72 protein-coding genes (1 of these 72 running past the window's edge) are annotated in these 115,343 nt (G+C 71.2%); 44 read left to right on the top strand and 28 right to left on the bottom strand.

All coding sequences use genetic code 11. From position 1 onward, the window contains the following. The 7 genes from ACZ7CF_RS39905 to ACZ7CF_RS39935 form a co-directional block, all read left to right on the top strand. Positions 1–1,864, top strand: a 1,864-nt coding sequence (locus ACZ7CF_RS39905) for an SDR family NAD(P)-dependent oxidoreductase (RefSeq protein WP_470372282.1), incomplete at its 5' end; no start/stop codon positions are given. Continuing rightward, positions 1,852–5,517 carry a beta-ketoacyl synthase N-terminal-like domain-containing protein gene (locus ACZ7CF_RS39910; RefSeq protein ID WP_470372283.1) on the top strand — a complete coding sequence of 1,222 codons (3,666 nt, stop codon included), beginning with the start codon at positions 1,852–1,854 and terminating at the stop codon, positions 5,515–5,517. The genes ACZ7CF_RS39905 and ACZ7CF_RS39910, both read left to right, overlap by 13 nt. Next, entirely contained in the window at positions 5,517–5,777 is a 261-nt protein-coding gene (locus tag ACZ7CF_RS39915; RefSeq protein WP_065918274.1) for an acyl carrier protein, read from the top strand. Before ACZ7CF_RS39910 ends, ACZ7CF_RS39915 begins: the two co-directional genes overlap by 1 nt. After that, complete coding sequence (locus tag ACZ7CF_RS39920; protein WP_360384903.1) at positions 5,770–6,540, top strand: alpha/beta fold hydrolase; 771 nt, start codon at positions 5,770–5,772, stop codon at positions 6,538–6,540. The genes ACZ7CF_RS39915 and ACZ7CF_RS39920 overlap by 8 nt, the downstream gene beginning before the upstream one ends. Then, a complete protein-coding gene (locus tag ACZ7CF_RS39925) occupies positions 6,537–7,661 on the top strand; it encodes a glycosyltransferase (protein ID WP_360384901.1) in 1,125 nt (374 codons plus the stop codon). The genes ACZ7CF_RS39920 and ACZ7CF_RS39925 overlap by 4 nt, the downstream gene beginning before the upstream one ends. Continuing rightward, complete coding sequence (locus ACZ7CF_RS39930) at positions 7,658–9,394, top strand: class I SAM-dependent methyltransferase (RefSeq protein WP_470372284.1); 1,737 nt, start codon at positions 7,658–7,660, stop codon at positions 9,392–9,394. Before ACZ7CF_RS39925 ends, ACZ7CF_RS39930 begins: the two co-directional genes overlap by 4 nt. Further along, a complete protein-coding gene (locus ACZ7CF_RS39935; protein WP_470372285.1) occupies positions 9,391–10,155 on the top strand; it encodes a hypothetical protein in 765 nt (254 codons plus the stop codon). The genes ACZ7CF_RS39930 and ACZ7CF_RS39935 overlap by 4 nt, the downstream gene beginning before the upstream one ends. Here the strand turns inward: ACZ7CF_RS39935 and ACZ7CF_RS39940 are convergent. From ACZ7CF_RS39940 to ACZ7CF_RS39950, 3 genes are all read right to left on the bottom strand, one after another. Next, positions 10,139–12,370, bottom strand: a complete 2,232-nt coding sequence (locus ACZ7CF_RS39940; protein ID WP_360384895.1) for an exo-beta-d-1,3/1,6-glucosidase — start codon at positions 12,368–12,370, stop codon at positions 10,139–10,141. The two genes, ACZ7CF_RS39935 and ACZ7CF_RS39940, sit on opposite strands and share 17 nt — an antisense overlap. A gap of 249 nt (positions 12,371–12,619) precedes the next feature. Further along, entirely contained in the window at positions 12,620–14,044 is a 1,425-nt protein-coding gene (locus ACZ7CF_RS39945; protein ID WP_360384893.1) for a hypothetical protein, read from the bottom strand. A 213-nt stretch (positions 14,045–14,257) separates the two neighbouring features. Beyond that, the gene (locus ACZ7CF_RS39950; RefSeq protein ID WP_360384891.1) at positions 14,258–14,809 is read right to left on the bottom strand and encodes a D-alanyl-D-alanine carboxypeptidase family protein; all 552 of its coding nucleotides are present in this window, start codon (positions 14,807–14,809) and stop codon (positions 14,258–14,260) included. 270 nt (positions 14,810–15,079) lie between these two features. Here ACZ7CF_RS39950 and ACZ7CF_RS39955 point away from each other — a divergent pair, with 270 nt between their 5' ends. Beyond that, the gene (locus tag ACZ7CF_RS39955; RefSeq protein ID WP_470372286.1) at positions 15,080–15,469 is read left to right on the top strand and encodes an SSI family serine proteinase inhibitor; all 390 of its coding nucleotides are present in this window, start codon (positions 15,080–15,082) and stop codon (positions 15,467–15,469) included. A 118-nt stretch (positions 15,470–15,587) separates the two neighbouring features. Further along, positions 15,588–16,688 (top strand): calcium:cation antiporter, encoded by a 1,101-nt coding sequence (locus ACZ7CF_RS39960; RefSeq protein WP_360384887.1) that lies wholly within the window; start codon positions 15,588–15,590, stop codon positions 16,686–16,688. Here ACZ7CF_RS39960 and ACZ7CF_RS39965 read toward each other — a convergent pair whose 3' ends face one another. The 11 genes from ACZ7CF_RS39965 to ACZ7CF_RS40015 all read right to left on the bottom strand — a co-directional run bounded on the left by ACZ7CF_RS39965 (position 16,689) and on the right by ACZ7CF_RS40015 (position 28,064). Next, entirely contained in the window at positions 16,689–17,819 is a 1,131-nt protein-coding gene (locus tag ACZ7CF_RS39965; protein WP_360384885.1) for a glycosyltransferase, read from the bottom strand. A gap of 228 nt (positions 17,820–18,047) precedes the next feature. Continuing rightward, positions 18,048–19,847, bottom strand: coding sequence for a beta-ketoacyl [acyl carrier protein] synthase domain-containing protein (locus ACZ7CF_RS39970; RefSeq protein ID WP_470372287.1), 1,800 nt, complete (start codon positions 19,845–19,847; stop codon positions 18,048–18,050). Continuing rightward, positions 19,844–20,722, bottom strand: coding sequence for an ACP S-malonyltransferase (locus ACZ7CF_RS39975; protein ID WP_360384881.1), 879 nt, complete (start codon positions 20,720–20,722; stop codon positions 19,844–19,846). Before ACZ7CF_RS39975 ends, ACZ7CF_RS39970 begins: the two co-directional genes overlap by 4 nt. Then, the gene (locus ACZ7CF_RS39980; protein WP_360384879.1) at positions 20,719–21,948 is read right to left on the bottom strand and encodes a beta-ketoacyl synthase N-terminal-like domain-containing protein; all 1,230 of its coding nucleotides are present in this window, start codon (positions 21,946–21,948) and stop codon (positions 20,719–20,721) included. Before ACZ7CF_RS39980 ends, ACZ7CF_RS39975 begins: the two co-directional genes overlap by 4 nt. Before the next feature lie 10 nt (positions 21,949–21,958). Beyond that, positions 21,959–22,750, bottom strand: a complete 792-nt coding sequence (locus ACZ7CF_RS39985; protein WP_360384877.1) for a polyketide synthase — start codon at positions 22,748–22,750, stop codon at positions 21,959–21,961. Further along, positions 22,747–23,490, bottom strand: coding sequence for an enoyl-CoA hydratase/isomerase family protein (locus tag ACZ7CF_RS39990; RefSeq protein ID WP_360384875.1), 744 nt, complete (start codon positions 23,488–23,490; stop codon positions 22,747–22,749). The genes ACZ7CF_RS39985 and ACZ7CF_RS39990 overlap by 4 nt, the downstream gene beginning before the upstream one ends. Beyond that, positions 23,487–24,728: a hydroxymethylglutaryl-CoA synthase family protein gene (locus ACZ7CF_RS39995; protein WP_470372288.1), complete on the bottom strand. Its 1,242-nt coding sequence runs from the start codon at positions 24,726–24,728 to the stop codon at positions 23,487–23,489. The genes ACZ7CF_RS39990 and ACZ7CF_RS39995 overlap by 4 nt, the downstream gene beginning before the upstream one ends. Beyond that, complete coding sequence (locus ACZ7CF_RS40000) at positions 24,725–24,982, bottom strand: phosphopantetheine-binding protein (RefSeq protein WP_360384871.1); 258 nt, start codon at positions 24,980–24,982, stop codon at positions 24,725–24,727. The genes ACZ7CF_RS39995 and ACZ7CF_RS40000 overlap by 4 nt, the downstream gene beginning before the upstream one ends. Before the next feature lie 4 nt (positions 24,983–24,986). Beyond that, positions 24,987–25,247 (bottom strand): acyl carrier protein, encoded by a 261-nt coding sequence (locus tag ACZ7CF_RS40005; protein ID WP_360384869.1) that lies wholly within the window; start codon positions 25,245–25,247, stop codon positions 24,987–24,989. 31 nt (positions 25,248–25,278) lie between these two features. Continuing rightward, positions 25,279–26,415: a cytochrome P450 gene (locus ACZ7CF_RS40010; RefSeq protein WP_470372289.1), complete on the bottom strand. Its 1,137-nt coding sequence runs from the start codon at positions 26,413–26,415 to the stop codon at positions 25,279–25,281. Between the two features lie 194 nt (positions 26,416–26,609). Next, positions 26,610–28,064: an acyl-CoA carboxylase subunit beta gene (locus ACZ7CF_RS40015; protein ID WP_470372290.1), complete on the bottom strand. Its 1,455-nt coding sequence runs from the start codon at positions 28,062–28,064 to the stop codon at positions 26,610–26,612. 428 nt (positions 28,065–28,492) lie between these two features. On the opposite strand from ACZ7CF_RS40015, the gene ACZ7CF_RS40020 reads away from it, so the two are divergent. The 3 genes from ACZ7CF_RS40020 to ACZ7CF_RS40030 are packed head-to-tail and all read left to right on the top strand — an operon-like array spanning position 28,493 to position 31,039. Then, positions 28,493–29,506, top strand: a complete 1,014-nt coding sequence (locus tag ACZ7CF_RS40020; RefSeq protein ID WP_470372291.1) for a beta-ketoacyl-ACP synthase III — start codon at positions 28,493–28,495, stop codon at positions 29,504–29,506. Between the two features lie 52 nt (positions 29,507–29,558). Then, positions 29,559–29,804: an acyl carrier protein gene (locus tag ACZ7CF_RS40025; RefSeq protein ID WP_360384861.1), complete on the top strand. Its 246-nt coding sequence runs from the start codon at positions 29,559–29,561 to the stop codon at positions 29,802–29,804. Between the two features lie 32 nt (positions 29,805–29,836). After that, a complete protein-coding gene (locus ACZ7CF_RS40030; RefSeq protein WP_360384859.1) occupies positions 29,837–31,039 on the top strand; it encodes a beta-ketoacyl-[acyl-carrier-protein] synthase family protein in 1,203 nt (400 codons plus the stop codon). An 80-nt stretch (positions 31,040–31,119) separates the two neighbouring features. Here the strand turns inward: ACZ7CF_RS40030 and ACZ7CF_RS40035 are convergent, their stop codons facing one another. Continuing rightward, the gene (locus ACZ7CF_RS40035) at positions 31,120–31,902 is read right to left on the bottom strand and encodes a DUF6518 family protein (RefSeq protein WP_470372292.1); all 783 of its coding nucleotides are present in this window, start codon (positions 31,900–31,902) and stop codon (positions 31,120–31,122) included. Positions 31,903–32,242: 340 nt separating this feature from the next. Between ACZ7CF_RS40035 and ACZ7CF_RS40040 the strand changes: the two genes are divergently transcribed. The 4 genes from ACZ7CF_RS40040 (at position 32,243) to ACZ7CF_RS40055 (ending at position 48,812) form a co-directional block, all read left to right on the top strand. Beyond that, on the top strand, positions 32,243–33,469 hold the full coding sequence (locus ACZ7CF_RS40040) for a 2-isopropylmalate synthase (protein ID WP_470372293.1): 1,227 nt from the start codon (positions 32,243–32,245) through the stop codon (positions 33,467–33,469). Beyond that, a complete protein-coding gene (locus tag ACZ7CF_RS40045; RefSeq protein WP_470372294.1) occupies positions 33,466–34,110 on the top strand; it encodes a hypothetical protein in 645 nt (214 codons plus the stop codon). Before ACZ7CF_RS40040 ends, ACZ7CF_RS40045 begins: the two co-directional genes overlap by 4 nt. A 97-nt stretch (positions 34,111–34,207) precedes the next feature. Further along, positions 34,208–47,971, top strand: a complete 13,764-nt coding sequence (locus ACZ7CF_RS40050; protein WP_470372295.1) for an SDR family NAD(P)-dependent oxidoreductase — start codon at positions 34,208–34,210, stop codon at positions 47,969–47,971. A 55-nt stretch (positions 47,972–48,026) separates the two neighbouring features. Next, complete coding sequence (locus ACZ7CF_RS40055; RefSeq protein WP_470372296.1) at positions 48,027–48,812, top strand: thioesterase II family protein; 786 nt, start codon at positions 48,027–48,029, stop codon at positions 48,810–48,812. A gap of 61 nt (positions 48,813–48,873) precedes the next feature. Here the strand turns inward: ACZ7CF_RS40055 and ACZ7CF_RS40060 are convergent, their stop codons facing one another. Next, positions 48,874–51,765, bottom strand: coding sequence for a helix-turn-helix transcriptional regulator (locus ACZ7CF_RS40060; RefSeq protein ID WP_470372297.1), 2,892 nt, complete (start codon positions 51,763–51,765; stop codon positions 48,874–48,876). Positions 51,766–52,972: 1,207 nt separating this feature from the next. Between ACZ7CF_RS40060 and ACZ7CF_RS40065 the strand changes: the two genes are divergently transcribed. The 4 genes from ACZ7CF_RS40065 (at position 52,973) to ACZ7CF_RS40080 (ending at position 66,458) form a co-directional block, all read left to right on the top strand. Next, entirely contained in the window at positions 52,973–54,490 is a 1,518-nt protein-coding gene (locus tag ACZ7CF_RS40065) for an acyltransferase domain-containing protein (protein ID WP_360384845.1), read from the top strand. After that, on the top strand, positions 54,487–60,111 hold the full coding sequence (locus ACZ7CF_RS40070; protein ID WP_470372298.1) for an SDR family oxidoreductase: 5,625 nt from the start codon (positions 54,487–54,489) through the stop codon (positions 60,109–60,111). Before ACZ7CF_RS40065 ends, ACZ7CF_RS40070 begins: the two co-directional genes overlap by 4 nt. Positions 60,112–60,326: 215 nt before the next feature. Next, positions 60,327–65,528, top strand: coding sequence for a type I polyketide synthase (locus tag ACZ7CF_RS40075; RefSeq protein ID WP_470372299.1), 5,202 nt, complete (start codon positions 60,327–60,329; stop codon positions 65,526–65,528). A 201-nt stretch (positions 65,529–65,729) separates the two neighbouring features. Further along, the gene (locus ACZ7CF_RS40080) at positions 65,730–66,458 is read left to right on the top strand and encodes a helix-turn-helix domain-containing protein (protein WP_360384839.1); all 729 of its coding nucleotides are present in this window, start codon (positions 65,730–65,732) and stop codon (positions 66,456–66,458) included. 8 nt (positions 66,459–66,466) lie between these two features. On the opposite strand, the gene ACZ7CF_RS40085 is transcribed toward ACZ7CF_RS40080, so the two are convergent. Continuing rightward, positions 66,467–67,078, bottom strand: coding sequence for a TetR/AcrR family transcriptional regulator (locus ACZ7CF_RS40085; protein WP_470372300.1), 612 nt, complete (start codon positions 67,076–67,078; stop codon positions 66,467–66,469). A 431-nt stretch (positions 67,079–67,509) separates the two neighbouring features. Here ACZ7CF_RS40085 and ACZ7CF_RS40090 point away from each other — a divergent pair, with 431 nt between their 5' ends. From ACZ7CF_RS40090 to ACZ7CF_RS40135, 10 genes are all read left to right on the top strand, one after another. Next, on the top strand, positions 67,510–68,403 hold the full coding sequence (locus ACZ7CF_RS40090; RefSeq protein ID WP_360384835.1) for a LysR family transcriptional regulator: 894 nt from the start codon (positions 67,510–67,512) through the stop codon (positions 68,401–68,403). Positions 68,404–68,958: 555 nt separating this feature from the next. Further along, the gene (locus ACZ7CF_RS40095) at positions 68,959–69,885 is read left to right on the top strand and encodes a LysR substrate-binding domain-containing protein (RefSeq protein WP_360384833.1); all 927 of its coding nucleotides are present in this window, start codon (positions 68,959–68,961) and stop codon (positions 69,883–69,885) included. A gap of 479 nt (positions 69,886–70,364) precedes the next feature. Next, positions 70,365–71,876 (top strand): HAL/PAL/TAL family ammonia-lyase, encoded by a 1,512-nt coding sequence (locus ACZ7CF_RS40100; RefSeq protein ID WP_360384831.1) that lies wholly within the window; start codon positions 70,365–70,367, stop codon positions 71,874–71,876. Next, entirely contained in the window at positions 71,873–72,640 is a 768-nt protein-coding gene (locus tag ACZ7CF_RS40105; RefSeq protein WP_470372301.1) for an L-tyrosine 3-hydroxylase, read from the top strand. The genes ACZ7CF_RS40100 and ACZ7CF_RS40105 overlap by 4 nt, the downstream gene beginning before the upstream one ends. Continuing rightward, positions 72,637–73,323: an O-methyltransferase gene (locus ACZ7CF_RS40110; protein WP_470372302.1), complete on the top strand. Its 687-nt coding sequence runs from the start codon at positions 72,637–72,639 to the stop codon at positions 73,321–73,323. The genes ACZ7CF_RS40105 and ACZ7CF_RS40110 overlap by 4 nt, the downstream gene beginning before the upstream one ends. 37 nt (positions 73,324–73,360) lie before the next feature. Then, positions 73,361–75,592 carry an SDR family NAD(P)-dependent oxidoreductase gene (locus tag ACZ7CF_RS40115; RefSeq protein WP_470372303.1) on the top strand — a complete coding sequence of 744 codons (2,232 nt, stop codon included), beginning with the start codon at positions 73,361–73,363 and terminating at the stop codon, positions 75,590–75,592. After that, positions 75,589–76,623: an alcohol dehydrogenase catalytic domain-containing protein gene (locus ACZ7CF_RS40120; protein WP_470372304.1), complete on the top strand. Its 1,035-nt coding sequence runs from the start codon at positions 75,589–75,591 to the stop codon at positions 76,621–76,623. Before ACZ7CF_RS40115 ends, ACZ7CF_RS40120 begins: the two co-directional genes overlap by 4 nt. Before the next feature lie 86 nt (positions 76,624–76,709). Beyond that, positions 76,710–77,615, top strand: coding sequence for a nuclear transport factor 2 family protein (locus ACZ7CF_RS40125; protein WP_360384821.1), 906 nt, complete (start codon positions 76,710–76,712; stop codon positions 77,613–77,615). A gap of 31 nt (positions 77,616–77,646) precedes the next feature. Continuing rightward, positions 77,647–78,297 (top strand): hypothetical protein, encoded by a 651-nt coding sequence (locus ACZ7CF_RS40130; RefSeq protein ID WP_470372305.1) that lies wholly within the window; start codon positions 77,647–77,649, stop codon positions 78,295–78,297. Beyond that, positions 78,206–79,687, top strand: coding sequence for a multicopper oxidase family protein (locus tag ACZ7CF_RS40135; protein WP_360384817.1), 1,482 nt, complete (start codon positions 78,206–78,208; stop codon positions 79,685–79,687). Before ACZ7CF_RS40130 ends, ACZ7CF_RS40135 begins: the two co-directional genes overlap by 92 nt. A gap of 65 nt (positions 79,688–79,752) precedes the next feature. On the opposite strand, the gene ACZ7CF_RS40140 is transcribed toward ACZ7CF_RS40135, so the two are convergent. Together ACZ7CF_RS40140 and ACZ7CF_RS40145 are read right to left on the bottom strand one after the other, a co-directional pair. After that, the gene (locus tag ACZ7CF_RS40140; RefSeq protein WP_470372306.1) at positions 79,753–80,895 is read right to left on the bottom strand and encodes a hypothetical protein; all 1,143 of its coding nucleotides are present in this window, start codon (positions 80,893–80,895) and stop codon (positions 79,753–79,755) included. An 81-nt stretch (positions 80,896–80,976) separates the two neighbouring features. Then, positions 80,977–82,317 (bottom strand): glycosyltransferase, encoded by a 1,341-nt coding sequence (locus tag ACZ7CF_RS40145; protein ID WP_470372307.1) that lies wholly within the window; start codon positions 82,315–82,317, stop codon positions 80,977–80,979. A gap of 100 nt (positions 82,318–82,417) precedes the next feature. On the opposite strand from ACZ7CF_RS40145, the gene ACZ7CF_RS40150 reads away from it, so the two are divergent. Beyond that, positions 82,418–82,561, top strand: a complete 144-nt coding sequence (locus tag ACZ7CF_RS40150; protein WP_458432799.1) for a hypothetical protein — start codon at positions 82,418–82,420, stop codon at positions 82,559–82,561. A gap of 26 nt (positions 82,562–82,587) precedes the next feature. Here the strand turns inward: ACZ7CF_RS40150 and ACZ7CF_RS40155 are convergent, their stop codons facing one another. The 7 genes from ACZ7CF_RS40155 to ACZ7CF_RS40185 form a co-directional block, all read right to left on the bottom strand. Next, entirely contained in the window at positions 82,588–83,607 is a 1,020-nt protein-coding gene (locus ACZ7CF_RS40155) for an NAD(P)-dependent alcohol dehydrogenase (RefSeq protein ID WP_470372308.1), read from the bottom strand. A gap of 88 nt (positions 83,608–83,695) precedes the next feature. Next, the gene (locus ACZ7CF_RS40160) at positions 83,696–84,307 is read right to left on the bottom strand and encodes a TetR/AcrR family transcriptional regulator (protein ID WP_470372309.1); all 612 of its coding nucleotides are present in this window, start codon (positions 84,305–84,307) and stop codon (positions 83,696–83,698) included. A 46-nt stretch (positions 84,308–84,353) separates the two neighbouring features. Continuing rightward, a complete protein-coding gene (locus ACZ7CF_RS40165) occupies positions 84,354–84,818 on the bottom strand; it encodes a nuclear transport factor 2 family protein (RefSeq protein WP_458432797.1) in 465 nt (154 codons plus the stop codon). Between the two features lie 144 nt (positions 84,819–84,962). Beyond that, on the bottom strand, positions 84,963–85,952 hold the full coding sequence (locus tag ACZ7CF_RS40170; protein ID WP_360384805.1) for a beta-ketoacyl-[acyl-carrier-protein] synthase family protein: 990 nt from the start codon (positions 85,950–85,952) through the stop codon (positions 84,963–84,965). After that, positions 85,949–87,178, bottom strand: a complete 1,230-nt coding sequence (locus tag ACZ7CF_RS40175) for a cytochrome P450 (RefSeq protein WP_360384803.1) — start codon at positions 87,176–87,178, stop codon at positions 85,949–85,951. The genes ACZ7CF_RS40170 and ACZ7CF_RS40175 overlap by 4 nt, the downstream gene beginning before the upstream one ends. Further along, positions 87,175–87,459 carry an acyl carrier protein gene (locus ACZ7CF_RS40180; RefSeq protein ID WP_470372310.1) on the bottom strand — a complete coding sequence of 95 codons (285 nt, stop codon included), beginning with the start codon at positions 87,457–87,459 and terminating at the stop codon, positions 87,175–87,177. Before ACZ7CF_RS40180 ends, ACZ7CF_RS40175 begins: the two co-directional genes overlap by 4 nt. Continuing rightward, positions 87,456–89,090, bottom strand: coding sequence for an AMP-binding protein (locus ACZ7CF_RS40185; RefSeq protein WP_470372311.1), 1,635 nt, complete (start codon positions 89,088–89,090; stop codon positions 87,456–87,458). The genes ACZ7CF_RS40180 and ACZ7CF_RS40185 overlap by 4 nt, the downstream gene beginning before the upstream one ends. Positions 89,091–89,241: 151 nt before the next feature. On the opposite strand from ACZ7CF_RS40185, the gene ACZ7CF_RS40190 reads away from it, so the two are divergent. From ACZ7CF_RS40190 to ACZ7CF_RS40250, 13 genes are all read left to right on the top strand, one after another. Then, complete coding sequence (locus ACZ7CF_RS40190; RefSeq protein WP_470372312.1) at positions 89,242–89,529, top strand: hypothetical protein; 288 nt, start codon at positions 89,242–89,244, stop codon at positions 89,527–89,529. A 103-nt stretch (positions 89,530–89,632) separates the two neighbouring features. Beyond that, on the top strand, positions 89,633–90,478 hold the full coding sequence (locus tag ACZ7CF_RS40195; protein ID WP_458432792.1) for a polysaccharide deacetylase family protein: 846 nt from the start codon (positions 89,633–89,635) through the stop codon (positions 90,476–90,478). Positions 90,479–90,524: 46 nt separating this feature from the next. Further along, entirely contained in the window at positions 90,525–91,136 is a 612-nt protein-coding gene (locus tag ACZ7CF_RS40200) for a hypothetical protein (protein ID WP_360384795.1), read from the top strand. 47 nt (positions 91,137–91,183) lie between these two features. Beyond that, the gene (locus tag ACZ7CF_RS40205; RefSeq protein ID WP_360384793.1) at positions 91,184–92,134 is read left to right on the top strand and encodes an LLM class F420-dependent oxidoreductase; all 951 of its coding nucleotides are present in this window, start codon (positions 91,184–91,186) and stop codon (positions 92,132–92,134) included. 253 nt (positions 92,135–92,387) lie between these two features. Further along, positions 92,388–96,893, top strand: coding sequence for a type I polyketide synthase (locus ACZ7CF_RS40210; protein ID WP_470372313.1), 4,506 nt, complete (start codon positions 92,388–92,390; stop codon positions 96,891–96,893). 5 nt (positions 96,894–96,898) lie between these two features. Further along, positions 96,899–100,213 (top strand): non-ribosomal peptide synthetase, encoded by a 3,315-nt coding sequence (locus ACZ7CF_RS40215; RefSeq protein ID WP_470372314.1) that lies wholly within the window; start codon positions 96,899–96,901, stop codon positions 100,211–100,213. A gap of 40 nt (positions 100,214–100,253) precedes the next feature. Further along, positions 100,254–101,219, top strand: a complete 966-nt coding sequence (locus tag ACZ7CF_RS40220; RefSeq protein ID WP_470372315.1) for a thioesterase domain-containing protein — start codon at positions 100,254–100,256, stop codon at positions 101,217–101,219. Beyond that, positions 101,216–103,180 (top strand): oxidoreductase, encoded by a 1,965-nt coding sequence (locus ACZ7CF_RS40225; protein ID WP_458432787.1) that lies wholly within the window; start codon positions 101,216–101,218, stop codon positions 103,178–103,180. Before ACZ7CF_RS40220 ends, ACZ7CF_RS40225 begins: the two co-directional genes overlap by 4 nt. A gap of 62 nt (positions 103,181–103,242) precedes the next feature. Next, a complete protein-coding gene (locus ACZ7CF_RS40230) occupies positions 103,243–104,496 on the top strand; it encodes a cytochrome P450 (protein ID WP_458432786.1) in 1,254 nt (417 codons plus the stop codon). A gap of 113 nt (positions 104,497–104,609) precedes the next feature. Beyond that, on the top strand, positions 104,610–105,830 hold the full coding sequence (locus tag ACZ7CF_RS40235; RefSeq protein ID WP_360384781.1) for a salicylate synthase: 1,221 nt from the start codon (positions 104,610–104,612) through the stop codon (positions 105,828–105,830). Between the two features lie 123 nt (positions 105,831–105,953). Then, complete coding sequence (locus ACZ7CF_RS40240) at positions 105,954–106,094, top strand: hypothetical protein (RefSeq protein ID WP_360384779.1); 141 nt, start codon at positions 105,954–105,956, stop codon at positions 106,092–106,094. Between the two features lie 55 nt (positions 106,095–106,149). Further along, positions 106,150–106,605, top strand: coding sequence for an SRPBCC family protein (locus ACZ7CF_RS40245; protein ID WP_360384777.1), 456 nt, complete (start codon positions 106,150–106,152; stop codon positions 106,603–106,605). Between the two features lie 200 nt (positions 106,606–106,805). Beyond that, entirely contained in the window at positions 106,806–107,534 is a 729-nt protein-coding gene (locus ACZ7CF_RS40250; RefSeq protein ID WP_470372319.1) for a hypothetical protein, read from the top strand. An 83-nt stretch (positions 107,535–107,617) separates the two neighbouring features. Here the strand turns inward: ACZ7CF_RS40250 and ACZ7CF_RS40255 are convergent, their stop codons facing one another. Continuing rightward, entirely contained in the window at positions 107,618–108,466 is an 849-nt protein-coding gene (locus ACZ7CF_RS40255) for an XRE family transcriptional regulator (RefSeq protein WP_360384775.1), read from the bottom strand. 19 nt (positions 108,467–108,485) lie between these two features. After that, on the bottom strand, positions 108,486–115,343 hold the 3' end of the coding sequence (locus ACZ7CF_RS40260) for a hypothetical protein (RefSeq protein WP_470372316.1). 10,734 nt of this gene lie beyond the right edge of the window; the window shows 6,858 of its 17,592 coding nt (coding positions 10,735–17,592); the start codon falls outside the window, past its right edge; the stop codon is at positions 108,486–108,488.

The raw sequence follows: 115,343 nt of genomic DNA on the forward strand, positions 1-115,343 counted from the left end.
CGCCCCGGTGGCCGTGCCGGGCAAGGACGTGCGGGCCGTGGTGCTGCGGACGATCAGCACGCGGACCGGCTACCCCGTCGAGATGCTGCAACCGGGACTGGACCTGGAGGCGGACCTGTCGATCGACTCGATCAAGCGCACCGAGATCGTCGGTGAGCTGGTGCAGGCACTGGGCGCGTCCGGTTCGGTGGACGAGCTGGCGCAGCTCAAGACGGTCGACGGGATCGTCGGCTGGTTCGGTGCCGCCGCCCCGGTGGCCGTGCCGGGCAAGGACGTGCGGGCCGTGGTGCTGCGGACGATCAGCACGCGGACCGGCTACCCCGTCGAGATGCTGCAACCGGGCCTCGACCTGGAGGCGGACCTGTCGATCGACTCGATCAAACGGGCCGAGATCGTGGGCGAGCTGGTGCAGGAGCTGGGCGCAGCGGGTTCGGTGGACGAGCTGGCGCAGCTCAAGACGATCGACGGGATCGTCGGCTGGTTCGGCGAGGCCACCCCGCAGCCCGTGCCGGGCCGGCCCGCGCGCACGGTGACCGGCGGGAAGCTCGTCCGGCGCGTCCCGCAGGTCGTCCCCGCCGGACCGGCCGAACCGGTCGACCTCACCGGCAGGACCGTCCTGGTCGTCGACGACAACGGCATCGGCCTGGAGCTCGCCGACCTGCTGGAGAAGCACACCGCCCGCCCGCGCGTCGAGCCGTCGTTCCCCGCCGACCTGACCGGCGTCGACGTCGTCGTGCGGCTGGGCGCCCGGCTGCCGGAGGCGTTCAGCGAGGTCAAGGCCTGCGTCACCACCGGTGTGCACCTGGTCGTGGTCACCACCGGCGGCGGCACGTTCGGCTTCGACCACACCGCCGACGAGCTGCCCGCGGACATCGGCCTGCACGGGCTCGTCCGCACCGCCGCGCTGGAGCACCCGGAGCTGGTGGTGCGCGCGGTCGACGTGAACCCCAAGGAGAGCCACCGCGACATCGCCACCGCGCTGCTCGCCGAGCTCGGTCCCGGCCCGGCGGTCGTCGGCCACCAGGCCGGTCGCCGGCAGGTGCTCGACGCCGTGGCGACCGAGCTGCCCAGCGGGACCCTGTCGCTGGACGCCGACAGCGTGGTGCTGTTCACCGGTGGCGCCCGCGGCATCACCGCACTGGCCGCGGTCGCGCTCGCCGAACGCACCGGCTGCCACGTCGAGCTGATCGGCCGCACCCCGATCGCACCCGAGGACCACCGGCTCGCGCACGCCACGACCGAACCCGAGGTCGTCAAGGCGCTGTTCGAGCTCGGCGTCACCGACGACGTGCCCGCCAAGGCGCGCGGGGTGCTCGCCGAACGCGAGGTGCGCGCGACGCTGGAACGGTTGCGCGCCACGGCGTCGAGCGTGCGCTACCACGAATGCGACGTCACCGACGTCGAGGCGGTGGGCCGGGTGCTCGACGACGTCCGCGCCCGGTTCGGCCGGCTCGACGGCGTGGTCCACGGCGCCGGTGTGCTCGACGACAGGCTGATCGCGGACAAGACCCAGGAGTCGTTCAACCGGGTCTGGGCGACGAAGGTCAACGGTGCCAAGGCGTTCGACGAGGGCTTCCTCGTGCTGTTCGGCAGCGTCAGCGGCGTGTTCGGCAACCGCGGCCAGGCCGACTACAGCGCCGCGAACGACGCGCTCGACCGGATGGCCCGGTTCTGGGGCACCCAGCGCAGGGTGGTCGCCGTCGACTGGGGTCCCTGGGCCGGCGCGGGCATGGCGGTCGGGCTCACCGCGGAGTACGAGCGCCGCGGCATCCCGCTGATCCAGCCCGACGAAGGCGTTGCCGCGCTGTTGAACGAGATCGCCGCCGGGAACGACGTGCAGGTGGTCTACCGATGGGAGGCATAGCGATCGTCGGCATCGGCGCGGTCTTCCCGGGAGCGCCCGACGCCACGACGTTCTGGCGCAACATCGCGTCCGGGGTGGACGCCGTCGGCCAGGTCCCGCCCGGCCGGTGGGACCCGGCGACCTACTACGACCAGAACAGCACCAGCGGCGACCGGTTCTACTGCCGCAGGGGCGGGTTCGTCGACGACCTGGCCGAGTTCGACCCGACCAGGTTCGGCATCATGCCGTCCACAGTGGATGGTGCGGAGCCCGATCAGCTGCTGGCGCTCGCCACGGCCGCGGAGGCGATCGCGGACGCCGGCGGCGAGACCGCCCTGCCGGACCGGGAGCGGATCGGTGTCGTCGTCGGTCGCGGCGGCTACCTCACGCCCGGTTGCGCCCGGCTCGACCAGCGCGTGCGGCTCGCCGACGAGGTGCTGTCGGTGGTCCGCGACCTGTTCCCCGGACTGGGCGGCGCGGACCTCGGCACGGTGCGGCAGGCGGTCCGCGACCGGTTCGGCCCCGAGCAGCCGGAGGCGTCGATCGGCCTGGTGCCGAACCTCGCCGCCTCCCGCATCGCCAACCGGTTCGACCTGCGCGGCACCGCGTACACGGTGGACGCGGCCTGCGCGTCCGGTCTGGTCGCCGTCGAGCACGCCGTCCGCGAGCTCCAGGAGGGCCGCGCGGACGCCATGCTGGCCGGGGCGGTGCACGTCTGCCACCACCCGACGCTGTGGAGCGTGTTCACGCAGCTCCGCGCGTTGAGCCCGAGCGAGCGCATCCGGCCGTTCGACGCGGACGCCGACGGCACGCTGCTGTCCGAGGGTGTCGGCATGGTGCTGCTGAAGCGCCTGGAGGACGTCGGCGACGAACGCGTCTACGCCGTGATCCGCGGCATCGGCACCGCGAGCGACGGCCGCGCGACGAGCATGATGACGCCCAACCCCGAGGGCCAGCTCCTGGCCGTGCACCGGGCCTGGGCCAACGCCGGGCTCGACCCGCGCACCGACGCACCCGGCCTGGTGGAGGCGCACGGCACCGCGACGCCCGCCGGTGACGCCGCCGAGCTCGCCACGATGATCAACGCCTTCGGTGCCGAGGGCGACGAGATCGGCATCGGCACGGTGAAGTCGATGATCGGCCACGCCATGCCGGCCGCCGGGATGGCCGGGCTGATCAAGGCCGCTCTCGCGCTGCACCACCGCACGCTGCCGCCGACCCTGCACGTCGAGCGGCCGCACCCGGCGCTGACCGGCACCCGCTTCGCGCCGGTGACGGAGGCCCGCGACTGGGAGGGCCCGCACCGCGCGGTCGTGAACGCCTTCGGGTTCGGCGGGATCAACGCCCACGCCGTGCTCGACGGCCACACGGTCGCCCGGCCGCGCAAGCCCGTCATGACCTTCGCCGCCGACACCGCTGCGGAGCTGGCCGAGGCCGTGCGGGAACGCAGGCCCTCCACCGCAGACCGCGCGTTCCGGCTCGCCGTCGGCAACCCCGACGACCGCAGGCTCAAGCTCGCCGAACGCGTCATCGCCCAGGGCAAGGCCTGGCCGGGCAGGCACGACATCTGGTTCTCCCCGCAGCCGCTGCTGAGCAGCACCGACCAGGTCGCGTTCGTGTTCCCCGGCTTCGAACGCGAGTTCACCGGCGAGGTCGTCGACCACGCCGTGCAGCTGCTGCAGGACGGCCGCCGTGCGGCGCGCGAGCTGATGGCGCAGGGCATCACGCCCGGAGCGCTCGCCGGGCACAGCATGGGCGAGTGGACCGCGATGGTCGTCGGCGGCATCTACCCGACGATCGACCGGTTCGTCGACGCGCTCGGTCCCGGCGCCGTCGCGGTGGTCGACATCGCCTACGCCGCACTGGGCTGCTCCGCGGACACCGCGGAGCAGTACCTGGTCGAGGGTGTGACGATCAGCCACGACAACTGCCCGCACCAGTCGGTGGTCTGCGGTCCGATCGAGCTGCTCGAACCCGTGTTGGAGACGTTGAAGGCCAACGGCGTGATGGCGCAGCTGATGCCGTTCCGCACCGGCTTCCACACGCCCGCGCTCGCGCCCTACCTGGGCCGGGCCAAGGAGATGCTCGACCAGCTGCCGGTCCGCACCTCGGACGTCCCGGTGTGGTCGGCCAACTCACTGGAACCGATGCGCGCGGAGGACGTCCGCGACCTGGTGCTGCGGCACCTGGTCGAACCGGTCCGGTTCCGGCCGCTGCTGCACCGCCTGCACTCCGCCGGGTTCCGCGCGTTCGTCCAGGTCGGCCAGGGCAGCCTGCCGGGGTTCGTCGCCGACACCCTGTCCGACCGGCCGCACCTCGCCGTGAACGCCGACATCGCCCCGGAAGCGCTGTGGGCGTTCGGCCTCAAGCGCGGCACCTCCCACCGGGTGCGGTTGCGGCTGGGCACCCCGAAGATCACCGTCGACCCGCTCGGCACCGATCCGGTCGTGGTCGCCGACGACAGCCCGGTGTCGGCCGCGGTCACCAAGCTCCTGGCCCACACCAACGCCGTCGCCCGCGAGGTGGCCGGTGCGCTGCGGCCCAGCGAGGCCGGGTTCACCCGCGAGTTCTCGTTGCGCACCATGCCGGAGCTGGTGGACCACTCGGTGTTCCCGCAGGCACCGGGGTGGCCCGACCTCGCGGACGGGTTCCCGATCGTGCCGGCGACCGGCCTGCTGGAGGTCTTCGCCGACGCCGCCCGCAGGCTCACCGGCGGGACCGTGCACGGGTTCGCCGACGTGAAGGCCAAGCGCTGGCTCACAGCGCTGCCCGCGACGACCGTGAAGATCAGCGCACGCTCCGAAGGGCCCGACCGGGTCGCGGTGAAGGTTGGCGACTACGCCGAGGGCGTGGTGCTGATGGCACCCGTGGCACCGCAACCGGTGGAGATCGCGTTGCACGGCACCCGCGTGCCACCGGTCAGCGCCGAGGAGCTGTACCGGGACAACTGGATGTTCCACGGTCCGGCGTACGCGGGCGTCACGCGGATTGACTCGCTGGCGGACAACGGGATCGCGGGCGTGCTGACGCCGTTGCCCGCACCGGGGGCGTTGCTCGACAGCGCCGGCCAGTTGATCGGCCACTGGATGCAGGTGGTGCACACCGTCGACCAGACCGTGCTGCCCACCGGGATCGAGCGTGTGTCGTTCCACGGCCCGGCGCCGACCGGAGACGTCCGCTGCACGGCCCGCATCCGCGAGGTGACCGCGCAGACGATGGTCGCCGACGCCGAGCTGACCGCGGCCGGGGCGCTGTGGTGCCGCATCACCGGCTGGACCACCCGCCGGTTCACCACCGACGACCGGATCTGGCGGGTCAAGCTGCGCCCCGGCACCGAGATGCTGTCCACTCCGGACGGTGAGTGGCTGCGCGTCACCGAGAACTGGTCCGACAGCGCCACCCGCGACCTGATCATGCGCCGCTACCTGAACTCCGAGGAACGGGCGCACTACGCCGGGCTCGACGTGCCCGCGCAACGCGACTGGCTGCTGCGGGTGATCGCGGTGAAGGACGCCGTGCGCTCGTGGCTGTGGAGCCGCGGTGCCGGACCGGTCCACCCCGCGGAGCTGACCGTGTCCGCCGACGCGCGGGTGCGCGGGGCGTTCGCGGTGCCGCAGCTCGAAGTCGTTGCCGAACAGGGAAAAGCCGCCGCACGCGTGAAGACGGAGAAGTGATGGACGAGGTGCTGCAGCAGGTAGCGGAACTCATCACCGAGGTGGTCGGCCCGGACTTCCTGCTGGGCGTGGAGATCACCAGGGACACCACGTTCAGCGACGACCTCGGCCTGGAGTCGATCGAGTTCGTGGCGCTGGCCGACAAGCTCAACGCCCACTACGGCGTCGACCTCGTGGCGTTCCTCGCGGACATGGACATCGACGAGATCATGGCGATGTCCGTGGGCCGGCTCGTCGACCACATCACGGCCCGTGTCTGAGGTCCACGCCCGCGGGCTGCGGTTCCACGTGCAGCGGCTCGGGCCCACGGGGAACGTGCCGACCATCGTGTTCGTGCACGGCCTGGTCATGGACAACCTGTCCAGCTTCTACTACACGCTGGCGGCTCCGCTGGCGGCCAGGGGTTTCGGCACCGTGCTGTTCGACCTGCGCGGCCACGGCCTGTCCGAACGCCCGCCGTCGGGGTACACGCCCGAGGAGAGCGCGCTGGACCTCGTGGCCGTGCTGGACGAGATCGGCGTGACCGAGCCGGTGTTCCTGCTGGGCAACAGCTACGGCGGTGTGGTCGCCATGCACGCCGCGGTCCGGTCGCCGGACCGCGTGGCCGGTGTGGTGCTGGTCGAGTCGGCGGTCGGGGGAGTGGTCGGCGACGCGTGGTTCGAGGACATCACGAACACGCTGACCGTGGCCGCACTCGGCCTGGAGTTCGACCGCACCCAGGACCAGCTCATGGCCCTCGGGCAGCGCAAGATCGCCAAGCTCGCCGTCAACGCCAACGCGCTGCTCAACGGCACCACGCTGATCGACGACCTCGGTTCCGGTGCCAAGCTCGACCTCACCGAGGTGCGCTGCCCGGTGCTCGGCGTGTTCGGCGCGGAGTCCGAGCTGGTCGGCGCCGCGGCCGAGCTGGCGGAGCGGATCCCGTCCTGCCGGTTGCACGTCGTGACCGGCCTCGGCCACACCGTGCTGCGCGAGGCCACCGCCGAGCTGCTCGACGTCCTCTGCGACTGGTTGCCGTCATGAGCCGGTTCCTGTTCGTCGTGCCGCCGCTGACCGGTCACGTCAACCCGACCGCGTCCGTGGGCGGTGAGCTGCTCGCCCGCGGCCACGCCGTCGCGTGGGTCGGGCACCCCGGCACGCTGGCACCGCTGCTGCCCGACGGCGCGGTGGTGTACCCGGCGATCGACGACGTGCTGGAGACCGGCATCCGGGCCAAGCGGGAGCGGTGGCTCGCGTTGCGCGGCATGGCGGTGCTGAAGTTCTTCTGGGAGGAGTTCCTCATCCCGCTCGGCCACGCGATGGTGCCCGGCGTCGCCGCGGCGGTGCGGGACTTCGCGCCGGACGTGGTGGTCGCGGACCAGCAGGCGCTGGCCGGGCCGTGCGTGGCGAAGAACGCCGGGGTGCCGTGGGCGACGTCCGCGGCGACCTCGGCCGAGCTGGTCAACCCGCTGCGGACGATGCCGAAGGTCGACGCCTGGGTGCGGGGTCTGCTGCACGACTTCGCGGGCGGCGACGTCCGGTTCTCCGACCGGCTGGTGCTGGTCTACAGCTCGAAGGCGCTGGTGCGCGGTGACTTCGGTGACGAGGTGGCGTTCGTCGGGCCGGCGCTCGCCCACCGCGTGGAACGGGCGCGGTTCCCGTGGGACCGGCTCGGCGACCGCGCCGTGCTGATCTCGCTGGGCACGCTGAACGGCCCCGCGGGGGAGCGGTTCTTCACCCAAGCCGTGGAGGCGGTGGCCGACCTCGACGTCCAGGTCGTCATGGTGGCGCCCGAACGACCGGCGCCGGCCAACGTCCTGGTGCAGCCCTCGGTGCCGCAGCTCGCGCTGATGCCGCACCTGAGCGCGGTGGTCACGCACGGCGGCCACAACACGGTCTGCGAGGCGCTGGCACACGGGTTGCCGCTGGTCGTGGCGCCGATCCGGGACGACCAGCCGACCGTCGCCGCCCAGGTCGTCGCGGCCGGAGCGGGCGTCCGGCTGACCTACTCGCGGGCCCGCGCGACGGATATTCGCAGCGCACTGGAATCCGTGCTGGGCGAGCCGGAGTACGCGGCCGCCGCGGAGCTCGTGCGGAAGTCGTTCACAGCGGCTGGCGGCGCCGCAGCCGCCGCCGATCGACTGGAGAAGGTGGTGGCGGGGTGATCCTCACCGTGCTCGTGGTGCTGGTCGTCTTGGTCGACGTCGTGCGCCTGCGTTCCCGTGCGGCGAAACTGCGCGTGCTGGCGCCGGGCGTGAGCGGGCACGCCCTGGTCACCGCCACCGGTGTCCACCCGGAGGGCTCCTGGGACGCCGGTGACGCCGACCTGGTCGACCTGGTGCCACGCGACCTGCCGACCGCGGCGGCGCTGGACCTGCTCGGCGCGGTCGACCCCGCGCGGTACCGGGCCGACCGGTGGGTGCGCGGGGCGAGCGCGGCACAGGCCGTGCTGGTGCGCGAGAGGTACGCCGAGGAGGTCGACCCGGACGACCCGACCGAGCTCGTCGCGTTCGTGCGCCGCGTCAAGGACCACGTGCCCGCCGAGGTCGACCTCGCGGTCGCGCCGGGGCTGAAGGCCGGGCCTTACGACCTCGGGTACCGCGCGGCGACGTTGCGGCAGATCGGCAAGCGGCCGTCGCTGTGGATCGCGGGCTCGATGATCGGCTACGCGGTGGTGGCCGCCGCCGTGGTCGTCGACTGGCCGTGGGGCCTGGCCGCGCTGGCCGCCTACTGGGCGCACCCGCTCCTCGTGTTCGCGGGAACCCCGTTGCGACCCAGGGACCTCTGGGTGCCGCGGTTCCTGCGCACGCCCTACCTGTGGCTCAAGACGGCCGGTGGCAAGAAGTCCACCGCCGAGCTCCGGCAGGCCGAGACGCTGGAGCAGGCCGCGCCCTGGTACACCGAGCGACTCGGGCGCGACTTCCACGAGACCCGGCGCGACACCTGCCCGTCCTGCGGCAGCAGCGACCTGCGGCGGTGGGTGACCGCGCACGACCTGGTGCAGCGCAAGCCCGGCACGTTCACCATGGACCGCTGCGTCCGGTGCGCGCACGTCTGGCAGAACCCGCGGCTGACCGAGGAAGGCCTCGGCTTCTACTACCGCGACTTCTACGACGGCCTGGGCGAGTCGTCGGCCGACGCGGTGTTCTCCGGCAAGACCTCGCCGTACTACGGGCGGGCGCGCATGGTGGAGCCGTTCGTGAAACCCGAGCGGTGGCTGGACGTCGGCTCCGGGCACGCGCACTTCTGCCTGGGCGCCAAGGAGGTCCTGCCGGACACCGCGTTCGACGGGCTCGACCAGGGCGCCGCGATCGAGGACGCCGCCCGGCTCGGCCGGATCGAGCACGCCTACCGGGGCAGCTTCAAGGACTTCGCGGGCGAGCTCAAGGGCCGCTACGACGTGATCAGCATGCACCACTACCTGGAGCACGTGCGGGACCCGTGGGAGGAGCTGGACATCGCGGCGGACGTGCTGCCGCAGGGCGGTTACCTGCTGATCGAGCTGCCGGACCCGGAGTGGCGGCTCGGGCGGTTGTTCGGGCAGTACTGGATGCCGTGGTTCCAGCCGCAGCACCAGCACATGATGCCGATCGGCAACCTGGAGCACGCACTGGCCGACCGCGGTCTCGTGACCGTGGCGCGGGAACGGTCGAAAGCCCACCTGTGCAACGACTTCACGCTGGCGCTGCTGTTGTGGCTGGGTGCCAAGGCCCCGCGGACGCCCGCGCCGTGGCGGCCGGAACGGGTGCGGCTGCGCCGGTTGCGCAGCTTCGGCGTGTGGGCGCTGGGCATCCCGGCGTTCTTCGTGGCGATGGCGCTGGACCAGACCGTGAACCGGTTCCTGGCCGCGCGCAGCGACACCGGCAACGCCTACCGGCTGCTGGCGCTCAAGGCATGAACGCCCCGGTCGACCTCGCGGACCGGCCGGACGTCGCACCGGAGCTGAGGCTCGTGCCGCACGCGTTCCGGCGCACCTTCGGCCGGTCCGCGGCCGGTGTCTGGTACGCGCCCGGCGTGCTGCGGCTGCTGGGTGGCCTGGTGCGGGTGCCGGGCAGGTGGGGTGCGATCGTCGCGGGTGACCGGCGCGACGACGGACTGCTGGAGCTGGTGTCGGTGAACCGACCGGCCGAACGGGCGCTGCTGCCGTCGGACGAGGTGCCCGCGTGGGCTTCGCCGGTGCGGGGCGTCGGTGGTGGGGCGACGCTGATGTGCAGCGTGGACCTGCCGCAGGGGAGCGGGCTGTCGGCGGGGCCGGCGTTGCGGACGGCCGTGGGGCTGGCGTTGCGCGAGCTGGCCGGCGTGGCGTTCGAGGACGAGCCCGTCGTGCCGCTCGACCTGCCGGGGCAGCGGTTGCTGGTCGTCGACACGCGGGTGCGCCGGGCCGAACCGCAGCGGGAACGGCCCTTCGTGCGCGACACCGACGACCTCGGGGCCGCGTTGACCGCCTACCACCACGCCCAGGACCCCGATCCGGAGCAGGACGTGGTGGTGCGTGCGGCGGTGCGGGCGGGTGCCCGTGGAGCGAGCCTGCTGGTGGACCCGCCCGGCCGGCCCGCGGTCGCGCTGGTGGACGCGGACCTCGTGCCGGCCGTGAAGCGGGCCGTCACCGCTGCGGCGGCGCTCCCGCCCCGCTACCTGACGATCAGCACGGCGCCTTGACGGTGAACTCGGCCCTGCGCAGGGCCGAGTCCTTCGACGACGGCCCCACGAGCAGCACGAAGTCGCCGGGCTCGACGACCCGGTTGCCCAGCGCGTCGACGATCGAGCACGCCGAGACCGGGACCTCCAGCCGCACCGTCACGCTCTCGCCCGGCGCCACGTCGACCTGCCGGAACGCCTTGAGCTCCTTGTCGGCCCAACTGACCGACGTCACGGCGTCGCTCACGTAGACCTGCACGGTCTCGCGCGCGGGCCGCGACCCGGTGTTGCGCAGCGTGATCGAGGCCTGGACCGTCTCGTCCGGGCCCAGCACCGACGTGTCCACGTGCAGGTCGGTGTACTCGACGGTGGTGAAGGACAGGCCCTCGCCGAACGCGAACGCCGGCTCCTGGGTCAGGTCGGCGTAGCGGGTGCCGTGCTGGCCGCGGATCTGGTTGTAGTAGGTCGGCTGCTGGCCCGCGTGCGCCGCGAACGAGATCGGCAGCCGGCCGCTCGGCTCGATCAGGCCGTGCACCAGCTCGGCGATCGCCCGGCCGCCCTGCATGCCGGGGTTCGCCGCCCAGATCACCGCGGCGGCGTTGCGGGCGCTGTCGGGCAGCACCAGCGGCTTCGAGGCCAGCAGCACCACGATCAGCGGCTTGCCGGTCGCGGCGAGCGCGTCGAGCAGCGCGATCTGACCGCCGATCAGGTCGAGCGTGGCGGTGGACCGGCCCTCGCCGACCAGCTCGATGCGGTCACCGACGACGGCCACGACGTGGTCCGCGTCCTGGGCAGTGGCGACGGCTTCGGCGATGAGCTCCGGGTTCGGCGGGCACGGCGCGACGACCTGCGGGCGCGGCTGGCCGTCCGGGAACGTGTCGCCCTCGGGGTCGGCTTCGAGCGTGAGGATGTCCGCCCCGCGCGCGTAGGTGACCTCGGAGAACTCCCTGAGGCCGTCCAGCACCGTGGTGATCATGTCGCGCGGCTGGCCGTCGGGCAGCCAGTCGGCCTGACCGGACGAGCCGGCCCAGTCGCCGAGCTGGGTCTGGGCGTCGTCGGCGAGCGGGCCGACGAGCGCGATCCTGCCCTTGCGGACGGGCAGCACGCCGTCGTTGCGCAGCAGCACGAGCGACCGGCGGGCCACGTCGAGGTTCAGGGCGGCGTGGTCGGCGTGGTTGATCATCGTGCGCTGGCGCTCGGTGTCGGGCCGGCGCGGGTTCTCGAACAGGCCGAGCTCGAACTTGAGCGTGAGGATGCGGGTGACCGCGCTGTCGAGGTCGGACTCGGCCAGCAACCCGGACTCGACGGCCTGCAGCGCGCCCTCGAAGAACTGCGGGGTGGTCATGATCATGTCGTTGCCGGCCTTCACGGCGGCAGCGGCGGCGTGCGCGTGGTCGGGCTGGACCTTCTGCTCCCAGACCATCCGGCCGACGTTGTCCCAGTCGGTGATGAGCGTGCCCCGGTAGCCCCACTCGCCGCGCAGGACCTCGTCGAGCAGCCACGAGTTGACGGTGATCGGCACGCCGTCGGTGGTCTGGTAGCCGAGCATGAACGTCGCACAACCCTCGCGCGCGACCTTCTCGAACGGCGGCAGGAACCACGACCGCAGCTTGCGCCTGCTGAGGTCGGCCTCGCTCGCGTCCCGGCCGCCCTGGGTCTCCGAGTACCCGGCGAAGTGCTTGGCGGTCGCGAGGATCGCGGTCTCGTCGGTCAGCCCGTCGCCCTGGTAGCCGCGGACCATCGCCGCCGCGAGCTCGCCGATCAGCACCGGGTCCTCGCCGAACGTCTCGTCGACCCGGCCCCAGCGCAGGTCGCGGGCGATGCACAGCACCGGCGAGAACGTCCAGTGCACACCGGTCGCCGCGGCCTCGACCGCGGTGACCCGCGCGACCCGTTCGACCAGCTCGGGGTCCCAGCTCGCGGCCATGCCGAGCTGGGTCGGGAAGATCGTGGCGCCCTCGTGGAACGAGTGGCCGTGGATGCAGTCCTCGGCGATGAGCAGCGGGATGCGCAGCCTGGTCTGCGAGGTGAGGTCGTGCGCGCGCAGCACCCGTTCGGGAGAGGTGTGCAGGATCGAGCCCACGTGCTTGCGCAGCACGTGGTCGTCCAGGTCCTCCCTCGAGTCCAGCTGCATCATCTGCCCGACCTTCTCGGGCAGTGTCATGCGCTGGAGCAGATCGGCGACGCGCGCGGCGATCGGCAGGGTGGCGTCGAGGTAGGACTCGTCCTGATCCATGTGGTCTCCGGAAGGGCTCGTGCTGCAGCGGCGTGGGAGCGCTCTCATACAAGTATATGGAACCGGTTCCGCGTGGAAGCGGTTTTCGGGATTCCGGTACAAACGGATCGGTCCAGGAGCAGCCGAACTGGACAAACCGACCGCTCAGGCGCCCGTTTGGTCCTGACCAAAGTGGCGCCTTCGGCGTGTCGCGCTCCCGCGGGCCGGCGAGCGGCCCTCGTGCCGCCGGTCGGCGACCACGGAGGCAGCTCACCAGAGGAAGACCATGCGCAGGAAGCTCACTATCAGCACCAGTCCCGGCACCAGCAGCAGGACCTTGCCGTAGATCTTGAGCAGGTGCGCGTTGGTCCGCATGTGCAGTCCGTGCCGGTACGACCCGATCGCCTTCAGCGCCTCCTGCAACGCGCGGGCGACGAAGAACGCCGGCTGGTTGGTGCGCCGCTTCTCCCCGGCGAACGGCCCCACCCGCTGCACGTGCGGCTCCCAGTCCGGCCCGAACGCGACGACGGCCGAGGTCCACCGGTTCTCGTCCACCGGCACACCCAGCGGTGTCGGCAGGTGCGTCTCCAGCCGCTGCGCCAGGTCGGGCCGCCCACCGGGGACGAGCAGCACGAGCTTGCCCGGCGGCTGCGTGCGGCACGCCTGGTCGACCTCCCACCACACCCCGTCGCCATCACCCAGTCGCAGCACGATGAGCTGCGCCTGGTCCATCAGCCGCAGCACGCCGCTCTGCCAGTCGTCACCGGGCAGGTAGAACCGTGCCGCGCCCAGCCGTGGCACGTCCTCGCCGGGAATCCCGACGGCCACCACCGGCCCGTACGCCCCCAACGCCCCGATGAGCTGCTCCTCGCGCGAGAGGATGCTGACCATCCCCGTCCACGCCATCTCCTCCTGCCCGTCAACCACGGACGCGGCCTGGTCGTCCCCGAAGTCGCGCAGGTACAGCACCGGCCGCCGCCAGTCGGCCCGCAACGCCTGCGCCGCACCCCGCACCGCCCGCGGCCGTGAGTACCGCAGCACGAAGTAGGCGATCGGCAACCCGATGACACCGCCGGCGAGGAAGATCCCCCGCACCCCCCACGGCAGCTCGTTGGCCCTGGTCGCGGCCACCACGGCGATGAACCCGGCCGTCAGCAGGACGTACCCGGCACCGGTGACGACGAGGAACACCGGCCGCCGCCACACCGGCCGCTTCGGCATGAACCGGGTGACCACCTCGACGACATCGGCGTTGGCCTTGTGCCGCTGATACCGGAACGCCAACGCCCCCACGGCCGCTATCGCCGCCACGACCAGCCACGGCACGGCGCGCGCACTCGTCCGGTCGAACTCCGCGTCGAGCTTGGCCCGGTCCTCCGGGATCTCCTCGGGCAGGTCGTTGGCGTAGCTCCTGGCCCGCTCGAACCGGCCCTCCGCGGCGACGTCGGCCCCGAGTTCGGCTGAGATGTAGGAGTGGCCGCCGCTGGGGTGGTGGACGTCGAACCAGCTCGCGATCGACCGCGCCTCGACGACGTCCTTGCGGTCGATCGCGGCCCGGAACGCCGCCGCCTTGGCGGGCGCGTCCTCGAACGCGACGCTCTTGCGCAGGTCGATGCCCGCGCTGATCGCGAGCATCAGGGCGACGTAGCCGAGGACGACGGCCACGGCGGTGACGATCTTGTTCCAGGTGCGCACGGCCCGATCCGATCACGTGGGCGGGCCTGGTCGTTCGGGAATGAACGCGGATAGCCCGAACCGCCCAGCGCCGGGGTGGGGCGCTGTTCAGGAGCGACGCCGACGACGGCGTAGGTGCGAGCCGTGCGGTGCTCTGATCCGGTAACGGGCGTTGTCGGATTGCGGTGACGCAACCTCACGCGCGCACCAGGCGTCTAGACCTTTACCGGGGAGTCAGCTGCCCGTCGCGCTCGGAACCAGAGCGGGGCAGCCGCCGGTGGGGTAGGCGGCGTTGTACTCGAAATGCCACTGCTCGTTTTCGTAACGGCGGCACCAGCCGAAGGTGCTGCCGTTCTTCTCGATCCATTTTGCGGATTCGATCGGCTGGATGTCGATCGCGTATCCGAGCACGTGCATCGACTTGTCCGGCGGCAGCACGTACCGGCCGGCGAGCTCCGCGTTGCCGAACTTCCCGACCGCGTCGTCGAACTCCTTCTGCTGCTGGCTTCGGCTGCGCTTGCCGTCGTTCAGGCAGAGCGTCACGCCCTGCTCGGTTGCCTTGGTGCGCAACGACTTCCACGCCTGCAGCACGTCACCGCGCAGGCCATCGGGTGCTTCGTCGAGGTAGCGGGCGTCGATCGGGCACGGCGGCCCGGAAGGCGGGCCCGGCACCTCCTCGTAAATCGCCAGCGGCTTTCCGGCGTGCCGGTCGAAGACGAGCGTCAATCTGCCCAGGTGACCCAGCGCGCCGCCGGCGGAAACCACGAGTGTGACGATCAGCAACACGCCGAACACGACGCGTCTGGAGGTCTTGGACATGATTTCGATAATACGGTGTGCCCGTCATCGTCCGGTGACAACCGGTCGACAGGCGCGTCCCGGACGGCGTGGCGCAGAACACAGCCGTTCGGCCCAACCACGCTTTCGGCGCAACGTCGAAATGTGATCGGTGAACGCATCCTGGCCCCTTTCACCACGCTGATTCCGGGTGGCAACATCTGCGGCGGCCGAGAACCGGCCCGGTTTTTGCAGAAGGTCTCAGGAGGACCCGTTTCGATGTCCGCGCGCATTCTCGCGTTCGCCGCACTGCTCGTCTCGCTCTTCATCACCGCCGGTACCGCACAGGCGGCACCGCAGGTCGGTGGCACCGCTCTCGTGCTTGAGGTCCAGCACTCCGACGTGGCGGACAACGCCTACCGGGCGACCGTCCTGACCTGCGGGAGGACCGATGAGCACCCGCGCGGGGCGCAGGCCTGCGCAGCACTGGCCGCCGCTCGTGCCGACCTCGGTGCGATGGCGGCGGACGACCGGGCGTGCACGTTCGAGCACGCACCCGTCGAGGTGTCGATGTTCGGATTCTGGCGCGGTGCGCCCGTTCACCAGGTCCGCACGTTCCCGAACTCGTGCGTCATGCTGGCGCACACCGGTGCCTTGTTCGATTTCTAGGCACCACTGAGAATGTGGGGTGGGGCGCGGCAGGGGCGTCCCACCTCACATTTTCGGCCATCGGAATGGGGGTCGCTTCGGATGGCGTGGGGTCGCGCCCGTGTGCGAGGGTGTGATCATGGCCGCCACCACCTCGCGCTTCCCCCTGCTCTCCTGGACGACCATCGCCCCCGCTCTCGGCGTGCTGCTCCTCGCTGTGACGTGGGGGCGCGACCTCGGGCCCGTGTTCGTGGTCCTGATCGCCGTCGTGCTCGCCGTGACCGTCCTCGCGGCCGTGCACCACGCCGAGGTCGTGGCGCTGAGAGTGGGGGAGCCGTTCGGATCTCTGGTCCTCGCGGTCGCGGTGACGGTCATCGAGGTGGCCCTGATCGTCACGCTGATGGTGTCCGGCGGCCCGGAGGCGGCATCACTCGCCCGTGACACGGTGTTCGCGGCGGTCATGATCACCACGAACGGCATCGTCGGCATCGCGTTGCTGCTCGGTGCGCTCAAGCACGGCACCACCCTCTTCAACGCCGAGGGCAGCGGCGGCGCGCTCGCCACCGTGATCGCCCTCGCCGCGCTCACGCTCGTGCTGCCGACGTTCACCACCACCACGCCCGGCCCCGAGTTCTCCAGCCCGCAGCTCGCGTTCGCCGCACTCGCCTCGCTCGCGCTGTGGGGGATGTTCGTCTTCACCCAGACCGTCCGGCACCGCGACTTCTTCCTGCCCGTCGACGCCGACGGCGTGATCGAGGCCGACGAGCACGCCGAGGCGCCGTCCGGCAAAGCCGCCCTGATGTCGCTGTTCCTGCTGCTCGTCGCGCTGGTCGCCGTCGTCGGCCTCGCGAAGATCGAGTCACCCGCGATCGAGGCCGGCGTGCGCGCGGTCGGCTTCCCGCAGTCGTTCGTCGGTGTCGTCATCGCACTGCTGGTGCTGCTGCCCGAGACCATCGCCGCCGCACGCGCCGCACTGCGCGACCGCATCCAGACCAGCCTCAACCTCGGCTACGGCTCGGCCATCGCGAGCATCGGCCTCACCATCCCGACCATCGCGCTCGCGACCGTGTGGCTCGACGGCCCGCTGCTGCTCGGTCTCGGGTCGACGCAGATGATCCTGCTGCTGCTCACCGTCCTGGTCAGCGTCCTGACCGTGGTGCCAGGACGCGCGACCCGGTTGCAGGGCGGCGTGCACCTGGTGCTGCTGGCGGCGTTCCTGTTCCTCGCCGTGAACCCGTAGTCAGGACCGGGAGCGGTTCGAACGCCTGCTTTCGTCTTCCACCAACGACTGCAGGTCGGCGACGAACGTCTCGAGTGGCGGCAGGGCCAGCATGTCGCGCTGGATCCGCCTGGCGTTGCCCCGGTACCGCGGGTCCTCCAGAACTGCCCGGCAGGCGGCCAAGATGTCGTCGGCACTCATGGCGTCCGTGCGCAGTTGCTCGCCGACGCCGGCCTCCGCGCACCTGCCTGCGTTGTACGGCTGCTCCGAGAACATGGGCATGCAGACGAGCGGGACGCCACATCGCATCGCTTCACGGACGCTGTTGTGACCGGCGTGCGTGACGAAGAGATCGCAGCACTCCAGCAGGAGCGGCTGGGGAACTGACTCCACGAGGACCACAGTGGACGGCAGGGAGCCGAACGCCTCGGGCGCGACGCCGCGTCCTGTGCTGACCACCGCGACGCAGTCCAGCTGCGCCAGGGCCGTGACGACGGATTTGAGCAGCGAGAGGCCGTCGGACGCGAACGCGGACAGCGTGCCCAGGCTCGCGAACACCCACGGCTTGTCGGTGGGCAGACCCGTCAGAACAGGCGGCAACGCCTCGCCCCGCCTTCCGGGGTGCTCGTGCCGGTAGGACTTGGAGCGGGGCACGGCGGCCTCTGCCGGGTCGTAGGTCTCGGGCATCAGGCAGGCGTGCAGGTGCCGGAAGCCGGCCTCCCCGGTGGGATCGGGCGGCAGGCCGAACGAGGCCCGGAGCGGGGCCATCAGCGGCGCGAGCGTGGAGGGCGGCGAGATCACGTTGATCGCGCCACCGATCGCGACGGAGGCGTGCGGCACGCCCAGCACCTCCGCGGCGAGCACACCGCCGAACTCGAGCGTGCTGCGGACGATGACGTCGGGGTTCCACCCCGAGGCGATGACGTCCTTCGCCATCGCCTCGGCCGGAGGGCCGATGAAGAAGTCGACCGTCCTCTCCATCGCCGAGAGCTCCGCGAACGTTCCACCGGACTCCGCCAGCGTCCGCTCGACGAGGTCCAGGATGTCGACCCCCGCCGGCAGGTGGTCGAACCCGTAGGCGGTGATGTCCTGGGCGGAGGTCGCGGCGGTGGCGATCCCGACCGTGTGCCCTGAAGCCTGAGCGGCTCTCATGACCGGTACCAGCGCCCGGATGTGGGACGGTGAGTTCGCGACGGTGAAGAGGATCCGCAAGGTCGTGCTCCGATCGTGGTGACCGCCCGCAGTGGCGGAACCCGGTGGCTGATGAGGGGTCACTGGTTGCAGTGGTCACGTCAACACAAGGCTGTGGGTGGACTGCCGGTGGAGGCAGCGCCGTCGCTCGGTGGAAGCGTGCTCATACTACGTTCCAGAGCACTCTCCTCAAGAGCCGAGTGAGCCGAAGGACTCGTGCCAGCACGAGATCCGGTCGAACGGGTAGGCGGACAGCGGAACTCGGCGCGGGCGCTGCTCTTCCGGCCACAGGACGTCCCACTCGACGCGCTCGCCGGTGAGCCAGCGAGCGGCGACCCGCAGCTCCGGCTCCGGCACGTCGTGGTCAGCGGTCGTCAGCTCCGCGGGGTCGACTGTGTCGTGCAGCACCAACGGATGCGGCTCGCCGCTTACGAATGCACGAGCCGCGACCGCGAACTCACCCGCGTCCTCGGCGAGGATGACGACCCGCTGGGCCAACTGGGCACGTCCCGTTTGGAGGGTCCACACGGCGGCGGTGAAGTCCGGTGGCGCGAGCCCCGGTCCGCCCGACGGGTCCTGCCTGCCGTGGGGGAGCAGGTCGGCCAGCTCGGTGAGCAACCGGTGCAGGCTGCGCTCGGTGCGTGCGCTCACCGGCACGGGCAGGCGGCCGGACCGGTGCCGGCCGCGGCTGTCGAGCTCCGGCGCTTCTTCCAGCACGATGTGGGCGTTGGCTCCACCGACTCCCAGTGCGGTGATGCCGACCCTGCGGGGTGGGCCGTCAGGCCAGGGAACCGCTCGTGCCGCGATGTCCACCGGATCGCGGTCCGCTGGGATGTCGGGGTGCGGCGTGGTGAAACCGGCGGTGAGCGGGATCGTGCGATAACGCAGGACCTGCACCGCCTTGGCCAGGCTCGCCGCCCCCGCCGCGCCTTCGAGGTGACCGATGTTGCCCTTCACCGACCCCATCCACAGCTTGCCGCCGGGTCCGGCTGCGGTCGTCCGTCCCTCTTCCGACCGCAGCAGATCGACCACGGCCTGCACTTCGACGGGGTCGCCCTTGCCGGTGCCTGCCGCGTGCGACTCCATGTACCCCAGTGCGGAAGGAGGCAGACCTGCCTGCGCCAGCGCGCGGCTCATCAGCTCCACCTGGGACTCGGCGTCGGAACGCGTCAGCGTGCCACGCCGGCCGTCGTGGTTCAGCGCACTCCCCCTGATGACCGCGAGCACCGGGTCACCGTCGGCCACCGCGTCCTCCAGGCGTTTGAGGACGAAGCAGAACACCCCTTCACCGCGGACGTAGCCGTCGGCGTCCGCGCTGAAGCACCGGGCTTGCCCTGTCGGCGACAGAGCGCCGAACCGGTGCATCACGGCCTGCATGTGGCCGTGCAGGTAGATGTTCGGGCTCCCGGCGACCGCCAGGTCGAACTCACCCGCACGAAGCCCCGACACCGCTTGGGCCACCGCCGTCAGACCGCCCGCGCAGGCGGTGTCCAGCGTGATGCTGGGGCCCCGCAGGTCGAACTGGTGCGAAATCCGTGCCGAGGCGAAGGTCAGCAGAAGCCCGATCGCGCTGTACCGGTCGACGAGGTGCAGGTCTGCGGCGCGGTCGCGCATGTCGGAGCTCGTGGTGGAGACGAACACCCCGGCGTCGCGGCCGGCGAGCGAGTCGGGTGCCAGGCCGGCGCTCTCCAAGGCGTGCCAGGTGGCTTCGAGCATCAGGCGCTGCTGGGGGTCCATCCAGACGGCCATCCGCGGCGTGATCTGGAACAGTCCCGGCTCGAAGTCACCCACGTCCGGCAGCAGGGACACCACCGGGTCCGGTGTGCCGCCCAGGTCGGCGCGGTAGTCGTGCAACCGGCCGGGAGTCGCGGGGGCCGAGGTGCACCTGCCCTCGGCGAGCAGGCGCCAGAACGCGTCGGCGTCCTCCGCACCGGGCACCCGCGCGGCCATGCCGATGATGGCGACCGGCGCTGCTCCGCCGGCGCTCACCGCGCACCTCCCGTGGTGATGGAGAGCAGGTTCGCCGCGGCGGGGATCTGCCGCAACATCCTCACCAGCACCTGGCTGACGCCCGGTTGGTGGAAGGACACGTCCTGGAAGTTCTCGGCCACCCACGTCACGGACTGGTGCCAGCGCACCGGGCTGTGCACGTGCCGGACCAGGGAATCGGCGACGTCCGCCGCGCTGTGCGGACGCGCGGTCACGTTGGACACGACCGGAATGGCGGGCTCCTCGAAGGAGAACCGCTCCAGCTGCGCCCCGAAGTCAGCCGCGGCGTCCCGCATGTGACCGCTGTGGAACGCCCCGGTGATCGCCAGTCGCCGCACGTCCGCGGCACCGAGGTCGCGCATCACCTGTTCCGCCGAGGCGAGAGCGCTCTCGGGACCTGCCAGGACCGTCTGCGTCGGCGAGTTGAAGTTGACGGCCTCGACGCCCCGCAACCGCGGCTCGCCCAGTGCTCCGCAGACGGTCTCCTCCGCCAGCCCCTGCACGGCCGTCATCGCGCCGGCAGCCGCCTTGGAAGTGATCTCGGCGCGCAGCCGGACCAGCTCGAGCCCTTCGAGGAAGCCGAACACCCCCGCTGCCTCCAGGGCGTTGTACTCACCGAGGCTGTGCCCCAGCACGACATCGGGGCTCAGCCCGTCCTCGCGGGCGGCGCGCAGTGCCAGGGCGCTGACCACGTAGGTTGCGGGCTGGGTGTAGCGGGTCTGGGCGAGCCGCTCCTCATCGGCGCAGAGCTCACGCAGGTCGTAGCCGAGCGTCGCCGAGGCGGCTCCGGTCAGGGCGGGGAACCGCGCGAAGAGCTCGACCCCCATGTTCTGACGCTGCACGCCCTGTCCTGGGAACAGGAAAACGACGGTCATCGGGTTTCCCCCGTCTGGATGGTCTCGGTGGTGAGTGCGATGGAGGTGTTGATGCCGCTGAAACCGAAGCTGTTGGTGAGCGCCACCCGCCGGTCGAGCTGGCTGGAGGTGCGCCCCGCCAGACGTCCGCCCACACCGGGCATGGGACTGCTGGTGTTCGGGTTGCCGTGCACCCGGCCGCTCCGCAGCTGCACCACGGTGGCGATGAGCTCGACCAAGCCCGCCGCGGTGAGTGCGTGGCCGAGGAAAGCCTTGGTGGAGTTGACGAGCGGCCCCGCACCGACGCCGAAGACCTGGGCGATGGCGCTGGCCTCGCACTCGTCTCCGACCCGTGAACCGGTGGCGTGCGCGCTGAGATAACCGACGTCGGCGGGTTCGATCCCGGCGGCGAGCATCGCGGCGCGCATGGCCTCGACCTGCCCGGCCGGGTCGGGTGCAGCGCCACGCCGGGCGTCAAGCCGTTGCCCGGCGCCCAGCAGAACCGCCAGCGGTTCCCGTGCCGTCCGGCCGGCTGGTTCCAGGACGACCGCCGCCGCGGCCGTTCCCGGCACGAAACCCTCCCGGTGCTCGTCGAACGGCCGGCACACCGGTTCCGGGCCGGGGTGGAGTGCGCCGCTGGTGCTCAGCGCGCGTGTTTCGGTCGGCGACAGCTCGCCTGCGGGAGCGACCACCAGGCACCGCTGCGCGTCGCCGGCGCGCAGCAGGCGCATCGCCTGGATGACCGCGACCGCTCCGCTGGCCGACGCGGCGCCCACGGTCCACCCCTCGGCACGCAGGCCGAGCAGCTCGCTCACCACACCCACGGTGTCGGTGTCCTGGTAGGCCACGGCATGGGTGGGACGCACCCGACGGACACCGCGCACCTCGTCCAGCACCGTGCGCGCCTGGTAGTCCATGGCCAGGTTGTTGCCTGCCACGATCAGCGCGCACCCGGCGAGCTCGGACGCCGTCAGCCCGGCCTCGCGGGCACACCGCACAGCGGCCACCGCCGCCGTCCTGGCCGGATCGGCGCTGCACCTCGTGGCGCGGCGCACCCGCGCGGCGTCCCCTGCATCCAGGTGGTGGACCTCCGGATCGTCGAGAAGACCCACCCAACCCCGGTGCACCGGAGGTGGTTCGCCGTCGGACAGCAGCACGTCCGCGAGCTGGTCGAGGCCGCTGAGCGAAGGGGTGAGCACGGTGGCGGCCCGCACCGCGACCGCGGCCCGGGCCGCCGGCGCGGTCATGACGTCGTGGTCATGACGTCGTGGTCCGCAGCAAGCCGTAACCCTCTTCGGTCAGCGAGACGACATCGGGCAGTTCGCGGGAGGTCATGTGCGGCTCCAGCTCCCTGTCCATCGCCGCGTCCGATCCCGCGAGGCACTTGCCCATCAGCTCGCGTTTGAGCAGTTCGAGACTGGCACGCGGCGAACGGGCGATCATCAGGGCCAGTTTCCGGGCCGTGGCCGGCACCTCGTCGTGCGCGACCACCTGCACACCGCAGCCGCGTTGCCTGAGCTCGATGCCGCGGTAACCGCGTGCGGTCAGCAACATCTCGGTGCCCAGCGCCTCCCCGATCTTGGCGGGGACGACGTAGGTCGCTCCGACGTACGGTGCGACGCCGTATTGCATGAAGTTGGCCGCGTAGTAGGACCGTTCGCTCAGCACGGCGACATCGGCGTAGAGCCCGAGCACGAGTCCGCCGCCCAGCGCGTGGCCCTGCATCTCGGCGACCACCGGCAGCGGACACGTCGCGAAGACCCTGGCGAAACGCCGGTACTCCGGCAGCGGCAGACCGTCGGCGATCCCGACCAGCGTTTCCCTGGTCGCTCCCGCGCAGAACACGGAAGACATGCCGGCCGCGATGACCACACGGGTGTCCGGGTGGCCGGTCGCCGCTTCCACCGCCTGGAAGAGGTGGTCCAGCCACTCCCTGCGGAACGTGTTGCCGTTCTCGGCATCGGCGAAGCGCACCGTGGCGATCGGCGCTTCGAACTCCACGGAGATCGGTCCGAACACCTGCTCGGGAACCGCGCTGTCGTCGCTCACAACAACCCCTCTGCCACCAGCGCCGTGATCCGCTGGGAGACCTTCGGATCGTTCAGACGCGCGCCGAACATCCGTTCGGCCATCAACCCGTACCGGTTGTCGGCCGGGAACAGGACCTGGTGCGCCTGCTTGAGGTCCGCGAGGGTGTCGCGGTCCGAGCGGCGCAACGAGAGCAGCACCTTGCGCATCGCCGCCCGCGGGTCGTCGCTCACGACGTCGACGAGCCCGATCCGCTCGGACTCGGCGGCGGTGAGCTGATCCGCGAGCATCGCCAGCCGGAGCGACCTGTGCTGTCCCACGCGGCGGGCGATCCACGGCATGATGATGGTGGGCAGCATGCCGAAGAACACCTCCGTGAGCTGAAACGTCACCTCGGGCGAGGCGATCACGACGTCGCAGGCCGCGGCCAGACCGACCCCACCGCCACTGGCCCAGCCCTGCACGACGGCGATGGTGGGCACCGGTCCCGAGCTCATCCGGGTGAGCAGGTGCCACAGGCCGGTGGTCAACCCCGTGAACTCGGCCTCGCCGAGCTCGGTGATGTGCGCGCCGGCGCAGAAGACCGGGCCGTCGGAGAGGAGTACGACGGCGCGGCAGCCCGGGTCGGCCTCTGCCTGGTCGAACGCGGCGTGCAGCCGGGCGATCAACGCCGGCGTGAGCGCGTTGCGGGACTCGGCGTCGTTGAGCTCCAGCACGAGGTGACCCGGTTTGGGGACCACTCGGAGACCGTCGGATGTCATGTCATGTCCTTGTCGCACCACAGGTACTCCCGGTGGTGATCCTTGATCGAACTGAGCATCAGCAACGGCCCGGTGGTGCGTGCGGCCGCGGTGACGAGGTCGCTGACGCCGCGGAGGCAGTCATCGGCGTCCGGTGTGCCCGGCAGTGTGCGGCGAGCAACGTCGAGCACGGCGTCATAGCGTTCGACGCTGATCTTCGTTCGCGCGGACAGCGCGGTGTCGAGCTGTGCTGCCGCCGGAGTGCCCTCGGTGTCCGCGGAAGCGGTGAGACCGATGAACTCGGACGAACACCCGCCCCCGTAGGAGTAGACGCCGAGCTCGTGACCGGTCGTCGTCGAATGGTGGCGCAACGAGCTCGCCAGTGCCATCAGGGCGCAGCCGGAGTAGATGTTGCCGACCTCGGCCGGGACCTCCAGCGAGGCGCTGACCCGCTTCTTGAAGTCCAGGTCGATCTCGGCGGCGTCCATCCCGGACAGTCGCCGTGCCGCGGTGCGATGTGCTCCGCGCACCATTCCCGGGAACGGGGTGTGCATCGCCAGCGCGTCGAACGACGTGCCGAAATCGGACTCGGTGTGCTCGGAGTAGTTCTTGTACGAGCCGATGAGGCAGTCGATGTACGACATGATGGACAGGTCGACGTTGATCACGTCGACGTCGACCGCCGGCCGGCGGAAGTCGGTGTTGTCGAAGCTCCACAGGCCATAGCGGTCCGCGTGCCACCGCGCGAGGCGTGGCTCGCCGAGCAGGACCGCGATCGCTCCGGCGCCCTGGCTGGGTTCCGCGTAACTGCCCTGGACGGGAATCGGCGCGTCACCGGCGATGACCAGCGCCCTGCCGCGCCTCGACGAGGCGGCGAGCGAAGCGGCCGCCATCTGGAGAGCGGCGGCTCCGCCGTGACAGGCCTGCTTGACCTCGAACACCCGGCACGTCTTCGGCAGGTCGAGAAAGGCGTGGGCGAACGCCGCGGCGGACTTCGCGAGGTCGACACCGCTCTCGGTCGCCACGACCACCGTCTCGATGGTCGCCCTGCCCTCCGCGCCGAGGCGGTCGAGCACCGGTCGAGCGGCGTTGACCGCCATCGTGACTATGTCCTCGCACGGCAGCGCAACGCTCTTGCGCCGCATCAACAGGTTCGCGAGCCTCGCCGGTTCCAGGCCGCGGGCCTGGAACAGCTCGTCGACCTCGACCCGGGCCGTGCCGAAGTAGGCGCCGATGTCCTCGACGCCGACCGCGGTCATGACGGCACCTCTTCGAGGAGCAGCTCGGTCAGCTCGCCGAGGTTCGCGGCGTCACCGAACCGGTGCAACGCCGCGTCGATGCCCAGTGCCTCGACGGTACCGACCACGACGTCCATCCGGTCCATCGAATCGGCACCGAGCGAGCTCATGCTGGCGCTGGGCACGACCGCGGCGGGGTCGAGGTCCGGCAGCACCTCGAGCAGCTGCTCCTTCAGCACGGCGAAGACCTCTTCGCGACCGGTTCGGCTTCCCACCCCGTCACCCCGTGACGACGGGCTTGAGAGCAGCCGCCAGCAGGCGCACGCTGTCGTTGTCGTAGACGGTGTCGACCGTGATGACACCGTCGAACCTGGTGCGCAGCATGCTGACGAACTCGACGGCGAGGATCGAGTCCACGCCGACGTCGGCGAACGACCGGTCCAGCGGGACGTCCTCGGGCGCGAGCATCAGCAGCTCGGCGAGCACGTCGATGATCACGTTCTCCGCTTCGGTGTTCGTTCCGGCGAGGCGGTCGCTCATGTCGATCTCCGTTGTTCGGTGGTGGTGGCGGTCAGCGGGAGACCGGGTTCGGTCCGTCCTGCAGCAGCCGCACAGGTGCGGTCCGGTAGCCGGTGAAGGTGTTGGACCTGGTCGTGGTCGGTGGTCCGGTCAGGACGACGCGAAGCCGGTTCTCCACGAAGAACTCCAGCAGCGCGGTCAGCTGCGACCGGGCGACGACGGCGCCCAGGCAGTGGTGCGGCCCGAAACCGAAGGCCATGCCCGTGCCTTGCCCGCGCAGCGGGTCGAACACGTCCGGACTCCGGTAGCAGCGCGGATCCCGCAGAACCGCGCCGAGCACCACCCGCACGGTGTCGCCGCGGCGGATGTGCCGTCCGCCCAGCTCCACGTCACGACCCGCCGTCCTGCCGATCGTGGTGGTCGGTGCGGTCCAGCGCAGCGCCTCGTCGACGAAACCGGGCACCAGCTCCGGCGCGGCGGCGAGGCGGGGGTGCCAGTGCGGCTCCCTGGCGAGCAGCACGGCCAGCCCCGTGAAGGCCAGACGAGGTGCGACGGTGCCTCCGACGACGACACCGATCAGGTTGGAGAGCACGTCCTTGCGCGAGATCCGGCCGGCGCGTTCTGCCTCGTGCAGGTGGCCGATCAGGTTGTTCTGCCCGGCGTTGCGGTGTCCCACCAGCAGATCGCTGAAGATGCCCGCCGCCTTGGCGAGGGCCTGGCGCGCCGTCTCCCGGTCGGTACCGGTGAAGGCCTCCGGGCCCGTGTCACCGAGGATGCCCGCGACCTGGTCGCCGACCTCGGACATCCGCATCTCGTCCAGCCCCAGGAGATCGGCCATGGACGCCAGCGCGAGCGGCCATGCGATGTCGGCGTTGAAGTCGAACGCCGCGGTGTCGATGCGGGGCCGCACCAGGCGTTCGAGCGCATCGGTCAAAGCTGCGGTACGCGTCTCGACGCGCCGTTTAGTGAACAGGTCCTTCATGGCGGAGCGCACGACGGCTCGATGTTCGCCATCCGTGGCGATCAGGATGCTGCCGCGCAACGGGTCCGGGTTGGCGGGCCCGTTCCACGGGAAGACACCCTGACCGGAGAGGAAGACGTCGTCGTCTCCCAGGACGACCTTCGCCTCCTCGGCGCGGAAGACGCCCCAGAACTCGTCGCCGACAGCGGCGGACGCGAGCCTGTGCACAGCCGCGGCTTCGCGGAACCGGCTCAGCACGGCGTGCGGCTGTCCGTGGGAGAAGAGCTCGGCGGAACCGAAGTCAGGTGCTCCGGCAGCACATTCGGTGCAGCATGAAATCGCTTTCGCGGAAAGGGCAGCATCCTGCTGCGAAAGCACGTTGCCTCCAGATGGGCTCGTGGTCGCCGAGGCTTCGGGTGTCGTCACTGCGGCATGTTGTCGTGACTGTGACCAGGTTTCCGGGCGCGCATCAGCGGACGGATGACCTTGATGATCACGTCGCGGGTCTCCGCAGGAGTGATCATGGCGTCGACCGCCTGGCGGGAAGTCGCCAGAGCCGGTGAGAGTGCCTCCGCGCGGTAGTTGTCGAGCAGCTCCTGGCGCCTGTCCGGATTCGCCGCGAGCTCGCGGCGGAACACGATCTCCACCGCACCTTCCGCGCCCATCACCCCGATTTCCGCCGTCGGCCAAGCGAAAACGCGGTCGGCACCGAGCTGTTTGGAGTTCATCACGATGTACGCCCCGCCGTACGCCTTGCGCAGGATCACGGTGACCCGCGGCACCGTGGCTTCCGCGAAGGCGTACAACAACTTGGCTCCGCGGCGGATGACGCCGTCGGTTTCTTGCGCCTTCCCCGGCATGAACCCCGGTGTGTCGACCAGGGTGACCAGGGGGAGGCCGAACGCGTCGCACATCCGCACGAACCGCGCGCCCTTCTCGGCCGCACGGGTGTTGAGCGTGCCGGCCAACGTGTTCGGCTGGTTGGCCACCACGCCCACCGGCATCCCGTCGAGGCGCGCGAAGCCGATGACGATGTTCGGGGCGTAGTGCGGTTGGAGCTCGAGGAAGCTGTCCGCGTCGACCAGCCCGCGGACGACCTGCCGCACGTCGTAGGTCTTGCGCTGCTCCGCGGGGACCTCGGGAACCAGTTCCGGGTCTCGTGCCAGGTGCAGCGGCAGTTCGTCCCAGCAGGAGCTGGGCAGGTAGGACAGCACCCTGCGGACCAACGGGAACGCGTCCTCGGGACGTTCGGTCACGAGGTGCGCGAGACCTGACATCGCCGAGTGGACGTGGGCGCCGCCGAGGTCCTCGGCGGTGACCTCTTCGCTCGTCACGCTGCGCACCACCTTCGGGCCGGTGAGGAACATGTGGGCCCGGCGGTCCATCACGATCAGGTCGGTCAGCGCGGGGGAGTAGGCCGCACCACCGGCACATGCGCCGAGGATCACGCTGATCTGCGGGACGCGGCCGGACAGGGCCACGTTGCGGCGGAAGATCGACGCGTATCCGTCCAGGGCGGAGACGCCCTCCTGGATGCGCGCGCCGCCGGAGTCCAGCACGCCCACCACGGGGCACCGGGCCCGGTGCGCCTGGTCGAGCACTTGGACGATCTTCTGCGCGTGAGTGGCGCCCAGGGTGCCGCCGAGCACGGAGACGTCCTGCGCGAACACCGCCGCCGGCCGCGCGTCGATCTCGGCGGTGCCGGTGACCACGGCGTCACCGGCGGGTCGCTTCTCCTGCATGCCGAAAGCGGTGCACTGGTGCGTCGCCTCGGCACCGAACTCCAGCAGACTGCCAGGATCCACGAGTGCGCCCAGTGCGTTGCGGGCACCGAGCTTGACCGGCGTCAGCGCGGCGGTCGTGTGCGTCGTTGTCACGGAATTCCTGTTCCTGTCGACTTCGGGGAGAGCGACGTTCCTCGATCTTGTGACAAGGCAGGCGCATCGGGTCGAGCCTTGTGCGGAACTGCCACGGGTGCGCTGAGCGGCCGGAGCAAGGACGACAGTGCGGCGGGGCGGGAGATCTCGCACTGCGGAGTACCGCAGTGCTCTGCCCCGCAGGTCCGAGCGGCAGGGTTTTCGTCCAAATGCAAGGTTGCGGCATTGTTTTCATCCTTTCGGTCCAAGGTGAGCGGCTCGCGCTGAGGTCCATTCGGGACTTGCCCACGTCATTTGATTTCCAATGAGCTCCGATTCAGCAGGTGAGGGCGTCGAGGATTGGATTCGCGAACGAGGTTGCGGATTTCCGCAGGCCGGGTCGGCTCGGCTCCGACCTAGCCTCACCCCGTGGACCAACGGGAGAACGCATGACAGCGGATCACCGCCGTGCCGCAGTTCTGTGCGGGATCGGGACGTGGTTGCCGCCGAGGGTGGTGACGAACGACGACCTCGCTCAGCAACTCGACACGTCGGACGCGTGGATCCGGTCCCGGACGGGAATCCGCGAGCGCCGTGTGATCGAGCCGGGCACGTCGACCTCGGACCTCGCGGTCGAGGCGGGGGCTCGCGCGCTGAAGTCCGCGGGTGGTGCGAACGCGGATCTGGTGGTCGTGGCCACCACGACACCGGACCACCCGTGCCCGTCGACCGCCCCCGAAGTCGCAAGCCGTCTCGGAATGGCCGGGGTGCCCGCCTTCGACCTGAACGCGGTGTGCGCGGGGTTCGTGTACTCACTCGCAACGGCCGCCGGGCACATCGCCGCGGGGACCGCCGAGCGCGTGCTGGTGATCGGCGCGGACACCTTCACCACCGTGCTGGACCCGCACGACCGCACGACCGCCGCCATCTTCGGAGACGGCGCGGGCGCGGTGGTCCTCCGTGCGGGGACGGCTGACGAGCCGGGCGCGCTCGGCCCGTTCGACCTCGGCTCGGACGGGACGAACGCGGACCTGCTCATCGTGCCTGCCGGTGGATCCAGGCAGCGCGGTTCCGGGCGGCCTCCCGACCCCGCGGACGCCTACTTCCGGATGGACGGTCCGCCGGTGTTCCGCAACGCCGTCACGAGGATGAGCGAGTCCGCCACCAAGGTGCTCGCCCACGCCGGCTGGCGGATCGAGGAAGTGGACCGGTTCGCCTGCCACCAGGCGAACGCGCGGATCCTCTCGGCGGTGGCACGCAACCTCGAGGTGCCGGAAGACCGTGTCGTCAGGAACGTCGACCGGGTCGGCAACACCGTCGCCGCCTCCATCCCGCTCGTCCTCGCCGACGCGGCCGCGGCAGGTGACGTCGTCCCCGGCCACCGCGTCCTCATCACCTCCTTCGGCGCGGGCCTCAGCTGGGGCTCCACCGTGATCACCTGGCCCGACGTCGACCTCGGCTGACCCGGACGCCACCCCACCACCGAGTTCCACTCACATCCTGGAGAACCGCATCATGAGCAACAACGACACGCTGGACCGGCTGACCAAGCTGCTCGTCCTGCACTTCGGCGCGTCCGAACAGCGGGTCAACGGCGAGATCACCTTCGAGGAGCTGGACTTCGACTCGCTCGCACTGGTGGAGCTGGCGATGGTCGCCCAGAAGGAGTTCGGCGTCGAGGTGGACGAGCAGGAGATCACCCCCGACCAGTCCGTCCAGAGCGTCGCGGAGCTGATCGACGCGAGGGCGGTCACCGCCTGATGTCGTGGCCGGGTGCGGGTTTCCCAGCGGCTGTGACAGGGCTCGGTCTGGTGACGCCGGCGGGCATCGGTGTCGAGCCCTCCTGGCGACGCGTTCTCGCGGCGGAGGCGGCAGGAAGCCACGACCCGCTTCTCGCAGGCCTGCCCGTCGACTTCTCGTGCCGGGTGCCGGGATTCGACCCGGATGCCGTGCTGGGCAGGAGCGCGGCCTGGAGGCTGGACCGGTCGGCACAGCTCGCGGTCGTGGCCTTGCGGGAGGCGTTGCACGACTCAGGTCTCGACCAGTCCACCTGGGACGGAGCACGGGTCGCCGTGGTGCTCGGCAACGCACTGGGCGGTGTGCACACCTACGAACTGCAGCAGCGCCAGCTCGACTCCGCCGGCCCGAGTGCGGTCTCCCCGCTGCTCGTGCCGATGTGCGCACCCAACATGGTGGCGGGCCACCTCGCCATGGAGTGCGGTGCCGGCGGTCCGAACCTCGTCACGGCAACGGCCTGCGCGTCAGGTGCCACGGCGATCGGGACAGCACGCGACCTGTTGCGCAGCGGACGCTGCGACGTGGTGATCACCGGAGGCGCAGAGGCCGCGCTCGGTCGAACGATGATCACCGGGTTCACCAGGATGGGCGCGTTGTCCCGCCGCACCTCGGACCCGAACGCCGCGTCGCGGCCCTTCGACGCCGATCGCGACGGTTTCGTGGCGGCGGAGGGGGCTGCGATCCTCGTGCTGGAGCGCATCGCCGACGCAAGGGCCAGAGGTGCTCGCGTGCACGGGGTGATCAGGGGATACGGCGCGTCGGCGGATGCCCATCACGCGACGACTCCCGACCCGTCCGGTGCCGCGGTGGAGCGGGCGGTTCGCTCAGCACTGGACGACGCGGGTCTGGTGGCGGCGGATGTCGGCCACGTCAACGCGCACGGCACCTCGACGAAGATCAACGATGCCACGGAGGCCGGGCTGATCCAGCGCGTGTTCGGCGACCGCGTGGCGGTGACCTCCACCAAGGGCGTCATGGGACACGCTTTGGGCGCTGCGGGGGCGATCGAGGCCGTGTGCACGATTCTGGCGCTTCGCGACGGCGTCGTCCCGCCGACGGCGAACCTCGACACGCTCGACCCGAAGATCGAGCTCGACGTCGTGGCGAAGGCACCTCGGCTTGTGCCGCACGGGGTGGCGGTCAGCAACTCGTTCGGGTTCGGCGGCCAGAACGCCGTTCTCGTCGTGACCGCACCATGACGAGGCGGATCTTCACCGGGCCCGCGGCGCTGCACCGAGGCCGTGCTGTCAGTCAGGTGCCCATCTGGCGGAAGCGCGGCCTACAGGCCGGTCACGAGCGAGATCAACAGCAGGCAGCCCAGTGCGACGAACGAGAGCCCCGCTGAGACCGCGAGGCCGAGCCGGCGGTTGCGCGAGATCAGCAACGGCAACACCACCGCGAGCGCGCAGGCGGTGATCCCGGTGTCGCGATAACCCAGCACGAACAGGTGCCACAGGCCCTCCATCCCGAACACCGCGCCCAGGGCTCCCGCGCCTGTCCAGTGCCGCCAACCCCGGCCGTGCCGCCACCAACCGCCGGCTGTCCCGAAGAGCGGGCCCGCGACGAGAGCCAGTGCCAGCCACACCGACGGCGCGTAGAGGTCGCCCATGCCGTCGCGGAAGAGTTCGGCGTACCCGTAGTAGCCGACGACCGCGCCGACCTGCGTCAGCGTGCCGGCGAGGATCGGGCGCCGGGACAGAGCGCCGGCGATGAACGCCGCGACGACCCAGATGGCGCCGGAGTTGGCCAGCGAGTTGACACTGCCGGGAAGAACGCCTTGTCCGAGGTTGGTCAGCACGCCGAGCAGCAGCCCGGCGGGAAAGCTGTAGATCATGCGGCTCAGAGTGCCGGTGGCCGTCCACTGGCGACATCGGCATTTCGGCCGATGCCCGGAGTTCGCCGCGCCAGGGGAAGCCGTTGTCGATGTCGTGGACGACCGCACCGCTTTGTTCGCCGATCTGCGATCTGTGTCACGCTCCGGCGGCTGAAGCGAGGTCTTCCGTTCGGCTTCCGGTGACGATTTCCCGACGTCACCACCGCTTGTGGGTGAACATGTCGTCACGGTCGTGGTCCGCTGCGTCCAGGTTCGCCGCCAGTACTGCGGAGTTCCGCAGTAGAGCGGATGCGCCGCTGGTTAGCCTGGGTGCGCATCAGCCGAAGGGCGGCACCCGCACAGATGAGGGTCGGCGGATCTTCTCGCCGTTGCGGCTTTCCGTGATGTGCGGGCGGTCGGACCGCTTCAGGATCGAGGCGTCGGCGCCGCGACGATTCACCGCATTCGGGTGAGGAGTTCTTTCTGCGCGAAATACCTCCCGAGCAGAGTCGGCTTCACCGGGAGAACACCGCGCAACGGCGGCGTGCGGGCGTCCGAGTTGACGAGAAGAGATTGGCAACGGTGCGCAATGACAGCTGAGCCGGATGTGGTGCGGGAATCGGCGTTGGCGGGCAAGGTCGTGCTCTGGGAGGAGTCGGCGCGGGACGGGGCGCAGGGCAAGACGCTGATGAGCCCTGACTTCCGGGTGTGGCTGGCGCGCGAGCAGGGGGCGGTGTTCGGTGAGGACGGTCCTCGGCACGTCGTGTTCGCCGCCGGTTTCCCCGCGGTGTGCAAGGAGGAGTTCGAGGCCGTGCGCCGGGTCGCGGTGGAGGCCGAGGGAACGGTGAGTCCCGCGGCGGTGTGCCGGGGCACGGCCGCGGACGTGCGACAAGCGATCTCTTCCGTGCACGGCGTCGCGCACGCACGGGTGATGCTCGTGGTCCCGGCATCGGAGGCCATGTCGGAAGTGATGACGCACCGGCGGGCCGCTGAGGCCGTGCGCGCGGGTGCCGCCCTCGTGAGCGACTCGCTGGGTGCCGGGGTCGCGGTGGACGTGTGCCTGGCCGACGCGTCCCGTGCCGATCACGGTCTGCTCGCGGACGCCGCGCGTGAGCTGACGGCCGCGGGAGCGGGTGTGGTGTTCCTCGCGGACACCGTGGGAGACCAGTTGCCCGCCGAGGCGGGGGCCATGTTCACGGCTGCGCGCTCCGAAGGTGTGGTGCTCGCTTCGCACGCGCACAACGACCTCGGCTTGGGGCTGGCCAACACGCTGGAAGCCCTGGGCAGCGGTGCGCGGGTGGTGTCCTCCTCCTGGTTGGGCGTCGCCGAGCGCTCCGGTCTGGTGGCGACCGAGCAGGTGCTGTTCCTGCTGGCCTACCGCGCCGACCGGGCGAAGGTGCTGCTCGGCGAGGACGCGGACCCGTGGTGCACGCCTCCGGACCTGACCCGGCTGCCCGGCCTGGCCCAGGCCGTCGCCGAGGAGATCGGTGTTCCGCTGGGGGTGACGACCCCGGTGGTGGGGACCGGTGTCGGCACGATCTCCACCGGCACTCCGTTCGTGCACCCCGAGCTGTTCCAGCCCTTCGCCCCGGAGCAGCTGGGCATCACCCCGAGCGTCGTGCTCACCCACCTGGCCAGCGCCCGTGTCGTCACCGCCGTCGCCGGCCGCCTCGGACACGAGCTCGACGTCACCGGCGCTCGCGCGGCGATGGCCTGGGTCAAGTCGCGCGCCTACCAGCAGGGCCACGCGGTCGTGGACGACCAGGCCTTCGCCCACTACCTCGACGGCGTGCGCGCGGGAGCGTTGCAGCGGTGATCGCCGACATCGAAGGTGTGCGAGCCGCACTGGCCAGGAACGCGGCGGTGGTCCTGCCGAACCCGGTCCCGCTGACGCACGTCGTCACCGCCACGACCCCGGCCGCGGTCAACGCCGCCAAGGGCCGACCGGCCGACCAGGCCGTCGCGGTGTGGGCGCACAGCCCCGACGTCCTCACCGAGATCATCTCGGCGACGACGCTCGCGCCCGCCGCGGCCGCCCTGGCGCACCGGCTGCTCGGCGACGAGCACGTCACCCTGCTCGTACCGACGTCGCCCGGTGTTCCCGCCTGGCTGGCGCCCGCCACCAGGGACGCCTGGACGTTGCTGTTCGGCGCTCGCTGGGCGCCGGTGCGCCCGGTGCTGGACTCGTTCCCCCTGCTGTACGTGAGCAGCGCGAACCGCACCGGCCACCCGCCGGTGGCCTCGACCGCCGACGCCCTCGCGATGTTCCCGCCCGGCACACCCGTGCTGGACCTCGCGGACAGCAGCCCGGCGGAGCCGGTCCGGCGAGCCACCACGACGCTGCGCCTGCACCCCGACGGGAGCCTCGACCTGCACCGCCGCGGTGCCCAGGACCACCCGCACCGCGACACCACCGCCTACCTGGAGCACCTGCGTTCCCGTTACCCCGAGTCCTGATCCGATCCATGTGGCGTTCAACGGTGAACCCCTTGGTACCGCGAGAAAGCACCACCTCCGCGCGCCGTCGTCACCAATCGAAGGAACTCAGTCGCACATGACCACGCCCGACCACGCTGCTGCCACCGCGCGGGATGGAATCGCCGTCATCGGCCTGTCCTGCCGCCTTCCCGGGGCGGCGAACCCGGACGCCTTCTGGGAACTGCTCGTCACGGGTGCGAGCGCCGTCACCGAGACGCCGGCCACGCGGTGGGACGCGAACGCCCTGTACGACGCCGACCTGTCGAAGCCCGGCAGGGCGAACTCGCGCTGGGGCGGCTACCTCGACGAGGTCGACCGCTTCGACGCGGCGTTCTTCGGCATCTCCCCGCGTGAAGCCACGGACATGGACCCGCAGCAACGGCTCGCGCTGGAGCTGGCCTGGGAAGCGCTGGAGAACTCCGGCGTGGTCCCGGCTGCCCTGCGCGAGCACGCCGTCGGCGTGTTCATGGGTGCGTTCGGATCCGACTACGCCACGCTCGCGCAGCGCGAGGGGATCGAAGGGGTCGGGCACCACACGGTCACCGGTCTCAGCCGTGGTCTCATCGCCAACCGCATCTCCTACACCCTCGGGGTGCGGGGCCCCAGCTTCACCGTCGACTCCGCCCAGTCGTCCGCGCTCGTCGCGGTGCACCTCGCCGCGCAGAGCATCCGCACCGGTGAGTGCGAGGTCGCGCTGGCCGGTGGCGTGCACCTCAACCTCGCACCGGAGAGCACCGTCGGTGCGGCCAAGTTCGGTGGTCTTTCCCCGGACGGGCGCTGCCACACCTTCGACGCCAGGGCGAACGGGTACGTGCGCGGCGAGGGCGGTGGCGTGGTCGTCCTCAAGCCGCTCGCGAAGGCGCTGGCCGACCAGGACGACGTCCTCTGCGTGATCCGCGGCAGCGCGGTCAACAACGACGGCGCGAGCGACGGCCTCACCACCCCGGACGCCACCGCGCAGGCGGAGGTCCTCCGCGCGGCCTACCGCGCGGCGGACGTCGACCCGCATCGGGTGCAGTACGTGGAGCTGCACGGCACCGGCACCAGGGTGGGCGACCCGGTCGAGGCGTCGGCGCTGGGCCGGGTGCTCGGTGCCGGCCGCGCTCCGGCCGACGCGCTGCGCGTGGGCTCGGTCAAGACCAACATCGGCCACCTCGAAGGAGCGGCCGGCATCGCGGGGCTGCTCAAGACGGTGCTCTCGATCAGCAGGGGACAGGTTCCGCCCAGCCTCAACTTCACCGAGCCGAACCCGGACATCGCGTTCGGCGAGCTGGGCATCAGGGTGCAGACCGAGACCGCGGACTGGAGCGCCGAGCCCCGGCTGGCCGGCGTCAGCTCCTTCGGCATGGGCGGGGCGAACTGCCACGTCGTCCTTTCCGGACCGCCTGAGTCCGAAGAGGACGAGGGCACCCCGGAGCACGTCGAGGCGACCCTGCCGTTCGTGCTCAGCGCGAAGACGCCCGAGGCGTTGCGCGCTCAGGCCCGGAACCTGCGGGGCCGCGACCTCGACCGCGCCGGCCTCGCCCGTGCGCTGCTCACCCAGCGCACGCTCTTCGACCACCGTGCCGTCGTGCTCGCCGCCACCGCCGATGAGCTCGACTCCGGTCTCGCCGGGATCGAGCAGGGCGTCCCCGGCGCGGGCGTCGTCCTGGGCCACAGCGAGAAGGCGGACGCCGGTCCCGTCCTCGTCTTCCCGGGACAGGGCGCGCAGTGGGTGGGGATGGGACGTGATCTCCTCGACGTCTCCGCGGTGTTCGCGGACTCCGTCACCGCCTGCGAGGAGGCACTGGCACCGCACGTGAGCTGGTCCCTGACCGAGGTCCTGCGCACCGGCGACGGCCTCGACCGCGTCGACGTGGTGCAGCCCGCGTCCTGGGCCGTGATGGTGTCGCTGGCCCGGCTGTGGGCGTCGGCCGGCGTCCGGCCCGCCGCCGTGCTGGGGCACTCCCAGGGCGAGATCGCCGCCGCGGTGGTCTCCGGGAAGCTCGATCTCGACGACGCCGCGACCGTCGTCGCCCTGCGCAGCAAGATCATCGCCGCCGAGCTGGCCGGGCACGGCGCGATGGCGTCGGTCGACCTGCCCGCAGACGAGGTCCGCTCGCGCCTGGCCGGCCATCCCGGCGTCGAGGTCGCGGTGGTCAACAGCGTGCGCTCGACCGTCGTCTCCGGAGACCAGGACACGGTCGACGCCCTGGTGGCGCAGTGGAAGGAGGAGGGCCTGCGGGCGCGGCGGATCGCCGTGGACTACGCCTCGCACAGCCCGCACGTCGACTCCGTGCGCCGGCAGATCGTCGAGGCCCTCGCCGAGATCCGGCCGCAGCAGGGCAGCACGCCGTTCTTCTCCACCGCGGACTGCGCCTGGGCTGACCGGCTGGACGCCGCGTACTGGGCGCACAACCTGCGAGCGCCCGTCCGCTTCGGTGAGGCCACCGAAGCGCTGCTGGCACAGGGCTTCCGCCACTTCGTCGAAGTCAGCTCGCACCCCGTTCTCGTCGCCGCCGTCGAGGACACGGTGACCGCCGCGGACGTCGACGACGCGGTCGTCGTCGGCTCGCTCCGCCGCGACGAGGGCGACCTGCGCCGCTTCCTCACCTCGGTCGCGGAAGCCTTCACCGGCGGGATCGACGTCGACTGGTCCGCCGTGGTGCCGCCGGTGCGCACGCGCGTCCGTGCCGCCGACCTGCCGACCTACCCCTTCCAGCGGCAGCGGTTCTGGATCGGTGACAAGAACGAGGTAGCGATCGACACGGGACCGGTGCTGCACGGGATCGACCTCGTCCGCGCCCACGCCGCCGCCGTGCTGCGCACGACCCCGAACGCGGTCAGCGTGCGGGAACCGTTCAAGCGGCTGGGTTTCGACTCCATCATGGCCGTCGAGCTGCGCAACCGGATCAACGCGGCCGCGTCGCTGCGGCTGCCCGCCGGCGTCGCGTTCGACTTCCCGACACCCGCGGCGCTCGCGGCCGAGGTCGACCGGCTCCTCCCCGGCGGCACCCGGCAGGCTCCCGCCGCGCTGGAACGGGTCACCGCGGCCGAGGAGAAGCCGGAGGACGACCCGATCGTCATCGTGGGCATGGGCTGCCGGTTCCCCGGTGACATCCGCTCACCGGAGGACCTCTGGCGGTTCGTCACCGCGGAGGCCGACGCCATCGGGCCGTACCCGTCCGACCGCGGCTGGGACGTCCGCGACCTGTTCGCGGGAAGCGCCGAAGTCGCCCGCACGGGTGGGTTCCTGCACGACGCCCCGGACTTCGACGCCGAGTTCTTCGGTGTGTCGCCCCGTGAAGCGCTCGCCATGGACCCGCAGCAACGGCTCCTGCTCGAAGTCTCCTGGGAGGCGCTCGAACAGGCCGCGATCGACCCCGAACTGCTGCGCGGCACCGACACCGGCGTCTTCGTCGGGGCCATGGCCGGTGACTACGGCACCAGGCTGCACGAAAGCCCGGACGCCGTGGCCGGGCACCTCCTCACCGGTCTCGCCGGAAGCGTCGTCTCCGGCCGGATCGCCTACGTGCTCGGCCTCGAAGGCCCCGCGCTGTCGGTCGACACGGCCTGCTCCTCGTCCCTGGTCGCGCTGGACCTCGCCGTCGAGGCGCTGCGGCGCGGGGAGTGCTCGCTCGCCCTCGCCGGTGGCGTGACGGTGATGAGCACGCCCGGCATGTTCGCCGAGTTCAGCCGCCAGCGCGGTCTCGCACGGGACGGCCGGTGCAAGGCGTTCTCCGCGGCCGCCGACGGCACCGGCTGGTCGGAGGGCGTCGGCGTGCTGGTGGTGGAGCGGCTGTCCGACGCGCTGCGCCACGGCCACACCGTCCACGCCGTCGTCCGGGGCACCGCGGTGAACCAGGACGGTGCGTCCAACGGCCTGACCGCGCCGAACGGGCCCTCGCAGCAGCGGGTGATCCGCAAGGCGCTGGCCGACGCCGGGCTCTCGGCGTCCGATGTGGACGCCGTGGAGGCGCACGGCACGGGCACGTCGCTGGGCGACCCGATCGAGGCCCAGGCGATCATCGCCACCTACGGCCAGGACCGCGACCGCCCGCTGTGGCTCGGCTCGCTCAAGTCCAACCTCGGCCACACCCAGGCCGCGGCCGGCGTCGCGGGCGTGATCAAGATGGTCATGGCCATGCGGCACGGCGTCCTGCCGAAGACCCTGCACGTCGACGAGCCCTCGCCGCACGTCGACTGGGCGTCCGGGGCGGTCGAGCTGCTGACCGAAGCACGGCCGTGGCCGGAAGGCACCCGGCGGGCGGCGGTGTCGTCGTTCGGCATCAGCGGCACCAACGCGCACGTCGTCCTCGAACACCGGCCGCAGCCGCAGCAGCGGGCGCGGGAGGAGCGGCAGGTCCCGTTCCTGCTGAGCGCCAAGACGCCGCAGGCGTTGAGCGCACAGGCGCGAAGGCTGCGCGACCACCTCGCCGAGCACCCCGGGCTCGACCCGGCCGACATCGCGTTCACCCTGGCCACCGGTCGCAGCGACTTCGACCACCGTGCCGCGGTGCTCGCCACGGACACGGCGGGGCTGCGCGAGCTGTGCGAGGGCCGCGGAGCCCGCGACCACGCCCGGCTCGACGAGCCCGTCGCCTTCCTGTTCACCGGCCAGGGTGCCCAACGCCTGGGCATGGGCCGGGAGCTGTACACCACCTACCCGGTCTTCGCCGCGGCACTGGACGAGGTTGCCGACGAGCTCGACCGGCACCTGACCAAGCCGGTGCGCGAGGTCATGTGGGGCGACGACGCCGCCGTGCTGGACCGGACCGAGTACACCCAGCCCGCGCTGTTCGCCGTCGAGGTCGCGCTGTACCGCCTCGTGCGCTCGTGGGGTGTCGAGCCGGACTTCGTGACCGGCCACTCGATCGGTGAGATCGCGGCGGCGCACGTCTCCGGCGTGCTGACCCTGGCGGGAGCGGCGGAACTGGTCGCCGCGCGCGGCCGGTTGATGCAGGCGCTGCCCCCTGGCGGCGCGATGGTCTCCGTGCAGGCCACCGCGGACGAGGTGCGCCCGCAGCTGACCTCCCGCGTGGGCCTGGCCGCGGTCAACGGACCCGACGCGGTCGTGGTGTCCGGTGCGGAGGACGACGTCCTCGCGCTGGCCGCGCGGTGGGCGGAACGCGGACGCAAGACCAAGCGGCTCACCGTGAGCCACGCGTTCCACTCGCCGCTGGTGGAACCGGTGCTGGAGGAGTTCCGCCGCGTCGCCGCGCGGATCACCTACGCGGCGCCGGTGATCCCGCTGGTGTCGAACCTGACCGGCACCCTCGCGACGGCCGAGCAGCTCCGCTCGCCCGAGCACTGGGTGCGGCACGTCCGCGACGCGGTGCTCTTCCACGACGGCGTCCGCCACCTGCGCGAGCAGGGCGTGACGCGGCTGGTCGAGATCGGCCCGGACGGCGTGCTCGCGGCGATGGCGCAGAACTGCCTGTCCGACACCGACCAGCTCGTCCTGCCCGCCCTGCGCAAGGGCAGGCCGGAAGCCGGCACGCTGGTGTCCGCACTGGCACGGCTGCACACCGCCGGTGTCACCGTCGACTGGACGGCGTTCTTCGCCGGCACCGGCGCCCGCCGCACGGAGCTGCCGACCTACGCGTTCCAGCACGAGCGCTTCTGGCTCGACCCGGTCGCCAAGGCCGCGGATCTCGCCTCCGCCGGGCTCGACGCCGTCGCACACCCGGTGCTCAGGGCGGCGCTGTCCGTCGACGGCACCACGGTGCTGACCGGCAGGCTCGACCCGGCCGAGCTGCCGTGGCTCGCCGAGCACCGGGTCGGCGGAGCGGTGGTCGTTCCCGGAACGGCGCTGCTCGAACTCGCCGCCCGCGCCGGTGCGCACGTCGGCCGGCCCGCCGTCACCGAACTGCTGCTGATCGCGCCGATGGTCGTTCCCGCCGGTGACGCGCTGGACGTCCAGGTCCGCGTGTCGGCGGACGGTGCCCTGCGGACGGTGTCACGCCTCGCGGGGCAGGGGGAGTGGACCCTCCACGTCACCGGCCAGGTCGACGCCGCCACCGGCACCGGGCCCGCCCCGGTGCAGTGGCCGCCGGTCGGCTGCGAGCCGGTCGACCTGGCCGGGTTCTACGCCGCACTGGCCGAGCGGAACCTGCACTACGGTCCCGTCTTCCAGGGCGTGCGGCGCCTGTGGCGCGGCGACGGCGAGCTCTTCGCCGAGGTCCGGCTGCCCGAGACGAGGAACGACCACCTGCTGCACCCGGCACTGCTGGACGCCGTCCTGCAACCACTGGCGGCCGGTGAGCTGTTGCCCGACGGGGGAACGGCGCGACTGCCGTTCTCCTGGACGGGCACCCGCCTCCACGCGGCCGGGGCGTCGCTGCTGAGGACCCGGCTGACCGGGCTCGGTCCCGACACCGTCCGGCTGGCCGCCTGGGACGGTGAGGGCAACCCCGTCCTCGACGCCGACTCGGTCGTGCTGCGGCCGGTGTCCGACGCCCAGCTGCGTGACGCCGTGGCAGCCGATTCGCTGTACCGCGTGGAATGGCGGCCCACCACCGTCGTGGCTCCCACCCCGGGCACCACGCGGCGGCTGCCGGTCGGGTCCGGAGGCCCGCTGCCGCACCGGGTGCGCGCGGGACTGGCCTGGGCGCTGACCACCGTGCAGGACTGGTTGTCCGGCGAGCAGGGCGGATGCCTCAGCATCGTCACCGGTTCCGACCCGGTCGGCGCTGCCGTGCAAGGGCTCGTGCGTTCGGCGCAGACCGAGCACCCCGGCCGCTTCCAGCTGATCGAGGTCGACGGCAGTGCCGCCTCCGACGCGCTGGTGCCGTCACTGGCCGGTTCACCCGACCCGCAGGTCTCCGTGAGGGAAGGCACCGCGCTGGTGCCGCGCCTCGTGCGCCACACCGCCGCGCCCGCCGCCCCGGACATCAGGTGGGACAGGGGAACGCTGCTCGTCACCGGTGCGGGCGGAGTCGTCGGTTCGGCACTGACGCTGCACGCCGTGACCACCCGCGGGATCAGCGACGTCGTCCTGGTCAGCCGTCGCGGCGAACGGGCCGCCGGTGTCGCGCGGCTGGCCGGGGAGCTGCGGTCCATGGGCGTCTCGGTCACGGTCGAGGCCTGTGACGTGGCGAAGCGCTCGCAAGTGGAAGGTCTGCTGGCGCGCGTCCCGGACCTGCGCGGCGTCGTCCACGCGGCCGGAACGGTGGCCGACACCGTCATCGAGGCGCTCACCACCGACGGCGTCGACGCCGTCCTCGCGTCCAAGGTGGACGCCGTCAGCCACCTGGACGAGCTGACCAGGGGACTGGACCTCGACTGGTTCGTCGTCTGCTCCTCGGTCGCCGGCTGGTGGGGCACCGCCGGCCAGGCCAACTACGCCGCCGCGAACGCCTGCCTCGACGCGATCGTCCGCGACCGCGCCGCCGCCGGGTTCCCGGCACTGGCACTGGCCTGGGGGCTGTGGGAGGAGCGCAGTGAGCTCTCCGGGCACCTCGGTGACGCCGACCTCCAGCGCATGGCCAGGGCCGGCATCGCACCACTGTCCACAAAGGATGCCGTCGCCGCGTTCGACGGCGCACTGCGCTCGACGGAGCCGGTGCTGGCGCCCGTCCGCCTGGACGTCCGCTCCGTCACCGGGCAGCCCGTGCCCCTGCTGGCCGACCTCGTCCGCACACCGGTCGTGGCCGAACCGGCCGTGACCGCGCAGGAGACCTCCGGCGGCGCGTTCGACCAGCTGACCGCGGACGAGCTGCGGGCGGAGCTGACCCGGCTGGTCCGCACCAGCGCCGCCTCCGTGCTGGGGTACGCCCAGCTGCGGGACGACCAGGTGGAGCAGCCGTTCTCCGCGCTGGGGATGGACTCGCTGGCCGCACTGGAACTGCGCTACGAGCTCAGCGACGCCACGGGCCTGAGCCTGCCGACCACCCTGCTGTTCGACCGGCCCAGCGCGCTGGACGTGGTCGAACACCTGGTGGAAGAACTCTCGACCGAGAAGGACACCACTGTGACCCAGGCGGTCCAGCGAGCAGAACCCGAACCCGAAGTGGGTGAGGACGACCCGATCGTGATCGTCGGCATGGCCGCCCGCTACCCCGGCGGGGTCAGCTCGCCGCAGGAGCTGTGGGACCTGGTCGCCACCGGCACGGACGGGATCACGGCGTTCCCCGACAACCGCGGCTGGGACCTCGACACCCTCTTCCACGACGACCCCACCCACCGCGGCACGAGCTACACCCGTGAAGGCGGTTTCCTGCACGACGCCGCCGACTTCGACGCCTCGTTCTTCGGCATCGCGCCGCGCGAGGCGCTCGCGATGGACCCGCAGCAGCGGCTGCTGCTGGAGACCTCGTGGGAGGCGCTGGAGAACGCGGGCATCGACCCGTTGTCGGTCAAGGGTTCCCGCACCGGTGTCTACGCCGGCGTGATGTTCCACGACTACTCCACCCGCGTCCACGACGTGCAGGACCTCCCGGACGGCATGGAGGGGATGATGACCCTCGGCAGCCACGGCAGCGTCGCGTCCGGCCGCATCTCCTACGTCTTCGGCCTGCAGGGGCCCACGATGTCGGTCGACACCGCGTGCTCGTCCTCCCTGGTGGCACTGCACCTGGCCGCGCAGGCGCTGCGCAACGGCGAGTGTTCGATGGCACTGGCCGGCGGTGTGTCGGTGATGTCCACCCCCGTCACGTTCGTCGAGTTCAGCCGCCAGCGCGCACTCGCCGCCGACGGGCGGTGCCGGGCGTTCTCCTCGGACGCGAGCGGCACCAGCTGGGCCGAGGGCGCGGGCATGCTCCTGCTGGAACGGCTCTCCGACGCGAAGCGCAACGGGCACCGGGTGCTCGCGGTGGTCCGCGGCAGCGGGATCAACTCCGACGGCGCCTCCAACGGCCTCACCGCACCGAGCGGCCCGGCTCAGCGCCGGCTCATCGAGCAGACGCTGGCCCAGGCACGACTGACGGCCGCCGACGTGGACGTGGTGGAAGCGCACGGCACCGGCACGCCGCTGGGCGACCCGATCGAGGCGCAGGCCTTGCTGGACACCTACGGACAGGACCGCGACCGCCCGCTGTGGCTCGGTTCGCTGAAGTCCAACACCGGCCACACCCAGGCCGCGGCGGGCGCAGGCGGGATCATCAAGATGATCATGGCGATGCGGCACGGCGTCCTGCCGAAGACCCTGCACGTCAGCGAGCCGTCCCCGCACGTGGACTGGACCTCGGGGTCGGTCGAGCTGCTGAGGGAGGCACGCCCGTGGCCGGGGGGAACCCGCCGCGCCGCGGTGTCGTCGTTCGGCATCGGCGGCACGAACGCCCACGTGATCCTCGAAAGCCCCGCCGAGGAGAACCCCGCCGAGGCCACCGCCCCGGTGCCGGTGCCGCGAGCAGCGGCGGTCACGCCGTGGGTCCTCAGCGCCAGGACACCGGCGGCGCTGCGGGCGCAGGCGGCCAAGCTGGCGGACTTCCTCGACCGGGAGCCCGGCCACGACGACGCCGCCGTCGCGGCGGCACTCACGAACCGGTCGCGGTTCGACCAGCGCGCCGTCGTCCTGGGCGGTGACCGGGACTCGTTGCTGGCGGGCCTCACCGCCGCCGCACACGGCGACGACGCGCCGAACCTGGTCGTCACGGCCGAGAGGCACGCGGGCGAGACCGCTTTCCTGTTCGCCGGTCAGGGCAGCCAGCGCGCCGGCATGGGACGGGAGCTGTACGAGGCGTACCCGCCGTTCGCGGTCGCGTTCGACGACGCGGCCGAGGTGCTCGACCCGCTGCTCGGTGTCAGCCTGCGCGACCTGGTCTTCACCGGTGACGGCCTGGACCGGACCGAGCACGCGCAGCCCGCGCTGTTCGCGCTCGAGGTGGCGCTGTTCCGGCTGCTGGAGGCGTGGGGAGTGCGGCCGGGCCGCGTGGCAGGGCACTCCATCGGCGAGATCGCCGCGGCCCACGTGGCCGGCGTCATGTCGTTGCGCGACGCCGCGACGCTGGTCGCCGCTCGGGGCAGGCTGATGGGCGCACTGCCGGAAGGCGGCGTCATGGTGGCCGTGGAGGCGGCCGCCGCCGAGGTGACCGGGTTGCTCGCCGGCCGTGAGCACGAGGTGGGGATCGCCGCGGTCAACGGGCCCAGGGCCACCGTCCTGTCCGGTGCCGCCGCCGCGGTGCAGGCGATCACCGAGCAGCTGCGCTCGCGCGGCCACCGCACGAAGGCCCTGCGGGTCAGCCATGCGTTCCACTCGCCGCTGATGGGGCCGGTGCTGGCGGAGTTCCGCGACGTCGTGTCCCGCATCGAGTTCTCGGCGCCGAGCATCCCGATGGTGTCGACGCTGACCGGCCAGGCCGCCGCTGCGGGCGACTTCACCACCGCGGAGTACTGGGTCCGCCACGTGCGCGAGCCGGTCCTGTTCCAGGACGCCGTGCGCGCCCTGGAAGCCGGTGGCGCCAGCACCTTCGTGGAGCTGGGCCCCGACAGCGTGCTCTCGGCGATGGCGTCGGCGAGCGTGTCCGCACCGGCCGTGCCGCTGCCGCTGCTGCGCAAGGACCGCCCGGAACCACGAGCACTGCTGGACACCGTCGCGAAGCTGTTCGTCCGCGGCATCTCCGTCGACTGGTCCGCTGTGCTGGGCGGCGGCGCACGACCGCACGTGGAGCTGCCGACCTACGCCTTCCAGCGGCAGCGCTTCTGGCTCGACACCCCGCGTGCCACCGGGAGCGTCGCGGGCACCGGCCTCGGTGCGGTCGGGCACCCGTTGCTGACCGCGTCGATGTCCCTGGCCGGCAGCGGAGCCACCGTCCTCACCGGACGGTTGTCCACCGCGCGCCCGGCCTGGACCGGTGGCCACCGCGTCGGCGGTGCCGCCGTGGTGCCGGGCACGGCCCTGCTGGAGATGGCCGCCAGGGCCGGTGAGCAGGTCGGCTGCCCGAGGGTGGCGGAGCTCGTCTTCCGCACCGCGGTGGTGCTTCCCGCCGAGGGCACCCTGGACGTGCAGGTGGAGGTGTCCGCGCCCGAGGACGACGGCAGCCGTGCCCTCGCGCTGCACTCACGGGCCTCGGCCGACGCGCCGTGGACCGCGCACGCCACCGGCCGCCTCGTTCCCGGCGTGCCCGGTTCGGGGGAGAACCTGACCGAATGGCCGCCCGCGAACGCGCAGCCGGTCGACCTCGACGGGCTCTACCCCCGCCTCGCCGACGCCGGCCTGGGCTACGGACCCGACTTCCAGGGCGTCCGCAGGGCCTGGCGTCGTGGCGGCGACGTCTTCGCCGAGGTTGCCCTGCCCGCGACCGTGCACGGCGAAGCCGGTGACTACCTGGTGCACCCCGCGCTGCTGGACTCGGCGTTGCACCCGCTGCTGGTGGACGCGTTGCGCCTGCCGTTCTCGTGGGCGGGCGTCGAGGTGCACGGGCCCGGCGCCGCGTCGCTGCGGGTTCGCCTGCGCGACAAGGGACAGGACTCGTTCAGCGTCACCGCGTGGGACAACGTGGGCATGCCGGTCTTCTCCGCCGAAGAGCTCGTCGCGCGGCCGGTGGTGCGTGAGCAGCTGCAGGTCATCGGCGCCGCCCAGGCGGCGGAGACGCTGTTCCGGATCGACTGGAAGGCACCGGAGGGGCTGTCCGCGGCACGGGGAACCGGGCACCTGACGCTGACCGTCGACAACGGTGACCCCGCGTCGCCGCTGCCGCAGCGGGTCCGGACCGCGCTGGACGCGGCACTGGCCTCGGTCCGCGGCTGGGTGGCGCGCGACCACGAGCCCGGTGCCCGGCTGGTCGTGCTCACCCGAGGTGCGGTGGACGGCGACCCGGTCGCCGCGGCGGTGTGGGGTCTGGTGCGCTCCGCGCAGACCGAACACCCCGGCGTGCTGCAGCTGATCGACCTCGACGGCACGGCCGCGTCGGACAAGGCGTGGCGGCAGCTGGTCGGCACCGACGAGCCGCAGCTCGCCGTGCGCGCCGGGCAGGTCCGCGTGCCGAGGCTGGCCGGTGCCGCGGCCGCCGGGCCGTCCGCCCCCACCGAGTGGCGTGGCGGTTCGCTGCTGGTCACCGGTGCGGGCGGGGTCGTCGGTTCCGCACTGACCCGGCACGCCGTGCGCGAGCACGGGGTTCGGGACGTGGTCCTGCTGAGCCGGCGCGGTGCCGACGCACCCGGCATGGCCCGGCTGTCCGCCGAACTGCGTGAGCTGGGTGCCTCCGTCACCGTGGAGGCCTGTGACGCGGCAGATCGCGAGCAGCTGGCCGGGGTCCTCGCGCGGATCCCGTCGGACCGGCCGCTGGCCGGTGTGATCCACGCTGCCGGAACCTCGCGGGACGCGACGATCCGGTCGCTGACCGCCGAGGCCCTGGAGGCCGTTCTGCCGGCCAAGGTGGACGCCGTGACGCACCTCGACGAGCTCACGAGGGACGCGGACCTCACCTGGTTCGTCGTGTGCTCCTCCGCTGCCGCCTGGTGGGGCACGGCCGGTCAGGCCAACTACGCCGCCGCCAACGCCTGCATCGACGCCATCGCACGGCGCAGGCACGACGCCGGGCAGCACGCGCTGTCGCTGGCGTGGGGGCTGTGGGCCGAACGCAGCGAGCTGTCCGGTCACCTCGACGAGGCGGACCTGCGCCGGCTGGTCCGCCTCGGCGTCACTCCGCTGTCGACCGAGGACGCACTGACCGCGTTCGACACCGCGTTGCGCACCAGGGAACCCATGCTCGCCCCGATCGCGCTGGACACCCGTCAGCTCGTCGACAGCGAGTCGGCGCCGCTGACCCCGCTGCTGCGCGGGCACGTGAAGCGGCGTCCGGTGGCGGAAGCGGCGCCGGTGCCGGTGTCGTCCATCGCGGGCGAACTGGCCGGCAAGGACGAAGGCGCTCAGGAGGCCTTCCTGGGTGACCTCGTCCGGAGCCTGGTGGCCGGTGTGCTCGGGTTCGCGAGCGCCGACGAGGTGGAGGCCGACCGCGGGTTCTTCGAGATCGGGTTCGACTCGCTCACGGTGCTGGAGCTGCGCAACCGCGTCGAGAAGGCGACCGGGCGGTCGGTGCCGCCCACGGCGATCTTCGACCACTCCACGCCGAGCGCCCTCGCGAAGTACCTGCGCATCCAGCTCGGCGAGCAGGAAGCGGAACGGCCGCTCGACGTGGAGCGTCCGTCGCTGGCCGGGACGACGGTGCTGCTGACCGGTGCGACCGGCGGTCTCGGGCGGCTCTTCGCCAGGGAGCTCGCCGAAGCCGGGGCGAACCTGGTCCTGACCGGACGCGACCAGGCCGCGCTCGACGAGCTGGCGGACTCCATCGGCGGAACGCCCCTGGCGCTGGTCGCCGACGTCACCGACGGCACGGCGCTGACCCGGGCCGTCGAGCGGGCGGAGCAGGAGTTCGGCGCGGTCGACGTGCTGATCAACAACGCCGGTGTCGGCGGTCCGGCCGGCCCCCTGTGGGAGGTCGACGAGGACCACTGGTGGCAGACGGTGGAGGTGAACCTGCGCGGGACCGTGCGGGCCTGCCGGGCGGCGTTGCCGGGCATGGTGGAGCGCGGGCACGGGCGGGTCATCAACATCGTGAGCTCGGCGGGCAAGCACCGCTGGCCCAACGTCTCCGGCTACTCGGTGTCCAAGGCCGCCGCCATCAAGCTCGGTGAGAACCTCGCGCCGGAGCTGGCGGGAACCGGGGTGTCGGTGCTCAGCTACCACCCCGGACTGGTCGACCTCGGCCTGACCCGCAAGCAGCTGGAAGCCGGCGAGACCGGTGACCGCCACCTCGACGGCGTCGGTGCGTGGATGGCCGACCAGCGCGACAGCGGCCGGTTCACCACGCCCGAGGAGTCATCGGAGATGCTGGTGCGACTGGTGTCGGGTGAGGCGGACGCGTTGTCCGGCGGCTACCTGACCCCGGAGGACGACCTGAGCCGCCTGCTGGGCGGCTGATCGAGCAGCGCCGACGACGATGTCGACCCCACAGCAAGACCCGAAGAGGGAGATCATGGCGAACGTTGCTCAGGGCGGCCGCTGGGTGAGGAAGTTCCGCGCCACGTCCGAGGAAGCCCCGCAGCTCGTGTGCTTTCCGTACGCGGGCGGATCGGCCGGGTGGTTCACCCGGCTCCGCATGGAGCTCGACGGCGAGGTCCAGCTGTCGGCGGTCCAGTACCCCGGCCGCCTCGACCGGCTCCGCGACGAGCCGATCGACGACCTGCACGTGCTGGCGGACGAGGTGTTCGCGGTGCTGGACAAGAGCCGGCCGCTGGCCCTGTTCGGGCACAGCATGGGCGCCGTGGTGGCGTTCGAGGTGGCGCGACGGCTGGAGGCCGTCTCGGTGCCCGTCTCGCACCTCTTCGCGTCCGGTCGAGCGGCGCCGCACCTGCACCGCAACGCGGGTGTGCACCTCATGTCCGACGACGACGTGGTCGCCGTGATCGAGGCGCTGGGTGGCGTCCAACCGGGCGTGCTGAGCAACGCCGATCTCCGCGCGATGGTGCTGCCCGTGGTGCGCAACGACTACCGGGCGATCGAGTCCTACCGGTGCGGGCCTTCCGCGGTGATCACCGCGCCGATCACCGCTCTGGCCGGCACCGAGGACCCGATCGTGCCACTGCCGGACGCGAGCGCGTGGATGCGTCACACCACCGGGTCCTTCGTGCTGGAGAAGTTCCCAGGGGGCCACTTCTTCCCGGTGGACCACTGGGGGAGCGTTGCGGACCTCGTGCGGCGCGAACTCCGCGTCGGCAGCGGGCTCGGCCGCGGCGGCCGAGCCGAAGCCGCAGGCGCCTGAACGGTGCGCCCACGTGCAGACCGGGCACCGCACAGCGGTGCCCGGTGACCCTGCTTTCAGGTCATGCGCGTGGGACGAGGCCCGCCAGTGCGGAGGACAGCTGGATGCGGCGGCGCACGCCGAGCTTGCGGTAGATGTTGGTCAGGTGGAACTCGACGGTGCGCCGCGAGACGTTGAGCTCGCGGGCGATCTCTTCGTTGGAGTTGCCTTCGAGGGCCAGTGTGGCGATGCGGTACTCGTGCGGCGTCAGCGTGAGCGCGCTGAGCCGGGGAGCGGGTGGCGCGGCGTTGGTCGGTTCGGGGTGGTGCGGCACCGGTGTGTGCGAGGTGGCGGCGGAGCTCAGTCCGGCGAGCCGTTGTCCCGGTTGCACGGCGACGCCGCACTGCCGGCCGAGTGCCTGCGCTTCCGCGAGGTGCTGCCGGGCGGCGTCGTGCTGTCCCTTCTCCCACCGCGTTGCGGCGAGTTCGAGCAGCACCTGTGCGTGCAGCATCCGCGCGGTCGACCGGCGCAGCACCGAGTCGGCCTCGGCCAGCCACGGGGCGGCGGCGGAACCACCGGTCACGATGCCCACCGTCAGCAGCGCGCGACCGATCACGGTCGGTGCGCCCCACTCCCGTGCCAGGGTCAGCTCCTGCAACGCGAGGTCGAGGGCCGGCTGCGGCTGTCCGAGCCGCAGGTGTGCCAGCGCCGCGAAGGACCGCCAGGGGCGCACCGCCGGGTTGCGCCGGTCCCAGGCCAGGAACCGCTCACCGCATTCGAGCTGGTCGGCGAGCGCTGCCTCGTGGTCGCCGAGCTCCATGCGCACAGCGCCTCTGACGTGCAGCAGGGCGGTGTGGTGCCAGGTCTGCGGCAGTTGTCTGGAGCGCCCATAGGGCGCCAGCGCGTTCTTCGCCGCGTCGAGGTCGCCCAGGGCCAGCTGAGCGCGAACCCAGGCGTCGGTGGCGTAGACGTGTCCCAGGTGGTCAGGGGCGAGCTTCGCGGTCCGTGCCGCGGACAACGCGAGCTCCGCGTCCGCGGCGGCCTCGGCGAAGGACCCGTGGTGGTGGTGCGCCCGCGACCGGAGCGAGTGACCGAGCATGGTGATCAACGACAGCCCCTGTCGCTGGGCTTCGAGCAGGACCTCGTCGCAGTGGCGCATCGCGAGCTCCGCCTCGTCGGCGCGCAGCAGGGCGTTGATCACTCCGAACAGGCGTTGCGGGTGCTGCATCGCGGAGGTCGCGCCGCCGGACAGCGCCGCGAGCGCGGCCTTGCGGCACAGGGCCAGCTCGACGCCCCGGTTGCTGGTGTCCTCGGCGATCAGCCCGGCCAGCCTGCGGCCGTGCTCGTCACCGCGGCGCCACTGCTGCTCGTCGAACTCGCGGAAGTCCACCTGCCGGGCGTCCGGGTCACCCGAGGGCACGGTGATCCGTTCCAGCAGGCGCATCGACTCGACGGCCGCGGGGATCTTGGACCCGATCTCTTCCATGGCCCGGCGCAGCACCTCGCTGGCACTGTCGTAGGCACCGTCGAAGTAGAGGATCTCCGCTAGCCGGCAGGCGGCCGCGAGGATCTCCTGCGGATCGTCCAGGCCGACCATTCCCTCCTCGATGTGCGCCACGGCCATCCGCGGGTCGAAGTACGTCTCGGCCAGACCGAGCCGCAGCAGCAGGTCCTGCCTCTGCGCGGCGGAGAGGTCCTCGTCGAGCGCCCTGGCGAGCAGTTGGGCACCGAAGCGGGCATCGCCGTCGGCGATCGCGGTGTCGGCGGCGGCGCGCAGGACCTCGACCGCCCAGGCGCCGGACTGGGCGGGCGTGTGCAGGACATGGCGTGCCACGACGACCGCGGGTGCCCGCGTGTAGTGCAGGAACCGCGCGGCCTTGGCGTGCAGCTGCTCGCGTTCCCGGTACCCGACCGCGCTCGTGATCGTGTTCTTGAGCACCGCGTGCGTGAACTTCAGCCCGCCGTCCGGGGTGAGCACGCCCATGCCTTCCAGCTGCCGCACCCGATCGGCGGCCTCGCCGGTGTCGAGGTCCACGACGGCGGTCAGCAGGGCCAGGTCCGCCGGCTCCACGGCCGCGATCGCCTTCGCGAGCTCGACGAGCTCGGGTGACTGGCGGTTGAGCCGCGCGAGCAGCACCTGACCGAGTTTCTCGCATTCGGGGCGCAGCAGGTCGTTCGCGGCGCTCTCCTCCGGCGGCACCGATCTTTCCCGCATCACACCCAGGATGTGCCGCGTCACCGTGGGACAGCCGCCGGTGGCCTCGACGAAGGCCTGCGCGAACTTCTCGTCCGGCGTCTGCCCGAGCATCCGCTCGGTGAGCTGCGCGATGTTGCGCGCGGTGAAGTACGCGAGCCTCATGCGCTCGGAGTAGATGTCCAGTTCCGCTATCAGCAGGGGATCGGTCGGCTGGATCCCCGGTGTGCGGGTCATCAGCAGGACGACCGGGAGCTTGACGACGCGGTGCACGAGGTAGTTCAGCCAGCGCAACGACGAGACGTCCGCCCACTGCACGTCGTCGATCACCAGGCACAGCGGTGCGCGCTGGGCGAAGTCGGCCGTGAAGCGGTAGAGGTCCCGGATGGCCCGCTGGAGTTCGAGCTCACCGACGTCATCCCGCTCGGCGGTGAGGTGCCCGGCGATGAGGTCGTACCCGGGAGGTGTGCTTTCACCGTTCCGGCCAGGCGGCAGCTCCTCGCGCAGGTGCTCGAAGAGCTGCTGGGCCACGGCGAAGGGCACGTCCCGCTCCATCAGCGAGCCCTTCGCACGCCAGACGACGAATCCGCGCTCGCGGGCGAGCTCGCACGCCACGTCCAGCAACGCGGTCTTGCCGACGCCGGGCGTGCCCTCGACCAGGAGTGTGAAGGGTGTCGCACGCTTCGCCGATTCGAGACCATCGACGATGCGTGCCAACTCCGCGCCGCGACCGACGAGCGTCTCGGCACTGCCTGAATGCTGGTGTGCGTCGGCGACCATTTATGCGCTCCGTAGTTGTCAACTGGCCCAATCGGGTGGTCTTTCGCTTCAAATCAGCTCATATCGCCCTGCTATCGATTCCACTTTATGAGTACCCATCGGGTCAAGTTCTCGATCCCTTGAGTCGAAAAGACTTCTTGGCGCCGAAGTCGCAGGTGAGAACGGTCGGACGCCCGTTCGGGCAGTCGTCGGCTGCACATCCGGGCGCGAGTGGCGCCGAGATTTGTCACACACCGCGAGACGGACTGATCGGGCAGGAAGCGGGTAGGGTCTCGAACGGGTCCGTACGAATTGCGCTGCCGATGAGTATTTGTGGTGAAACGATCGCCTCGTCCGCTGCCCGCTCGTCGATGTGGTGTGACACCGGAAGGCGCGTCAGTGGTCCGGTCGGACGGCCTTCATCGGATGATCGGCGGGTGCGACCACCAATCCAGCGGGTCTGTGCTGTGGACATCCGTAGTCTTCTTGAGGGCGGTCGGCGATGTGCGTCACTCTCTGCTTGTGAGCGCGCAGCTCATCCGCCTTCGGGGTGGAGTGCCTCGACCCCGTTACCGCTGGTGAACGCCTGTGGTCTTTCGGTGATCGCTGCTCCTGCGGCATACCTGTGGACTTCCGCAGGTATGCCGTCGTGAAGCTGTTTAGCCTCATTCGCGTGCCGTTCGAAGGGTGATGCCCCTTCCGAGAAATCGCTGCCGAACGACCCGTGGGGTGTCGTCCGGAGGGTGCGGCAGAAGACTGCAAGTCACTCGATGTTCACCATTTTGTGGTGCACGGTGAATGTGGTCCGCAGGGATGCCGCAACACAGACGCGGCGGCGACACCGCCGTCGTGAAGAATTCGGAGATGTGCGGGTGCCCGATCCCGCCCCAGCACCTCCCTGGCCCGTGGAAGGATTCATCGCGCCGGTCCTAGGAGTTCCTGCTGCGCGACGACGGGCAGTGCTCACCGATTTCCGGCAGGTGCGCACCGGCCGCCGGGACTCCCGCCGATGTGCTCGGCTGGAACGACGGCAGCCGACGGTGAGAGTACCCGGCGTCAACGGCGCGAAGGGCTCCGGTCCCGCCTGCCGGAACGAGCGCTCGTGGCGGTACGCGCACCACTGACATCCTGTCGAGCAAGCGACCTCCTGGCTTCGTCCGGAGCCTGCCCCGGTCCCCCGCCGGGTGCTTTGAAACCCGTTTTCCCGCTCCACGCTAAGGATCTCATCGTGTCTTGTTCGTCGTCTTCCTCGCCGGTCTTCCTGTTCCCGGGACAGGGCGGGTACCTGCCCGGTGGTCTTTCACGCGTGTGCGCCGACCGCTCACTGCCGGCCGTTGTCGGTCAGGTGGACGCGATCTCCCTCCGGCACGGCGGCCCCACGATCTCCACCCTGCTGGAGAGCGCGGACGCGCCGACCCTGGACGTGCTGCTGGCCAGTGACGTCCCTGCTCTGAGCCTGGCCATCTTCGCCACCGAACTGGCGGTCCTGGACCTGGCCCGTGAGCTCGCCGGCGTCACACCGGCTCTCGTGATCGGTCACAGCTTCGGCGAGTTCGCCGCGCTGACCGCCGCGGGAGCGCTCGACCTGGCGGACGGGGTCCGGCTCGTGATCGCGCGTGACCGTGCGCTGCGCGCCTCGCGCGACACCGAGGGAGGAATGGTCGCGCTGCGCGTCGGACGACAGCGGGCGAGCGCTGTCGTCGGCTCTCTCGCTGACCGCGGCCTGGCGGTCGCTGCCCACAACGGGTACGACCAGGTCGTGGTCTCCGGCCCGCACGAGTCGCTGGACCGGCTGACGGCGCTGGCCGGCCTGCTCGGGATCGAAGCGACGCGCCTGCGCGTCCCGTACCCGTTCCACAACCGGCTGCTGGCGGAGGCGAACCGGTTGTTCGAGGCGGAGGTGGCCGAGGTCCGGGTGCGCGCACCGCGAGTGCCGATGTACTCGCCGGTGCTGGGCCGTTACGTCGAGACCGAGCAGGACGGCCGCGAGATCCTGACCAGCCACCTCGAACGGGAGGTCGGCTTCCTGCAGGCCCTGGTGTCGGTGCGGGGTGACGGGTACGCGCACTTCCTCGAGTGCGGAGCGCGCGCCGCACTGACCGACCTCGTGGGTGCGTGCCTGCCCGGCGTGCAGACCGCGGCACCGCTGCGACAGCGCCGGACCCTCGACGAGCTGCGCGGCGCGTTCGCCACGTCCTCCAGCTCTGAGGCCGCGTCGAACGGGGCGCCGGTCGCGCAGGCCGGGTCGAACGGATCGTCGGTCATGCAGGCCGGTTCGAACGGGTCGTCCATTGCGAGCGCTGGTTCGAACGGGTCGCCGGTTGCGGGCGCTGGTTCGAACGGGTCGTCGATCACGAGCGCCCGAGCGGACGCGGCACCGGTCGAGCCCGCCCGAACGGGCACGCACCAGGTGCAGCACACCGCGGTTCCCGCCGCTGCCGTCCCCACGACGGCACCCGAGCCCGCAGAACCCGCGCCGTCCGGGGGCGCGGACGTTCCGGGCTTGGTGGACGAGCTGCGCACCCTCTACGCCTCCGCCGTCGGCTATCCGGAGGAAGTGTTCGAAGCCGACATCGAGCTCGAGGCGGACCTGGGGATCGACTCCATCCGGCAGACCGAGCTGCTCCAGCGCGCCCGCCAGAAGTACGACCTCCCCGAGGCCGACATCCGGATCACCGACTACACCACCCTGGAGTCGATCGCCGAGCTGCTCACCCAGCTCGGTGCCGGGCGGGTGAAGGCGTGAACAGTCCACGCAGCGGTGCTTTCGCCGACCGGATCTGCCTGGTGACGGGAGGCTCGAAGGGGCAGGGCCGGGCCATCGCGCGCGAGCTGGCCCGCGGTGGCGGCCATGTGATCGTGAACTGGTTCCACGACATCGACGCCGCGCGGCAGACCGTGGCGGACATCCTCGCGGAGGGCGGTTCCGCGGAGCACCTGCGGGCCAGCGTGGCCAAGCAGGACGCGGTCGAGGAGATGTTCGCCGACGTCGCACGCCGGCACGGGCGGCTCGACGTGCTGGTCAACAACGCCGCCCGCGGAGTGTTCGAGCCCGGTCACGTGCTCACCGACCGCGACTGGGAAAGGGCGATCGACACCAACGTGCACGGCCCGCGCCGTTGCTGCCGTGCCGCCTTCCCGCTCATGAAGGACCGCGGCGGCGCGATCGTGAACCTGGGTTCGATCGGCACCAGCGTCGTCATCGACAACTACAGCTGCGTGGCGGTGTGCAAGGGGGCCCTCGAACAGCTGACGAAGTACCTGGCCGTGGAGTTCGGGCCGCACGGCATCCGGGTGAACATGGCGTCCGCGGGAATGCTCGTCAGCGAGACGGTGAAGTTGTTCCCCCGCAGTGAAGAGGTCCTGGAGGCGACGGTCGCGGGAACTCCGCTCGGCCGCCTGGGCACGGTCGAGGAACACGCGAAGCTCGTGGCCTTCCTCGCCTCCCCGGAAGCGTCGTGGATCACGGGGGAGAACGTCGTCAACGACGGCGGCATCCGGCTGGGCGGTGCGCTGATCCGCGCCGGGGGCACGTGGGGCGACGCCCCGCGGCCGACGGCGGACGTCGTCGAGCCCAGCGCGTCGGGGGTGGCGGTTCGCGATGTGCCGGTTCGCGCCGCCGACAGTGCGCCTGCCCGCGCTTCGGACGGTGCGCCTACCCGCGCCTCCGACAATGCGCCTGCCCGCACCTCGAGCCGCGCCGCGGAACCCACGCCCGGCCGTGAGGGTGACGACGATGCCATTGCCGTCGTCGGGATGGGACTGGTCGTCCCCGGTGCGGAGTCACCCGAGCAGTTCTGGGAACTGCTGCGCGCCGGCGAGCCCGCGTTCAGCGAACCGGGGGACCGCTATCCGCTCGACACCTTCTGGGCCGCCGATCCCGGCGACCGCGACCGCACGTACGCGCGCACCGCGGGCTTCGTGCGGATGGGGCGGCACGAGGACGTCGCTCCCGACGCCAGCCTGTCGTCGTCCTGGCTGCGCCACGCCCTGGGGCAGGCGTTGCCGGCCGGTCCGTCGTCCCGTTCCTCGCTGTTCATCGGTGCCTGCTCCGACGGCGACCAGCACTTCGAGCAGGCCATGGTGGTCGAGGGGTACGCCCGCATGCTCGCCGAGGCCTGGCCGACGCCCGCGGGCCCGGACGCGGAACGGCTGCGCTCCCTGCTGCGCGAGCGCTACCGGCTGGCCGCGGGCAACCCGGAAAGCCACCTGCCGGACGGGGTCGTCCGCAACGCCGTGCGCGGCCTGCTGCCGGACACCACGCCCGTGACGATCGTGGACACCGCGTGCTCCTCGTCGCTCTACGCCATCGACCTGGGTGTGGCCGCCCTGCTGGAAGGCAGCACCGACCTGGCGCTGTGCGGGGGCTACTTCATGGTCACCCCGCGGTTCAACGTGCTGTTCAGCAAGCTCGGCGGCCTCAGCCACCGGGGAGCGGTCAACGCGTTCGACGGCTCCGCGGACGGCACGCTCTTCTCCGACGGCGCGGCGGTGGTGGCGCTGCGCCGGCTGGGTGACGCCCGCCGCGACGGCCAGCAGGTGCTCGGCGTGCTGGCGGGGTTCGGTGCCGCGGCCGACGGCCGGGGCAAGGCCATCGCCGCCCCCAACCACCGCGGGCAGGAACTGGCGATCGCACGCGCCGGGCACGGGCAGGAGCACGCCCCGGTCTGGGTGGTCGGGCACGGTACCGGCACCAGGGCGGGCGACGAGGTCGAGCTGGCCGCGCTGAACCAGTCGGCCGGCCGGGAAGTGTTGTGCACCAGCAACAAGTCCCTGATCGGGCACACGGGGTGGGCCGCGGGCGCGGTGTCGGTGATCCACGCTCTGCTCGCCCTGCGCCACGGTGTGGTCCCCGCTCAACGGCCACGACCCGGCGCGGCGGCGACCGCGGAACACGTCACCGTCCCCGCGCAGGACACGCCGCTGCCCGCCGGACCGCGCCTGGTCGGCGTCTCCGGGTTCGGGTTCGGCGGGACCAACGGGCACCTGCTGTTGCGTGACGAGCCCGGCCCCGGCGAGCCCGTGCCCACCTCCCGGCCGCCGGCGAAGGACGACCGCGTCGTCCTGGTCGCGTGGAGTGCCCACCTGCCGGGGGCGCCGACCTCGGCCGAAGTCGCGACGCGCCTGGGCGAGGGGCGTGCGCCCGCTGACGACGCGGCCTTCCCGATGCCCTACCCGGCGCCGGAGTGGAAGGTGAGCAGGCTGCCCGCCGCGGTGTCGGACGCCATCGACCGCACCCAGCTGATGGCGCTGGACGTGGCCGAACGCTTCCTGGCCGAACACGGGCAGCTGTGGGAAGGCCGCGAGGAGACCACCGGTGTCATCGCCGCGCACTACGGACCGACCCTGTCCTGGTACCAGTCGGCGCTGCGCTGCTACGCCGACGACCTGCTCGCCGTCACGCCGGGTGAGCTCGACGCGGACGAGTTCGCGGAGGCCGCGCGAGCCGTGGGCCGCGCGGTGCGGGCAGGAACCCCCGAGTCCACCCCGGACACCCAGCCCGGTCTGATGGGCAACGTCATCGCGTCGCGCATCGCCAACCGCCACAACCTCAACGGTGCCGTGCAGCTCGCCGACGCCGGACCGGACGCCACCGCGCACGCGGTCCAGACGGCGGTGCGGCACCTCCTCGGCGGAGCGCTGGACCTGGCGCTCGTGCTCAGCCTCAACGGCAACAGCACCGACGAGCTGCGCACCCTGCTCGGTCGCGGCCCCCTCGGCGAAGGCGCCTTCCTGTTCGCCTTGGCACGGGAGAGCACCGCGGCCGCCGCCGGATGGCCCGTGCTCTGCCAGGTCTCGGTCGCCACCGGCGGCGCCGGAACCCGAGCCCCACGGCCGCTGGACTACCTCGGCGCCAACGGCGCGTGCGACCTCGTCGGCGAGCTCACCCGACTGGGGAAGACCCCCCACGTGATCGCCGCCGGCCCTTCGGCGCCCGGGATCGTGCTGACACCACACCGGGCCACCCGGCCGGCGCCGCGCAACGAGCGCTACGTCTGCACCTACGTCGAAGAGCCGGCTTCCGGCGCCGAGTGGACCACCGCTCCCGGGCCGGACTGGCTCGTCGTCGTGCAGCCGGGGTGCGAGGAGTCGGTGCCCGCACACGTGCGCGCGTACGGTGCTCACATCCACGTGCTGGACGAGACCGCACCGGTCGAGGCCCAGTTCCCCGACGCCGCGACGGGCGCTGGCCGGTTCAGCCACGTCCGCCTCTTCGCCTCCACCGGTTGGCCGGCGCCCGGCGACACCGTTGCGGAAGGGACTCTCCGCGCGCACGAAGCGCTGTTCCTCGCGGCGAAGTCCTGCCGCGACCGGATCGACGCCGGTGGCTCGCTCGGCGTGCACCTCGTCGACGAGCTGCGCAGCGGAGTCCCGCACTCCTCCGCCGGCCTGTTCACCGGCATCGTCAGCAGCCTCGCCTGGGACCTCCGCGGGGCGCGGCTGGCCGTGGTGATCAGCTCGGAGACCGGCGCCTGGGACACCCTGAACCGGGAACTGGCCGGCTACCGCGGCTATCCGGCGGTGCTCCACCACGACGGTGTGCGGCTGCGCACCAAGCTGGTGCCCGCACCGCTCGACCTGAGCTCGAACGTGTCGCCGCTGCGGCCGGGGTCGGTGGTCGTGGTCACCGGCGGCGCGCGGGGCATCACGGCGGCCTGCGCGAAGGAGCTCGCCTCCCGGACGCCGTTGCGGTTGTGGCTGCTGGGCTCGTCGCGGCTGCAGGACGTGCCCGAGGACCTGCTGTACGCGGGCGACGAGCAACTTCCCGGCCTGCGGGCGAACTTCCTCAAGACCGAACGCGCCCGCACACCCGGTGCCACGGTGCGGGAGGTCATGGCCCGGTTCGACCGCCTGCTCAACGCCCGCGAGTCGCAGCGGAACCTGCGGGAACTGCGCGCGCTCTGCGGTGAGGACGCGGTCGACTACCTGACCTGCGACCTCACCGACGCCGAGGCCGTCCGCTCGGCCGTCGAGACGATCCGGCAGGTCACCCCGGACGTCGACCTGCTCGTGCACGGCGCCGGCCTGCACAACGGCGGCGACATCTCCCGGCTGACGGTCGACGGGCTGCGGCACGTCCGCGGGGTCAAGGTCGACGGGTACCGCAACCTCAAGGCCGCGTTCGGCACCGCCCAGCCCGCCCAGTGGTGCAACTTCGGCTCGGTGGCCGGCCTCGTGGGGCTGCCCGGCGAGACCGACTACGCGCCCGGCAACGACTTCCTCCACGGCGCGGCCCGCCAGGCGGCACTGGTCCGCGGCGCGGACGAGCGCACGCTGATCTGGCCGATCTGGGCGGAGATCGGCATGGGCGGATCGGAACTGATGCAGGGCAACAACGAACGAGCGGGGATCATGGCTCCGCTCGCCCCGGCCGAGGGCGTGCGGCACCTGGCCGCCGAGCTGTGCACGCCGTCGGTCGCCCAACCGCTGGTGGCGTTCCTCAACGCGAAGGAACGCGCGACCTTCGGCGAGCAGTTCCCCGGCTTCGTGCACCCGGTACCGGAGCGCACCCGGTGGATGCTCGGCACCCCGCACCGCACCACCCGCGGCACCACCCAGTGGCTGCTGGACCTCGGCGAGCGCACCGCGGGGTTCCTGGTCGACCACACGGTGAACGGCAAACCGACCATGCACGGCACCGGTCTGGCCACCATCGCGGCCGAAGCGGCGACCGCGGTGGTACCCGGCTTGCCCGTCCGCACCCTGGAGAACCTGCGGTTCTCGGCGTTCGTCGCGCCGAAGGCCGGGCCGGGCAACCCCTACCGGGTGACGGCGCGGCTGGACGGCCCTGACCGCGTGCACGTCCGGATCACCAGCGACGTGGTGGACCGGCGTGGCCGGGTGCTGCGCGCGGACCGCCAGCACTTCGCGTGCGACGTGGTGCTGGGCACCCTTCCGGTCCCGCCGCTCGCCAGGAACGTCGTCACCGACCGGCCGTCGGAGGACCCCTACTACCGCGATGACAGCGCCGTGGTCCTGCGCGGGGTCTACCGCGCGAGCACCGACGGCAGGGAGGGCCCGGACGGCACCAGCTCCCGCTGGGTGCTGGTCCCGCCCGCCACCGAAGCCGACCGCGCACTCCTGGAGAACCCGCCGGTTCCCACGGTGATGCTGGACGCACTGGCCCGGACCCGGTTGCTGCGCACCGACGGCAACGGCGTCCACCTGGTGGCGGTACCCCGCTTCATCGACCGCATCGAGTTCTTCGCGACGGGCAGCGACGCGGCGGTGAGCAAGTCCAACCCGGACGGAATCCTGCTCATCCACGTCGACGACGCGAACGTCGAGGAGGCGGTGAACGTGGACGGCCGGGTCCTCATCCGCATCTCCGGTTGCGAGACGTTCGACGTCGGCGACACCAGCTGAGCGTGGCGCCCCGACCACCTCGGTCGGGGCCGTCACGGCATCCGGCCCGACCCGGATGCCCGGCCCCACCGGCCCGGCGGCTGAGGTCGTCGCGCCGGTGGGCTCCGCGCTCGTCATCATCGCCCGGCCGCACCCGCCCTGCGGCCGGCTCCCGGAGCTGGCTGGGAGACCCCGTGAGATCGAGGCGGCTTGACCGAAATCTGTGAGGTAGCAAAATGACGCGTTTGAGTTCTGGTAGCCCGGACAACGACGTCGCCGTCGTGGGTCTGGGCATGAGGTTGGCCGGTGGCATCTGCGAACCGGCGGACTTCTGGGCCGGCTTGATCGCGGCACGCAGTGAGGTCGGGGACCTCCCCCGCGACCGGTGGTCGTCGTACCCGGCACACGGTCCGGCGGCCGCCGCCGCGGTGGACCGGGCGGTCAGCCGTGCCGCCTACCTGGAGGACGCCGCGAGCTTCGACGCCGAGTTCTTCGGCGTCACACCCAGAGAAGCGGTCCTGATGGACCCGCAACAGCGCCTGGTGCTGGAAGTGGTGTGGGAAGCACTCGAACACGCCGGAATCCCGCCTCTGTCGCTCGCCGGCAGCAACTCCGCCGTGCTGATCGGCGTGGGTGGCGGTGAGTACGGGCAGATGCTGCTGAACGATCCCGAGCGGATCGGTCCGTGGAGCAGCATCGGCGGCGCCTACTGCGCCGTCGCGAACCGGGTTTCGTACTTCCTCGACCTGCGCGGTCCGAGCCTGGCGCTGGACTCCGCGTGCTCGTCCTCGCTCGCGGCGATCCACTTCGGACGGCAGGCGCTGCTCTCCGGGGAGTGCGACGTCGTGATCGCGGGCGGGGTGAACCTGATCGCCGCACCCGCGCAGACCCTGTCGCTGGGCGCGTCGGGAGCGTTGGCGGCCGACGGCAGGAGCAAGCCGTTCGCCGCCTCCGCCAACGGGTACGGGCGCGGCGAGGGTGCCGGTGTCGTGGTGCTCAAGCGGCTGGACCACGCCCGGCGTGACGGCAACAACGTCCTGGCCGTCGTCCGTGCGAGCGCGGTGCGGCAGGACGGCCGCACCAACGGGATCATGGCGCCCAACGGCGTCGCACAGCAGGAGATGCTCCGATCCGTCTACGCCGGCGCCGGCATCGATCCGTCCGCTGTGGACTACCTGGAAGCGCACGGCACCGGCACGCCTCTCGGTGATCCGACGGAGGCGGCCGCGGCCGCTGCCGTCCTCGGAGCCGGCCGGGCACCGGACTCGCCTCTGCTCATCGGATCGGTGAAGGGCAACGTGGGGCACCTGGAGGCGGGTGCGGGGGTGGTCGGCATCATCAAGACTGTGCTGGCCATGCGTGCCGGTGTCCTGCCGCCCACGGTGGGAGCGCGGGACGGTGTCAACCCCGCGGTCGAGGCGGAGCGGTCGGTCAAGGTGGTGACCGAGCCGACCGCCTGGCCGGAGGTCGCCGGAAAGCCGAAGCTGGCCGGTGTGTCCAGCTTCGGCTACGGGGGCACCATCGCGCACGTCTGCCTGGCAGAAGGCGACCCGCTGGAACCACACGGGGAGCGGGACGCCACTGACGCCCCGTCCCTGCTCGTCCTGTCCGCCGCCACCCAGGAGGCGCTCGCGCCGACGGTGTCCAGGCTCGCGGACGTGCTGGAGACGGGGGAGCAGGACGTCGACGCGGTGGCGGCCACGCTGGCGCTGCACAGGTCGCACCTGCCGTGGCGGGCCGCCGTGGTCGCCACCGATCGCGGCGAGGCGGTCGACCGCCTCCGGGCGTGGTCCGCGACCGAGAAGGTGCCGGGGGTGGTGCACGGCAGGGCGACCGAGCAGGCCGCCGGACCGGTGTTCGTCTTCTCCGGCCACGGTTCCCAGTGGGCGGGCATGGGACATGAGCTGCTCCGGTCGAGCACACCGTTCGCGGCCCTGTGCGAGCGGCTCGACCCGGTGTTCCGCGAGGAGGCCGGGTACTCGCTGATCACCGAGATCGACGAGGGGGACTGCACGCGGACGGACCGCATCCAGGCGACGTTGTTCGCCATGCACCTGGGCCTGGCCGAGGTGTGGCGGTCCTGGGGTGTCGAACCGGTGGCGGCACTCGGCCACTCGATGGGCGAGATCGCCGCGGCGGTGACCGCGGGCGTGTGGAGCGCGGAAGACGCCGCCCGGTTCGCCTGCCGCCGCGCGGCACTGCTCGGGACCGTGGCGGGACGCGGTGCCATGGTCCTGCTCGACGTGCCGTTCGACGAGCTGGAGGAACGGCTCGCGGGCAAGTCCGGCCTGACGGCGGCGATCGAACCGGCCCGCGGGTGGTCCGTGCTGGCGGGCGACGTGGCCGCGGTGGAGGAGTGCACGACCGTGCTGGCCGAAGAGGGCCGCGTGGTTCGCCGAGTGGCTTCCGACGTCGCTTTCCACAGCTCGCACATGGACGGGCTCGTCGACGACCTCGGCGCTGCTGTGCACGGGTTGTCGATCGGCCCGGCGTCGTTGCGGCTGTACGGCACGATTTTGGACGACCCGCGTTCCGGCGCACCACGGGACGCCGGTTACTGGCAGCAGAACCTCAGGCGCCCCGTGCGGTTCGCGGCGGCCGTGGAAGCAGCGGTCCACGATGGACACCGCCACTTCCTGGAGATCTCACCGCATCCCGTCGTCGTCCACAACATCGCTCAGATCGCGGAGTCGCTGGCCGTTCCGGCGGTCACCGCGGCGCACTCGCTGCGTCGCGCGCAGCCGGCGCTCCCGGAGCTCACGGCACAGCTGGGCAGGCTGCACTGCGCCGGAGTCGACGTCGACTGGCGAGCCCGCTGGCCCCGCTCGGCAGCGGTCGCGTTGCCGCGCACGGCGTGGCAGCACAGCCGGTACTGGCTTCCCGAGGCGCCCCTGGACCGGGGGACAGGAGGCCACGACCCGGAGTCCTTCACCCTGCTCGGTTCCCGGCTGACCGCTGCCACCGTGCCGCCTTCTGCCGTGTGGCAGACGACCCTGTCGCCTGAGAACAGGCCGTACGACGCTCCGCACACCGTGCACGGCGTGGACATCGTTCCCGCCGCCGTGCTGTTGTGCACGCTCGCCGACGCGATCACGGGTGCTGCCGACAAGCCGCGCCACCTCCGCGACGTCGTCCTGCGCACCCCTCTGCCGGCCGAGCAGGACCGCGCCGTCCAGGTCGTCCGCCAGGACGGCAGGGCGGTGCTCTCCTCCCGTCTGCAGGAGGCGTCAGAAGAGACGTCCTGGACCACGCACACCTCCGCTCGCGACGGCGGTGCCGGCACCGTGCGCGCCGACGCGGCCGAGGTCGTCGGAGACCCGGTGCTGCCGATGCTCCCCGTCGGCACCGACGAGGTGCTCGACCTGCTCCGGCCGCTGGGGGTGTCAGGTCTGGCCTTCGACTGGCAGGTGGACCACCTCCGGCACGACGACGACGTGGTGCACGCGACCGTGTCGACGCCCGGCCGCGCGTCCCACTGGGCCGTGGTCCTCGACGCCGCCACCACGCTGTCCTCGCTTCCGCTGGCCCGGCAGGGCATCTACCGCATGCCCGCCTCCATCGAGTCGGTCGAGTGGACCGGTCCCGCTCCGTCGTCGGTCCACCTGGTCGCACGCCTGCGCAGCGGTACCACCGACACCATCGACCTGGACCTCCAGGGGACCGGCGGACAGTCGTCCGCCAGGGTCACCGGGCTCCGGTTCGGCGTTCTCGACGCGGACCAGACGCTGATCGCCGACCCGAGGACCTTCCTGCACGGGCTTTCCTGGCAGCCGCTGGAGGTCCCGGCCGTCGAGACGCCCGCGGCCACGGTCACGCTGGTCTCGACCGAACCCTCGGCGACCGCGGAACAGCTCGCGGAGCACCTCGTGCGGGCCGGTCTGCCGTGCACGCTCGTCAAAGCCGCACAGGACATCTACCCGCCCGCGGGCGACGGGCCGCACCACGTGGTGTACCTGGCCCCGTACTCCGGACCGGGACAGGAGTACGACGCCACCGTCCGCCACCTGACCGATCTCGCCGACGTGACCCGGTCCGCGGCCGAGGCCGACCGGCCGGGAACCAGGTTGTGGGTCCTCACCAGGGAAGCCCTGGCCTGCACCACGTCCTCCGGTCTCGCGCATCGGCCCCTGTGGGGAGCCGCACGGGTGATCGCCTCCGAACACCCGGAGCTGCGCGGTGGCGTGCTCGACCTGGAGGGAGGCGACGACGACGCCGCGTTCGAGCTGGTGGCGCGAGTCCTCAACGAACCCCCCGCGGAGGACTGGCTGGTCGTCAGGAACGGTGAACTGCTCGCCGGTCGCGTCGTTCCCCGCCCGGACCGCGCCCAGACCCCGCCGGTGCCCCTGCGACCCGACGCCACCTACGTGGTCACCGGCGGTCTCGGGGCACTCGGGCTGGAGGCGGCGCGGCACCTCGCCTCACGGGGCGCCCGCCGGCTGGTCCTGACCAGCCGGCGTGGACTGCCGCCGCGTTCCACCTGGGAGGAGCAGCACGACGACGCGACCCGGCGCGCCATCGGCGTCGTCGAGGAGCTTGAGGGCCAAGGGGTGAACGTCCTCCCGCTCGCCTTGGACGTGACCGACGCCGACGCCGCACGAGCGGTGCTGACACCCGACTTCCTGCGCATGCCGCCCATCCGAGGCGTGGTCCACACGGCCGGAGCCGTGCACGGCCGCCTGGTGGACGACCTGGACGAGGAGTCGATCCGGGAGACGCTGCACGCCAAGGTGCTGGGTGCGGTGGTGCTGCACGAGCTGTTCCCGCCGGGGAGCATCGACGAGATGGTGCTGTTCTCCTCCACCGCACCGCTGGTCGTGCTGCCCGGTTGCACCGCTTACGCCGCGGCCAACTCGTTCCTGGACGGCCTGGCCGCACACCGCCGGCACCGAGGCGGGAACACCACCTCGATCGCCTGGACGGTCTGGCGTGACACCGGCATGGGCAAGCTCAGTGCCGACGGACTGCAGAGCATGGAGGCCCAGGGCTTCGGTGACATCACCCCGTCCGAGGCGCTGCGCGTGTGGAACTGCCTGCACACCACGGATGACGGCTACGCGCTGGTGGTCAGGCCGACCACACCGCCGCCGGGGGGACGTCGCGCGCTGTTCGAACACGTCCGCGACCCGCGGAACGGCGAGTCGCGCGGAGGCTCGGCGGCGGAACCGGTCACCCTGCTGCGGGACCTGCCCGCGGACGAGGTGTCCGACGCGGCGATGGCCGTGATCCGCAGCGTGGTGGCGGCCGAGACCGGTGTGCCGGAACACCGGATCGAACCCGAACGGCCGTTCTCGGACATCGGCCTGGACTCGGTCATGGGCATCGCGATCCGGGGCAAGCTGCAGCAGGGCACCGGAGTCGAGCTGCCCGCGGGCATCCTCTGGACCCATCCCACACCGGCGGCCCTGACCCGCTACCTCGTCACGACGGCGGCGCGGTGAACTCAGAAAGCCGATCACCCCTGCCTCGCGCCGTGGCGTGCGTGTCGTGCGTTCATGATCCCAGACCAATTGTTGAGTCGAGGCCGATCAGTCCATTCGGCTCGTCGATATATGGCACCGCGTGTTGATCCGACTGGAATAATCCGGTTAGGGTCGGCGCGTTCATGAATATTTTCAGAATCCCGGTCATCGGAGGTTCGGATGACGTCTGCGCGCGGTTCCTCGGTGAGCACGGCGTGGGTGGACGAGACGTGTTCCGCGGAAAAGTCCCAGGGGGCGGTTGAAAAGGCGGTGTTGATCATCCGCTACCTGGGGAGGAAGGGCGGGGTCTGCTCCCTGGCCGACATCGCACGGGACCTGCAGCTCGCCAAGACGACCGCTCACCGGCTGCTGCGCACGCTGGAGGCGGAGCAGGCCGTCCGGCGGATCGCCAACGGGTACGAACTGGGCGACCTGCGACTGACAGCGGGGTTGACGAGCGACGACCACGCCCTCTTGCGGCGGCACGCGCTCAAGGGCATGTTGCGCCTGTACGAGCTGACGCACCTGCTGGTGCAGCTCATGGTCGTGGAGGACAACGTGGTCCGCTGCGTGGAGCAGTTCGAGCCTCCCGGTGCCGGCTTGCTGTCCGGTCCGGTCGACTTCGGCCGGTCGTGGTCCGCGCTGGAGACCGCCGCCGGAAAGGCGGTGCTGACGCTGAAGGCGCATCGGAGCTCCTCCGGCCGGCCCGCCTCCCGGGTCGCGCACGACGACGGGGTCACTCACCGGGGTCTGCGCACCTCGGCCGTGCCGGTCGTCGCGGACGGCCCCCTGTTCGCCGCGGTGTCGGTGACCGGGCCGCAGGCGTTCGTCGCGCGGGGGGAGGTCCAGACCGCGCTGGCGCACGTGGCGCGCTTGTACGAGCCGTTGTGCGCAGGTCTGGCGAGCTGAGCCAGGCCTCAGCTGAGGTCGCGCAGCACGGCGCAGACGATCCTGGTGAGGTGCTCGACCAGGGGGTCGACGGGATCGGTCAACCCCCTGGTCACCCATTCGGTCACCACCTGGGAGATCCCGGAGACGAGCGCCAGCGAGGCCCGCTGGAACAGCACCCGGTCGTGCTGGGGGCCGACGACCCCGCGGACCAGGCGGCCGAAGAACTCCGCCTGCCTGCGCATGGACTCCCGGCGCAGTGACTCGAGGCGCGGCACGTCGATGTAGATGATCCGCGCCCGCTGCGGGTGTTCCGACAGCATGGTGACCAGCGCCTTCATCATCGGGAAGATGAGCTCGCGCGGACCGGACGGGTTGCGCGGCGAGGCCTCGACCATGCCTTCGAGCAGCCACCTGTTCTGCTCGGTGTGCACCTGGAACACCAGGTCACCGCGATCGGTGAAGTGCTCGTAGAAGTAGCGCTTCGACACCTGCGCGCGAACGCACACGTCCGCGACCGTGACGTCGTCGTACGCGCGCGCCGAGAACAGCTCCAACGTGGCCTCGACCAGTCGTTCCCGTCGCTGAGCTGACCGTTCGAGGCGGGACCTTCCGCCGTAGGAGTCTCCTCGTGGCTTCATCGGCGCGGTGCCCGGTGTCCTTCCCGGCTCGAAGTGGTCCTCACGCTCAGTACCTATCACCGGCGGCGAATCTGCGCCACCCGCGTTCCGGACCGCGGAGCCGCGCGCGGTCGTCGCACTGCGTCATCAGTCGGGAACGTCGGCGTTCTGGTTTCTTGCTGCAACGGGGTTCTGGATAGGAATCTTGATAGCCCTAAAGGGTGAATCTCCGTGTCAATTGGAATCAGCGTAACGCCTGGACCAGGCAGTTCAATCAAGAACGTTCACGTTCCAGACCTTGCGCAGCCCTCCGGTGGCGGACATACTGTCGTGAACCGGCAACCGGAGGGTGAGTGAAACCGACGGTCGCGTTTTTGGCGACCGGTGATGTCGTCGAATGCGAAGGTGTCGATTTCGGCCAGCCCGGTGCCGCGACGTGAATGGTGGTCTTCGTGGGCAACAGGGTGGAGCTCAGGCATCTGCGATATTTCGCCGCGGTGGCCGAGACGTGTCATTTCGGTCAGGCCGCGAAACGGCTCAACATGGCCCAGCCCGCGCTGTCGAACGCGATCAAACAATTGGAGGACGAACTCGGCGTCAGCCTCCTGGTCCGCACCACGCGGCGGGTGGAGCTCACCGAGGCCGGCAAGTTCTTCCTCGACGAGGCGCTGCACACGCTGGGGCGTGTCGACGCCGGCATCCACGGTGTCAGGCTGCTGAACGAGGGGCAGTCCGGACTCGTGCGCATCGGGCTCACCTGCTCGGTCACCTTCGCGCACATGCCGTTCCTGATCCAGTCGATCCGCAGGGAGCTGCCCGGCGTCGAGTTCGAGGTGCACTCGGACCTCTCGACAGAGGAGCAGTGCGTCAGGCTCCGTGACCAGACGCTCGACCTCGGGGTCGTGCACCCGCCGGTTCCCGACGGCGTGGAACTGATCCCGATCTGCGAGGAGCCCTTGATCGTCGTCCTCCCGCTCGACCACCCGCTCGCGGAGAAGAAGTCGGTCGGCATCGCGGACCTGCGGGACGAGTCCTTCATCACCGGGGCGAAGCCGGAGACGGGCATAGCCAACGCGGTGATGAAGATGTGCCTGAACGCCGACTTCAGCCTGCGGAAGAAGCACGTGGTCTCGAACATGCCGACTCTCCTCGCACTGGTCGCCTCCGGTCTCGGGATCGGCGTGGTGCCGGACGCCGCCCGCTCGGTCCCCGTCCCGGGCGTGACGTTCCGCCCGCTCAGCGAAGCGCCGATGGTGCCGGTGGCCCTGGCGTGGCTCAGGTCGAAGCAGTCCCCGGTGCTCGCCGACGTGGTGAGGACGTTCGAGGGCCTTCTGTCGAAGGTGTAGTCCCGGACTCGACCTCACTTTCGTTCTCCGGCAAGGCTTTCCTCCCCGCTCGTCGGCGGGCGGGAGAGCTGTGCGGTGACCGCCGCGGAGAAGGTGCGGTGCGGCTCGGTCCCTATTTCATTTCACGTTTCCCTCGTGTCCAAGTCCGGTTTTCGACCGGTTTATCGATGTTGCATCATTCGGATTTTAATTCATGAGTGTGCTGCTGTGGTGCTGCAGAGCGGATGTTTGACCGCGAATAATCTGCGCCGGTCTGCGCTGTCGATGCTCCGAACGGCTGGTCTGCTGATGCGCTCGTCACAGGTGTGTCATCTGTCGAGGTCGGCCGCTTGCCGGGCGGTGCACCGAATTGAGAGCGCTAACATTCTCCAGCGGTTGCGGCACCCGGTCGAAGTGGACATACTGTTGCTGGCTGACAACTGAACGTCATCGTTTGGAAGGGCTCGCACCGCAGTTGCGCGGGCGGTTCGAGACTTTCGAACAGGCTGTTTTGTTGCCGGTCGTGGAGTGCGAAGTCGGCGAGCCGTTGTTGTGGCCGGGTGATTGAGGTTGTTGATGGCGAGCAGGGTGGAACTCCGGCACCTCAGGTACTTCGCCGCAGTTGCCGAAACCTGTCATTTCGGTCAGGCGGCCGAAAAGCTGAACATGGCCCAGCCTGCTCTGTCACACGCCATTCGGCAGTTGGAGGACGAGCTCGGCGTGTGCCTTCTGGCGCGGACGACGCGACGGGTGGAGCTCACCGAGGCGGGCCGGTTCTTCCTCGACGAGACCCTGAACACGCTGAGCCGGATCGATGCCGGGGTCGACGGCGTCCGGCTGCTGGGAGAAGGTCAGACGGGACTGCTCCGGATCGCGCTCACGGGATCGGCCGCCTTGGCGCACATGCCGTTCCTCGTCCAGACGATCCGGAAGCGGTTGCCCGGCGTCGAGTTCGAGGTGCACTCGGACCTCTCGACAGAGGAGCAGTGCGTCAGGCTCCGGGAGGAGACGCTCGACCTCGGGGTCGTGCACCCGCCGGTGCACTGCGAGGACGTGGAACTGTTCCCCGTCCGCGACGAGCGGTTGGTCGTCGTCCTCCCCGTCGACCACCCGCTCGCGGAGAGGCAGTCGCTGAGCGTCGCGGCCCTCCGCGACGAAGCCTTCATCACCGAGGTGAAGCCGGAGGCAGGGATTGCCAAGGCGGTGCTGCAGATGTGCCTGAAGGCCGGCTTCAGCCCGAAGCGCAAGCACGTGGTCTCGAACATGCCGACGCTCCTCGCGCTGGTCGCAGCCGGGCTCGGAATCGGTGTGGTGCCGGAGTCCGCCCGTTCCATCCCCTTGTCGGGCATCACGGTCCGGTCCCTCGAGGACGGGGCGAACGTGGGGATCGCCCTGGCGTGGCACAGGTCGCAGTGTTCGCCCCTGATGACCAACGTGCTCAAGGCCTTCGGCGCGCACTGGCCGCAGCGCGAGCAGTGCGATGACACGCGGGCGGCCGGCTGAGCACCCGGACAGAAGCCTTGTCCGCCCCCTTCCCCTTCGTTGCTGCCCAGGCGTCTGCAAGTACCACCAACACTTGATCAAACCGCCGCTAACCCTCCGGTCAGTCGCGTCGAGGCCGCTCTACACCACGAAGTCGTTTTCCCGCAACGGTTGTTCGTCGACGAACGCCCTGCGGTCGACAGGCGACGGCGGGAAGTGCCGCGCGGAAGTCGCTTGTGGACAGTGTCGGCCTGTTGCGGCTCGCGGTCGTCGTTCCGGTAGCTGGAATGTCCGGTTGTGCGACGGCTCCGCGGCTACATACTTGCGACGAAAATCGTTACGCGGACAGGGTGAGAGTGCTTCTCGAGGTGGGAAGTCGCTTCGCCGGCGGCCCACCTCTTCCGGTGAACAGCGCGACCACTTCGGACGGCCGCTGACCTGACCAACGTGGCTGATGACGAGCTCCAACCCACTTCGGCCGAACTAGGGGCGATGACACGATGAGCCCGATTGATTCCGCGACCACCACCCTCGATCTCTCGGCTCCCGTGGAGCTGGCCCACCTGGAGGCCGCGGCTCGGCCGATGCGCATCACGTTGCCCGCACAGGTCGTGGCGGACGTCGAGCGCGGGCGGCGCTTCGTCGAGGCGACCCTGGCGCGGTCCGAACGCCCGGTTTACGGTGCCACCACGGGATTCGGGCCGCTGGTCGTCTTCGACGGCCGGGAGAGCAGCACCGCGCAGTGCGACAACGTGTTGCAGCACCTCACCGTCGGACAGGGGCCCGACCTGCCGGTCCCCGTCGCCCGCGCGGCGGTGCTCGTGCGTGCGCGGTCCCTGGCCCGCGGCTTGTCCGGCGCGTCGATGTCCACGGTGAACGCACTGGCCCGGATGCTCGACAGCGGCTTCGCCCCCGCCATACCGACCTGGGGCTCGGTCGGAGCCAGCGGAGACCTGGTTCCCCTGGCGCACGCCGTGCAGAGCCTGCGCGGGCACGGGTACGCCTACTTCGACGGCGATCGGATGCCCGCGGGCGACGCCCTGCGCGCGGCGGGCCTGGCCCCGCTCGAGCTGGACGGCCGGGACGCGCTGGCGCTGGTCAACGGGACGTCGGTGACGACGGCGGCCGCCGGGCTTGCGGTGCTGTCGGCGCAACGTTCCCTGAAGGTCGCGGTCGCGCTGACGGCGGCACTGGCCGACCTGCTCGGTGCTACGCCCGCGTTCCTGGCACCGTCCCTGCTGGAGGCGTTCGGTCATCCCGAGGCCGAAGCGGCCGGCCGTGAGCTGTCGTGGTGGCTCGGGGGAACCACGCCGGTGGCGGGGCGGCCGCTGCAGGAGCCCTACAGCATCAGGTGCGCGCCGCAGCTGCTCGGCGCTGCCCGGTCGGCGGCCGGGTGGTCGGCCCGGACCGTCGCCGACGACCTGCGCGGGGTCAGCGACAACCCGCTGTTCTTCCCGGACGAAGACCTCGTCGCGCACGGGGGGAACTTCTTCGGCCAGCCCGCCGCCTTCGCCGCCGACCTGCTGTCCTCGGCGATGACCCAGGTCGGCAACCTCGCGGAGCGGCAGGTCGACCTGCTGGTGGACCCCGGCCGCAACGGAGGGCGGCCCCCGATGCTCGCGGCCGAGCCGGGCAAGCAGCACGCGGTCCAGGGCTTGCAGGTGCTGGCGACGTCGGTCGTCGTGGCGATGCGCCGGGCGTGCACGCCCGCGGCGATGCAGAGCATTCCCACCAACCTGCACAACCAGGACGTCGTCCCCTTCGGCACCCAAGCCGCGCTGACCGCCTACGAGCAGGCCAACCTCCTGCGGCTGCTGCACGGCTGCCTCGGCGTCGCGGTGCGCCAAGCCGCCCACATCGGTGATCGCGAGCCGACCGCGCCGCACTGCGCGGGCCTGGTCGCGGCGCTGGCCGAGCGGGTCGCGCCGATCACCCACGACCGTCCGCTCGACGAGGACATCCGCGCGGCTGCCGATGCGCTGGACGAGCACGTCGCGGAGGTGCTGTCGTGACCGCTCCGCCGCTGCCCCGGCTCACCGTTCCGCTTCCGCAGAACCCGCTCGCCCCGTGTGCCTGGCACCCCGGTGACGTCGACGAACCCGTCGGCCCGCCGCCGTCCGACAGCGAGGCGGAGTTCGCCTGGTACCGCTGGTTGCTGGGCCACCACGGTGCCTTCTGCGTGTGGCGGCTGCTCTCGGCCGCGCTCGGCCGCGGTGACCTCGACGAGGCCGCTGTCCTGCACGACACCTACTCGGCGCTGCTGCTCTACTCGGGCAGCTGCCGCCCCGAGGTCTACCTCTCGGTCATCCGGCCGCGGATGGCGGCGCGGCACCCGGCGATGAGCGGGACGTGGGCGCGCGACCACCGCCACGCCGCCGCGCTGCTCGCCGCAGCGCGGCCCGCACCGGGGTCGGCGCTGAGGGCGGCGGTGAAGTTCAACCGCCTCGTGCACATGACGGTGGCCGCCCGGCTCGTGCCGGTCGGCGGGTCGCTGCTGCGCGATGCCGGGCGGGACGTCCACCAGGCGCCCACCGAGGACGAGCAGGCGCTGCTCGACGACTTCTTCCTCGTCGACCGGGCCCAGGTCTGCGCGCACGTCTTCACCGCCGCGCTGCGGGCGCGGGTGGCGGCGCTGCTGGCGGACCTCGCGACGCAGCCGGTGCACGCGATCTACGACCGCGACGCGGTGAACCACTTCCAGACCGACCTTCCGGTGCACATCGCCCGCCTCGTCCCGATCGCCGAGGCGGCTCTCGCGGACGGAGCCCACGCATGACGACAACAGCGGAACAGCCCGACAAGGCGGTGCTGCTCACCCCGCAGGTGCTCGAGTACGTCCGGGGTCAGCTCCCGCCGTTCACCGACGTCCAGCGCGAACTGATCGACGCCACGCTCGCCCTCGGCCAGGTGGCCGAGATGCAGGTGCCGCCGGAACAGGGGGCGCTGCTCACGTTGCTGGCCCGGCTGACCGGCGCCCGCGTGGTGGTCGAGGTGGGGACGTTCACCGGGTACTCGACGCTCGCGCTGGCCGAGGGCGTGGGGCCGACCGGTCGGGTGATCACCTGCGACGTGACCGACCGCTGGGCGGGGATCGCCACCGCCGCCTGGGCCAGGGCCGGTGTCGCCGAGCGGGTGGAACCGCTGCTCGGCCCTGCCGCCGACACCCTGCGCGGCCTTCCGGAAGAGCCGTTCATCGACTTGGCCTTCCTCGACGCCGACAAGGCCGGCTACCGCACCTACTGGGAAGAGCTCGTGCCCCGGCTGCGCCCCAACGGCCTGATCGTGGCCGACAACGTGCTCTACGCCGGCGAGGCGGCCTCACCCGGCGCGGAGGGCAACGCCCGCGCCATCCGCGAGTTCAACGAGCACGTCCGCAACGACGACCGCGTCGAGTCGGTCCTGCTGACCGTCGCGGACGGGCTCACCCTGGCTCGCAAGAAGGGCCCGGGGGAGCGGTGAGGACCGGACGGGGAGCCGCTGAAGTGCCGGTGCGGCCGTGACGGCGGCCTGGGAGGTGCCCGCCGACGCACACCTAGGCGACTACGTGCTGCGGCCGGGCGCCGCGGACGACGACCGGGTCGCGGTGGTGGACCGCTCGCGGGGCGGGCGTCTCGAATGGACGTACGGACGGCTGCGCGCGGCCGTCGCCGGGCTCGCGGCCTGGTTGCGCCGGTCGGGGGTCGGCGATGACGACACCGTGGTGGTGCTCGCCGAGAACAGCGCCGAGTTCGTGGTCGCCTACCACGGCATCCTCGCGGCCGGTGCCGTGGTGCTCGCGCTCGACCCGCGGGACACCGCCGAGCGGTGGCGTGCCGCGATCGACGGCACCGGTGCCAAGGCACTGGTCGCGGAGACGGCCCTCGGACCGCCGGAGGTCTCGCTGCCGACCGTCTGCGTCGGCGCTCCCACACCGAACGGCACGCCGTGGGACGAGGCGGTGGCCACGCCACCTTTGCCGCTGTCTCCGCGCGGAGGCGACCGCACGGCAGTGCTGATGAGTTCCAGCGGCACGCTGGGCGCACCGAAGCTCGTGCCGGTGTCGCACCGCAACCTGACCGCCAACCTCGGGCAGATCGCCCACCTGCACCGGGTGCGCGACGACGACGTGGTCCTGTCGGTGCCGCCGCTGCGGCACGTCTACGGGATGCAGATGGCGATGAACCCGGTGCTTCGGGCGGGCGCCACCCTGGTCATCGGCGCGACCCCGTTCTCGGCCGCCGACTTCACCCGCGACGTCACCGAGGGCGGCGTGTCGCTGGCGTACCTGGTGCCGAGCGTGGTGACCGAGCTCGGTGCGACCGGCCAGCCGCTGCCGTCGCTGCGACTGGTCGTCTCCGGTGGTGCACCGCTGCCCTCGGTGGACGCCGACCGCTGCGCCGCGGTCCTCGGTGTCCCGGTGGTGCAGGGGTTCGGGATGACCGAGGCGGGGTGCGTGAGCTTCAGCCCGGACGGCGTCGAGGTGCCGCCCGGCTCCACCGGCGTGCTCGTCCCGGGCACCGAGGTGCGGTTCACCGGCGGCACGGAGCCGGAGTCGGGCGAGCTGTGGCTGCGCGGGCCGCAGATCGCCCGCACGTCGGCGGACGCGGACGGCTGGCTGCGCACCGGCGACCTGGTGAGCCGGGACGCGCACGGCTTCCTGCGGATCACCGGCCGGGCGAAGTCGCTGATCAAGTACAAGGGCCACCAGGTGTCGCCGGCCGCGCTGGAGGAAGTGCTCACCGGCCACCCCGCGGTGGTCGAAGCCTGCGTCGTGGGCGTGCCCGACCCGGTCGCGGGGGAGGTCCCGAAGGCCTACGTCGTGCTGGCCGAGCCGGTGCCCCTCGCGGAGATCACGGTCCACGTCGCGGACCGCGTCGCACCGCACGAACGGGTGCGGGCCATCGAGCGGGTACGGGCGATCCCGCGTTCCTCGACCGGCAAGCGGTTGCGGCCTCCGGCGCTGCGGGTGCTGGTCACCGGCGGCGGACGCGGGCTGGGACGGACGTTCGCGCAGGCGCTGGCCGCCGCCGGGCTGTCCGTCGCCGTCGCGGGCCGCGACCGGGACGCTCTGGAGGAGACCGCCGACGGAATCCGGCGAGCCGGTGGAACCGCGACCTGGGTGTGCCTGGACGTGACGGACGACGATTCGGTGGCCCGCGGGGTCGACCAGGTCGTGGCCGAGCTGGGTGGCCTCGACGTGCTGGTGAACAACGCGGGTGTGGCAGGGCCGATCGGTCCGTTGTGGACGGTGGATGGAGCTGAGTGGCGGCAGACCTCCGAAGTCGGGTTCTTCGGGTCGGTGCGGGTGACGCGGGCCGTGCTGCCCTCGCTCACCGGACGCGTGGTGAACGTGGTGAGCCGGGCCGGCGCGGTCGGCTGGCCGCACGCCAGCGCCTACGCGGCCGCCAAGGCGGGGTTGATCTCGGTGACAGCGAGCCTGGCCGGGGAGCTGGCCTGCTCCGCACGGGTTGCGGTGGCGTTCGACCCCGGCTTGGTCGACGCCGGCATGACCCGGTCCCACCTCGACCGCGGCCGGACGGGGAACCGCTGGGAGGACGACATCCTGACGTGGACGTTGCAGGCCCGGCGGTCAGGGCGTTTCACGGCCGCCGAGGACGCCGCGGCCGCGCTGGTCTCCGTCGTCACGGGCGCGGCGGACCACCTGTCGGGCCGGTACGTCCGGACGGACGACGTGCTGCCGGGAGGGCCGGGTTCGATCAGGTCAAGCCGACGAGAGGTGTGCTCATGAGGGCTGCGGTCCTGCGCGGAAAGCAGGAGCTGACCGTGGAGGCAGTCCCCGACGCGGCGCTCCGGGCACCCGGTGACGCGGTCGTCCGCGTTGTCGTCGCCGGGATCTGCGGCACGGACCTGCACGGCTACCACGGGCTTCCCGGTCCGGTCACCGGTCCTCGCTGCGGGCACGAGTTCGTCGGCGTGGTCGAAGACGTCGGCACCGAGGTGTCCACGCTCCGCCCCGGGACGATGGTCGTCGCGCCGTTCAACTTCGCCGACGGAACCTGCTCGGCGTGCCAGGCCGGTGTGCACAGCGCCTGCGCCGCGGGTGGCATGTTCGGTGTGGACGGTGACGGCGCACAGGCCGAGGCGGTCCGCGTCCCCTTCGCCGACGCCACCCTGGTGGCGGTGCCGGTGGACGAGGACGACGAACGGCTGCCCTCGCTCCTCGCCCTCACCGACACGATGGCGACCGGCTTGCACGCCGTCCGGACGGGCCGGGTCACGCCGGGCTCGTCGGTCGCCGTCCTCGGTGACGGGCCGGTCGGGATGTGCGCCGTGCTCGCGGCGAGGGAAGCGGGTGCAAGCCGGATCATCCTCGTGGGCAGGCACGAATCCCGGTTGGGCAAGGGCCGCGACTTCGGTGCGACGGACACCTTCCTGGCCCGAGGACCCGAAAGCGTTGCCGAATCCGTCGATTTCGTTCGCGCGGCCACGCAAGGGCTCGGCGCCGATGTGGTGGTGGAGTGCGGTGGTGGTCCGCAGGCGCAGAACACGGCTTTCGCGCTGTGCCGGACCGGCGGCACCGCCTGCGTGATGGGCAGCCCGCCGATCGGCGACGTGACGCCGGTCTTCTTCCGCGGAATCACCCTCACCGGCGGGCTCACACCGGCCCGCGCCTATCTCCCCGAACTCACCGAACGGGTGCTGGCCGGCACGCTCGACCCCGGTTCGATCTTCGACAGGGCGGTGAGCCTGGACGACATCGCGTCCGGCTACGAGGCGATGGCCGCACGCACGGCCACCAAGGTGCTCGTGCGGCCCTAGCGCAGTCACATCTTCCACAATCGCAGGAAGCGAGAACCAAGATGCCGAAAAGGACCTACCGATCCCGGACCCGCTGGCGTGCGGTGGTGCCGGTCATCCTCTCCGTCACCGTGATCGCCGCCTTCAACCCGGCCGTCACCGCCGCACCCACCCAGCACCGGCAAGGCGCGTTCGAGTCGATCGCCACCCCGAAGGAAAGGGCGAACAGGGCGGTCGTCCTCGGCCTCTACTCCGCGCTGAACCGCGGGGACCTCGGACACCTCGACAGGGTGGTGCGCCCCGACCTCGTCCAGCACTACCCGGCGATCGCAGACGGCCGGGCCGCGTTCCGGGCGTACCACGCGGGCCTGCGGAACCAGAACCCGAACCTCCGTTTCACCGTGAAGCGGACCATCGCCCAGAACGACCTGGTCGTGGTGCACAGCCACTTCGCAGGGAAGCCCGGCGACGCGGGTGTCGCCAAGATCAACCTCTTCCGCCTCGACCGGGGCAGGATCGCCGAGCACTGGGAGGTCAACGAGGCGGTCCGGCCGGTGAGCATCGGCAACGACATGTTCTCCACGCTCAGCTCGCCGAAGATCTCCCAGTCGCTGCCGTTCGCCACGGACGCCGAAAGCGAACGCCTCGGCCGGGCCGCCTTCTCCGAGATCGTCAACCAGCCCGATGACGAGCTCCGCCTCCGGGCGCTGGACCGCTACATCGGGGACAACACCTACTACCAGCACTTCCCGGACGTCCCGAACGGAACCGAGGCACTGCAGCAGTTCCTGCACGCCGCGTACGCCGCGCAGCCGGACTACCGCGCCAACGTGAAGACCGTCGTCGCAGAGGGAGACCTGGTCGCGGTCTTCGTCCACCTGGAAAAGCTGTTCGACATGGAGAACGGCGTAGGTGTCGACCTGTACCGCGTCCGTGGCGGGAAACTGCTGGAACACTGGGCCGTCCTGCAGCCGATTCCGCCGACTTCGGCCAACCCCAACACGATGTACTGATCCGAAGGACGCGGGCGGGAAAGGCGGCTCCATGCAGGACGAACTCGCACTCCGGCCCGCGTCCTCGTCATCATCGGGCCGTGGCCGGCCCACGACTCCACTGGCTCTGCTCGCGATCGTCCTCGCGGCGGTCGTCGCCTGGCAGATCCGGGACTGGTCGTCCTACTTGGACGTCAGGCCGCGGCAGTCGTCCCTCCTGCCGGCCGATGCCGGGCACCACGCGGGAACAGGGGGCGGGGCCCTCGCCCCGCCTCCCGCCATCGTTGCGCACGCCGTCCCCAACTTCGTCGGCATCACGCTGCTCGCCGCGCACGTGACGATGGCGATCGTGGTGCTGGCCGGCGCCGCCACCCGGCGGTGGGCGGCGACCAGGCGCATCACCGCCGCGCTGGTCTTCGCGGCGACGGCGGCCGTCCTCAGCGCCTCGGCGACGATCCCCCTCGCGGGACTCACCGTCGGCAACGCGATCTCACGCGGCAACACGATGTCCGCGGCGATCACCGTGTTGCAGCACTCGTTCGTGCTCTCCCTGCTGGCCGCGGTCGCCCTCCACCCGCGGATCGCCCCCCGACTCCCTGAAGGTGATCGACGTGCTGAACAGAAGAGATGCGATCAAACTCGGTTCCGTCGTCGGCGCGGCCCTGGTCTTCCCGGCGAAGCAGCTGGCCTCCGCGTTCTCTGACGATCCGCCGGAGGTGCCGCCCTTCTCACTGCCGCTGTCGATCCCCCCGGTGCTGAAGCCCACGCGGAGCACGGCGGACACCGACTTCTACGACATGCGGATCGCGGAGACCGAGCTGGAGGTCCTCCCCGGCATCCGGACCAGGACGCTCACCTTCAACGGGAGCTTCCCCGGCCCCACCCTCCGCGCCCGGCGCGGTCGCGCCGTCGTGGTCCGGCAGTTCAACGGCCTGTCCGGCCCCGCCACCGTCCACCTGCACGGCGCGGACGTCCCGGCGTCGAGTGACGGGCATCCGATGGACCCGATCGCGCCCGGCCGGTCCAGGGAGTACCGGTACCCGAACGACCAACGGGCCGCGACGCTCTGGTACCACGACCACACGCACCACCTCGAAGCTGAACGGGTCTACCGCGGCCTTTCCGGCGCGTACCTGCTGTCGGACCCCGTGGACGCGCTGCTTCCATTGCCCAGTGGCGAGTTCGACGTTCCCCTCATGCTCAGGGACGCGAAGTTCGACAGCAGGGGCCAGCTCGTCTTCGTGCCGGACGACTTCCTGAACCGGCCGACGGTGCTCGTCAACGGACGGCCGCAGCCCTACTTCGAGGTCAAGCGGAAGCTGTACCGCCTCAGGCTGATCAACGGCTCGAACCTGGAGATGTTCAAGTTCCGGCTTTCCACCGGAGCGCCGTTCCTGCAGATCGCGTCCGATGGCGGCTTCCTGCGCGTGCCCGCGGCGCGGCAGGAGGTCGACGTCTGGCCGGCGGAGCGCGCCGAGGTCCTGGTGGACTTCCGGTCGGTTCCGCCGGGCACCGCCATCGCGCTGCAGAACGTGGCGGCCCTGTCCGAGGACAAGCGCGACGTCCTGCAGTTCCGGGTCGGCGACGGGGGTGCGTGGGCCAAGCCGGAGATCGCCATCCCCGGCTGGTCCCGCGCGCGGGTTCCGTCGGTGGGGGGACAGATCCCGGGATGGCCGGCGCACGACCCGCTGCGCGGCCGGGTCACGAGAACCCGCCGTTTCGTCCTGCGGCTCGACCTCGAGCGCGGCCAGTTCGTCATCAACGACCAGGGGTTCGACCCGGACCGCGTGGACGCGACGATCGAGCACGGCTCGACCGAGATCTGGGAGGTCGTGAACGACGACGCCGCTCTCGGCATCCAGCACACGCTGCACCTGCACCTCGTGCAGTTCAGGGTCCTCGACCGGAACGGCAAGCCCGAGCCCGCCTACGACTCATACCCGAAGGACACCGTCCGCCTGTTCCCCGGCGACGTGGTCCGCATCCAGGCGACGTTCGACTCCCACCTCGGCCGGTACCCGTTCCACTGCCACTTCCTCGACCACGCGACCCACTCGATGATGGGCCAGTTCGAGGTCGTGCCGAGACGATGAGGGAGCTGGACGTGGGTGGTGACCGCACTGCCGGTCACCACCCGCGTCCAGCTCGACGTGGGAGCTCAGTCCGACCTGTCCGGACGGTTGCGCCCCAGTGACTCGTGCGCGGAGACGAACTCGTTCGCGCACTGGGCGACCGCGCAACCGACCTCGCCCGCCAGCAACACCGCGGCGATGATCTCGGCGAGCTTGGCCACCTTGTCGGCGCCGGCGCAGCCGACCATTCCCAGCGTCGCCTGGAAGGCCGGCAGGCCGGTCCCGCCACCGACCGTCCCCACGACGAGCGTCGGCAGCGTCAGGGAGACCTCCCAGTCGCCACTGCTCGTCACGCGCGAGTCCACGATTCCCTTCGCGCACTCGCCCAGGTAGGCCATGTCCTGCCCGAACGCCTGGAACAGGCCGGCCATGCCGTTGGCGACGTGGATGTTGAGCGATGAGCTGCCGTGCAGCGCGAGCGTGCTCCGGTAGGCCTGGACGTACCGGTCCAGCCGCAGCACGTCCGTCCGCCCCTGCGAAGCCACGACGTCCGCCGGGACAACTGCCCGAGCGGTCACCGACTTGCCCTTCAGGCGTGCCGGGATGGGCTTCTTGTCCTCCGGGTACGGCAGGAACTCCTCCAGCTCGATGCCGCTGTGCCGGACGACGTGCTCCGAGACCGCGGCGATCGCCTTGCTCGCCATGTTGCTGCCCATCGCATCACCGGTGGTGAACTCGACGGAGACCAGCACGGTGGAGCCGGCGTGGTCGAAGCTGAGGCGCTGCGCACGCAGATGACCGCTGGTGCTCTCCGCCACGGCGAGCAGCACCTGCTCCTGGGTCCGGCACCACGTCACGAGGTCCTGCGCCGCGCGGAGGCTGCTCACCCGGTAGTGGATGCCCCGCAGGAAGCGGTCGGCCGTCACGACGACCTCGCAGCCCCCCGACGCCTTGAGCATCTTCGCACCGCGGCTGTACGAGGCCACGAGGGTGCCCTCCAGCGTTGCCATGGGGACCACGAACTCGCCTGCGGCGTGTTGCCCGTTGACCAGCACGGGACCGCAAAGCCCGAGGGGTACCGGTACGGCGCCGACGAAGTTCTCGACGTTGCCCGCGACGTCGCTCTCGGTGAGCGTCGTCTCCAACGCCGTGATCAGCTCCTTGTCGTCGGAGAGCAGTTCCGCCAGCAAGTTCTGCCGGTGACGCTCGCTGGTGCGCGAGATGTGCATCTTCACATGCCGTTCTGCTGAGTGTCGGTAGGCCTCACCTGGTGCGCCGGTCCCGCGCGAACGTTCCCGGCGTCCCGCAGGTCAGGAGTGGAGGAGATCGCCGACCGGACCGGTTTCCTGAGAAATCGGGGATTTACCCGCACTGTCGACGATCTCGGTGATGGTGCGAAGCGCGTCGTACTCCGCGTACTCGGCTTGCAGCCGTTGCGCGGCGGCGCGGTAGCTGTTGTCGCGCAGCACCTCGTTCACCGCTGCGCCGATGTCAGAGGCGCGCGGCCGGCCCGTCGCGAGGTTGATGGCCGCGCCGGTCCACGCGGCGTGCGCGGTGGCGTCCTTCTTCTCCTCGGTCTCGCCCGCCAGGACGAGCGGCACACCGCGGCTGAGGGCCATCTGCATCCCGCCGAACCCGCCGTTGCTGACGAACACGTCGACGTGCGGGAGCAGTTGCGTGTACGGGATGTACTCCGCGGCACGCACGTTGTCGGGCAGGGCGCCGAGGTCGCTCACCGGACGGCCGCCGGTGGTGGCGATCACGAGGCAGTCCTGGCCGGCCAGGGCCTCGATCGTGGGCAGCATCAGTTCGGAGTAGTCGTCATTGCTGACGGTGCCCTGCGAAACGAGCACCACCTTGTCGGCGTTGAGCACGTCGTCCCACCACTGCGGCAGCGGCACGTCCTGGTGGTCGGCCTCCCACGGCACGCCCACGAAGCGAACCGAACCGGGGAGGTCGCTGCGCGGGTACTCCAGGGAGGGGATGGACAGGTGCAGGCACTCGTCGGGCACCACGACCTGGGCGTCGAAGTAGGACGGCAGCGTGCCGGTGCCGCCGCAGTCGCGGACCAGCTGCTCCGCGAGGCTTTGCGCTGAGGAGAACGCCGCGCGCACCTCCGCGTTGAGCCGGGCGTTGCGCTCCCGTCCGCTCGGTGACGCGTCGGGCGGCAAACCCATGCCGAAAGGCGCCGTGTCCACGCTGTACAGGGGAAGCACCGTGACACCGAGACCGAGCACCCGCGCGGGCCGGATGCCCGGCGCGCCCAGCTGGATCGGCCACAGGCCGGTGAAGTACATCTCGTGCAGCACGACCGCGGGCGTGTCCGGTTGCTGGGCAAGAACTTCCTGGATCGCCTCGTGCTGCTCCCGCATGGGCTTGGCCAGCACCTCGGTGAGGTAGACGGAGATCTGCTCGACACCGGGCGCGGCGGCGACGAGCTGCGGGAAGGTCTGGTACACGTTCGGGCCGTCGTAGTCGGCGTGCCCCTTGAGCGGGTGGAAGGTGGCGCCCGTGCTGAGAACCGCGTCGCGCAGGTTGGTGCCGGTGACGAAGGTGACGTCGTACCCCCGGGCCACGAGGTGGGCGGCGATGGGGCGCAGCGGGTTCACGTGTCCGGGAAAGGGAATCGCTGCCATGACCACGCGCGTCATACCTTGACCTCCGGAGGTGTGTTTCGGGGAGAAGCCCGTCGGCGGACGGTGCCGGAATCTCGGTCGCCGACTCGTGCAGGGCGCCCGGGAGATGACCGCCGTGACCGGCGAAGAGAAACCGGGTCGGCGCTTTGCTGGTTCACAAAACTCCCTCATCGGTGTGCTCTCTCCGAATATTGCCCTCGCGTCAGTGGTGAACAAGGCGTCATTCCGCCTTGTGGAACAACAAGACCGTCAATTTTGACGTGATACGAGTGGCGTGGGCTGTTCTCAGGTGAAGTCGACGACGGCGCGATAGCGCACGTTGCCCTTGCGAACCCGGTCGAGTGCCTGTTCGAAGTCGGTCAGCGCGAACGTCTCCACTTGGGGACGGATGGCGTGGCGGGCCGCGAAGTCGAGCATCTGCCGGGTCTCCGTCACCGTCCCGACGATGCCTCCGGTGATCTCCTTCGCCTCGGACACCAATCCCAGGGCCGACACGGAGATGGGCCGCTCCGGCACCCCCGCGATGCAGAGACGGCCTTGTGGAGCAAGGATTCCCAGGTAGTCGTCCCAGGGCAGGTCACAGGAGACGGTGGACAGCACGAAGTCGAACGAGCCGGCTGCCGCCCGCAGGGCTCCTGGCTCCCGGGAGGCGATGAAGTCCGTGGCGCCGAAGCGTTCGGCGTCGGCCTGCTTGTCCTTGGTGGTCGAGATGGCGGTGACCGCGCAACCCCACCTGGTCAAGAACTGGAGCGCGAGGTGGCCGAGGCCGCCGATGCCCACGACGGCGACGCGGTGCGTCGGGAGTACCCGGTTGGCGAGCAGCGGTGAGAACACCGTGGTGCCGGCGCACATCAGCGGTGCGGCGTGTTCGGACGGCATCGAGTCGGGGATCGGGTGGACGTGGCGCCAATCGCTCGCCCTGACGTGGTGGGCGAAGCCGCCGCGGTCGCCGCGGAGCACCAGGGCGTCGCGACGTGGGCACAGGTTGGTGCGCCCGCTGAGGCACGACTCGCACCGGAAGCACGACCCGGCGAGTGCGCCGACGCCGACGCGCCGCCCGATCGGCAACGCCGCCTCGTCGACGGCGGAGCCGATGGCGACCACCTCGCCCACGACCTCATGTCCGGCCACGGCCGGGAACCGCGCAAGGCCCCACTCGTCGTCGATGGCGGCGAGATCGGTGTGGCAGATGCCGCCGTGAGTCACGCGCACGTCGACCTCGTTGGGCCCCAGCGGTCCCGAGTCGTACTCGTAGGGCTGCAAGGCGCCGCCGGCGGTGCGGGCCGCATAGGCGATGACCTTCATGGTGAATTCCTCTCAGGACAGCCGATGGCGACCGATCACCCGTGCGGTGATCGGTGGAACTGGTGGACGTGCTCTCTGCGGAGCCGGATCAGCCTTGTTCGCGGGTGATCGCAGCGAGGACGACGTGCTGCACCGCGCGGACGGTTGTGGGAAGTGCGCCGGGGTCCCTGCTGATCCGGTGGATGCCGGCGCGCACGGTGCCGGTCAGGAGGTCGACGGTGAGCGAGACGTCGTCGACCGCACAGAACTCGCCGGTGCCGATGCCGTCGCGAACGACGTTCTCCACCTCGGTCACAAGGGCGGTGAACGGGTTCTCCCGCCCTGCTGGGAGCTCGGCGACCAGCGGTGTGGAGTTCGGGAGGAACATCAGGCGCATGGCGTGGTTCGTGGAGGCCGACAAGATCGCTTCGATGATCGTGAGCATCCTGCCGGCAGCCGGGTCCGCGGAGCGTGCGGCGATCGCGGACACCTGGTGCGCCAGCGGGCGGCCGGCCCGCCGGGCCAGTTCGAGGACCAGCTCGCGCTTGTCGCCGGCGTAGTTGTAGAGGGTGTTGCGCGCGAGTCCTGCCTGCGCGGCGATGTGGCCCATGGTGATGGAGTCGTAGTCGCGTTCGAGCAGCAGCTGCCGCACCGCCTCGGTGAGGTCGGCCCACACCACCTCGTGGTGTTCCTCGATGGTGGCGGCTTTGATCCGCGGCATCTGCTCGTTCTCCTCGGAAAGCCGGCTCCGGCCGGATGACCTCGTCCTACGCCGTCGGCACGGCGTCCGGCAGCCGGGGCTGGTTCTCCTGGTGGATCGCGGTCAGCGTGACGTGCGTGAGCCGCCAGCCCTCCGGCGTGCGGATCGCCTCGTTGTCGTAGAAGCCGACCACCAGCCACGGACCGGCGCCATCGGCGGTGAGCTCTTCCGGCAGCCAGTGCTCGGCGCGGACGTGGGCGTGAATCCTGGCCTTGTCGCCGTCGATCTCGATGACATGACCGGTGATGGCGTGGTGCGTCGCCTTGAACGCCGCGAAGCTCGCACGGAGGACCTCGACGTACTGGCTCAGAGCGATCGTCATCGGCGGAGTGCCCGTGACGGACGAGAAGTCGAACGAGACCTCGTCGGTGTAGACCCGGCCGGGCAGCGCGTCGAACTCCTTCAGGTCTGCGATGTCGGCGTAGTGGCTCATCACTTCGATGAGCTCGGCCCGATCGTTCAGCGTGGTCATGTGTGTCCCCGTTCCCGTGGTCTGCATGTTTACGACGATCTGTCGCAAACATTACGACAGTCTGTCGCAAACAGCAACCTGGGGAGGACGGGAGAGCGTGGTTCGACCGGAGCGTGCGCCCGTTTGTCTGTTGTGGACGGACGATCAGCACCGCTCGACGACGAGCGCGGTCGCGGTGAACCCGGCGCCGAGGCCGATGAGCAGGGCGCAGTCGCCGATGGCCAACCCGTCGAGGCGGAGGAGGTCGTCCAGGTTGGCGATCGTGTCGCCCGCACCGAGGTGACCTGTGGTGTCCCCGAACACCACGAGACGGTCGCGCACGGCTTCGGGCAGCACCGGGAGCACGGTGTACCTGATGGTGTCCGGACGCAACCGCGCTGTGCAGACGACTTGGATGCGATCGGCGTCGTGCAGGTCGGCGTCGGACAGCGCTCGCTGCACCGCTGTGGCGACGGTGGTGCGGATTTCCTGGGCGGTCGTGCGGAACTCCAGCAGGGCGGCGCTGTTGTCGAGCGGGGGTGGCAGCGGCCGGAAGGGGTGGAACCGGGGGAAGGCGCTTTCCAGCCGGGGGTTGCCGGCCCGGCCGGTGGCCAGCACGGCCAGCGGGCCCCGGTCGCGGTGCAGGAGCGCGGCGGTGCCCCCGTCGCCCAGCACCACCTCCGGCGCGGTGCGCCAGCGGTCGTAGGGCAGCTCGCGGGTGTCGGTGCCGGTGCACGCGAGAGCGTGGTGGGTGTCGGGTTCGGTGAGCAGGGTGGTGATGGCGGCGTGCAGCGCCGCGTCGCCGCCGCTGGACATCTGGCTCAGGCCGACGGCGACGGCGTGGGTGGTCCCCAGCGCGGCGGCGAGCCGGTGTGCCGGGGACGCGGGTTCCTCGTCGGTCGCGGACATGCCCGCGTAGGCGAGGAAACCGATCTCCTCCGGCGTGATCCCGGCGGTGGGGAGCACGTCTCGGCAGGCGGTCAGGCCGAGTTGCCACGCCTGCTGCCCGTCGGCGACCGCGACCTCGTGGCAGACGGCCGACCGGGCGTCGATGTCGCTGAGCGTGCCCGCCGTGACCGCATCAGCGGCGCGGGACCGTCCTGCGGGCAGCCAGGTCGTGGCGGCGGAGATGCGCACCCGTCCGGACACCCTCATGCGCGCACACCGCCGAGGTCGACGGGCATCGACTCCAGCCTGCGGTCGAACACCATGTCGCTCCAGCACAGCTCGTGCGGGTCGACGGCGAGCCGCAGCCGCGGGAAGCGGAGGAACAGCGAGCGGACCGCGACGGTGATCTCCATGCGGGCCAGCGGCGCGCCGATGCAGCGGTGCACGCCGCTGCCGAACGACAGGTGGCTGGGCTCACCGTCGCGGTGGGAACGGACCACGTCGGGATCGTCGTAGACACGAGGATCGCGGTTGGCAGCGGCAAGCGACAGCAGCACGGTCGCGTCCTTCGGGATGACGACGTCGCCGACGCGGACGTCGGCGGTGGCGAACCGCCAGATCGCGAACTGGAACGGCGGGTGGTGGCGCAGCAGCTCCTCCACGATCCGCGCGGTGGACGCCTCGCTGCCCAGGGCCTCGGCACGCAGGTCCGGCCTGGCGCCGAGCGTGGCGGCGCCGTGGGCGATGGCGGTGGCGGTGGTGGGTGGTCCTCCCACGAACAGCGCCATGACCGTGCTGAGCAGGTCGCGCACCCCGACGGACTCCGACCGGGCGAGCAGCATGGAGATCAGGTCGTCGCCGGGGTCGTTCCTGCGGTGTTCGACCGTGGCGAGGACGAGGTCGACGAGCTCGTGGTAATAGCCGATCATCTCGGGGCTGTCGGTGGGCTTGCTGGACAGCAGCTCGCGCAGCAGCGCGGCGGCGACCGGCGTGTCCGCGGGGCGCAGGCCGAGCACGGTGCTGATCACCGTGACGGGGACCTGGTTGGCGAAGGCGGTCATCAGGTTGACCGGCCCGCCACCCGCGGCGGCGCCTTGGTGCTCGAGGTGGTCGAGCTGCTCGTGCACGATGCGGTCGACGGTCGCGCGCCAGCGACCCACGGCACCGCTGGAGAGCTCGGCGTTGACCAGCGACCGCAGCCTGCGGTGCTCGGCCCCGTCGGTGTTGAGCATGTGCCGTCCCGTGGAGCTGAGGGTGTCCTCGGGAACGCGCCGTCCGCCGAACTTGTGCTCGGGCGAGCTCAGCAGCCGGGGGTCGACGGCGAGCCGCTCGTCGCGCAGGCAGGCCCGCACGTCGTCGTACCTGGTCACGAGCCAGATCGGGAACCCGTTGGGCAGCTGCACCCGCTGCACGGATGCGGCTTCACGCAGTCGCGCGTAGTAGGCGGTGTTGGTGTCATCGTCAGGCAGCGAGACCAGGGTGGGCAGGCTCATGACCGGTCCCTCTCCACGTCCGCGGTCTTGGCGGACTCGACCAGCGCCGCGAGCTGCGCCACCGTCCGCGCGGTCACCAGGTCGTCCTCGCTGAGCTTGACGCGGCTCGTGTTCTCCACGGCGGTGATCGCGTCCAGCAGCCGCAACGAGTCGACGTTGGGCAGGTAGGCGAGCCGGTCGTCCGGCGACAACTGGTCGGCGGGGATCTCCAGCACCCTGGCGAGCTCCTGGACCACCACGGCCAGCGCGGAGGACTCGTTGCCGTGCACCGGTCCGGTCATGCCGCGTTCTCCTCTCCGAACAGGCGGCGGCGGAGCTCGTCGCGCTTCCACTTGCCGCTGGTGGTGCGGGGCAGCCAGCGGCGGTCGACGGTGCGCACGTCGGCGTCGGTGATGCCGAGGCGTTCACCGACGGCTCGCCGCACGCCCTCGGCCACCGCCGCCCGGTCGGTTTCGACGGTTTCCACGACCACGACCACCCGCTCTCTTTCCTGGTCGGCCACCGCGACGCAGTGGCGCTGGTAGACGCCCGGCACGTGCCGGGCGACGTGCTCGATCTCCTCGGCGTGGACGTTGCGGCCACGCACGATGATCATGTTTTTGTGCCTGCCCGCGACGTGCACCTCCCCGCCCAGCAGGAAGCCCCGGTCGCCGGTGCGCAGCCAGCCGTCGTCCAAGACCCCTGAGGTGGCTGCAGGGTCATCGGTGAGGTAGGCGTCCATGAGGCTGGGGCCACGCACCTGGAGCTCGCCGACACCGGCCTCGGGCAGGACGGTGCCTCCGGCGTCGACGACCCTCACTTCGGTGCCGGGCAACGGGGGACCCTGCGACACGATCGTCCAGCCGGAGTCCCCGGTGACGGGCACGACCCGGCCGTCGGTGGCCGCGGCCCGGTCGAGCGTGATGGTGCGAGGTGCGAGCGCCGGCAGGTCGATGGTGATGCCGGCGCAGTACTCGGCCATGCCGTAAGCCGGGGTCATCGCGCCGGCCGGCAGGCCGTGCCGGCCCAGCACCTCGGTGACGGCGCGGACCGTGGCCGGGGAGACCGGTTCACCGCCGTTGAGCGCCAGGCGCCAGCGTCCGAGGTCGAGCCCGTCGAGCTCCGCGGTGCGGGCGGCTTCGGCCAGCCGGTCGTAGGCGAAGTTCGGTCCTGTGCAGATCGTGACGCCGTGCTCGCCGAGGTAGCGCAACGCGTCCACCGGGCGCCGGATGAACGCCGCCGGTGAGACGAGGTGGGTGTCGAACCCGGCGCACAGCGAGATCAGCAGACCGATCATGCCGAAGTCGTGGAACAGCGGCAGCCACTGGTAGCCGACGTCGGCCGGGGTGAGCTCGCAGCGTGCGACCGGGGCGAGGACGCCGTTGAGGACGGCGCGGTGGGACAGCACGACGCCCTGTGGCCGTGCGGTGGTGCCGGAGGTGAACTGCACGACGGCGCGGTCATCCGGTCCGGGGGTGTGCGTGGTCGGGACGCGGGTGGCCGGCGGGCACCGGTCGGCGTTGACGACGCGCAGTCCGGGGCACCGGCGCTGCAGCGGTTCGAGCGCGGCGGCGAAGAGGTCACCGGTCACGACGTGCCGGATGCCGACGGTGCGGATGAACGCGGCGAGGTCGTCGGCCATGCTGTCGACGTCGTGGGCGACGGCGGGCAGCGGTAGCACGCTGACGGCGGCGCCGGTGGTGAGCACGCCGAGCAGCGCCGGCGGGAAGGACGGAACAGCGGGCAGCAGCACGCCGACCACCTCGCCGGGTCCGGCACCGGCGGCGAGCAGTGCGGCGGCGACGCCGTTGGCCCTGGGGCCGAGTTCGGCACGGGTCAGGACGGTCGTGGACTCCGGGAAGAACATCCGACCGCGGTCACCGGGGGCGCAGTTGATCGCGTCCACGAGCGTGCCGGAAATGTCGATCGCCATGCGTTGTCCCTGTTGTCGCGGTGCGGTGTCAAGTCGTGCAACCGGTGCTGACCGGTGACAGGCGAATCTGTTTTCACAAAGCTTCCAGTGCGGCGGTGAAGCCGTCGCTCAACTTCGAGCGAGTGTAGGGGCAGCGCAATGTCGTGTGACTGTGGACATCCACAGCGCCGCTGCGGTCCGCAGGTCCGCCACGCCGCAGGTCACCGGTTCCCCGGTGCTGCGGAAGGCCGCAGTTCGGTCACCTGAACCTCGGCATTCGCGGCTCGCGCTGGAGCCTGCGTTCACATTTGGCGCACATCGTGAAGAGCTGGTGCGCGAATCCGGGACAGGTTCCGCACACCGGAACGTCTCATTGACGCTGATTTCCGCTCAAACTAGCGTGGAAATCCTGAAAGCACGAAATCATCATTCAGGGATTCCCGAGATCACCTGCCGGTGAGTGGCGCTTCGACGCCCCTGTGGCATGAGCAAGAAGGGTTCTGAGAATGCCTGATGTGGATTCCTCGCCTTGGGAGTGGGCTGAATGGCAATGGCGATCCGCGGTGGACGAGGTGGGCGCGGGTGCCCGGTTGGCCCCGGGGAACTGGCCGCAGAACGCGAGGGTGGCCGTCGCGATCTCGGTCGACGTCGACAACGAGACGCTTCCCCTTTCCCGTGGTGAGACCGGACCCGGCCTTCTCTCGCAGGGCCAGTACGGTGCGCGTGTGGGCCTGCCGCGCGTTCTCGAAACGCTCCGCCGGCATTCCGCACCTGCGACGTTCTTCTACCCGGTCGTCTCGACCCTGCTGGATCCCGCCGGGCTCGCCGCGGTGCGGGCGGACGGGCACGAGATCGGTCTGCACGGCTGGATCCACGAGAAGTGCGGTGACCTGACCGCGGAACAGGAACGGGAGCTGGCCCTGCGCAGCGCGGACGGGCTGGAGGCCGCAACCGGCGTCCGTCCGGTCGGTCTGCGCACGCCGTACTGGGACTTCACCGTGCACACGCTGCCGATCATCAGGGAGCTCGGGCTCGAGTACGACTCCTCCCTCATGGCCGATGACCAGCCCTACGAGCTCCTGCACCGGGGTGAGGCGACCGGGGTGACCGAGATCCCGGTGTCCTGGATCCGGGACGACGCCCCCTACTTCCCCGACGACGCTCTGGGGAAGCAGGTCTTGGCGCCGCGTGAAGTGCTGCGGACGTGGCAGGACGAGTTCGACGCGGCCTACGCCGAAGGCGGGTTGTTCACCCTCGCGCTCCACCCGCACATCATCGGGCACCGCTCCCGCGTCAAGGTGTTGGACGAGCTGCTGGCGCACATCGCTGCCCGCACCGGGGTCTGGTGGGCCACCTGTGCCGAGATCGCGCGACACGCGGCGGCACACCGTTCGCCCGCAGCGAGTTGAGCCCCGCCCGTTCGTCGCGAACCGAGAGGACAGAGCACCCGTGTCGATGATCAACGCGGTTCACGAGGACCAGGCCGAGTCCCTGGTCGAGGTCTACGCCCGAGCCTTCCACGACGACCCCGTGTTCTCCTGGATCTTCCCGGACCCGGACCGCCGCATGGACGCCAACCGGGAGTTCTTCACCGTCATCGTGGAAACGACGTTCGCCGGCGGTGGACTCGCGCTCCAGGTCGAGGACTTCAGCGCGGTCTCGTTGTTCTACCCGCCGTCCGTGCTGCCCACCGCGGAGGACCACGCCGAGGTCGTCAGGCGGTTGACGGAGCGGCTGGGCGACCAGGCTGAGCGGGCGGTGGCCTTCGTGGACCTGCTGAACGACAACCACCCGCGGAACGTGCCACCGCACCTGTACGGCACCTTCCTCTCGACAGTCCCTGCGTGGCAGGGCAAAGGGCTCGGAACCGTGCTCAAGAACGCCCAGTTCGCCATCGCCGACGATGCGGACGCGGGCGTGTACGGCGAAGCGAGCTGCCTGCGCAACCTCGCGTTGTACGAACGGCTCGGGCAGGTGCGGCTGGGCGAGCCGATCACCTTGCGAGGTGGTCCGTCGCTGTACCCGATCTGGCGGCCGCAGGCGAGCAAGCGCGGCGCGAAGCCCTGAGGCGGCGAGGGCGTGGCATGGCCGGCGGTGGAACTCCAGGAGGGCCTGTGAGCCGGTGGGGCATCACCGTTCCCCTGCCCGGGATGTCTCTCGCGCTCCACCGGAAGATCGTCGAGGAGCTCCCGGACCTCGGGTACACCGATGTCTGGACGTCCGAGAAGGCGGGCACTGACGCCTTCACCCCTCTGGCGCTCGTCTCCCAGTGGGCGGAGCAGCTGCGCCTGGGCACCGCGGTGGCATCCGTGTACACCCGTGGTCCGGCGCTCCTCGCGATGAACGCGGCGACCCTCGCAGGATTGGCCCCCGGCCGGTTCGTGCTGGGGATCGGCGCCTCGTCGCGGGTGATCGTGCAGCAGTGGAACGGCGCGGAGTACACCACCCCTCTCCGCAGAGTCAGGGACACGCTGCGGTTCCTGCGGGCCGCGCTGGGCGGCGAGAAGGTGACCGAGGCGTATGAGACGTTCTCCGTCAGTGGTTTCCGCCTGCAGAACGCGGTTGATCCGCCGCCTCCCATCGCGCTCGCCGCCCTGAGGCCGGAAATGCTGCGGCTGGCCGCGGAGGAGGCCGATGGTGTGATCACCAACTGGCTCGCTCCCGGTGACGTGCGCCGGGTGCGCGAAGAGGTCGGCCAGGGCGTCGAGCTGGCCGCCAGGATCTTCGTCTGCCCCACCGCGGACAGGGCGCTGGCACGCAGGCTCGGCCGCCGACTCGTCGCGGAGTACCTGACCGTGCCCGCCTATGCGGCGTTCCAGGACTGGCTCGGCCGCGGCGAGGCGCTCAAGCCGGTGCACGACGCCTGGAACCGCGGTGACCGGCGTGAGGCGCTGGAGCTGGTTCCCGACGAGGTCGTGGACGACCTCGTCGTGCACGGCGCGCCCGAAGACTGCCGCGAGCGAATTCGATCCTATGTGGACAACGGCCTGACGACACCGATCATCGCACTGGTCCCGACCGGTGACGATCCTGCTGGGCACGTCAGGAGCCTGGGTCCCGCTTGACGGTTCACCGGGTCCCGGTCGACCCCGGCGCCGTTGCGTGGTTTTCCAGGCAGGACAACGATTTCCGCGCCGAGCGGAATGACCGGCCCGGTCGGGCTGCCGCGTTCCGGTACGCGGGACGGTTCGTTGACCGAGTCATGATCCACTTCCAGAGTGGATCACGCGGGAAGTGTCTGCGACTCATCGAGAGCTGAGGAACCGAGCGATGTCCTCCGACTTGGAAATTTCCGCCACCGCAGTCGAAGAGCGGCTCGTGGAACGCCTTTCAGAGCTCACGGGCACACCCGCTCAGTTCGTCGACGTGGACGAACGGATCAACCGCTACCTCCGCGACTCGGTGCAGATGGTCCGGCTCCTGACCGATCTCGGGACCGAGCTGGGCAGGCCGTTGCGGCCCACGATGATGTGGGAGAACCCCACCGTCAGGTCACTCGCCCAGGCGGTGAGCGCCTCCGTGCGGCACGGGGAGCCGAGCCCGGCTCCCGCTCCGGCCACGCGCGGTGCCCGCTCCGACGAGGCCATCGCCGTCGTCGGCATGTCCTGCCGGTTCCCAGGGGCCGGAGATCTCGACGCGTACTGGTCGCTGCTGTCGAACGGGGTCGACGCCGTCGGCACCGTGCCGTCGGAGCGGTGGCACGCGGGCGACGCTCCGGCCGGGACCGACGGCTGGCGGGGTGGTTTCCTGGACCGGGTCGATGGTTTCGACCCGCAGTTCTTCGGCATCTCACCGCGTGAGGCGGCCGAGATGGACCCACAGCAGCGGCTGGCGATGGAGCTGTCGTGGGAGGCGCTCGACGACGCGGGCATAGCGCCCCACAGCCTCCGGGACACCCGGACCGGCGTCTTCTTCGGCGCCATGTGGCACGACTACGCCCAGTTGGCCGCGGGTGACCTCGCCGGAACCACGCAGCACACCGCGACGGGGCAGGACCTCAGCATCATCCCCGCCAGGATCTCCTACTTCCTCGGGCTGCGCGGACCCGCCATCACCCTGAACACCGCCTGTTCGTCCGCGCTGGTCGCCATCCACCAGGCACGGCAGAGCCTCCTGCTCGGCGAGTCGTCGCTCGCACTGGCCGGCGGGGTCAACCTGATCCTCGCGCTGGACAGCATGGTCGCGATGGACCGGTTCGGCGCGATGGCGCCCGACGGGCGGTGCAAGGCGTTCGACAGCAGGGCGAACGGGTACGTGCGGGGTGAGGGCGGCGGTGTGGTGGTGCTCAAACCGCTGTCCCGCGCGCTGGCCGACGGCAACCCCGTCCACTGCGTCATCCGGGGGAGCGCGATCAACAACGACGGCTTCAGCAACGGCATGACCGCCCCCAGCCCGGCCGCCCAGGTGGAGGTCCTGCGCGACGCCTGCGCCGACGCCGGGATCGACCCCGCGCACGTCGACTACGTCGAGGCGCACGGCACCGGGACGATGCTCGGCGACCCGATCGAGGCGGGAGCGCTGGGCGCGGTGCACGGGGCGGGGCGCCCGGCCGACCGCCCACTGCTGCTCGGCTCGGCGAAGACCAACATCGGCCACCTCGAAGCGGCCGCGGGGATGGCGGGCTTCATCAAGACCGTTCTGGCGCTGAGCCGCCGTTCCATCCCGCCGAGCCTGCACTTCGAGACCCCGAACCCGCACATCGACTTCGACGGCCTGCGGCTGCGGGTCGCTGCACGACGCACGCCGTGGCCGCGGCGGAACCGTCCCGGGCTCGCCGGGGTGAGCGCCTTCGGTTTCGGCGGCACCAACTGCCACGTGGTCCTGGAGGAAGCGGGCACGGGCGGGCCGCACCTGGTGCCGCTGTCGGCCCGTGACGAGGACGGGCTGCGCGCTGCGGCGGCAGAGCTGCTCGAAGCGTGCGAGCGACCCGGTGCGACGATGCCGGCGCTGCGTTCCGGTGCCGTGGCACGGGGAGTGGGGGAAGGACAGCGGCTGGCGGTCACCGCGGAGGACCCCGCCGATCTGGCGAGGCGGCTCACCGCGCACCTCGACGGCCGTCCCCTGCCCGGCACGGTGACCGGCCTCGTGGAAGCGGATCGCGGCAACCCCGTCTTCCTGTTCGCCGGTCAGGGATCGCAGTGGCTCGGCATGGGCAGGGACCTGGTGCTCGAACCGGCCTTCCTGGCCGCGATGCGGCGCTGCGACCGCGCGATGCGCCCCTACCTCGACGTGTCGGTGCTGGACGTGGTGCTCGCGGACGACCCGGCCTGGCTGGAGGACCTGAGGCTGGTGCAACCGGCGATCTTCGCCGTGCAGGTCGCCCTCGCCGCTCTGTGGCGCTCCTGGGGAGTGCACCCCGGCGCGGTCGCCGGGCAGAGCCTGGGAGAGATCGCGGCAGCCCACGTGGCGGGGTGCCTGAGCCTGGAGGACGCGGTGCGGATCGTCTGCGTCCGCAGCACGATCGTGCACGGCGCCGCTTCCGGCTCGGGCGCGATGGCCGTGGTCGACCTGCCGGTCGAGGAGGCTCGCCGGGTGATCGCGAGCCGCGCGGACGAGATCTCGATCGCCGTCAGCAGCGGTCCGAACGCGACGGTGATCTCCGGAGCTGCTGACGCCGTGCGGGACCTCTCGTCCGAGCTCGCGCGGTCGGGCGTCACGCTGCGGCCGATCCAGGTGGACTACGCGTCGCACTCACCGCAGATGGACCCGCTGCTGCCCGAGCTGCGGTCGGCGCTGAGCGGTGTGCGTCCCCACCGCGGTGTCATCCCCTTCTACTCCACGGTCGTCGGCCAGGACGTGGCCGGTGACGAGCTGGATGCCGAGTACTGGTGCGACAACCTGCGTGAGCCGGTCCTCTTCGCGGAGGTGGTGCGGCTGCTCGTCGCCGAAGGGCGGCGTGACTTCATCGATGTGAACCCGCACCCGCTCCTCGTGCACAACGTGACCGAGTGCCTGGCGGAGGCGGGCCGCGAAGGTCACGTGCTGCCGTCCTCCCGGCGGGCGGAGCCGAGCCGCCCGGTGCTGCTCGACTCCCTCGGCCGCCTGTACTGCCTGGGGCAGGACGTGAACTGGTCCCGTGTGCACGCCCGGACCGGCCGAGAGCCGGCGGAACACCCGCACGCACCGGACGGGCAGGAGCGGGAACCGGTGGTGCTGCCCCTGTCCGCGCACACCCCGGCCGCGCTCGCCGAGGGAGCCACGGCACTCGCCGAGGTCGTGCGGACCGCCGCTGACCTCGGGGACATCGCCCACACGGCCGCCCGCCGCTCTCCGCACGCGCGACGACTGGCCGTCGCGGGTGCTTCGCGGACCGAGCTGGCCGATGCACTCGAAGGAGCCGCGGAACGGCCGTTGGCACCGACGTGGAAGAAACCGTCCGTCGTGTTCGTCTTTCCAGGCCACGGCGCCGCTTGGGCGGGCATGGGCCTGGAGCTCGCCGCGACGGAGCCGGTGTTCAGGGATGCGCTGGAAGACTGCGCCGCGGCGATCCGGCGGGTCAGCGGGTTCTCCGTCCTCGACTATTTGCGGCGGGAGAACGGGGAAGCGGACATCCCGTTGATCGAGGAGGTGCAGCCGGCCCTGTTCGCGATGGAGGTCGCGCTGACGGCCCTGTGGAGGTCCTGGGGCGTCGAACCGGCCGCGGTCGTGGGGCAGAGCATGGGGGAGATCGCCGCGGCACACGCCGCCGGCGCACTGTCCCTCGAGGACGCCGCACTCGTGATCTGCCGCCGCAGCACGCTCCTGGCGTCGATCCGCGGGCAGGGTGCGATGGCGCTGGTCGAGCTCGGCCTGGAGGAGTCGCGGAAGCTCATCGGCCGGTGGGACGGCCAGGTCGAGGTCGCGGCGAGCAACAGCCCGTCCTCGACACTGCTGGCCGGGAGTCCCGAGGCGGTGGAAGAGGTGCTGGGCGAGCTCGAGCGCACGGAGGTGTTCGCACGGCGCATGGTCGTCGACGTGGCCGGGCACAGCCGGCAGGTGGAGCCGCTGCTCGGCGAGCTCCGCGCCGAGCTGCGCGGGGTCTGGCCCGCCGCGACCTCGGTGCCGTTCTGCTCCAGCGTCACCGGTGCGCTGAGCGCGGGTGAGGAGCTGGGGACGTCGTACTGGCTGCGGAACCTGCGTGAACCGGTGATGCTCTGCCCGGCCGTCGCCCTGCTCGCCGAGCAGGGGCACCAGGTGTTCCTGGAGATCAGCCCGCACTCCGTGCTCGGCCCGGCGATCGACGCGACGCTCCACTCGGTCGGCGCGACGGCCACCACGGTCGCCAAGGCGCACAGGAAGCGCGGTGAGCGGACAGGCCTGCTGGAAGCCGTCGCGGCGCTCTACACGGCGGGGTGCGAGGTCGACTGGGACCGGGTGCAGCCCGCCGGTGGCCGCACGGTTGCGCTGCCCGCCTACCCCTGGCAGCGCGAGCGGTACTGGCTCGACCGCGTACGTGGCACTCGCCGCGAGATGACGAGCGCGATCGATGACGGTTCGCGCTCGGAGCCGGAGGAAGTCGTCCCGCAGGAGGCCGCGAGCAGCTCCGACGACGGTGCGGCCTTCGAGGACCGGCTGGCGAACCGGGTGGCCAGGGTGCTGCGCCTGCGGCAGGACGAGGTCCAGCGCGACGTCCAGCTGAGCAAGCTGGGCATGACCTCCCTGATGGCGATGGAACTCCGCAACCTGGTCCTGCGTGATCTGGCCGTGGAGATCCCGGTCTCACGCGTGCTGCGGGCGGACGGGGTCTCCGCACTCGCGGCCGAGGTCCAGCCGTCGACCGGTGCCGGCCAGCCGGCGCCCGGCGCGGCGGCGGTCGTGGGATCGATGGACTGGATGGAGCTGTGAACGCGATGACCTCACTGGTGGAGCTGCTGAGGCGGGGCGTGCAGCTGACGCCGGCCGGTGACCGGCTGCGGTTGCGGGCTGCTCCGGGAACCCTCGACCCCGCCGAGCGGGATGCGGTGCGGGAGCACAGGTCCGAGCTGCTGGAGCTGCTCGGCGGGCGCTCGGCCTGCCGGCTGACCGGTGTGCAGAACCGCATCTGGTTCCTCGACAGGCTCGACCCGACGGGAGTGGCGTACACGTTCACCGTCACCTACCGGATCGAGGGGCCGGTCGACGCGCCGGCGCTCGCCACCGCACTGGAGACCGTCTGGCGCCGCCACCCCGGTCTGCGGGCGACCTTCGAGGAGATCGGGGGAGTGCCGGTCCAGTTCATCGACCCGGAGTCGGCACCCGTGCTGAGGAGTGCCGATCTCCTCGGCGCCGATGCCGAGGAAGTCGACCGGGAGCTGCGAGCGGCCCTGATCGCGCCGTTCGACCTCGCTCGTGGCCCGTTGGCGCGTTCGGTGCTCGTGCGCACCGGGGAGCGGGAACACGTGTGGGGGCTGACCCTGCACCACCTGGTCGCCGACGGGTGGACCACCGGGCTCGTCGTGCGGGAGGTCTCCGAGATCCTCAACGGCGAGAGCGGTGCGGACGCGGGCTTGGACTACACCGACTACGCCGAGTGGGAACGCACACACGCCGACAGCCCCGCCTCGGCCGGGAACCTGGACCACTGGGTGGGTGCGTTGTCGGGAAGCACCCCGCTGGAGCTGCCGCTGGACCACCCGCGCCCGCCCCGGCGCGGCCACGTCGGCGCGCGGGTCGACTTCGTCCTGCGACCGGAGCTCACCACCGGGCTCACGGAGCTCGGCAGGGAGGAAGCGGCAACCCGGTTCGCCACGCTGCTCGCCGTGTACCTCGTGCTGCTGTGGCACTCCACCGAGCGCGAGGACATCTCGATCGGCACGCCGTGCGCCAACCGGCTGGACCCCGGCTTCGAGCGGACCGCGGGGTGCTTCGTCAGCACCCTGGTGCTGCGCGTCGGCCTGTCCGCCGAGCTGAGCTTCCGCGAGCTGGTGCGCAGGACCGCCGCCGTGTGCGCCGACGCCTGGGACCACCAGAACTACTCGTACGAGAAGCTGGTGAGCGAGGTGGCCGGCAGCCGCGACCTCAGCCGCAGTCCGCTGTTCCAGGCGTTCTTCGCCTTCCAGGACGCGTTCCACCCGCTGAGGCTGCCCGGCGCCACGGCCGAGCTGCGCCCGTTCGACACCGGCAGCGTCCAGTTCGACCTCGAACTGCACTTCCACCCCGACGCCGGCGAACGGGGACTGCTGGGGAGCTTCTACTACGACACGGCACTGTTCGAGCGGTCGACGGTCGAGGCCATGGCCCGCCGCTGGCAGCACCTCGCCGCGTTGCTGGTCGGCTCCCCGGACCTGCCGATCGGCGACGTCTCCCTGATGACCGAGCTGGAGCGCCGGAACCTCCGCAGGCGCAACAGCACCGCATCGGACCACGCACGGGACACGACGGTCGACCGGCTCGTGGCGGCGTGGGCCGAAGCTGACCCCGAGCGCGTCGCCGTCCGCTGCGACGGCCGTGAGCTCGGCTACGCGGAACTCGACCGCGCGGTGTCGGCGCTGGCCTGCCGCATCGATGCCGCGGGCGGTCGTGGCCGGCGACTCGGGATCTTCCTGGACCGCAGTCCCGACATGGTGGTGGCGGTGCTGGCAGCGGTCCGCGCGGGAGCGGTCTTCGTCCCGCTGGCCACCGATCTGCCCGAGGAGCGGATGGCCTGGATCGTCGAGGACACCGGCATGTCCCTGGCGGTCACGCGATCGGACCTCGCCGCCCGCCTGCCCGAGCGGGTCCGGCCGCTGCTGGTCGACGGGTCACCGGACGCGACGCCGCACCGGCCGCTCGATCCGCCCGCAGCCGGCAGTCCCGCCTACGTGCTGCACACGTCCGGGTCGACGGGCCGGCCCAAGGGTGTCGAGGTGCGGCACGACAACCTGCTGAACCTGCTGCACGCGATGGCGGTGAAGCCGGGAATCCGGCAGGACGACGTGTTCCTCGCGGTGACCAGCCTGTCGTTCGACATCTCGCTGCTGGAGCTGCTGCTCCCGCTGGTCACCGGTGCGGCGGTCGTCGTCGCCACCGCGGGGGAGGCGGCGGACCCGGCTCGCCTGGCCGGCCTGCTGGACACCAGTGGTGCCACCGTCATGCAGGCGACGCCCTCCACGTGGCGGATGCTGTTCGACTCCGGCTGGAAGGGGCTCTCCCGGCTCACCGCGCTGTGCGGCGGAGAGGCCATGAGCCGCGACCTGGCCGACCAGCTCCTGGCCGGGTGCCGGGAGGTGTGGAACCTCTACGGTCCGACCGAGACGACCATCTGGTCCGCCCGCTGGAAGGTCGACGCGACCGGTCCCGTGCGCATCGGGGAGCCGATCGAGAACACCCGGTTCTACGTCGTCAACGGACGCGGCCTGCTCGTGCCGCCCGGAGTGCCGGGCGAGCTGTGCATCGCGGGGGAGGGCGTCGCGAACGGCTACCTGAACCGGCCGGAGGAGACCGAGCGGCGATTCGCGGACCTGGCGGGGGTGGCCGACGCGCCCGAGCGCGTCTACCGCACCGGTGACCTGGTCCGCGAGTCGGCGGACGGCACGCTGACCTTCCTGGGCAGGACGGACCAGCAGCTCAAGGTGCGCGGTCACCGCGTCGAGGCCGCCGAGGTCGAACACGCGCTGCGCCGGCACCCCGCGGTCGTCGACGCCGCGGTCACCCTGGCGGCGGACGGAGTGCTCGTCGCCCACCTGGCCGCGCATGACGGCGACACCGTCTCCGCGGGTCGGCTCAGAGAGCTGCTCGCTCCTGTCCTCCCCGCCTACATGGTGCCGCAGCGCTTCGTCCTGCACACCGCGCTTCCGATGACTCCCAACGGCAAGGTCGACCGCACGGCGCTGTCGTCGATGGTCGCGGAGCCGGCTCCGAGCGCCACCGCGCACGAACCGCCGGCCGGCGGGACCGAGGCGGTCGTCGCGGAGATCTACGGCGACCTCCTCGGCCGGACCGGGGTCGGCAGGCACGACAGCTTCTTCGACCTGGGCGGGCACTCCCTGCTGGCCACCAGGGCGCTGTTCCAGGTCGAGGAGCGCTTCGGCGTGCGGGTGGAGCTGCAGAACCTCTTCGCGCACCCCACGGTGTCGGCGCTCGCCGCACGGATCGACGACGACCTCACCCGCGGTGTCCGGGACGACCTCGCCATCAGCGCCGCGCTCGACCAGCTCGAGTCGATGTCGGACGAGGACGTCGCCCGCCTGCTCGACGGCCTCCACTGACCAACCAGCGAACCAGCGAACCAGCGAACCAGGAGACAGTGTGAACACGACCGACCGGCTCCAGCAGCTGTCCGACACCAAGCGACTGGCGCTGTTGCGGCTGCTGGAGAACAAGAACATCGGGAACGACCGGCTGCTCACCCTGGAGGGGTCGAACGTCAAGGTGCTGCGGGAGGGCACCCCGATCCTGTTCCTCTACCCGGCCACGGACGGCAGCGTGAGCTACATGAACAACTACCTGCCGCACATCCCCGAGACCTGGGGCGTGTATGCCCTGCAGACCCCGGGAATGGACGGTGAGCAGGCGCCGTACCGCACGGTCGAGGAGCTGGCCGCCCACGGCATCCGCCAGATGCGCCGCGTCCAGCCGGAGGGCCCCTACTACGTCGCGGGGAACTGCATGGGCGGACTGCCCGCGTACGAGACGGCCCGCCAGCTCCACGAGCAGGGTGAACGCACCGGTCTCGTCCTGCACCTGATGCCGAACTTCAACCGCCCCTGGAAGGAGCTGCCGGTCGACAGCGCCTCGTTGCAGCAGCGGGCGATCATGGACTACGTCTACATCATCGAACGCCTGCTGGCCGTGCGGATCGACCTGCCGTGGGACGAGCTGAACGAGCTCGACGAGGATGCACAGGTCGAGTTCGTCGTCCGCTACGTCGACGAGCACGACCTGCTGTCCGGAATGGACCTCGACGTCTTCCGCAACCGGATGGCCATCTACAAGGCGAACCTCTCGGCGATGCTCACCTACGACCCGTCGACCGGCTTCGACGGCAGCATCACGATCCTCGCCGTCGGCGAGGCCAGCCGGCAGGAGACCGCGATCCACGCGATGTCGCCCTACGCCGCACCGCTGCGGTCGATCCACCGCGACCGGATCACCACCGTCTTCGTGGACGCCGACGGCGGCGCGCTGTTCGACGGTGCCGAGCCGGACATCGGCAAGATCGGCCGCGAGCTGCGCGAGATCGTCTCCGCGGCGGGCGAAGGCACCAGGGCGTGACCACCGAGGAACAGGACCGGTATCCGCACCTGTTCTCCCCGTTGCGGGTGGGCAACGCGCGGCTGAAGAACCGGATCGTGTTTCCGGCGATCATGAACAACTACGCGCGCCAGGGGCTGGTGACCGACCGCACGGTCACCTTCTACGCCGAGCGCGCGGCCGGTGGCGCGGCGATGGTGGTGTCCGAGGCGCTGTTCGTCCACCCGAGCTCGGTGCCCCCGCAGACGGGTCTCGCGGCGTACGAACCCGCCAACACCGCGGGCTTCGAGCGCCTCGCGGCCGCGGTCGAGGAACACGACTGCCGGATGGTCGGTCAGCTCCTGCACTCGGGCAGGCAGCAGGTGCGAGGTCCGGTGTCGGACAGTTCGATCGGGGTGTCGCCCCTGCCGGACCCGTACAGCTGGACGGTTCCGCACGTGATGTCCACGTCGGAGGTCCGGATGATCGCCGAGTCGTTCGTGGCTTCGGCCGCCGTCCTGCAGCGTGCGGGGTTCTCCGGCGTCGAGGTGCACGCGGCGCACGGTCACCTGATCACGCAGTTCCTGTCGCCGTGGTCGAACACCAGGCAGGACGAGTACGGCGGCGACCTGGACGGGCGGACCAGGTTCCTGCGCGAGGTCCTGGCCGGCATCCGGTCGGTGTGCGGGACGGATTTCCTGCTGGGCTTGAAGATGCCGGGTGACGAGCTGGTGCGGGGAGGCATCACCGCGGAGGAGTCGGCTCGCATCGCGAACCGGGTGGGCCAGGAGACTCCGCCGGACTACCTCGCGTTCGGCCAGGGCAACTCCTCGCTCAGCTTCGGCGACCACGTGCCCGACATGCACTACCCGCCCGGCCCGTACCTCGGGATCCAGCGCGACCTCAGGGCAGCGGTGGACGTCCCGGTCGTGGCGTTCGGCCGCGTCACCTCCGCTGCCGAAGCCGAGGCCGTGGTCAGGGACGGGGTCGGTGACCTGGTCGGCCTGGGACGTCTCCTGGTGGCCGATCCCGGCTTCCCGGCCAAGGTGCGGGCGGGCCGCGAGCAGGAGGTGCGGCCGTGCCTCTACTGCAACGTCTGCTGGGGAGAGGTCACCAGTGGCCGCACGATCGCCTGTGTGGTCAACCCCGACCTCGGCACCGGTGGTGAAGCCGCCGGCCGGGTGCGCGGGTCGTCGACGAAGCGTGCGGTGACCGTGGTCGGCGCCGGTGTGGCAGGTCTTCGGGCCGCCGCGGCGGCGGCCGAACGAGGGCACCGGGTGACCTTGCTGGCCGGACCGCACCTCGGCGGCAAGGCGAGGGTGGAGTCGCTGTTGCCGGGACGTGCTGACATCGCCACCACGCTGGAGCACCACCTGTGGCTGGTGGAACGCAACGGCGTGCGCGTCGAGCGGAGTGCGCGCGTGACGGAGGAGATGGTCCTCGCGACCGGTCCCGACGTCGTCGTCCTCGCCACCGGGGCGCGGATGATGCGACCGCCCACCCTGGCCGCCCACGGCGAGGACGGCGTCAGCGTGCGCGACCACCTGGTCCACGGCGACGGCGGAGGCAGCGACGGCACAGCGGTGCTGTTCGACTTCGACCACTCGGCCGGGACCTACGCGGTGGCCGACCTCCTGGCGCGGCGGTACCGCGACGTGGTGCTCATGACGCCCAGGGCGTCCCTGGGCGACGCGGTGCCGTACGTGAGCCGCCTTGGTGTCCACCGGAGACTGCACGAGGCGGGCGTGCGCATCGAGTTGTCGACCGAACCGCTGCTGTACGAGGACCGCGTGCTGCGCTGTGCGAACGTCTTCACCGGGCGGCTCACCGAGATCGAGGACGTGGCCCTGTTCACCTGGTCGACCCCGCGTCAGCCGGTCGACGAGCTGTCGGGTCCGCTGTCGGCGAGCGGGGTGCCAGTCCACGTCATCGGGGACGCGTACGCGCCGGGAACCATGCTCACGTCGATCCGGGAGGCCGAGGTGCTCGGCAGGCGGCTGTGAGCGCGCCTCAGCGGTTGTTCCTCCGGGCTTCCGGTTCACCCAGCCAACTCCGTGGAGATGAGATGCTGAACAGCAGCACGGGCCGTTGCCCTGTGCAAGGGCGGTTCGACCCGCTGGCTCCCGACTACCTCGCCGACCCGTACCCGGCGCTCGCCACCCTGCGCGAGGAAAGCCCGGTCTTCTACGAACCGCAGCTCGACATGTGGCCGGTGACCCGCCACGAGGACGTCAAGCGCGTCCTCACCGATCACGAGAGCTTCTCCGGTGCGATCACCCAGACGCCCTTCTACCCGCTTGCACAGGAAGCGAAGGAGATCCTCGACGCCGGGTTCCACGCCACCCCGACCGTCTCCAACTGCGACCCGCCCAAGCACACCAGGGTGCGCGCCTTCAACGTCAAGGCGTTCTCCGCCAGGAGGATCGCGGGGCTCGAACCGGTCATCCGCGCCTGCACCACCGAACTGCTCGACGGTGCCGCCTCGAAGTCGCGGTTCGACCTGGTGCACGAGCTGACGGCACCACTGCCCGCCAAGATCGTGTTCAGCCTGATCGGCTTTCCCGAGTCGGACTCGGAAGCGCTCAAGGCGCTCGCCCTCAACCGCATGGCCTTCACCTGGGGACGGTCCACACCGGATGAACAGGTCAGGATCGCGGGAAGGATGGTCGAGTACTGGCGCTACTGCACGGACTTCGTCGCCGCGCGCAAGGAGGACCTGCGGGACGACTTCACCAGCGACCTGCTCCGCTCGCACCTCGCGGATCCCGCCGCGCTGTCGGTCGAGGAGATCGTCAACGTCATCCACGCGGTGAGCTTCGCCGGCCACGAGACCACCACCAACGCGTCGTCGAGCACGCTGCAGCGGCTGCTCACGCACCGGGAGCAGTGGGAGGCGATCTGCGCCGACCCGTCGCTGATCCCGAACGCGGTCGAGGAGGGTCTGCGCTTCGACCCGAGCCTGCACACCTGGCGCAAGATCACCACCAGGCAGGTCGACATCGGCGGGGTCACCGTCCCGGCGGGGGCCAAGCTCCTGCTCCTCATCGGTTCCGCGAACCACGACCCGGCACGGTTCGCCGACCCGGACCGGTTCGACGTCCACCGGTCCAACCCCCAGCAGCACCTCACCTTCGGCAGGGGAATCCACGCCTGCTTCGGTGCTCCGCTGGCTCGGCTGGAGATGCGGGTCGTGCTGGAGGAGCTGACGGCACGCCTGCCCCACCTCCGGCTCGCGGACGGTGAAGTCGTGCGCTACCACGAGAACGCGTGCTTCCGCGGCCCCGTGCGGCTGTGGGTGGACAACCCGGCCGCGGCCTGAGCCACCACGACCCACGCGCCCGGATGCGGGCGAGCTGCGAACCGACTCGACCTAGGAGAACTGCACTGAGGTACTGGGAACGTCACGTCGCACTGCCGGCCGATCCTCTTCGCGTGGCTGCCACGCTCGCGGCGACGTCGACCGAGGACAACGTGCTCTACGAGAACCAAGGTTCGATCTGCTGGGGTGAGGGCGCCCATGCGACCGTCACCACGCGGGCGGGCGAACCGCTGTCGGCGCTCGCCACCCGGCTCGCGGAGGTCGACGTCGACAACTGGCGCGCTTACGGCTGGGCCACCTTCGAGCTGTCCTACGCGTTGTACGGACTGGACGACGCGCCGACGACCGACACGGTCACCTTGATGATCCCGCGGCGTGAGGTGCGCTTCGAGAACGGCATCGCCCTCCTGCGCGCACTCACCGCGGCGGACGTGAACGCGCTGGAGTCGCGGCTCGCGGCTGCCGTGCTGACCGGCGGGGTCGAGCCGGCGGAGGCGCGCGTCGAGGTCGATGTCGACGGCCACGACGCGGAGAGCTACCGGGCCGCGGTCGCGGCGGGCATCGCGGAGATCCGCTCCGGCGCGCTGGACAAGGTGATCCTCTCCCGTGTGGTACCGGTGCAGGAAGACATCGACATGCCCACGACGTACCTCACCGGCCGTCTTGCCAACAACCCGGCGCGATCGTTCCTCCTGCGCCTTCAAGGCTGGGAGGTCCTCGGGTTCAGCCCGGAGATCGTGATCAGCGTGAGCTCCAAGGGCGAGGTGGTCACCCAGCCGCTGGCCGGCACGCGCGCCTTCTTCGGTGATCACGAAGCCGACCGGGTGCGGCGTGACGAGCTCTACCGCGACGCCAAGGAGGTCTTCGAACACGCGATCTCGGTGCGCCTGGCCGCGACCGAGCTGTCGACCGTGTGCAGACCGTCGACCGTCCGCGTCGAGGAGTTCATGAGCGTGAAGGAACGCGGCAGCGTGCAACACCTCGCCTCCCAGCTCTCGGGTTCGCTCGCACCGGACCGCACCGGCTGGGACGCGTTCGCCGCCCTCTTCCCCGCGGTCACGGCGTCCGGCATCCCCAAGGCCTCCGCGTGCGAGCTGATCCGGCGCGCCGAGACGCAGCCGCGCGGCCTCTACAGCGGCGCCGTGCTGACCGTCGACCAGGACGGCGCCATCGACGCGGCTCTCGTCCTCCGCAGCGTGTTCCGCCGCGACGGCGACATCTGGCTGCGGGCAGGCGCGGGCATCGTCGCCCAGTCCACCCCTGAACGGGAACTGGAGGAGACGCGGGAGAAGCTGCGCAGCGTGTCCCGCTTCCTCGTGCCGTCCGCGGAGTGAGCCGAGCCGGCGGAGAACCCGCGTTCCACCCCGTGGAACTCAGCGATCTGGGTCACACCCTTTTCGACTACATTCATTGCCATCGTTCAACAAAGCCAGCGGGGGATTTCACCAGGAGTGACCATGAGCGTTCAAGAGCAGTTGCGCGGCGGTGCACCGGATCTCGACGACTTCCCCACGCTGTGCAGTGTTCCGCTGCGGCCGGAATGGTTCGACGACGAGGAAGAAAACCCGGCAGCGGGGGTCGTCCGGGGTACGGACTGATCAGCAGGAGATCAGCTGCTGGTGCAGCGAACCTACCCGTAGTAGGTTCGCCTGCATGACCCCGGACGCCACCGCGCACGTCGATGTCGCCGCCTCACCGCAGCGAGTGTTCGAACTGGTCAGTGACCTGCGAAACCTGAGCGGCGTCGCCGAGGAGTACGCGGGCGGTAAGTGGCTGGACGGCTCCGGCCCGTCGGTCGGCGCGCGGTTCCGCGGCGTCAACCGGCGCGGACGGCGGGTGTGGCCGACGACCTCCACGGTGACGGACTGCTCCGTGACCCGGTTCGCGTTCGAGGTGAGGTCGCTGGGGCTTGCGGTGGCGCGCTGGCAGTACGACATCGAGCCGACCGCCGGCGGGTGCCGGGTGACCGAGTCGACCTGGGACCGCCGGCCGGGGTGGTACGTGCCGATCACGCGGCTGGCCACCGGCGTGAAGGACCGGGCGGTGACGAACCAGCGGAACATCGAGGCGACGCTGGAGCGGTTGAAGAAGGTCGCGGAGTCGGGCTGACCGCGCAGAATTCCACGGACCTTAAACCGATTTAAAACCCTTTGCCCACAACCGAATTCTGAACCCGCCCCGTGATCTCCCCGTAGTCATCGGTACAACACCGATCCACCCCGAGGAGACACAGGATGGGCGCTCGACACCGCAAGCCCGCCATGATCGGCGCGGGCGCTGTGCTCGCGGTCGCCGCTGTCGCCGGTGGCATCTTCGCCTTCGGCGGCACCAACTCGAACGCGGCCGAGGACTGCGGCGGACTGGACCAGGCGCTGCGGAACAACCTCACCTTCATCGCCGGTCAGCAGGCGAACCCCGACGCCCAGTCGGACGCCCGCATCGCGAACCGCCAGGCGGTCGTGAACCTCATCAACCAGCGACGTGCGGCCGCCGGTTGTGGTGGCAACGTCCAGGCGCAACCGGAAAAGGGCCAGGCGGCCACGTCCGGTGAGGACTGCGGCGGGCTCGACAAGGCGTTGCAGAACAACCTGAGCTTCATCGCGGGCCAGAAGGCGAACCCGGACGCGCAGTCCGAGGCGCGCATCGCGAACCGGCAGGCCGTGGTCGACCTCATCCAGCAGCGGCGCAAGGCGGCGGGCTGCGCGGGTGACGGTGGCGCGGGCAACGCCGACCAGGCCCAGCCCGCTCCCCAGCAGCCCGGCACCGGTCAGGGCAACGGTGGCGCGTCCGGGCAGCAGGTCTGCGCCGGCTCGACCGTCACGCTGTCCGGCGAGGGTGGCGCGCCCGCCGCGTCCAGCGGTGAGTTCCCGATCGGCACCACGCTCAAGGTGACGAACCTGGACAACGACAAGTCCACCACCGTGAAGGTCGCGTCGGTGTCCGGCAGCTGCGCGCTGCTGAACAACGCCGCCTTCGAACAGGTGCGGGAGCCCGGCAAGTTCCTGATCCGCCGGGCGCTGATCGAGAAGATCGGCTGAGAGTCCACACCGGACGGTTGCCGCAGGACGGCTGTTCTCCCGAGGCACGGGAACAGCCGTTCCGCGCGTTCGGCGATGTCGCGCTAGGACCACGACCAGCTGAACCCGCGCACACCGGGCCGCACGTTCAAAGCCACGTCCAGCAACGTGCGCCCGGGAGCCACCTCGGACCCGTCCGCGAGCTGGACGGCGGAGGCGGGAGGGGCACCCTCGAACGTCACCTCGAGCACGTACTCCCGCGTCGGCAGGCGGAACTTGCGCTCGTAGCTCGTCGCGGGAGGACAGGGCGCCTGGTTCACGATCTCGTGCTCGACCACGACGCTCTCACCCTTGCGCAGCGGCCGTTCGAACAGCAGCTCCGCGACCAGCAACCCCTCGGCCGGCTCCTGGACGACCCGTCCGACCGTGCAGTTCTTCAAGGCCTTGACCAGCGGTGGCGGGCGGTCGCGGTCGTCGGCGTGCAGGATCACGACCCACCGGTCGGGCCCGTTCATCAACGCCGACAGCACCTGCCGGGAGCGGAAGACCCGTTCGGTGCGGTCCGCTCCGATCGTCACGAAGTCCTGCTGGCTCACGCGCAGGAGCTGGTCGTCCCACTGCGTGTCCAGGTCGTGCAGGGCGTGCTCGACGGGCGCGGGGACCGGCCAGAACGCCGACACCGGCGCCGGCGCCCCGCGCAGCCAGCGGCCGCGTGAGCGCGGGGGGTCGAGCAGCTCTGACAGGTGGCCGGGAGGCACCCGCAGGATGTGCTCGAGGTGGACGACGGCCTGCAGCGACTTCTGCCGCTCTGGCCGCCTGCGACCGGTCTGCCAGCAGCTCAGCGTCGCCATCGAGACGGAGACGCCGTTGTGCGAGAGGTGCTCGCGCAGGCGCTCCAGACCGAGACCGCGATTCGTGATCGCCGTCCGGAGAGCCTGCGCGAACTCGTCCACGCCGGTCACGCTAACGCACTCACCTGCCCGGCTGAAGTGGCTGGTGAGGTCGGTAGGTCACGCGGCCGTCGACCACCACCACGTCGACCTCGACGGGAGCTCCGGTGTGCTCGCCCATCGGTGCCAGCACCAGCGGTGCGGTGCCCGTGCCCTGGTGGATCACCAAGGTCGTGCCCAGCCGGGTGGCGATCAGGTGGCCGAGCAGGTCGCGCGCGTTCCCCGCACCGGTGTTCTCGTTCGCGTCGGGGTGCAGCGCCCAGTTGGCGTTCTCGACGAGCGCACCGGTCAGGTGTCCGGTGTGAGCCGGCCTGAACGAGGTGAAGTCCGCGACCGCCCGGCTCACCGCCGCGGTGGTGGCGGCCTGGTTCAGCACCTGCGCACGCAGGGCGGCCGGGTCCTGGCGCACCACCTCCGCGACCGCCGCGTACAGGCCGTCCGAGGTGACGGGCGGGGGAGCGGGCCGGTTGAGCACGTCGAACGCCAGGTGCCGCAGGTGCCGCCGCGTGCTGCTGACGTGTTCCTCGTACTCGCTGAGCCGGCTCGACGGGGCGGCCTCCGCCACCTCGGGCTGTTCGGGTCCTCCGGAACCGGTCGGCGCGACCTGGCCGTCGGCGTCGGCGAGCGGTGGCACCGGGTCGGCGAGCGGGGGCACCGAGTCGACGCGCGGTGACACCGGGTCGGCGAGCACCAGGGATGCCGACCGGCCAGGGCTGAACCGGACCAGCGGTTCCTCGGTCACGTGCCTGTTGACGATCGTGTCGAAGATCTTCCGGTCGAAGTCGGTGGCAGGGTCCCAGTACAGGTGTGCTCCGTGCTGGACCCCCACGTTGCGGTTGACCAGCAGGAAGACCATGCTCTCGTAGTCCTCCTCGCCGAGCCGGTTGCCCTCCGGGTCGTACATGCCGTACATGTCGGCGTCACCGGTCATCCAGATGAGGTCGCCCCGCGAGTTCGACCCGTGGACGACACCGTCGATGACCTTGAACTTGCCCTCCTGCTCGTACTGCTCCATCGTGCCGATCAGCTCGGCGAACTCGGCGGTGCGCTCGTGGAAGCGCTTGGCGACCTTGTCCCGCATCGCAGGGTCGACGCCGGAGAGGTCCGGGTTCGGGTCCGGCTGGAAGAACCCGACGAGCCCGACGTGCTCCGCGTCGGCACCGAGCAGCACGTCGGCCTGGTTGATGGTCTTCGCCTTGATGTCCTTGGGCTTCGGCATCGCGCCGTCGTGGAGCCAGCGAACGGAGTCCGGGTTCGTGGGACGGACGTCCAGCACGATGTTGAAGCGGTCGACGAAGTTCTGGAACCGCTCCTGGTTGCGCTTGGGGATGCCGAACTCCCCTTCGAGCCGGTCAGGGGTGAGCGGCGCGGCGTCGTCCGGAACCCGCCACTGCACGGAGTCCCGCGGTTGCGCGGGACGCGGCGCGGCGGACGTCTTGGCGTCGATCTCGTCGAAGAGGTCCTCGACGAACGGCTTGCCGAGGTCCGGTTCCGGCAGCTGCGGCTCGACTGGTCGACCCGGGGTCGTCCGCTCGCCCACGCCACCGGCACGGCTGGACCCGGTTGCGTCCTGGTCCGCCGGGGGACCGGTGAGCGCGCTGCTGACCGCCGCGGCGCCGGCTTCCTGCTCCGGCGTCGTTGCCGCGCCGGGTTCGGTGGTCTTGCGTGGTGGTTCGGATGGGCCGGCGTGCGGGTTGTCGGGCACGGTTTGCGGCTCGGCCTCGATCTCGGCCTCGGGTTTTTGCTCCGGTGTCGTCGCCATGCCGGGTTCGGTGATCTCGCGTCGCGGTTCGCTTGGGCCGGCGTGCGGGTTGTCGGTGGTGTCAGGAGTCGACGTGGCTGGTGGTGCCTCGTTCGTCTTGGGGTCCGTGGTCGCGGCTTCGGGCTCGTTGTGGAGCACGGTCTGCGGCTCAGCTTCGACCTCGACCTCGACCTCGACCTCGACCTCGGCCTCGGCGGAAGCGGTCGTTGCCGCGCCGGGTTTGGTGGTCTCGCGTCGCGGTTCGCTTGGGCCGGCGTGCGGGTTGTCGGTGGTGTCAGGAGTCGACGTGGCTGGTGGTGCCTCGTTCGTCCTGGGGTCCGTGGTCGCAGCCTCGGACTCGTTGCTCAGCACGGCCTGCGGCTCAGCCTCGACCTCGACCTCGGCCTCGGCGGAAGCGGTCGTCGGGTGCACGGTGGGGCTCGGCGTCGTGGGCTGGACATCCGCAGGGCCCGTGACCACCGTGGTCTGTCGCGGAAGTGACGCCTCGGCGTTGCTGCGGGTGGCCGGTGCGGCGACCTGAGGACTGGGCGTGCCCGTCTCCGCACGGCTGCGACTGCCCCCGCTGCCCACAGACGACTCCGCGGGCGGCGAAGGCGGCGTGGGCAGCGGCTTCTGGCTCGCACCCGCTGCGGTGTTGGTGACCTCGGTGGGTGGGGTGTCCGTGGTCGCGTTGCCGGGAGGCGTGTCCGTGGTCGCGTCGCGGCCAGGCGTGCCCGTGGTCGCGTTGCCGGGAGGCGTGCTCGTGCTCGCGTCGCCAGGTGACGCGGACGGGGCCGGCGGGGCGGGCGGGCCCGACGGTGCGGGCGGGCCCGACGGTGCGGGCGGGCCCGACGGTGCGGGCGGTGCCGACGGCGCCGGTGGGGTCGGCGGTGCGGGCGGGGTCGAGTTGTAGAGGTCGACCTGGCGGTCCGCCTCCGCCTTCGCGTCCCACCACTTCTTCTGCTCCGCGTCCGCGGCCCTGCGCGCGTCGTCGAGCTTGGTCTCCGCTTCCTTGATCTTGTTCTCGGCCGCGGCGCGCTCGGCCGAGAGCGCCTTGTGGGCTTCCTCGGCGGTGGTGCGGGCGGTTTCGGCGTCGGCGACGGCCTTCTGCTGCGCCTGGAGGTCCGCGCGGGCGTCGACGGCGGCCTTGCGTTGCACGTCGAGCTGCGCGTGGGCGTCGGTGAGCTGCTGCTGGGCGTCGGTCAACGCGGTGTGCGCCGCGTCGGCCTCCTGGCCCAGCCGGTCCAGCTCGGCCTTCGGCGCTCCGCTGATCTGGGCGTCGTCCAGGGCGTCCTTGGTCGTGAGCGCGTCCTGGCTGAGCGACGAGATCTGCGGCGTCAGGTCCTGGATCGCCGCGCGGGTCTGCGCGACGTCCGCCACGGCGGTGTCGAACGCCGTCTGCCGCGTCCGGAGCTCGGCCTCGGCGTTGACGTGGTTCTCGATCGCCGTGTTCAGCTTCGTCGCGGCGTCACCCAGCGGCTGGTCGGTCCTCGCCAGCACCGCGGCCGCGGAGTTGATGACCTCCTGGGCCTCGTGCCGGGCCTCGTCGACCTTCTTCTCCGCCTCGCGCCAGTCGTCGGCCGTCTTCTTGACCTCGGTCTGGGCGTCCTTCAGCGAGTCGCTGAAGTTCTGGTTCAGCATCGACTCGACCTCGGTGGCGGGCATGCGCACGCCGGCCGAGCCGGGCACCGTCAGGTCGACGACGCCGGTCTTGCCGCCGACCGTCGCGACGACGCGGTACTCGACGTCGAACTGCACGAGACCGGTGCGCGACGGGTCCTTGGGCTTCACACCGCCGCCCTGCGCCTGCGCCGGGCCGCCGGAGACCGCGGACGACTCCTCGTTCGCGTGCCTCAGCTCGACTCCACCGGAGCCGACGTTGACGGTGTCCGCGGGGTCGCCCTGCTTGACCGCCGCGCTGCCCTGGGCGAGGCCCACGGCCACGTCGGAGGTGTCGGCGACCTTGGCCTCGCTGGAGACGTCGGTCGTCTTGGTGATCAGCGGGGTCTCGATCTTGACGCCGTCGCTGAGCGAGCCCAGCTGCGGGTTCACGAGCTTCGCGTAGACCTTGACGTCGGCGTCCTGGCCGAACGTCAGCGCCGCCTCCTTGAGGCCGGGCACGTCGAGCGGTCCGGACAGCATCGCGGGCAGGTGCGGCTGCAGGTTCTCCGGGCTGAGGGTCGAGAGCAGGCTGTTGAGCGAGCCCGTGCCCTTGCCGGTGAGGCCCTTGCCCGCGCCGGCCTCCGTCATCGCCTTCACGGCGGCGTCGCGCAGGTCGCCCGCGCCGCGCAGGTTCTCCACCGACGCGGTCGCCGGCAGCTGGGTGGCCCGGCTGTCCTGCTGGAACGCGTAGGTCGCGTCCGGCGTGCCGAACTCACTGCTACGCCTGCTCGCCGCCGACATGTAGGGCTGCGGGGCGCCGCGACCGGTCGTCGGCGCCGAGACCTTCTGGTTGTCCGCGTGCGTGCGGACGACCATGTCCTGCTCGGCGCTGCGGACCTTCGCGACCTCCTTGGCGCCCTTCTCCACGACGAGCTCGAACTCGACCGGCACGGTGTAGCGCGCCGCCGGACCGCTCGCCGTGCGGTTGTGGCCGAACGCCGTGCTGGTCGAGGTCGTCACCGAGGTGCTCTGGGCGGAGCCGACGTTCGCGATGGCGCTGAGACCCGCGGTGCCGGAGACGTTCGGGTTCGCGCTCCCCGGCGCGGCGAGGCCAGGTGTCCGCAGGCCGAGGCCCCAGCCGGTGCCGCGGCCCTTGCCGTCGCCGTCCTTGCGGGAGCCGCCGTCGTTGTGGGACATGTCGACGCCGTCGTTGACGACCTGGTCGAACTTCGGCTCGCCCGTCTTCGCCCGCAGCGTGACCTGGTAGGAGTCCTTGCCGAACGTGCCGGGCTGGTGGACCAGCAGCGGCACGCCGCCGTCCAGGGCGCTGTCGATCATCGCCTTGACGCTCGACGGCGAGTTGAGGTCGACGATGCGCTGCAGGTTGCTCATCGAGTCCTTGAGCACGGAGTCCGGGATCAGCGGGGCGCTGCCGAACTTCTTGGTGTTCGTGGACAGCTTCGTCGTGAGCTCGTTGACCGCCGCGGAGAGGTCGGGGACCTTCTCCACGTTGGACAGCCCGAGCGCGCCGGGCTCGCCCGGTGCCACCGTCGACGGCGGCGCCATCTTCGGGAACTCGGGCTTGGGGACGTTCGGCGCCACCTTCGGCAGCACGCCCATCTCCCGCGCGACGTCCTCGGACACCCGCACGAAGACGGACTTCGGCAGGTCCACCTTCACGCCCTCGGCGTTCGGTGTGCCGCCGTGCACGAAGTTCTCGGCGCGGCTCTCACCGACGATCGTGAACTCGGCGTCGACCTGGACCAGCACGGTCCTGGCGTCGTCCGGTGTGGTCTGGCCGCGGTCGACGTTGCCGCCGATCTCGTTCGACGTGGTCTTGTTGTCCGACCACGGCGTCCACCTGCCGGTGACCGCGACACCGCCGGACCCGCTGGGGTTCGACGGCTGGCCGGCGGGCGGCGGGGTGACGTTGGGACGCACCGGGACGTTGATGCCGGCGACGAGGTCGACCGACCGGCTCGTCGTGGACGACCCACCGGCCTTGTACCCACCGCTGACCGAGTTGTCGGTGCCGGTGGCGTCCGAGATGGACACCAGCTTCGCCGCACCGAGCTTGACCGACATGCCGATCGCGCCGGAGCGGTCGGTGACGCGGCGGTCGTACTTGAGGCCCTGCTCCTGCACACCGGTCTCGATGAGCCGCTGCAGGTTCGCCTTGATGTTCTCCGGGGCGAACATCTTGTCGATCTGCGCCCGTGACGCCGTGCCCGGCGTGGTGAGCGCCGAGTCGCCCTTGGCCGCGCGGTTGAGCGCGTCGATCGCCTGGTCCCGCAGCTCCGTCGTGTTGGCGACCGCCTCCACGTTGAGGAACTCCGGCGACTTCTGCCGGGCTTCTCCCGGGTTCAGCAGGTCCTTGACGGTCGGGGAGTTGCCGATCGGCGTGGCCTTCGGATCACCCGGCTTGAAACCGTCACCGGGGTCGTCCTTCAGCGTCGAGGAGTCCGACACCCACAGGTTGACCTTGCCGTCGATCTTGCCCAGGCCGGCGCCGGTCTTGGCGACGGTCTTCACGTCCGGCGCGTGCTGACCGGGCGCGCCCGGCACGATCGTGCGGACCCACGTCCGGGGCCGCGTGAACGTGGTGATCTCGACCTCGAACTCCACGTCGCCCTGGAACACCTGCGCGTCCGCGCTGCCGGGGTTCGACGAGGTGGCGCTCACCGCCGGTCCCGCCGAGGTCTTGTCCGTCCACGAGTGGCTGTAGGACACACCGGCCTGCGGCATCGGGGTCAGCGAGGCGACGCCGGTCTTCACCGGGATGTTGGCCCTGCCGGTGATGCCACCGGTCCAGCCCTTGGTGGTGCTGGTGTTGGCGTCGAGCTTCGGGCCGCTCGTGGTGGAGTCGCTGACCGCGCGCCCCTCGGCCTTGCCGAGGTGCTTCGGGTTGGTCAGCTTCGCCTTGACCGTGACGTTGACGTAGGTGTTCGTCGTCTTGCCGGAGTTCTTCAGCTGCACCTGGACGCCCGGACCGAGCAGGCTGTCCATGTTCGCCTTCAGCGCGGCCGGGGACAGGCTGGCGTCCAGCTTGCGCTGGTTCGCGAGCTGCACGGCCACGTCACCGAACCCCTGGCCCTTGCTGGAGCGGGGGTTCGCGTCCGGGTTGTTCCACTTCGGCAGGAACTTCTCGAACCCGGGCAGCTCGCGCAGCTTCGTCTCGACCTGGCCCTGCACCTGCGTCGCGGGCACGAACTCACCCACCTTCGCGTTGCCCGCGGCGAGCGTGTCGGCGACGTAGGGCGGCAGGAACCTGGTGTCCGCGGTCGCCGGGTCGGTCGTGGTGTTGAGGGCGCTGCCCACGGTCGGCAGGCCCACCGAGCCGGCCTCGCCCAGACCCATGCGCATGTGGGTCGTGACCTCCATGGTCACCGGCTTGCCCGCGGGTCCCTGGACCTCGACCTCGGCGGTGACCTCGTACAGACCGGTCTCGGCCTTGACCCCGATGCCGGACTTGCGGCTGGAGCTCGTCCCCGCGTTGACGCCCTCCGCGGTGCGCGCGGAGTACCCGCCGGTCGCGCC

The organism is Lentzea sp. NPDC036955 (assembly GCF_055608005.1).

Coding starts and splice junctions, on each gene's coding strand:
- ACZ7CF_RS39910 (WP_470372283.1), top strand. CDS start 1,852: ATGGGAGGCATAGCGATCGTCGGCATCGGCGCGGTCTTCCCGGGAGCG.
- ACZ7CF_RS39915 (WP_065918274.1), top strand. CDS start 5,517: ATGGACGAGGTGCTGCAGCAGGTAGCGGAACTCATCACCGAGGTGGTC.
- ACZ7CF_RS39925 (WP_360384901.1), top strand. CDS start 6,537: ATGAGCCGGTTCCTGTTCGTCGTGCCGCCGCTGACCGGTCACGTCAAC.
- ACZ7CF_RS39935 (WP_470372285.1), top strand. CDS start 9,391: ATGAACGCCCCGGTCGACCTCGCGGACCGGCCGGACGTCGCACCGGAG.
- ACZ7CF_RS39940 (WP_360384895.1), bottom strand. CDS start 12,370: ATGGATCAGGACGAGTCCTACCTCGACGCCACCCTGCCGATCGCCGCG.
- ACZ7CF_RS39955 (WP_470372286.1), top strand. CDS start 15,080: ATGTCCGCGCGCATTCTCGCGTTCGCCGCACTGCTCGTCTCGCTCTTC.
- ACZ7CF_RS39960 (WP_360384887.1), top strand. CDS start 15,588: ATGGCCGCCACCACCTCGCGCTTCCCCCTGCTCTCCTGGACGACCATC.
- ACZ7CF_RS39965 (WP_360384885.1), bottom strand. CDS start 17,819: ATGAGAGCCGCTCAGGCTTCAGGGCACACGGTCGGGATCGCCACCGCC.
- ACZ7CF_RS39975 (WP_360384881.1), bottom strand. CDS start 20,722: ATGACCGTCGTTTTCCTGTTCCCAGGACAGGGCGTGCAGCGTCAGAAC.
- ACZ7CF_RS39980 (WP_360384879.1), bottom strand. CDS start 21,948: ATGACCGCGCCGGCGGCCCGGGCCGCGGTCGCGGTGCGGGCCGCCACC.
- ACZ7CF_RS39990 (WP_360384875.1), bottom strand. CDS start 23,490: ATGACATCCGACGGTCTCCGAGTGGTCCCCAAACCGGGTCACCTCGTG.
- ACZ7CF_RS39995 (WP_470372288.1), bottom strand. CDS start 24,728: ATGACCGCGGTCGGCGTCGAGGACATCGGCGCCTACTTCGGCACGGCC.
- ACZ7CF_RS40005 (WP_360384869.1), bottom strand. CDS start 25,247: ATGAGCGACCGCCTCGCCGGAACGAACACCGAAGCGGAGAACGTGATC.
- ACZ7CF_RS40020 (WP_470372291.1), top strand. CDS start 28,493: ATGACAGCGGATCACCGCCGTGCCGCAGTTCTGTGCGGGATCGGGACG.
- ACZ7CF_RS40025 (WP_360384861.1), top strand. CDS start 29,559: ATGAGCAACAACGACACGCTGGACCGGCTGACCAAGCTGCTCGTCCTG.
- ACZ7CF_RS40040 (WP_470372293.1), top strand. CDS start 32,243: ATGACAGCTGAGCCGGATGTGGTGCGGGAATCGGCGTTGGCGGGCAAG.
- ACZ7CF_RS40050 (WP_470372295.1), top strand. CDS start 34,208: ATGACCACGCCCGACCACGCTGCTGCCACCGCGCGGGATGGAATCGCC.
- ACZ7CF_RS40055 (WP_470372296.1), top strand. CDS start 48,027: ATGGCGAACGTTGCTCAGGGCGGCCGCTGGGTGAGGAAGTTCCGCGCC.
- ACZ7CF_RS40060 (WP_470372297.1), bottom strand. CDS start 51,765: ATGGTCGCCGACGCACACCAGCATTCAGGCAGTGCCGAGACGCTCGTC.
- ACZ7CF_RS40075 (WP_470372299.1), top strand. CDS start 60,327: ATGACGCGTTTGAGTTCTGGTAGCCCGGACAACGACGTCGCCGTCGTG.
- ACZ7CF_RS40080 (WP_360384839.1), top strand. CDS start 65,730: ATGACGTCTGCGCGCGGTTCCTCGGTGAGCACGGCGTGGGTGGACGAG.
- ACZ7CF_RS40085 (WP_470372300.1), bottom strand. CDS start 67,078: ATGAAGCCACGAGGAGACTCCTACGGCGGAAGGTCCCGCCTCGAACGG.
- ACZ7CF_RS40095 (WP_360384833.1), top strand. CDS start 68,959: ATGGCGAGCAGGGTGGAACTCCGGCACCTCAGGTACTTCGCCGCAGTT.
- ACZ7CF_RS40100 (WP_360384831.1), top strand. CDS start 70,365: ATGAGCCCGATTGATTCCGCGACCACCACCCTCGATCTCTCGGCTCCC.
- ACZ7CF_RS40110 (WP_470372302.1), top strand. CDS start 72,637: ATGACGACAACAGCGGAACAGCCCGACAAGGCGGTGCTGCTCACCCCG.
- ACZ7CF_RS40120 (WP_470372304.1), top strand. CDS start 75,589: ATGAGGGCTGCGGTCCTGCGCGGAAAGCAGGAGCTGACCGTGGAGGCA.
- ACZ7CF_RS40130 (WP_470372305.1), top strand. CDS start 77,647: ATGCAGGACGAACTCGCACTCCGGCCCGCGTCCTCGTCATCATCGGGC.
- ACZ7CF_RS40140 (WP_470372306.1), bottom strand. CDS start 80,895: ATGCACATCTCGCGCACCAGCGAGCGTCACCGGCAGAACTTGCTGGCG.
- ACZ7CF_RS40145 (WP_470372307.1), bottom strand. CDS start 82,317: ATGACGCGCGTGGTCATGGCAGCGATTCCCTTTCCCGGACACGTGAAC.
- ACZ7CF_RS40155 (WP_470372308.1), bottom strand. CDS start 83,607: ATGAAGGTCATCGCCTATGCGGCCCGCACCGCCGGCGGCGCCTTGCAG.
- ACZ7CF_RS40160 (WP_470372309.1), bottom strand. CDS start 84,307: ATGCCGCGGATCAAAGCCGCCACCATCGAGGAACACCACGAGGTGGTG.
- ACZ7CF_RS40165 (WP_458432797.1), bottom strand. CDS start 84,818: ATGACCACGCTGAACGATCGGGCCGAGCTCATCGAAGTGATGAGCCAC.
- ACZ7CF_RS40170 (WP_360384805.1), bottom strand. CDS start 85,952: ATGAGGGTGTCCGGACGGGTGCGCATCTCCGCCGCCACGACCTGGCTG.
- ACZ7CF_RS40175 (WP_360384803.1), bottom strand. CDS start 87,178: ATGAGCCTGCCCACCCTGGTCTCGCTGCCTGACGATGACACCAACACC.
- ACZ7CF_RS40180 (WP_470372310.1), bottom strand. CDS start 87,459: ATGACCGGACCGGTGCACGGCAACGAGTCCTCCGCGCTGGCCGTGGTG.
- ACZ7CF_RS40185 (WP_470372311.1), bottom strand. CDS start 89,090: ATGGCGATCGACATTTCCGGCACGCTCGTGGACGCGATCAACTGCGCC.
- ACZ7CF_RS40200 (WP_360384795.1), top strand. CDS start 90,525: ATGATCAACGCGGTTCACGAGGACCAGGCCGAGTCCCTGGTCGAGGTC.
- ACZ7CF_RS40215 (WP_470372314.1), top strand. CDS start 96,899: ATGACCTCACTGGTGGAGCTGCTGAGGCGGGGCGTGCAGCTGACGCCG.
- ACZ7CF_RS40230 (WP_458432786.1), top strand. CDS start 103,243: ATGCTGAACAGCAGCACGGGCCGTTGCCCTGTGCAAGGGCGGTTCGAC.
- ACZ7CF_RS40240 (WP_360384779.1), top strand. CDS start 105,954: ATGAGCGTTCAAGAGCAGTTGCGCGGCGGTGCACCGGATCTCGACGAC.
- ACZ7CF_RS40245 (WP_360384777.1), top strand. CDS start 106,150: ATGACCCCGGACGCCACCGCGCACGTCGATGTCGCCGCCTCACCGCAG.